Annotated in this window: 100 protein-coding genes and 3 pseudogenes (2 of these 103 only partly in view); 36 read left to right on the forward strand and 67 right to left on the reverse strand. The window is 72.3% G+C overall.

Annotated elements, in window-relative coordinates; all coding sequences use genetic code 11:
* Positions 1–557, forward strand: the 3' portion of a protein-coding gene (locus tag ACSUPV_RS00825) for an IclR family transcriptional regulator (RefSeq protein WP_436949858.1). Its footprint begins 187 nt before the window's first position; only the last 557 of its 744 coding nucleotides appear in the window; the start codon falls outside the window, past its left edge; it ends in the stop codon at positions 555–557.
* A 102-nt stretch (positions 558–659) separates the two neighbouring features.
* Here ACSUPV_RS00825 and ACSUPV_RS00830 read toward each other — a convergent pair whose 3' ends face one another.
* The 7 genes from ACSUPV_RS00830 to ACSUPV_RS00860 all read right to left on the reverse strand — a co-directional run bounded on the left by ACSUPV_RS00830 (position 660) and on the right by ACSUPV_RS00860 (position 7,861).
* Positions 660–1,013: a cupin domain-containing protein gene (locus ACSUPV_RS00830; protein ID WP_037770681.1), complete on the reverse strand. Its 354-nt coding sequence runs from the start codon at positions 1,011–1,013 to the stop codon at positions 660–662.
* A 206-nt stretch (positions 1,014–1,219) separates the two neighbouring features.
* Entirely contained in the window at positions 1,220–2,659 is a 1,440-nt protein-coding gene (locus tag ACSUPV_RS00835; RefSeq protein WP_436946705.1) for an NAD-dependent succinate-semialdehyde dehydrogenase, read from the reverse strand.
* A complete protein-coding gene (locus ACSUPV_RS00840; protein WP_436946706.1) occupies positions 2,656–5,541 on the reverse strand; it encodes an FAD-binding and (Fe-S)-binding domain-containing protein in 2,886 nt (961 codons plus the stop codon). The genes ACSUPV_RS00835 and ACSUPV_RS00840 overlap by 4 nt, the downstream gene beginning before the upstream one ends.
* The gene (locus ACSUPV_RS00845; protein ID WP_436946707.1) at positions 5,538–6,806 is read right to left on the reverse strand and encodes an aspartate aminotransferase family protein; all 1,269 of its coding nucleotides are present in this window, start codon (positions 6,804–6,806) and stop codon (positions 5,538–5,540) included. Before ACSUPV_RS00845 ends, ACSUPV_RS00840 begins: the two co-directional genes overlap by 4 nt.
* A gap of 173 nt (positions 6,807–6,979) precedes the next feature.
* Positions 6,980–7,201: an SDR family oxidoreductase gene (locus tag ACSUPV_RS00850; RefSeq protein ID WP_436946708.1), complete on the reverse strand. Its 222-nt coding sequence runs from the start codon at positions 7,199–7,201 to the stop codon at positions 6,980–6,982.
* Positions 7,183–7,335, reverse strand: a complete 153-nt coding sequence (locus tag ACSUPV_RS00855; protein ID WP_382608264.1) for a hypothetical protein — start codon at positions 7,333–7,335, stop codon at positions 7,183–7,185. The genes ACSUPV_RS00850 and ACSUPV_RS00855 overlap by 19 nt, the downstream gene beginning before the upstream one ends.
* A gap of 178 nt (positions 7,336–7,513) precedes the next feature.
* A complete protein-coding gene (locus ACSUPV_RS00860; protein WP_037770672.1) occupies positions 7,514–7,861 on the reverse strand; it encodes an STAS domain-containing protein in 348 nt (115 codons plus the stop codon).
* 483 nt (positions 7,862–8,344) lie between these two features.
* Here ACSUPV_RS00860 and ACSUPV_RS00865 point away from each other — a divergent pair, with 483 nt between their 5' ends.
* Positions 8,345–8,788: a hypothetical protein gene (locus ACSUPV_RS00865; protein ID WP_436946709.1), complete on the forward strand. Its 444-nt coding sequence runs from the start codon at positions 8,345–8,347 to the stop codon at positions 8,786–8,788.
* A gap of 114 nt (positions 8,789–8,902) precedes the next feature.
* Here the strand turns inward: ACSUPV_RS00865 and ACSUPV_RS00870 are convergent.
* From ACSUPV_RS00870 to ACSUPV_RS00880, 3 genes and pseudogenes are all read right to left on the reverse strand, one after another.
* Positions 8,903–9,710: pseudogene (locus tag ACSUPV_RS00870) on the reverse strand (class I SAM-dependent methyltransferase).
* Between the two features lie 163 nt (positions 9,711–9,873).
* Positions 9,874–10,872, reverse strand: a complete 999-nt coding sequence (gap, locus tag ACSUPV_RS00875) for a type I glyceraldehyde-3-phosphate dehydrogenase (RefSeq protein WP_359794122.1) — start codon at positions 10,870–10,872, stop codon at positions 9,874–9,876.
* A gap of 130 nt (positions 10,873–11,002) precedes the next feature.
* Positions 11,003–11,959: a GlxA family transcriptional regulator gene (locus tag ACSUPV_RS00880; protein ID WP_031118517.1), complete on the reverse strand. Its 957-nt coding sequence runs from the start codon at positions 11,957–11,959 to the stop codon at positions 11,003–11,005.
* A 196-nt stretch (positions 11,960–12,155) separates the two neighbouring features.
* Between ACSUPV_RS00880 and ACSUPV_RS00885 the strand changes: the two genes are divergently transcribed.
* The 3 genes from ACSUPV_RS00885 (at position 12,156) to ACSUPV_RS00895 (ending at position 14,364) form a co-directional block, all read left to right on the forward strand.
* A complete protein-coding gene (locus tag ACSUPV_RS00885) occupies positions 12,156–12,548 on the forward strand; it encodes a hypothetical protein (RefSeq protein ID WP_051649457.1) in 393 nt (130 codons plus the stop codon).
* Entirely contained in the window at positions 12,545–13,525 is a 981-nt protein-coding gene (locus ACSUPV_RS00890) for a caspase family protein (RefSeq protein WP_436946710.1), read from the forward strand. The genes ACSUPV_RS00885 and ACSUPV_RS00890 overlap by 4 nt, the downstream gene beginning before the upstream one ends.
* A 116-nt stretch (positions 13,526–13,641) precedes the next feature.
* Positions 13,642–14,364, forward strand: coding sequence for a hypothetical protein (locus ACSUPV_RS00895; RefSeq protein WP_436946711.1), 723 nt, complete (start codon positions 13,642–13,644; stop codon positions 14,362–14,364).
* Between the two features lie 42 nt (positions 14,365–14,406).
* Here ACSUPV_RS00895 and ACSUPV_RS00900 read toward each other — a convergent pair whose 3' ends face one another.
* Complete coding sequence (locus ACSUPV_RS00900; RefSeq protein WP_436946712.1) at positions 14,407–14,775, reverse strand: VOC family protein; 369 nt, start codon at positions 14,773–14,775, stop codon at positions 14,407–14,409.
* Between the two features lie 178 nt (positions 14,776–14,953).
* Here ACSUPV_RS00900 and ACSUPV_RS00905 point away from each other — a divergent pair, with 178 nt between their 5' ends.
* On the forward strand, positions 14,954–15,361 hold the full coding sequence (locus tag ACSUPV_RS00905; RefSeq protein ID WP_037770668.1) for a YciI family protein: 408 nt from the start codon (positions 14,954–14,956) through the stop codon (positions 15,359–15,361).
* 8 nt (positions 15,362–15,369) lie between these two features.
* Positions 15,370–16,515 (forward strand): RNA polymerase sigma factor, encoded by a 1,146-nt coding sequence (locus tag ACSUPV_RS00910; RefSeq protein ID WP_436949859.1) that lies wholly within the window; start codon positions 15,370–15,372, stop codon positions 16,513–16,515.
* Positions 16,516–16,650: 135 nt separating this feature from the next.
* On the opposite strand, the gene ACSUPV_RS00915 is transcribed toward ACSUPV_RS00910, so the two are convergent.
* Positions 16,651–17,880 carry a GNAT family N-acetyltransferase gene (locus ACSUPV_RS00915; RefSeq protein WP_436946713.1) on the reverse strand — a complete coding sequence of 410 codons (1,230 nt, stop codon included), beginning with the start codon at positions 17,878–17,880 and terminating at the stop codon, positions 16,651–16,653.
* Between the two features lie 195 nt (positions 17,881–18,075).
* On the opposite strand from ACSUPV_RS00915, the gene ACSUPV_RS00920 reads away from it, so the two are divergent.
* A protein-coding gene (locus ACSUPV_RS00920; protein WP_436949860.1) for an IS5 family transposase occupies positions 18,076–18,983 on the forward strand; the annotation gives its coding sequence in 2 pieces (ribosomal slippage) (positions 18,076–18,421 and positions 18,421–18,983; 909 coding nt in all).
* Here ACSUPV_RS00920 and ACSUPV_RS00925 read toward each other — a convergent pair.
* A pseudogene (locus tag ACSUPV_RS00925) lies at positions 18,980–19,542 on the reverse strand (dihydrofolate reductase family protein). The gene ACSUPV_RS00920 and the pseudogene ACSUPV_RS00925 sit on opposite strands and share 4 nt — an antisense overlap.
* A gap of 56 nt (positions 19,543–19,598) precedes the next feature.
* The gene (locus ACSUPV_RS00930) at positions 19,599–20,318 is read right to left on the reverse strand and encodes a helix-turn-helix transcriptional regulator (RefSeq protein WP_436949861.1); all 720 of its coding nucleotides are present in this window, start codon (positions 20,316–20,318) and stop codon (positions 19,599–19,601) included.
* A gap of 85 nt (positions 20,319–20,403) precedes the next feature.
* Here ACSUPV_RS00930 and ACSUPV_RS00935 point away from each other — a divergent pair, with 85 nt between their 5' ends.
* Together ACSUPV_RS00935 and ACSUPV_RS00940 are read left to right on the forward strand one after the other, a co-directional pair.
* Complete coding sequence (locus tag ACSUPV_RS00935) at positions 20,404–20,841, forward strand: hypothetical protein (RefSeq protein ID WP_037770654.1); 438 nt, start codon at positions 20,404–20,406, stop codon at positions 20,839–20,841.
* A 140-nt stretch (positions 20,842–20,981) separates the two neighbouring features.
* Positions 20,982–21,767, forward strand: coding sequence for a GNAT family N-acetyltransferase (locus ACSUPV_RS00940; protein WP_382608287.1), 786 nt, complete (start codon positions 20,982–20,984; stop codon positions 21,765–21,767).
* On the opposite strand, the gene ACSUPV_RS00945 is transcribed toward ACSUPV_RS00940, so the two are convergent.
* From ACSUPV_RS00945 to ACSUPV_RS00995, 11 genes are all read right to left on the reverse strand, one after another.
* Positions 21,759–23,045 (reverse strand): ABC transporter substrate-binding protein, encoded by a 1,287-nt coding sequence (locus ACSUPV_RS00945; RefSeq protein WP_436946714.1) that lies wholly within the window; start codon positions 23,043–23,045, stop codon positions 21,759–21,761. The two genes, ACSUPV_RS00940 and ACSUPV_RS00945, sit on opposite strands and share 9 nt — an antisense overlap.
* A complete protein-coding gene (locus ACSUPV_RS00950) occupies positions 23,042–24,199 on the reverse strand; it encodes a branched-chain amino acid ABC transporter permease (protein WP_436946715.1) in 1,158 nt (385 codons plus the stop codon). The genes ACSUPV_RS00945 and ACSUPV_RS00950 overlap by 4 nt, the downstream gene beginning before the upstream one ends.
* Positions 24,192–25,088: a branched-chain amino acid ABC transporter permease gene (locus ACSUPV_RS00955; RefSeq protein ID WP_031118502.1), complete on the reverse strand. Its 897-nt coding sequence runs from the start codon at positions 25,086–25,088 to the stop codon at positions 24,192–24,194. The genes ACSUPV_RS00950 and ACSUPV_RS00955 overlap by 8 nt, the downstream gene beginning before the upstream one ends.
* Positions 25,085–25,888 (reverse strand): ABC transporter ATP-binding protein, encoded by an 804-nt coding sequence (locus tag ACSUPV_RS00960; RefSeq protein WP_037770647.1) that lies wholly within the window; start codon positions 25,886–25,888, stop codon positions 25,085–25,087. The genes ACSUPV_RS00955 and ACSUPV_RS00960 overlap by 4 nt, the downstream gene beginning before the upstream one ends.
* On the reverse strand, positions 25,885–26,697 hold the full coding sequence (locus tag ACSUPV_RS00965) for an ABC transporter ATP-binding protein (protein WP_436946716.1): 813 nt from the start codon (positions 26,695–26,697) through the stop codon (positions 25,885–25,887). The genes ACSUPV_RS00960 and ACSUPV_RS00965 overlap by 4 nt, the downstream gene beginning before the upstream one ends.
* A gap of 217 nt (positions 26,698–26,914) precedes the next feature.
* The gene (locus ACSUPV_RS00970; RefSeq protein ID WP_436946717.1) at positions 26,915–28,216 is read right to left on the reverse strand and encodes a PucR family transcriptional regulator; all 1,302 of its coding nucleotides are present in this window, start codon (positions 28,214–28,216) and stop codon (positions 26,915–26,917) included.
* 155 nt (positions 28,217–28,371) lie between these two features.
* Complete coding sequence (locus tag ACSUPV_RS00975) at positions 28,372–30,108, reverse strand: LuxR C-terminal-related transcriptional regulator (RefSeq protein WP_436946718.1); 1,737 nt, start codon at positions 30,106–30,108, stop codon at positions 28,372–28,374.
* 243 nt (positions 30,109–30,351) lie between these two features.
* Positions 30,352–31,293 (reverse strand): bis(hydroxyethyl) terephthalate hydrolase, encoded by a 942-nt coding sequence (bdeA, locus tag ACSUPV_RS00980; RefSeq protein WP_382608305.1) that lies wholly within the window; start codon positions 31,291–31,293, stop codon positions 30,352–30,354.
* A 198-nt stretch (positions 31,294–31,491) separates the two neighbouring features.
* Complete coding sequence (locus tag ACSUPV_RS00985) at positions 31,492–32,361, reverse strand: endonuclease/exonuclease/phosphatase family protein (protein WP_436946719.1); 870 nt, start codon at positions 32,359–32,361, stop codon at positions 31,492–31,494.
* Between the two features lie 101 nt (positions 32,362–32,462).
* Positions 32,463–34,526: a discoidin domain-containing protein gene (locus ACSUPV_RS00990; protein ID WP_436946720.1), complete on the reverse strand. Its 2,064-nt coding sequence runs from the start codon at positions 34,524–34,526 to the stop codon at positions 32,463–32,465.
* Between the two features lie 476 nt (positions 34,527–35,002).
* The gene (locus tag ACSUPV_RS00995) at positions 35,003–35,458 is read right to left on the reverse strand and encodes a DUF6223 family protein (RefSeq protein ID WP_359794934.1); all 456 of its coding nucleotides are present in this window, start codon (positions 35,456–35,458) and stop codon (positions 35,003–35,005) included.
* Between the two features lie 218 nt (positions 35,459–35,676).
* Here ACSUPV_RS00995 and ACSUPV_RS01000 point away from each other — a divergent pair, with 218 nt between their 5' ends.
* Both ACSUPV_RS01000 and ACSUPV_RS01005 read left to right on the forward strand, forming a co-directional pair.
* Positions 35,677–36,804: a sensor histidine kinase gene (locus ACSUPV_RS01000; RefSeq protein WP_382608314.1), complete on the forward strand. Its 1,128-nt coding sequence runs from the start codon at positions 35,677–35,679 to the stop codon at positions 36,802–36,804.
* Complete coding sequence (locus ACSUPV_RS01005) at positions 36,801–37,463, forward strand: response regulator (RefSeq protein WP_436946721.1); 663 nt, start codon at positions 36,801–36,803, stop codon at positions 37,461–37,463. The genes ACSUPV_RS01000 and ACSUPV_RS01005 overlap by 4 nt, the downstream gene beginning before the upstream one ends.
* Positions 37,464–37,516: 53 nt before the next feature.
* Here ACSUPV_RS01005 and ACSUPV_RS01010 read toward each other — a convergent pair whose 3' ends face one another.
* Positions 37,517–38,920 (reverse strand): NAD(P)-binding domain-containing protein, encoded by a 1,404-nt coding sequence (locus ACSUPV_RS01010; RefSeq protein WP_359794938.1) that lies wholly within the window; start codon positions 38,918–38,920, stop codon positions 37,517–37,519.
* A gap of 174 nt (positions 38,921–39,094) precedes the next feature.
* Here ACSUPV_RS01010 and ACSUPV_RS01015 point away from each other — a divergent pair, with 174 nt between their 5' ends.
* Positions 39,095–39,475 carry an ArsR/SmtB family transcription factor gene (locus tag ACSUPV_RS01015; protein ID WP_382608319.1) on the forward strand — a complete coding sequence of 127 codons (381 nt, stop codon included), beginning with the start codon at positions 39,095–39,097 and terminating at the stop codon, positions 39,473–39,475.
* A gap of 148 nt (positions 39,476–39,623) precedes the next feature.
* On the forward strand, positions 39,624–40,898 hold the full coding sequence (locus ACSUPV_RS01020; RefSeq protein ID WP_436946722.1) for an APC family permease: 1,275 nt from the start codon (positions 39,624–39,626) through the stop codon (positions 40,896–40,898).
* Between the two features lie 95 nt (positions 40,899–40,993).
* Here the strand turns inward: ACSUPV_RS01020 and ACSUPV_RS01025 are convergent, their stop codons facing one another.
* From ACSUPV_RS01025 to ACSUPV_RS01035, 3 genes are all read right to left on the reverse strand, one after another.
* On the reverse strand, positions 40,994–41,299 hold the full coding sequence (locus ACSUPV_RS01025) for a PadR family transcriptional regulator (protein WP_031118487.1): 306 nt from the start codon (positions 41,297–41,299) through the stop codon (positions 40,994–40,996).
* 103 nt (positions 41,300–41,402) lie between these two features.
* Entirely contained in the window at positions 41,403–42,482 is a 1,080-nt protein-coding gene (arsB, locus tag ACSUPV_RS01030; RefSeq protein WP_037761109.1) for an ACR3 family arsenite efflux transporter, read from the reverse strand.
* A complete protein-coding gene (locus ACSUPV_RS01035; protein ID WP_031118485.1) occupies positions 42,479–42,787 on the reverse strand; it encodes an ArsR/SmtB family transcription factor in 309 nt (102 codons plus the stop codon). Before ACSUPV_RS01035 ends, arsB begins: the two co-directional genes overlap by 4 nt.
* A gap of 89 nt (positions 42,788–42,876) precedes the next feature.
* Here ACSUPV_RS01035 and ACSUPV_RS01040 point away from each other — a divergent pair, with 89 nt between their 5' ends.
* Positions 42,877–43,299 (forward strand): arsenate reductase ArsC, encoded by a 423-nt coding sequence (locus ACSUPV_RS01040; RefSeq protein ID WP_031118484.1) that lies wholly within the window; start codon positions 42,877–42,879, stop codon positions 43,297–43,299.
* A 131-nt stretch (positions 43,300–43,430) separates the two neighbouring features.
* Positions 43,431–43,745: a DinB family protein gene (locus ACSUPV_RS01045; protein WP_436946723.1), complete on the forward strand. Its 315-nt coding sequence runs from the start codon at positions 43,431–43,433 to the stop codon at positions 43,743–43,745.
* Between the two features lie 6 nt (positions 43,746–43,751).
* On the opposite strand, the gene ACSUPV_RS01050 is transcribed toward ACSUPV_RS01045, so the two are convergent.
* The 5 genes from ACSUPV_RS01050 to ACSUPV_RS01070 all read right to left on the reverse strand — a co-directional run bounded on the left by ACSUPV_RS01050 (position 43,752) and on the right by ACSUPV_RS01070 (position 48,225).
* Positions 43,752–44,051: a hypothetical protein gene (locus tag ACSUPV_RS01050; protein ID WP_436946724.1), complete on the reverse strand. Its 300-nt coding sequence runs from the start codon at positions 44,049–44,051 to the stop codon at positions 43,752–43,754.
* 32 nt (positions 44,052–44,083) lie between these two features.
* Positions 44,084–44,536 carry a terpene synthase family protein gene (locus ACSUPV_RS01055; protein WP_436946725.1) on the reverse strand — a complete coding sequence of 151 codons (453 nt, stop codon included), beginning with the start codon at positions 44,534–44,536 and terminating at the stop codon, positions 44,084–44,086.
* A gap of 300 nt (positions 44,537–44,836) precedes the next feature.
* Complete coding sequence (gene tpg, locus ACSUPV_RS01060; protein WP_031118482.1) at positions 44,837–45,391, reverse strand: telomere-protecting terminal protein Tpg; 555 nt, start codon at positions 45,389–45,391, stop codon at positions 44,837–44,839.
* Positions 45,392–45,401: 10 nt separating this feature from the next.
* The gene (gene tap / locus ACSUPV_RS01065) at positions 45,402–47,552 is read right to left on the reverse strand and encodes a telomere-associated protein Tap (protein ID WP_382608328.1); all 2,151 of its coding nucleotides are present in this window, start codon (positions 47,550–47,552) and stop codon (positions 45,402–45,404) included.
* Between the two features lie 73 nt (positions 47,553–47,625).
* The gene (locus ACSUPV_RS01070; RefSeq protein ID WP_359794947.1) at positions 47,626–48,225 is read right to left on the reverse strand and encodes a DUF998 domain-containing protein; all 600 of its coding nucleotides are present in this window, start codon (positions 48,223–48,225) and stop codon (positions 47,626–47,628) included.
* Positions 48,226–48,386: 161 nt separating this feature from the next.
* Between ACSUPV_RS01070 and ACSUPV_RS01075 the strand changes: the two genes are divergently transcribed.
* From ACSUPV_RS01075 to ACSUPV_RS01095, 5 genes are all read left to right on the forward strand, one after another.
* A complete protein-coding gene (locus ACSUPV_RS01075; RefSeq protein WP_031118479.1) occupies positions 48,387–49,385 on the forward strand; it encodes an inorganic phosphate transporter in 999 nt (332 codons plus the stop codon).
* Positions 49,386–49,404: 19 nt separating this feature from the next.
* Positions 49,405–50,013: a hypothetical protein gene (locus ACSUPV_RS01080; RefSeq protein WP_382608331.1), complete on the forward strand. Its 609-nt coding sequence runs from the start codon at positions 49,405–49,407 to the stop codon at positions 50,011–50,013.
* Between the two features lie 106 nt (positions 50,014–50,119).
* Complete coding sequence (locus ACSUPV_RS01085) at positions 50,120–50,950, forward strand: PP2C family protein-serine/threonine phosphatase (protein ID WP_031118477.1); 831 nt, start codon at positions 50,120–50,122, stop codon at positions 50,948–50,950.
* A 50-nt stretch (positions 50,951–51,000) separates the two neighbouring features.
* Positions 51,001–52,011, forward strand: coding sequence for an MASE1 domain-containing protein (locus ACSUPV_RS01090; protein WP_359793661.1), 1,011 nt, complete (start codon positions 51,001–51,003; stop codon positions 52,009–52,011).
* Positions 52,012–52,088: 77 nt separating this feature from the next.
* Positions 52,089–52,586: a hypothetical protein gene (locus ACSUPV_RS01095; RefSeq protein ID WP_031118475.1), complete on the forward strand. Its 498-nt coding sequence runs from the start codon at positions 52,089–52,091 to the stop codon at positions 52,584–52,586.
* Positions 52,587–52,600: 14 nt separating this feature from the next.
* On the opposite strand, the gene ACSUPV_RS01100 is transcribed toward ACSUPV_RS01095, so the two are convergent.
* The 3 genes from ACSUPV_RS01100 to ACSUPV_RS01110 form a co-directional block, all read right to left on the reverse strand.
* Positions 52,601–53,263: a YceI family protein gene (locus ACSUPV_RS01100; RefSeq protein WP_031118474.1), complete on the reverse strand. Its 663-nt coding sequence runs from the start codon at positions 53,261–53,263 to the stop codon at positions 52,601–52,603.
* 160 nt (positions 53,264–53,423) lie between these two features.
* Positions 53,424–54,467: a transferase gene (locus ACSUPV_RS01105; protein WP_436946726.1), complete on the reverse strand. Its 1,044-nt coding sequence runs from the start codon at positions 54,465–54,467 to the stop codon at positions 53,424–53,426.
* Between the two features lie 26 nt (positions 54,468–54,493).
* On the reverse strand, positions 54,494–55,762 hold the full coding sequence (locus ACSUPV_RS01110) for a glycosyltransferase family 4 protein (RefSeq protein ID WP_359793653.1): 1,269 nt from the start codon (positions 55,760–55,762) through the stop codon (positions 54,494–54,496).
* A gap of 220 nt (positions 55,763–55,982) precedes the next feature.
* Between ACSUPV_RS01110 and ACSUPV_RS01115 the strand changes: the two genes are divergently transcribed.
* Both ACSUPV_RS01115 and ACSUPV_RS01120 read left to right on the forward strand, forming a co-directional pair.
* A complete protein-coding gene (locus ACSUPV_RS01115; RefSeq protein WP_037761127.1) occupies positions 55,983–57,701 on the forward strand; it encodes a VanW family protein in 1,719 nt (572 codons plus the stop codon).
* A gap of 117 nt (positions 57,702–57,818) precedes the next feature.
* Entirely contained in the window at positions 57,819–59,210 is a 1,392-nt protein-coding gene (locus ACSUPV_RS01120) for a Tat pathway signal sequence domain protein (RefSeq protein ID WP_436946727.1), read from the forward strand.
* 46 nt (positions 59,211–59,256) lie between these two features.
* Here ACSUPV_RS01120 and ACSUPV_RS01125 read toward each other — a convergent pair whose 3' ends face one another.
* The 4 genes from ACSUPV_RS01125 to ACSUPV_RS01140 form a co-directional block, all read right to left on the reverse strand.
* The gene (locus ACSUPV_RS01125; protein WP_436946728.1) at positions 59,257–60,063 is read right to left on the reverse strand and encodes a carbonic anhydrase; all 807 of its coding nucleotides are present in this window, start codon (positions 60,061–60,063) and stop codon (positions 59,257–59,259) included.
* 164 nt (positions 60,064–60,227) lie between these two features.
* Complete coding sequence (katG, locus tag ACSUPV_RS01130; RefSeq protein WP_031118466.1) at positions 60,228–62,453, reverse strand: catalase/peroxidase HPI; 2,226 nt, start codon at positions 62,451–62,453, stop codon at positions 60,228–60,230.
* Positions 62,454–62,503: 50 nt separating this feature from the next.
* Positions 62,504–62,941 (reverse strand): Fur family transcriptional regulator, encoded by a 438-nt coding sequence (locus ACSUPV_RS01135; protein ID WP_031118465.1) that lies wholly within the window; start codon positions 62,939–62,941, stop codon positions 62,504–62,506.
* A 169-nt stretch (positions 62,942–63,110) separates the two neighbouring features.
* Complete coding sequence (locus ACSUPV_RS01140) at positions 63,111–63,971, reverse strand: hypothetical protein (RefSeq protein ID WP_436946729.1); 861 nt, start codon at positions 63,969–63,971, stop codon at positions 63,111–63,113.
* Between the two features lie 170 nt (positions 63,972–64,141).
* Between ACSUPV_RS01140 and ACSUPV_RS01145 the strand changes: the two genes are divergently transcribed.
* The gene (locus ACSUPV_RS01145) at positions 64,142–65,587 is read left to right on the forward strand and encodes a glyceraldehyde-3-phosphate dehydrogenase (protein WP_031118463.1); all 1,446 of its coding nucleotides are present in this window, start codon (positions 64,142–64,144) and stop codon (positions 65,585–65,587) included.
* Positions 65,588–65,651: 64 nt separating this feature from the next.
* Here the strand turns inward: ACSUPV_RS01145 and ACSUPV_RS01150 are convergent, their stop codons facing one another.
* The gene (locus ACSUPV_RS01150; RefSeq protein ID WP_436946730.1) at positions 65,652–68,831 is read right to left on the reverse strand and encodes an RICIN domain-containing protein; all 3,180 of its coding nucleotides are present in this window, start codon (positions 68,829–68,831) and stop codon (positions 65,652–65,654) included.
* A 207-nt stretch (positions 68,832–69,038) separates the two neighbouring features.
* On the opposite strand from ACSUPV_RS01150, the gene ACSUPV_RS01155 reads away from it, so the two are divergent.
* From ACSUPV_RS01155 to ACSUPV_RS01170, 4 genes are read left to right on the forward strand one after another with little or no spacing between them, the layout of a single operon-like run.
* Positions 69,039–70,580, forward strand: a complete 1,542-nt coding sequence (locus ACSUPV_RS01155) for an ABC transporter substrate-binding protein (protein WP_436946731.1) — start codon at positions 69,039–69,041, stop codon at positions 70,578–70,580.
* A 15-nt stretch (positions 70,581–70,595) separates the two neighbouring features.
* Positions 70,596–71,522 (forward strand): ABC transporter permease, encoded by a 927-nt coding sequence (locus tag ACSUPV_RS01160; RefSeq protein WP_037761335.1) that lies wholly within the window; start codon positions 70,596–70,598, stop codon positions 71,520–71,522.
* 14 nt (positions 71,523–71,536) lie between these two features.
* Positions 71,537–73,600, forward strand: a complete 2,064-nt coding sequence (locus ACSUPV_RS01165) for a dipeptide/oligopeptide/nickel ABC transporter permease/ATP-binding protein (protein WP_436946732.1) — start codon at positions 71,537–71,539, stop codon at positions 73,598–73,600.
* Positions 73,593–74,594: an ABC transporter ATP-binding protein gene (locus ACSUPV_RS01170; RefSeq protein ID WP_436946733.1), complete on the forward strand. Its 1,002-nt coding sequence runs from the start codon at positions 73,593–73,595 to the stop codon at positions 74,592–74,594. Before ACSUPV_RS01165 ends, ACSUPV_RS01170 begins: the two co-directional genes overlap by 8 nt.
* 9 nt (positions 74,595–74,603) lie before the next feature.
* On the opposite strand, the gene ACSUPV_RS01175 is transcribed toward ACSUPV_RS01170, so the two are convergent.
* The 3 genes from ACSUPV_RS01175 to ACSUPV_RS01185 form a co-directional block, all read right to left on the reverse strand.
* Positions 74,604–75,605: a helix-turn-helix domain-containing protein gene (locus ACSUPV_RS01175; RefSeq protein WP_436946734.1), complete on the reverse strand. Its 1,002-nt coding sequence runs from the start codon at positions 75,603–75,605 to the stop codon at positions 74,604–74,606.
* A gap of 323 nt (positions 75,606–75,928) precedes the next feature.
* Positions 75,929–77,611 carry a hypothetical protein gene (locus tag ACSUPV_RS01180; protein WP_436946735.1) on the reverse strand — a complete coding sequence of 561 codons (1,683 nt, stop codon included), beginning with the start codon at positions 77,609–77,611 and terminating at the stop codon, positions 75,929–75,931.
* A gap of 92 nt (positions 77,612–77,703) precedes the next feature.
* Complete coding sequence (locus tag ACSUPV_RS01185) at positions 77,704–78,333, reverse strand: DinB family protein (protein ID WP_382608363.1); 630 nt, start codon at positions 78,331–78,333, stop codon at positions 77,704–77,706.
* Between the two features lie 425 nt (positions 78,334–78,758).
* Here ACSUPV_RS01185 and ACSUPV_RS01190 point away from each other — a divergent pair, with 425 nt between their 5' ends.
* Positions 78,759–79,586: an SAM-dependent methyltransferase gene (locus tag ACSUPV_RS01190; RefSeq protein WP_436946736.1), complete on the forward strand. Its 828-nt coding sequence runs from the start codon at positions 78,759–78,761 to the stop codon at positions 79,584–79,586.
* 51 nt (positions 79,587–79,637) lie between these two features.
* Here the strand turns inward: ACSUPV_RS01190 and ACSUPV_RS01195 are convergent, their stop codons facing one another.
* Positions 79,638–80,552: a helix-turn-helix domain-containing protein gene (locus ACSUPV_RS01195; RefSeq protein WP_031118451.1), complete on the reverse strand. Its 915-nt coding sequence runs from the start codon at positions 80,550–80,552 to the stop codon at positions 79,638–79,640.
* Positions 80,553–80,703: 151 nt separating this feature from the next.
* Positions 80,704–80,934 (reverse strand): DUF397 domain-containing protein, encoded by a 231-nt coding sequence (locus tag ACSUPV_RS01200; protein WP_031118450.1) that lies wholly within the window; start codon positions 80,932–80,934, stop codon positions 80,704–80,706.
* Between the two features lie 147 nt (positions 80,935–81,081).
* Here ACSUPV_RS01200 and ACSUPV_RS01205 point away from each other — a divergent pair, with 147 nt between their 5' ends.
* The 3 genes from ACSUPV_RS01205 to ACSUPV_RS01215 all read left to right on the forward strand — a co-directional run bounded on the left by ACSUPV_RS01205 (position 81,082) and on the right by ACSUPV_RS01215 (position 85,104).
* On the forward strand, positions 81,082–81,675 hold the full coding sequence (locus tag ACSUPV_RS01205; RefSeq protein WP_037761348.1) for an ATP-binding protein: 594 nt from the start codon (positions 81,082–81,084) through the stop codon (positions 81,673–81,675).
* Between the two features lie 28 nt (positions 81,676–81,703).
* Entirely contained in the window at positions 81,704–82,240 is a 537-nt protein-coding gene (locus ACSUPV_RS01210) for a hypothetical protein (protein WP_031118448.1), read from the forward strand.
* Between the two features lie 128 nt (positions 82,241–82,368).
* On the forward strand, positions 82,369–85,104 hold the full coding sequence (locus tag ACSUPV_RS01215; protein ID WP_436946737.1) for a SpoIIE family protein phosphatase: 2,736 nt from the start codon (positions 82,369–82,371) through the stop codon (positions 85,102–85,104).
* Between the two features lie 4 nt (positions 85,105–85,108).
* Here ACSUPV_RS01215 and ACSUPV_RS01220 read toward each other — a convergent pair whose 3' ends face one another.
* Together ACSUPV_RS01220 and ACSUPV_RS01225 are read right to left on the reverse strand one after the other, a co-directional pair.
* A complete protein-coding gene (locus ACSUPV_RS01220) occupies positions 85,109–86,071 on the reverse strand; it encodes a CU044_5270 family protein (RefSeq protein WP_359793609.1) in 963 nt (320 codons plus the stop codon).
* A complete protein-coding gene (locus tag ACSUPV_RS01225) occupies positions 86,064–86,741 on the reverse strand; it encodes an RNA polymerase sigma factor (RefSeq protein ID WP_051851448.1) in 678 nt (225 codons plus the stop codon). Before ACSUPV_RS01225 ends, ACSUPV_RS01220 begins: the two co-directional genes overlap by 8 nt.
* 261 nt (positions 86,742–87,002) lie before the next feature.
* Between ACSUPV_RS01225 and ACSUPV_RS01230 the strand changes: the two genes are divergently transcribed.
* From ACSUPV_RS01230 to ACSUPV_RS01240, 3 genes are all read left to right on the forward strand, one after another.
* Positions 87,003–88,367, forward strand: coding sequence for an FAD-dependent oxidoreductase (locus tag ACSUPV_RS01230; RefSeq protein WP_436946738.1), 1,365 nt, complete (start codon positions 87,003–87,005; stop codon positions 88,365–88,367).
* A gap of 144 nt (positions 88,368–88,511) precedes the next feature.
* Complete coding sequence (locus ACSUPV_RS01235; protein WP_436946739.1) at positions 88,512–89,006, forward strand: lamin tail domain-containing protein; 495 nt, start codon at positions 88,512–88,514, stop codon at positions 89,004–89,006.
* 96 nt (positions 89,007–89,102) lie between these two features.
* On the forward strand, positions 89,103–90,077 hold the full coding sequence (locus ACSUPV_RS01240) for an alpha/beta fold hydrolase (protein WP_382608377.1): 975 nt from the start codon (positions 89,103–89,105) through the stop codon (positions 90,075–90,077).
* Here the strand turns inward: ACSUPV_RS01240 and ACSUPV_RS01245 are convergent.
* From ACSUPV_RS01245 to ACSUPV_RS01310, 14 genes and pseudogenes are all read right to left on the reverse strand, one after another.
* On the reverse strand, positions 90,074–90,616 hold the full coding sequence (locus ACSUPV_RS01245; protein WP_436946740.1) for a hypothetical protein: 543 nt from the start codon (positions 90,614–90,616) through the stop codon (positions 90,074–90,076). The genes ACSUPV_RS01240 and ACSUPV_RS01245 overlap by 4 nt on opposite strands.
* Positions 90,603–91,565 (reverse strand): annotated as a pseudogene (locus tag ACSUPV_RS01250) (FAD-dependent monooxygenase); the annotation flags it as partial. The pseudogene ACSUPV_RS01250 and the gene ACSUPV_RS01245, both read right to left, overlap by 14 nt.
* An 87-nt stretch (positions 91,566–91,652) precedes the next feature.
* Positions 91,653–92,027, reverse strand: coding sequence for a hypothetical protein (locus ACSUPV_RS01255; protein WP_031118440.1), 375 nt, complete (start codon positions 92,025–92,027; stop codon positions 91,653–91,655).
* A 54-nt stretch (positions 92,028–92,081) separates the two neighbouring features.
* Positions 92,082–92,681: a roadblock/LC7 domain-containing protein gene (locus ACSUPV_RS01260; RefSeq protein ID WP_037761363.1), complete on the reverse strand. Its 600-nt coding sequence runs from the start codon at positions 92,679–92,681 to the stop codon at positions 92,082–92,084.
* A gap of 38 nt (positions 92,682–92,719) precedes the next feature.
* Entirely contained in the window at positions 92,720–93,502 is a 783-nt protein-coding gene (locus tag ACSUPV_RS01265; protein ID WP_436946741.1) for a hypothetical protein, read from the reverse strand.
* Positions 93,499–93,903 (reverse strand): hypothetical protein, encoded by a 405-nt coding sequence (locus tag ACSUPV_RS01270; protein ID WP_031118436.1) that lies wholly within the window; start codon positions 93,901–93,903, stop codon positions 93,499–93,501. The genes ACSUPV_RS01265 and ACSUPV_RS01270 overlap by 4 nt, the downstream gene beginning before the upstream one ends.
* 173 nt (positions 93,904–94,076) lie before the next feature.
* Positions 94,077–95,057, reverse strand: coding sequence for a zinc-binding dehydrogenase (locus tag ACSUPV_RS01275; protein ID WP_436949862.1), 981 nt, complete (start codon positions 95,055–95,057; stop codon positions 94,077–94,079).
* Between the two features lie 65 nt (positions 95,058–95,122).
* On the reverse strand, positions 95,123–95,287 hold the full coding sequence (locus ACSUPV_RS01280; protein ID WP_436946742.1) for a hypothetical protein: 165 nt from the start codon (positions 95,285–95,287) through the stop codon (positions 95,123–95,125).
* A 102-nt stretch (positions 95,288–95,389) separates the two neighbouring features.
* Positions 95,390–96,211 carry a class I SAM-dependent methyltransferase gene (locus tag ACSUPV_RS01285; protein WP_382608384.1) on the reverse strand — a complete coding sequence of 274 codons (822 nt, stop codon included), beginning with the start codon at positions 96,209–96,211 and terminating at the stop codon, positions 95,390–95,392.
* 76 nt (positions 96,212–96,287) lie between these two features.
* Positions 96,288–97,484 (reverse strand): serine hydrolase domain-containing protein, encoded by a 1,197-nt coding sequence (locus ACSUPV_RS01290; protein ID WP_037867206.1) that lies wholly within the window; start codon positions 97,482–97,484, stop codon positions 96,288–96,290.
* Positions 97,485–97,595: 111 nt separating this feature from the next.
* Positions 97,596–98,210, reverse strand: coding sequence for a GTP-binding protein (locus ACSUPV_RS01295; RefSeq protein WP_031118432.1), 615 nt, complete (start codon positions 98,208–98,210; stop codon positions 97,596–97,598).
* The gene (locus tag ACSUPV_RS01300) at positions 98,158–98,601 is read right to left on the reverse strand and encodes a DUF742 domain-containing protein (protein ID WP_037761370.1); all 444 of its coding nucleotides are present in this window, start codon (positions 98,599–98,601) and stop codon (positions 98,158–98,160) included. The genes ACSUPV_RS01295 and ACSUPV_RS01300 overlap by 53 nt, the downstream gene beginning before the upstream one ends.
* 49 nt (positions 98,602–98,650) lie before the next feature.
* On the reverse strand, positions 98,651–99,127 hold the full coding sequence (locus tag ACSUPV_RS01305; RefSeq protein WP_031118430.1) for a roadblock/LC7 domain-containing protein: 477 nt from the start codon (positions 99,125–99,127) through the stop codon (positions 98,651–98,653).
* A complete protein-coding gene (locus ACSUPV_RS01310; RefSeq protein WP_436946743.1) occupies positions 99,108–101,651 on the reverse strand; it encodes an ATP-binding protein in 2,544 nt (847 codons plus the stop codon). Before ACSUPV_RS01310 ends, ACSUPV_RS01305 begins: the two co-directional genes overlap by 20 nt.
* Before the next feature lie 437 nt (positions 101,652–102,088).
* Between ACSUPV_RS01310 and ACSUPV_RS01315 the strand changes: the two genes are divergently transcribed.
* A complete protein-coding gene (locus ACSUPV_RS01315) occupies positions 102,089–103,249 on the forward strand; it encodes a substrate-binding domain-containing protein (protein ID WP_037761376.1) in 1,161 nt (386 codons plus the stop codon).
* 62 nt (positions 103,250–103,311) lie between these two features.
* Here ACSUPV_RS01315 and ACSUPV_RS01320 read toward each other — a convergent pair whose 3' ends face one another.
* From ACSUPV_RS01320 to ACSUPV_RS01335, 4 genes are all read right to left on the reverse strand, one after another.
* Positions 103,312–104,361 carry a prevent-host-death family protein gene (locus tag ACSUPV_RS01320; protein WP_436946744.1) on the reverse strand — a complete coding sequence of 350 codons (1,050 nt, stop codon included), beginning with the start codon at positions 104,359–104,361 and terminating at the stop codon, positions 103,312–103,314.
* Between the two features lie 91 nt (positions 104,362–104,452).
* Positions 104,453–107,116, reverse strand: coding sequence for a SpoIIE family protein phosphatase (locus ACSUPV_RS01325; protein ID WP_436949863.1), 2,664 nt, complete (start codon positions 107,114–107,116; stop codon positions 104,453–104,455).
* Positions 107,117–107,219: 103 nt separating this feature from the next.
* Positions 107,220–111,488, reverse strand: coding sequence for a HAMP domain-containing protein (locus ACSUPV_RS01330; protein WP_436946745.1), 4,269 nt, complete (start codon positions 111,486–111,488; stop codon positions 107,220–107,222).
* Positions 111,489–111,716: 228 nt separating this feature from the next.
* On the reverse strand, positions 111,717–113,062 hold the 3' portion of the coding sequence (locus tag ACSUPV_RS01335) for an MFS transporter (protein WP_436946746.1). The gene runs 49 nt beyond the window's last position; 1,346 of the gene's 1,395 nt are visible here — the last part of the coding sequence; its start codon lies off the right edge, out of view; its stop codon occupies positions 111,717–111,719.

Genomic DNA, 113,062 nt, shown 5'->3' on the forward strand with positions numbered 1-113,062 from the left:
CCCGCGTCCTGGCCGTACGACCCGCCGCCCTGCAGGGCTCCAGCCTGTTCGCCGCCGCACGGGAGCCGATGATCCGGCTCCGTGACGTGCTGAACGAGACCATCCACCTGTCCGTGCCTGATGCCCTGCACAGCATGGTCGTCGTCGACCGTGTCGACTGCGACCACGCCGTGCGCACCTTCCACGCGATCGGCGATACCTCGCCCCTGCACGCCACGGCCTCCGGGCACGCGGTCCTCGCCCATCTGGCGAAGGCCGACGTCGACGAGGTCGCCGCGGGCACGCTGGAGGGTTACGGCGAGGAGACCATCACCGACCCGGTGCAGCTGCGGTCGGAGCTCCAGCGCGTCAGAAAGCGCGGCTACGCCGTCAACCACAACCAGTACCTTCAAGGCGTCTGCGCCATCGCGGCACCTGTCCTGGACGGCGACGGCGTGCCGCTGGCCGCCGTGGCCGTCTCCCTGCCCGACTCCCGCTTCGAGCCCGGCCGACTGCCCGAGCTGGGCCGGCTGGTCGCCGAGACGGCGGCGGAGATCACCGCCCGACACCAGGCCTGACGGCTGTCCCGGCTCCGGGTACTCACCCCGGCTGACGGCCGCGTTTCCCACCCGGACGGGTCCGGCCCCCTCCCTGCGGGAGGCGGGCGTCGCGCGTCGGCATCACTTCACGATCACGTAGATCTTGCGCACGGTTTCGATGGTCTTCCAGACGCCTGCGAAGCCCGGCTTCATGACAAAGCTGTCGCCTGCCTTGTAGACCACCGGCTCGCCACCGTCCGGCGTGAGCTCGACGACGCCGGCGAGGATATGGCAGAACTCGAAGGTCTCACCCTTGATCGAGCGCGTCTCGCCGGGCGTCGCTTCCCAGACGCCCGTATGGATCGCCTCCCCACGGGCGACGTCCTGGGCCCAGGTCTTGAAGGCGGGGTTGCCGGAAATCAGGCGTTCCGGGAGCGGGCCGGACTCGTGCGGCGCGAAGGAGGGATCGGTGTCGATGGTCTTCAGGAGCGACATGTCTTTCCTTTCGGGCGTGAGAAGTTGGTAGCCGCGGCCTCGGTCGCCCCATGGGCCTGGGCTTGAGACTCTGCTGGAGGCGCTGGTTGCCGAGGCCGTCGCTGAGGAGAGGGCATGGCCGTCCCCCGTGCCCGGCGGCGTGGAAACCGGGTACGGGGGAGGTTCGTCACGGTGCGTGATGCGGCGCGGTCAAGGCATGACCGCCGTCATGGCACAGGCACCGCCAGGTACTGGTACTCGAGGAACTCGTCGATTCCGACCCTGCCGCCCTCGCGGCCGAGTCCCGACTGCTTGACGCCGCCGAAGGGTGCGGCCGGGTTGGACACGAGGCCCGTGTTGAGGCCGACCATGCCCACCTCCAGGCGCTCGCTGACGCGCAGGGCGCGGTCCAGGCCCTCGGTGAAGACGTAGCCGACGAGTCCCCAGGGCGTGTCGTTGGCGCGGCGGACGACCTCGTCCTCGTCGTCGAAGGTGAGAATCGCGGCGACCGGACCGAAGATCTCCGTGTCCATCAGCCGGCTCTCGGCCGAGACATCCGTGAGCACGGTCGGCGGGTAGAAGCAGCCCGGCCCCTCGGGCGTACGGCCGCCGACGAGCACCCGGGCACCGCGCTCCACCGCGTCGGCGACCAGCTCCTCGACCTTGGCCCGTCCGGCCCGGTCGATCAGCGGGCCGACATCGACACCGTCACGCGTACCGGGGCCCACGACGAGCGCGCCCATCCGCTCGGCCAGCCGCCGCCCGAACTCCTGAGCCACCGACCGGTGCACGAAGAAGCGGTTGGCGGCCGTGCAGGCCTCGCCCATGTTGCGCATCTTGGCGACCATCGCGCCGTCCACGGCCTTGTCCAGGTCGGCGTCCTCGAAGACGATGAACGGCGCGTTCCCGCCGAGCTCCATCGACGTCCGCACGACCGCCTCCGCGCTCTGGGCCAGGAGCAGCTGCCCGACGGCCGTGGAGCCGGTGAAGGAAAGCTTGCGAATCCGCCCGCCGCGCAGGAGCGGTTCGCACACCTCCCCCGCACGGGAGGTGGTGACGACGTTCAGCACGCCGTCCGGCAGCCCGGCCTCCTTGAGGATCGCGGCGAGAGCCAGGCTGGACAGAGGGGTCTGCGGGGCCGGCTTGAGCACCATCGTGCAGCCGGCCGCGACGGCCGGGCCGATTTTGCGGGTGCCCATGGCCAGCGGGAAGTTCCACGGGGTGATCAGCAGGCAGGGGCCGACCGGGCGGCGGGAGAGCAGCATGCGGTTGCGGCCGTCCGGCAGGGTGGCGAGGCCACCGTCGATACGGACGGCCTCCTCGGAGAACCACCGGAAGAACTCCGCCGCGTACGCGACCTCTCCCCTGGCCTCGGCCAGCGGCTTGCCCATCTCGGCCGTCATCAGGTGGGCGAGCTCGTCGGTGCGCTCGATGATGATCTCGTACGCGCGGCGCAGGATCTCGCTGCGCACCCGGGGTGCCGTACGGGCCCACTCCTCCTGTGCCTGGACGGCCGCGTCCTCGGCGAGCTTGGCGTCCTTGGGGCCGGCGTCGGCGACATGGCAGAGGACCTCGCCGGTCGCGGGGTCGTCGACCGGCATGGTGGCGCCGTCCGCGGCGTCCACCCAGGCACCGCCGATGAACAACTGCGTGGGTGTGTCGGTCATGAGGTTCCTCCTGGTTGATCTGCGGCGGGGTCGAGCAGTTCCGCGAGGTGCAGGGCGCGGACGCCTCGGTCACCGGCGAGGTGGTCGATCTGGGTGGCGCAGCTGAAGCCGTCGGCCACGACGACCGTCGGCGAGTCCCGGTCGATGCCGTCGAGGCGCGGCTTCAGGGCCAGGTCCGCGACGGCCATCGAGGTGTCGTAGTGCTGCGCCTCGAAGCCGAAGTTCCCGGCGAGTCCGCAGCAGCCCTCGGCCTCGTCGACCTTGCGTACGCCGAGACGGCTGAGCAGGTCGCGGGGGTGGCTGCCCTTGAAGGTGGCGTACTCGTGGCAGTGGGTCTGCAGGACGACGTCGTCCGGCAGCTCGGGTGGCGTCCAGCCGGGGGCGGCGAGATCGTTCAGGGCCCCGGTGAGGGTGTGGACACGGGCCGCGACGCGACGAGCGGCGCCGGTGCCCAGGAGTTCGGGCACGTCACGCTTGAGCGCTGCGGCACAGCTGGGCTCGGCCACGACGATGGGCCGGTCGTCGCCGTTGTCCAGCCGGGCGACCGTACGGGCCATGATGCGGCGCGCGACGGACAGCTGGCCGGTGCTGACCCAGGTCAGGCCGCAGCACAGCCCTTCCTCCACCGTGCAGGGGATGCCCGCGTCGGCCAGTACCCGGCTCGTCGCTCCGGCCACCTCGGGGCGGAAGGCGCGGGTGAAGCTGTCGACGAAGAGGAGGGTCTTCGCCGGTTCACCGGTCCTCGCCGTGCGCAGGGCCCGGCGTAGCGCGCGCCGGGAGGCGAAGGCCGGGATCCTGCGCTCGGTGGTCACGCCGCCGAGGCGGGCGAGCAGCTTGCCGACGGGTCCGCGCAGCAGCGCGTTCACCGCGCGGGCGGCGTATCCGGCGAGCGCGGAGGTCAGGGGCAGCCAGCCCAGCGAGTAGTGGGAGCGGGGCCGGAACCTGCCCTTGTAGTGCTGGTGCAGGAACTCCGCCTTGTACGTGGCCATGTCGACGCCGACCGGGCAGTCGCTGGAGCACGCCTTGCAGGACAGGCACAGATCGAGGGCGTCCTTGACCTCGGTCGAGCGCCAGCCGTCCTGGACGGTTCCGCCCCGCACCATCTCCTGGAGGAGACGGGCCCGGCCCCGCGTGGAGTCGTTCTCCTCCCCCGTGGCCCGGTAGCTCGGGCACATCACGCCGCCCGCGTCGCTGCGGCAGCGGCCGACGCCGACGCAGCGGCGTACCGCGCCCGCGAAGCCGTCCTCGTCGTGCGGGAAGGTGAAGAGGGTCTCGACGGGCAGCACGTCGGCGGGCGTGTGCAGCGCGAGGTCGGCGTCGAGGCGGGCCGGGGCCACGATGACGCCGGGGTTCAGCAGCCCCTCGGGGTCGAAGACCTCCTTGAAGGCGGCGAACGCCCTGATCAGCCGGTGGCTGTACATGACCTCCAGCAGTTCGCCGCGGGCTCGCCCGTCGCCGTGCTCGCCGGACAGGGTGCCGCCGTGCGCGACGACGAGCGCGGCCGCCTCGGTGAGGAAGCGGCGGGTGGCGGTCCGGCCGTCGTTCGTGGTCAGGTCGAAGTCGATGCGCACGTGCACACAGCCCGCGCCGAAGTGCCCGTACAGCACGCCGGTCAGCCCGTGGGAGGCCAGCAGCTTGCGGAAGTCGCGCAGGTAGGCGGACAGGTTCTCGGGCGCGACCGCCGCGTCCTCCCAGCCCGGCCAGGACTCCCCGCCGTCCACCAGGCGGGCGGCGAGCCCGGCCCCGTCTTCGCGGACCCGCCACAGGGAGCGTCGCTCGGCCGGGCTCGCCACGACCCGCCCGCCGGTCATCCGGCCCTGTGCCTTGAGCACGTCGAGCAGTTCGGTGGCGCGCGCGTCCACCGTGGCCTGGTCGTCGCCGTCGAGTTCCACGTAGAGCCAGGCCCGCCCGTCGGGCAGTCCGGTGACGGAGTCGGGGCCGCGGCGGGCGCGCATGGTGGCGACGATCGCCTCGTCCATGCCTTCCACGGCGGTGGGGTTCCAGCGCAGGATCTCGGGGACGTCCTCGGCCGCGTCGACGACGTCGTCGTAGCCGAGGGTGAGGAGCGTGGAAGCCTGTGCGGTCGCCACCAGGCGGACCGTCGCTGCGGTGACGACCGCACAGGTGCCCTCGGTGCCGACCAGGGCGCGGGCCATGTCGAACCCGTTCTCCGGCAGCAGGTGGTGCAGCTGGTAGCCGGAGACCTGGCGCGGGATCCGGCCCAGCTCGGTACGGACCGGGGCCAGGTTGTCCTCGATCAGGCGCCGTACGTCCGCTTCCAGGCGGGCGATGTGGTCGGCGTCCCCGGGGTCGACCGGGTGCAGTCCGGAGCGGTCGGCGACGGCCCGCACCCCGTCGGCCGTCACGATCTCCAGCGCCTCGATATGACTGCTGGTGCGCCCGTGCCGCACCGACCGGTTGCCGCAGGCGTCGTTGCCGATCATGCCGCCGAGGGTGCACCGGCTGTGCGAGGACGGGTCGGGGCCGAAGGTGAGCCCGTGCAGGGCGGTCGCGGACCGGAGCGCGTCGAGGACGACGCCGGCCTCGACGCGCGCGGTGCGCGCTACCGGGTCGATGTCCAGGATCCGGTCCATGTACCGGGAGAAGTCCAGGACGACGCCCGGCCCGACCGCGTTGCCCGCCATGCTGGTGCCGCCGCCGCGCGCGGTGACGGGAACGTGCGCCTCGCGGCAGGCCCGCAGCACCGCGACGACGTCGTCGGCGCTGCGGGGAAAGACCACGGCCCTCGGCGGGACCCGGTAGTTGGAGGCGTCGTAGGCGTAGAGGCCGGTGGAGCGGGGGCCGGTCTCCACCCGCAGGCCGGGAGCGGTCTCGGCGAGCCGCGCGACCAGCGGCTCCAGGGCCGTGGTGGTGTCCGTCATCGCCGTGCCGCTCCCGATGTGCCGACCTCGACCGCGGTCGCCCATGCCTGGAGGCCCTCGTCCACCGCCGTCTCGTCGATGACGAGTGCCGGGATCATGCGGACGACCTGGTTCCAGGCGCCGCACAGCAGCAGGAGCAGGCCCTCCTCGACGGCGGCGCGCTGCACGCGGGCGGCGGTCTCGGGGTCGGGGCTGCCGTCCTCGGTGACGAACTCGGTGGCCAGCATGAGGCCGAGGCCGCGCACGTCGCCGATGCCCGGCGTCCGGTCGGCCACCGCCTCCAGGCCCTGGCGCAGCCGCTTGCCCATCGCCTCGGCGTTCTCGACGAGCTTCTCGTCGCGTACGACGTCGAGGGTGGCGCAGGCCGCGGCACAGGCGACGGCGTTGGCACCGTACGTCCCGCCCTGCGAGCCGGGCCACGCCTTGGTCATCAGCTCCTCGGAGGCGGCGATGCCGGACAGCGGGAAGCCGCTGGCCAGGCCCTTGGCGGTGACGAGGATGTCGGGCGTGACACCGAAGTGGTCGTGGCCCCAGAAGCGGCCGGTACGGCCGACGCCCGTCTGCACCTCGTCGAGGATCAGCAGGAAGCCGTGGCGGTCCGCCCGCTCCCGCAGCCCCTCCAGGAAGGCACGGGTCGCGGGCACGTAGCCGCCCTCGCCGAGCACCGGCTCGACGATGATCGCGGCCGTGTCGGCGGGCGAGGAGATCGTCTGGAGGGTGTAGTCGAGTTCCCTCAGGGCGAAGCGGGTCGCGGTCTCCTCGTCCCAGCCGTAGCGGTAGGCCGACGGGAAGGGGGTGACGACGACACCGCTCATCAGCGGCGAGAAGCCGGAGCGGAAGCGGGTGCCGGAGGTCGTCATGGAGGCGGCGGCGACGGTACGGCCGTGGAAGCCGCCGTGGCAGACGATGACGTTGGGCCGGCCGGTGGCCTGGCGGGCCAGCCGCAGCGCCGCCTCGACGGCCTCGCTGCCGGAGTTGGTGAAGAACAGGCTGTCCAGGCCGGGCGGGAGCACCTCGCCGAGCTTGTCGACGAGCCTGCGCAGCGGCTGGTGCATGACGGTCGTGTACTGGCCGTGGATCAGCGTGCCCACCTGCTCCTGTGCCGCGGCCACGACCTTGGGGTGGCAGTGGCCGGTGCTGGTGACGCCGATGCCGGCGGTGAAGTCGAGGTAGCGGCGGCCGTCCTGGTCGAAGAGGTGGACGCCCTCGCCCCGGGCCGCCACCACGGGCGTGGCCTGGCGAAGGTGCGGCGACAGTGCGGTCATGTTCGTCTCCCGGCCTCGGTGCTCGGTCTCCTGCGGTATCCCGAGCATGTCCACGGCCCGGGGGTGCGCCAACGCGCGATCTGTCCGGACGGGACGCGACATCCGGACGATGTGTCAGCCTCGGGGGGTCGTGCGGGTCGCGGCGGGGCAGCGCCCCTGCCTCGGCGCGGCGTTCAGAAGGCGGTGTATCCGCCGTCCACGGGGAGGACCGCTCCGGTGATGTACGACGACTCCGACGACGCGAGGAAGAGGACGGCGTCGGCGATCTCCTCGGGGGTGGCGAGGCGTTGGAGCGGGATCTGGGTCTCGCGTTCGCGGCGGTAGGCCTCGGGGTCGGCGCTGCGCCGGATCACCGCCTCGACGGTCGGGAGGGCGGTCAGCCCCGGGGCGACCACGGCGCGAAGTGTTTCATCACCAGGAACGCGCCGAGCAGGTTGCTGTCGAGCACCTTCTGGGGCTCGACGAATGCCTCGTCGTTGAGGTCTCCGGCGACGTACAGGTCGCCGGGGCGGCCTGTCGGCCTGAGCATGGACCGCATCCTGCCCTTCGCCGCCGCGTACTACGAGTTCAAGAACTTCATCGAGTAGGCAGATGGTGAGGCAGGCGAGCAGGGATGAGGCAAGGGCTGAGCAGAGGCCCGGTCGCACCTTGGTTGCGGGTGGGAACCGGCCCGGGGAGCCGTTTCGGGGAGAGCCGTGCCGCGCCTCTCACGGGGCCGCGGGCCGGAAGCCGGGCGGGGCTATGTCGGGGAGCAGGCGGGAGAGGTCGAAGACGGCGGGATCCGCGTCGGCCGCCGTGAGCAGCAGCCACAGCGGCTGGGCGCGCAGTCCCGCCACGGTCGTCCGGCGCTCCGGGCCGCTGCCGTGGGGGGCGAAGAGAAGGTGGAGGCCGGCTACGTCCATGAAGGGCGTGCGGGTCAGGTCCCACTGCACGTCGGTCACCTGCGGCGGCAGTGCGTCGGCGGCGGCGCGCAGCGGGGGCAGGGTGTCGAAGTCGATTTCACCGCACGGGGAGATGCATGCGGAGGTGCCGTCGATGGTGGTGGTGATGTTCATGCGGGCGCGCCCCCCTTTCCGAGGGTTGGTGAGCCCAAAGACGCGACACCCCAGGGGGTGCACGACGATGGCGGAGGTCGGGTGCCCGGGACGGGGCAACGCCCGAACCCCCCGAACCGGCCGGCATCGGGGTGCCGACCGGTCTCCTTGTCTTCCCACCGTGACACAGATGCGCCGGCGACCACGACTGGCTGCGCGGGGGATGTTGTGTGAAGCCCGCGACCGGCCTTGGCGCCGACCATGGCCAAAGGCCCCCGAGCAGTGGCCACCGTGATCGACTCGCAGAGTGTGACGTTGGGAACTGGCGACACTGCGGGCTCTTTCCGGGGTCGCGGGAAGGGCATACTGCGGTGTGGCGACCTATGACAGCATCGGGGCGACCTACGCCGACACCCGGCGCCCGGACCCCCGAATCGCCGCCAGGATCCATCAAGCCCTCGGTGGTGCCACCACCGTGATCAACGTGGGGCGGCCGATGCGGTGATGGCCCTCCTGACCGTGCACCACTGGAGCGACCTGGAAGCCGGCATGGGCGAACTCCGCCGCATCGACCCGGACATCAACCACAGGTTCTGGCTGCTGGACGAGTACCTGCCGGAGGCAGCCGCGTTCGACGACACACGAGCGGTCGCGGTCGACCGGCTGGTCACGCTGTTGGGAGGTGCCCGCATCGAGACGGTCCCCGTCCCGCACGACTGCACCGACGGATTCCTCGCCGCCTTCTGGCGCCGACCCGAGGCATACCTCTATCCGCGGGTCCGGGCCGGTATCTCGTTGTTCGCCCAGACCAGCGACGACGTCATCCAGCCCGGCTTGACCCGGCTGGCTGACGACCTGTCCTCCGGCCGGTGGCACCGCCGCCACGCCGACCTGCTCGACCGCGACACACTCGATGTCGGCTACCGGCTTCTCGTCGCCGACGTGTAGCACCGGGCGGAGCCGTAGCGCGCGGCGAGCCGGTCTCCGTCGGCGACGGGCTTCGTGTACCTCCCTGCACGGGACGCCCTCCACATCAGCCTTCTCCGCGTGCTGGGTGCGCAGTCACGCCCGGCCCCATGCCATCAGAGCCGCGTGAGGCAGGATCAGTTCGCCGTCCGGACCGGCGAACTCCGCGCACAGCGACTCGTAGTGGCTTTTGATCTCGGCGATGACCACCGGGGTCTGACTCGTCAGGACCTGGCCGATCGTGGCCACTCCGGCGGCCGGTCCGCTCCACCACTCCTCAGGCGTCGTCCGGTGGTCCCAGGTCATGGAATCGCAGACGACGTCCGTCAGCCCCGCCTCACCGAGCAACGCGGCGAAGCCCTGTTCCGTACGGAGGAAGTCGTCTTCGGGAGCGAGGGTCGGCAGGTGAGCCGGACGCACGACACCTGCCGCCTGGACCGCCCTGCCCAGCAGGGCCTGCCCGGCGGCCGCGGGGACCGCCCAGATGGTGACGGCCATCCGCCCGCCCGGCCGCGTCACCCGACGCAGCTCCGCCAGGGCTTCCCGAGGCCGTCCGACATGGTTGAGGACGAAGTTGCCGACCACGGCATCGAACTCGTCGGCGGCGAACGGCAGGTGAGGCAGAGCGGCCAGCCGCACGTCGGCCTCCGGAGCCGCCGGCGCGGCCCGGGCGACCATGCCGGGTTCGGCATCCGCAGCCGTCACCTGCGCTCCCCGCTCACACGCGCGCGGCGGCGCTGCCCGTGCCCGTCCCGACATCGAGGACCCGTACACCCTCCCTGACCCCGGCGGCGTCGAGGAGCACAGGCACCGGATGCGCGCAGAGTTCGGCGAAACCGGCGGCATAGGCATCGGCCTGCCCCGCCCACGCCCGCCGCTCGGACTCGTCAAACGCCGTCTGCACTACTCGTCCCCTCCCTGGGACAACCACGTGCGCGACAACAAACCGACGGTCGAGACGCTACGCCCCTGGATCCGCGCCCCTGACGCTGGTGTCCGAAGCGGCAGGGCCGGCCAGGCCGCGGAGTCGCTGCGCGCGCGTGCCTGGCCGTGTTCCCGGCGTCCGGTCAGCCGGTGGCGAGGAGCTGCAGGGTGTCGATCACGCGGTGGGAGAAGCCCCACTCGTTGTCGTACCAGGCGACGACCTTGACGTGACGGCCGTCGACCCGGGTGAGGGCCGAGTCGAAGATGGACGAGGCGGGGTTGCCGACGATGTCGGAGGAGACGAGCGGGTCGTCGGAGTACTCCAGGATGCCGGCGAGCGGCCCCGTGGCCGCGGCCTGGTACGCGGCGAGCACGTCGTCGCGGGTCACGTCGCGGGCGACGGTCGTGTTGAGTTCGACGATCGAGCCCACCGGCACCGGTACGCGGATCGAGTCGCCCGACAGCTTGCCGTCCAGGCCCGGCAGCACCAGGCCGATCGCCTTCGCGGCGCCGGTCGTGGTCGGCACGATGTTGACTCCGGCGGCCCGGGCGCGGCGGGCGTCGCGGTGCGGGCCGTCCTGCAGGTTCTGCTCCTGGGTGTAGGCGTGCACCGTCGTCATGAACCCGTGCTCGATACCGGCGAGGTCGTCGAGCACCTTGGCGAGCGGGGCGAGTGCGTTGGTGGTGCACGAGGCGTTGGAGACGATCGTGTGCAGGTCGGGGTCGTAGGCGTCGGTGTTGACGCCGAAGGCGAGGGTGACGTCGGCGCCGTCGGACGGTGCGCTGACGAGGACCTTGCGGGCGCCGGCGTCGAGGTGGGCGCGGGCGGCCTTGGCGGAGGTGAAGCGGCCGGTGGCTTCCACGACGATGTCGACGCCGAGTTCGGCCCAGGGCAGCTGCGCCGGTTCGCGCTCGGCCAGTACCGTGATCCGGCGGCCGTCGACGACGAGGGCGTTCCCGTCGACGGTGACCGGACGCCCGAGTCGGCCGGCCGTGCTGTCGTAGGCGAGCAGCCGGGCGAGCGTGGCGGGCTCGGTGAGGTCGTTGACGGCGACGATCTCGAGGGTGCTGTCGCGCTCCAGCAGGGCGCGCAGCACATTGCGTCCGATGCGGCCGAATCCGTTGATGGCGATGCGAGTCATAGGTGATGTCCCCTTCCCTTCGCCCTCAGGCTCGCGCGCGGGCCGCGCCGCCGACAGTGGCGCCATCGCCACGGTTCAAAAGGATCTCGCCACTCTCGCCACCGCTGTTCGTGACGGCAATTCGCGACGGCTATTCGCCGCGGGTGAAGGTGCGTCGGTACTCGCTCGGGGTGGTGCCCAGGATGCGCTGGAAGTGCAGCCGCAGGTTCGCGCCGGTGCCGAGGCCGACGTCGGCGGCGATCTGTTCGACGCTGCGCTCGGAGCGCTCCAGCAGTTCGCGGGCGAGGTCGACGCGGGCGCGCATCACCCACTGCATGGGCGTGTAGCCGGTCTCCTCGACGAAGCGGCGGGAGAACGTGCGCGCCGACACCCCGGCCTGCTGCGCCAGCAGGTCGAGGGTGAGGGGTTCGCCGAGCCGGTGCAGTGCCCACTCTCGGGTGGCGCCGAAGCGCTCGCCGAGCGGTTCGGGGACGCTGCGTGGCACGTACTGGGCCTGGCCGCCGCTGCGGTAGGGGGCTGCGACCAAGCGGCGGGCGGCGTGGTTCGAGGCGGCCACTCCGAGGTCGCCGCGCAGGATGTGCAGGCACAGGTCGATGCCGGAGGCTGCGCCGGCCGAGGTGAGCACGCTGCCCTCGTCGACGAACAGGACGTTCTCGTCGACCTGGATGCGCGGGTGTCTGGCTTTCAGCGCGCGGGTGTAGTGCCAGTGCGTGGTGGCGCGTCTGCCGTCGAGCAGGCCTGTGGCGGCGAGTGCGAAGGCACCGGTGGAGATGGCGGCGAGCCGTGCGCCCCGGGCGTGGGCGGCGAGCAGCGCGTCGGCGACGGGCTGCGGCGGGTCGTCGCGGTCCGGGTGCCGGTAGCCGGGAACGAAGACGATGTCGGCCCAGGCCAGCGCGTCCAGGCCGTGGGCGACGGAGTAGGACAGGCCGTCGCCGCCGGTGACGAGGCCGGGTGTCGCCCCGCACACCCTCACCTCGTACGGCATGCTCGCGCGGGTCGTGAAGACCTGCGCGGGAATGCCGACGTCGAGTGGCTTTGCGCCCTCGAGCACGAGGACGGCGACGCGGTGGAGGCGGGAGGACGGCATGGGGAAGAGGCTATGGGGGCGTGATGCCTCACGCCCACGGCGGACTCGTCGCGCCGTGGAACGTTGAACCGTCACATTCATTCCGGCTGGGGCGACTTGCCACCCCGCTGTGAGCAGCAGAAACTGTACATACAGACGTAGAGCCCACCGACACAGCGACTCTGCGCCCCGACGAGCAAGAAAAAGGGGCTGACCGGTGGAGAACACGCTGCGCATCCTCCTCACCGAACAGGACGCGGAAGCCGAGCGCGTCGCCGAGCTGACCGGCTACCTGCGCGAGGAACTCCTCGAACTCGACGTCGCCGACGTCACGGCCCTCCCCGGCGGCGAGGCCCCGCCCGGAGCACGAGCCGTGGACGTCACGCAGATCGGCGCCCTGCTCGTGACCCTGGGCAGCTCGGCAACCGCCCTGAACCAGGTCATCACCGTCATCCGGTCCTGGCTGGGCCGCCGCCATGACTCGCAGCCGTCCCTGCACCTGCAGATGGGCGACGACGTCCTGGAGATATCCGAGGCAACCGACGAACAGGTCGCGGAAGCGATCAGGATCTTCACCCAGCGCCACTCCCCGGCTGGAGCCGAACCATGACCGCTTCCAGACATGCTTTGATCATCGCCAACGACCGCTACACCGACCAAGGACTCAGGAAACTCAACGCCCCGGCCCAGGACGCCGCAGCCCTCGAGAAAGTGCTGCACGACCCGCAGATAGGCGACTTCGAGGTGGAGGTCGTGCACAACGCGTCGGCCGACCTCATGCGCCGGCGCATCCAGCGGTTCTTCAACGAGCGCACCCGCGCCGACACGCTCCTGCTGCACTTCTCCTGCCACGGCCTCAAAAGCGAATCCGGCGAACTGTACTTCGCCGCCAGCGACACCGAACCCCCGCTGCTGGCCGCCACGGCGGTCCCCTCCCAGTTCGTCCGCAGCTGCATGGCGACCACCCGGGCAGGCCGCACCGTCCTCTTCCTCGACTGCTGCTACGGCGGTGCCTTCTCCAAAGGCTCGGCCTCGGTGCGTGCTTCGGGAGACGTCAACGTCCTCGAGTCGTTCGCGAAGGACGAACCCGACAGCGGACGGGGCTGGGCCGTCATCACCGCCTCCGATTCGATGGAGTACGCCTTCGAGGACAACCGGCTCACCGAGAACTCCGCGCCCCGGCCTTCTGTGTTCACCCACGCCGTGGTCCAAGGGCTCGAAACCGGCGAAGCCGACATCGACGCGGACGGCAAGGTCTCGCTGGACGACCTGTACGAGTACGTCTACAGACACGTACGAGAGCAGAACCCCCACCAGAGGCCCAAGAAGGCAGCCGAACTCCACGGGGAGCTGCATCTGGCGCACAGTCGGCACGGCCGCATCAAAATCGTCGCCCTCCCCTCGCCCCCTTCCCTGAAGGCCGCTCTGAACAGCGACGCGTTCCTGGAGCGGCAAGGCGCGGTCCTGGAACTGCACAAGCGACTGCGGCACCCCGAGCTGCCCCTGGCCGAGGGAGCGCGTCAGCATCTGGAGGAGTCGCGCGCAACGACGTCGAGCAGATCGCCGCTCTGGCATCCGAAGTCCTGAGCGAGATCCGCCTGAAACCGACCCCGGACCACCTGGACTTCGGTCAGGTGCCGAAAGGCTCAGCCTCACCTAAGCAATCCGTGACCATGCACGGCCCGCCACTGGCCCGTCACTGCGTGGCCCAGCCCAAACAGACATGGATACGAGTCGACCCGACCCCCAGCGGCCTGGAGGTCCACATCGACACGACCACCGAAGGACGCCTGTCCGGCGACATCGCGCTCAAGGGCGTGGCCGACGAGTCCGTCATCCACGTCGAGGCGGTGATCACCCCGGCCGTTCGAGGGGCGGGCTCCGCAGGATCCGCACCCCGCCCCTCGAACGGCTCGGCGGAGCCCGGGCACGGCTCGGCCGGCGCGGGGCACGCGGCGGTCATCGGCCAGTCGAAGACCCCGCCGCGTCCCGCACGGCCACCCAGGGTCACCACAGGCCATGCGGGAAAGGACCGACCGCCCCCGCCCCGCCGCGCTCCCGTCCTCGCCGGCGCCGCGCTCGCCCTCGCTGTCACCGCACTCATCACCCTCGTGCTGGCCATCGAAGGCGCAGTGGCCGCCATCATGGAACGCAGCAGCGAAGGGGTCTCCGGCAACATCGAGGACAACATCCGCGCCCACGGAGCGCTCACCTCCCTCACCGTGTGTCTGGTCACCGGCGCGGCAGCGCTCATCACCGGCGCGCTCGCCCGGCACGATCTCTCGGCACAGCGCGAGCGCTACACCAGACAGGCCGCCGGCCGGACGCACACACTGACCTCCATCGCCAAGGGTGTGGCCATCCCGGCGCTGGTCCTGGCGGTCCTCGCCGGCATCGCCTACCTGGTGGGCAGCGGCGAGTGGTGACCGGCCCTCGGCGGGCCTGAGCTGCTCAGCGCCTGCCCCGCGTCACCGGGCCGGGGTCGGCTGAGTGAGGTTCACCGGGTTGCCCTCGGGGTCGAAGATGTGGGCGACGCGTTGTCCCCACGGCATGTCGGTGGGGTCGCTGCGGACCGTGCCGCCCAGCGCCGTCACCCGGCTGAGCGTCTCGTCGACGTCGTCGACTGCGATGCTGAGCAGGATCCGCGGTGCCGCTTCCGTCCCCGGGTCCGCCTTGGCCACCAGCCCGAGGTCGGTGTCGCCGATGCGCAGGCCGAGGTAGAAGGCCGGGCCTTCCGCCGGTACCCGGAAGATCTCCTCGGCGCCGAACAGTTTCGTGTAGAAGGCGAGCAGGACGTCCTGGTCGGCCGTCAGGATCACCGGCTGGATGGTGGACATGGCACTCCTGTCGAGAACGGTCGTGTCGCTGGGTGGACCGTTCGAGGACGGTGAACTCATCGGCGGAACCAGCCGCCGAAAAAATCTCGGGCGGCGATGTCGAGAACCCGTGGCCTGCTTCGTCCCCGGGGTGAACGCGACCACAATGGGCCGCACCAGCACCCAGGAGACGAGAAAAATGGCCAAGTACCTGCTGCTCAAGCACTACCGGGGAGCTCCGGCGGCCGTCAACGACGTGCCCATGGATCAGTGGACGCCCGAGGAGATCTCGGCGCACATGCAGTACATGAACGACTTCGCGGCCCGGCTGGAGAAGACCGGCGAGTACGTCGACAGCCAGGCGCTCGCCCCGGAGGGTGCCTGGGTCCGCTACGACGGTGAGGGGCGCCCGCCGGTCACCGACGGCCCGTTCGCCGAGACCAAGGACCTCATCGCCGGCTGGATGGTGATCGACGTCGACAGCTACGAGCGCGCCGTCGAGCTGGCCGGGGAGCTGTCGGCCGCTCCCGGGGCGGGCGGGAAGCCGATCCACGAGTGGCTCGAGGTGCGTCCCTTCTACGGCACCGCGCCCACCATCACGGAGTGACCTCACCGATGGACGAGGCCCTGCTCCGCAGCCTCACACCCGGCGTCCTCGCCCTCCTCGTCCGCCGCGGAGCCGACTTCGCGGCGGCCGAGGACGCCGTGCAGGAGGCGCTGGTCGAGGCGCTGCGCGTCTGGCCGGCCGACCCGCCACGGGACGCGAAGGGCTGGCTGGTCACCGTGGCCTGGCGCAAGTTCCTCGACCAGGCCCGGGCGGACGCCGCGCGCCGCCGCCGCGAGGACCTCGTCATACAAGGGCCGGCGCCCGGGCCCACGCCGTCGTCGGACGACACGCTCAGGCTCTACTTCCTGTGCGCCCATCCGTCGCTGACGTCGTCCTCCGCAACCGCGCTCACCCTCCGCGCGGTCGGCGGGCTCACCACCCGCCAGATCGCCCGGGCCTACCTGGTGCCCGAGGCAACGATGGCCCAGCGGATCAGCCGGGCCAAGCGCACGCTGGCCGGGGTGCGGTTCGATCGGCCCGGCGATGTCGGCACGGTGCTGCGCGTCCTCTACCTGGTCTTCAACGAGGGCTACTCCGGTGACGTCGACCTCGCCGCCGAGGCGATCCGGCTCACCCGGCAGCTCGCGGCCGCCATCGACCACCCCGAGGTGGCGGGGCTGCTCGCCCTCATGCTGCTGCACCACGCCCGGCGTGCCGCCCGGACCGGGTCCGACGGCAGTCTGGTGCCGCTCGCCGAGCAGGACCGCGGCCGGTGGGACACCGAGTTGATCGCCGAAGGCGTGGCGATCCTGCAGGCGGCCCTGGCCCGCGACCGGCTGGGCGAGTTCCAGGCCCAGGCGGCCATCGCCGCACTCCACGCCGACGCGCCGAGAGCCGAGGAGACCGACTGGGTGCAGATCGTCGAGTGGTACGACGAGCTGGTGCGGCTGACCGACAGCCCTGTCGTCCGCCTCAACCGGGCGGTGGCGGTCGGCGAGGCCGACGGGCCGCGGGCCGGGCTGGCGGCGCTCGCGGCGCTGGACGCCGCACTGCCCCGCCACACCGCGGTGGCCGCGTACCTCCACGAGCGCGACGGCGACCTCGCGGCGGCGGCACGGTTGTATGCCGAGGCGGCCCAGCAGGCACCCAGCCTCACCGAGCGCCGGCATCTGACGCGGCAGGCCGCCCGGCTCAACGCCCGTCTGCGTCGCTGACGGTCGCGCCGGGCTCCTGCCGCCGCGGCCCTCGGTGCGGCCCGACCGCCCTGACCGGGCCATCGCCGGGGCGGCCGGCTTCCGACGGCGGCACCGTCGAGCCGGCAGCGGACGCCGACGAGACGCACCGCCCTGTCAGAACCAGTGCAGGCAGTGCGGGGTGCGGTCGGCGCGGAAGAGGGCGTCGGCGCGGGGGGCCGCGTCCGGGCGGTGGGCCCGGATGTGTCCGGCACGCACGAGCGTGCTCGGGTCGGTTCCGCCGAGGTAGACCGATCCCAGGTCGCTCACGTCCAGGGACAGGTCGGGCTCCCGGTCCGTCGGGACGCAGTCGGCTGTGCCGTCCCGGACGGTCAGCAGGTAGCGGCCGTGTTCGCCGAGGAAGGGGTCCTCGACGTCGAGGACGAGCTCGCCGTCCACGAACCAGCCGCGCGCGGTCAGCGCACGCGGGACGTCCAGCAGCCGCACCCAGAGCCAGTCCATGTCGCCGCTCACCTCGCCGGCGCGGAAGTCCGCGAGCTGCCGGCGCAGCGGGTGCTGGGGCGGGACGTGGTGGAAGACGACCTGGGAGACCAGGTCGTGGCCGAGCACGAACCGGGCCAGGGCGGTGAAGACGGCGTCGTCGACGGCGATGGTCTCGTCGACCGCCAAGGTGCCGTCGTCGAGGGAGTAGCTGGCGTACCCGTCCGGGACGCCGTCGGTGTCGCGGTGGACGGCGATGTAGCGCGGCGCCGGAGAGATCGGGGGCTGCCCCGCGCGCAGGGCCCACCAGCGGTGCGGCCGGGACAGCGCGCCGGGCTGCGCGCGGCGGTACCGGTCGTAGACCTCTTCCAGGATCTCGTCGCACCGGGTGCGGGGCAGCACGTCGATCGAGCCGTTGTCCGGGCCGGTCGCTGGTGCGTCGGTCGTGCGACGCGCCCGGGGAGCAGCGAGGGCGGCCCGGTGGCGCTGCACCGTCAGCCGCTGTGTGTAGGTCGCCGGTCCGTAGCCGAACCGGCCGTAGATCGAGGCCTCGGAGGCGAGCAGCACGGAGAGGAACTCCCCGCGGGCCCGTGACTCGGCGAGCTGATGCCGCATCATCGCGGTGAGGACTCCCTGGCGCCGGTGCGAGGGAAGGACGCCGACGGCGGTCACCCCGGGGGCCGGGACGAGGGTCCCACCGGGCAGCGTGAGCTCGAAGGCGTGTGTGGCGGCGGTGCCGACGGGCCGCCCGTCCGCCGTCAGGGCGAGCAGGCAACGGTCCGTTTCGAGCGCCGACCACCAGAGCCCGCCGCCGTCGACCGGGGTTTCCGGGAAGCGCCCGAACGCGGCATGGACCGTGTCGACGAAGACGTCGAGATCCTCGTCGGTGGTGGGACGTATCTCCATCGCTGCCGCTGCCTCCTCGGGATGCCGGCACCACGAGCGGTGGTGCCGGGCCACCATGCAGCCTCGACCCGTGGCCGGGTCAAACGAATATGCGTGCGGCGGTCGTGAGCGAGGCGCCAGGCAGGCTGTTCACCGGCAGTCGACGTCCGCCTCCAGCGGATGCGCGCTAGGCACTGTCTGATAATTGATCTTGTGGTGGGTCGAGGTGAGTTGACGGATGCGGCATGGGAGCGGATAGCGCCCCTGCTGCCTGGTGTTGACGGTCGTGGTCGTCCGTGGCGGGATCACCGGCAGGTGATCAACGGGGTGTTGTGGCGGTTGCGGACCGGTGCTCCGTGGCGTGACCTGCCGGAACGCTACGGGCCGTGGCAGACGGTCTATGAACGGTTCGCCCGCTGGGAGGCGGACGGAACCTGGGCTCGCCTGCTCGAACAGGTCCAGGTCCGCGACGACTCCGTCGGAGCCGTGGAGTGGACCGTGTCGGTCGACTCCACGATCAGCCGGGCCCATCAGCACGCCGCCGGAGCCCGCAAAAAGGGGCGGCGGCGGGGGACGAACTGGAAGATCCGGCACGCCCGTCGGCTGGCCAGGCGCTGGGCCGGTCCCGCGGCGGGCTGACCACCAAGCTCCACCTCGCCTGCGACGGCCGGGGCCTGCCCCTGGCTGTCGTCGTCACGCCCGGCAACGTCAACGACTCCACCGTCTTCGACATGGTCATGGACGAGCTGAGGGTGCCCCGGACCGGCGCCGGGCGCCCCCGCCTCAGGCCCGATGCGGTCGTCGCGGACAAGGCGTACTCGTCCCGGGCGATCCGCCAGTCCCTGCGACGCAGAGGCATCCGGGCAGTGATCCCGGAGCGGGCGGACCAGAAGGCCAACCGCCTGCGGCGAGGGAAGGCCGGCGGCAGACCGCCGGCCTTCGACCGCGAGCTTTACAGGGCCCGCAACGTGATCGAACGCTGCTTCAACCGCCTCAAGCAGTTCCGCGCGATCGCCACCCGCTTCGACAAACTCGCCACCCGCTACAAGGCCGGAGTCCACCTCGCCGCACTCATCCTCTGGCTCCGCGAACCCAACCAAGATCCTTTGTCAGACAGGGCCTAGCGGGCCACGCGGTAGCGGAGGTGGACGAATCTCGAACCGAAGGTGCGGGTCTCGACGAGGTCGAGATCCACCCGGCGCTCGTCCCGGGCAAAGAACGGGATGCCACCGCCGACGAGGACCGGGTAGACCATGGTCCGGTACTCGTCGATCAAGCCCGCCGCGGCCGCCTCGGCGGCGAGAGTCGCGCCGCCGATCGCGATGTCGCCCCCCCCGGCTCGGCTCGCAACCGCTCGATCTCCTCCGCCAGGCCGCCGGAGGCCAGGCGGGCGTGGCCCTCGACCGTCGACAGCGTGGTGGAGAACACCACCTTCGGGAGCGGGTTCCAGAGTGCCGCCCACTCGAGCTCCGCGTCGTCGAGCGATCGCTCCTGGTCCGCGGTCTCCCAGTACAGCATCGTCTCGTACAGCTTCCGTCCCATCAGGTGGACGCCGACGTCGCGGATGTCGTCGATCCAGAAGCGGAAGACCTCCTCGTCGGGTGCCGTCCAGTCGAAGCTGCCGTCCGGTCCGACGATGTAACCGTCGAGCGAGACGTTCATCGAGTAGGTCACTCTGCGCATACGAAGTCCTCCTCGGGATCCGGTTCGACGATACGACCCGGACGCCGCGGGACTCGTCACAGTCGGGTCGCGTCGTTCGCCGTGGCGGACGAGGGCGAGGACGGAGCCGGCTTCAGGCGGACGCAGCAGTGGCCGGGGCTCGGGGACAGGTGTGCCTGGAGGGTGCCGTCACCCAGCCCTTCGAGGACGCCGCCGAGCAGGTGGAGGTTCATGCCGCACACGGTCTGGGTGTGCTCGCGGGCGAGTTCGTGGAACGGGCAGTTGCCCAGCACGATCGCCGCACCGTCGAAGCGCGGCTCGAAGCCGTACCGCTCCAGAAGGTCGAACACGTTCACGGTGTCCTGCGCGGCGAGCCGGGCGCCGAGAGTCCGGGCTTTGCGGTGCAGGACGGCGCGGACCGGTTCGCCGGTGGTGTCGGCCTCCTCCACGGCCTGGGCGAGGAGCCGTCCGGCCAGTTCGTAGCGCCGTTCCGGCAGGCTGACGGTGACCTGCTTCGCGGAGCGCTTGTACAGCTTGGCCGGCCGCCCGGCTCCCGGGCCGGTGCGGCCGCTGCGCCGCTCGTAGACGACGTCCAGGAGCGCTTCGTCCGCCAGGCGGTCCAGGTGGAAGGCCGCGGTCTGGCGCGCAAGGCCGAGGGCGGCAGCGGCTTCATCGCGGCTGACCGGGCCCGGCTGGCGCACGACGTGGTCGTACAGCCTCCTGCGGGTCGGCTCGTCCAGAGCGGCGACGGCGGAGACATCGGACTGGGGTGCCTCTTTCGGGTGGTCCACGAACACCAGTGTAAAACCCACAGGCCTTGACTAAAGAAGCGCCGCGTACTTCTATCGTTAATGAGAGTTGTCCATAGAAGGGACGGGCGTCATGTCGTCCGCAACCACCACCTCAACGTCCAGCGCCCCCGGGCGCGTCGCGCTCAGCGATCCCGGCTACCAGGCTTTCGTGATCCTGCGCACGGGGTTCACCGTGGCGCCGATCCTGTTCGGGCTGGACAAGTTCACCAACCTGCTCGTGGACTGGCCGGTGTACCTCGCGCCGTGGATCGACGACGTCGTGCCCGGCAGCGCCCAGGCGGCCATGTACGCCGTCGGTGTCATCGAGATCGTCGCGGGTCTCGTCGTCGCCGTCGCCCCCCGATTCGGGGGCTGGCTGGTGGCCGGATGGCTGGCCGGCATCATCGTCAACCTGCTGACCATCCCGGGCCATTACGACATCGCGCTGCGCGACTTCGGACTGCTGCTCGGCGCGGTCGCCCTCGCCCGGCTCGCCCAGCGCCACCACGGTGAGCGACAGCGGCGCTGACGGCCGACAGCGGGCACGGGCGGCGTCAGGGCCAGGGGCCGATGCCTGGCCCTGACCCGTCCACCCAGGTCGGACAGACCTTCCTTCGTGCCGAGATCCCGCACCTTTTCCCTCACTCGCCCGGTCCGTACGGTGTTCGAGTGACGGACATTCTGATCAACGAACTCCGCAGCGCGTATGACGCCCAACTCCGTGGTGTCACCCCGCCCGGCGGCGGCGCCCGCCTCGAGAAGGACGGCCCCTTGACCCGTGTCGTCGGGTGGCACCGCGGCTTCGTGACGGGCCCGCGCGACCTCGGTGTGTACGGGGAGGAACTCGACACGCTCATAGCGCGGCAGCGTGACTTCTACGCTGCCCGTGGTGAGGCCGTCGAATGGAAGACTCGCGCCCATGATCTCCCCGCCGACCTCACCGACCGGCTCACCGCGGCCGGTTTCGTCGCCGAGGACACGGAGACCGTGCTCATCGGCCGGGCCACGGACCTCGCCGCCGACCCCGTCCTGCCCGACGGCGTGAGCCTTCGCCGGGTCACCGCCAGGTCGGACCTCCGGCGCATCGCCGGCATGGAGAGCACCGTCTGGGGCGAGGACTGGAGCTGGCTGGCCGACGACCTGGCCGCCCGGATCGAGAACGACCCGGAGAACACCGTCGTCCTCGTCGCCGAGGCAGGCACCGAAGTCGTGTGCGCCGCCTGGCTGGTGTTCCAGGAGGGCGTCGACTTCGGCGGCCTCTGGGGCGGCTCGACGCTCGAGGAGTGGCGCGGACAGGGCATCTACCGGGCCATGGTCGCCCACCGAGCCCGGCTCGCCGCCGAACGCGCCATCCCTTACGTCTACGTCGACGCCTCGGCCGACAGCGCCCCGATCCTCACCCGCCTCGGCCTGCACGCGGTCACCACGACGACACCGTACGTCTGGTCACCCTGACGAGGTCCGGGAGGCGAGGTACTCCTCGACGCCGGGCGCCGTGTGCGCGTCCTCCACGTTCACCGCGGCTCCGACCGCCTCGGCGTCCGGCTTGTGCACGTAGGTCGAGGTGCTCGCGGGCCGTGCCTTGTCGGAGAAGTCCTGCGCGGTGCCGAGGCCGACGTCGACGGCGGACTGGGAGCGGTGGGCCTTGACCAGGTCCTCGCGGGTGAGACTGCCCTTGTCGCAGGCCTTCTGCAGGTCGTCACCCATCAGGCGGGCGGCGTTGTAGCCGGAGAGCACGCCCGAGTCGATGAGGGAGCCCGGGTACTTCTTCTTGTAGGAGGCGACCATCTTGCGCACCCCGGGCAGGTCGGAGCTGACCGCGGGCGCGGCGCTGACCACGTTGAGCAGGGCGGTGAGGGCGGGGGCCGCCGGTGTCTTCATCAGCTGCGGGGCGTAGCCGGGGGCGCTGCTGACGACGGGCACCTTCAGGCCGCGGGAGGCCGCGACCCCGACCAGCGACGCGGTCTGGGCCGGTCCCGCGCTGATCAGGATGGCGTTCACCCCCTCCTTGCGCAGTGCGGAGACCTGCGCGGACAGGTCGGTGTCGGTCGCCTTGATCTTCTGGCCGACGACCTTCAGGCCGGCCTTCTTCGCGGCCCACCGGGAGCCTTCGAGGGCGTTGGCGCCGTAGTCGCCCTCGAAGTAGACGTGTCCGATGGTGTCGCCCTTCGCCAGGCCCTTCGCGCGGGTGAGGAAGTCGACCGCGGCGATCATGTCGATGTCGTAGGTGGTGCCCAGGACCTGGACGGCGTCCCGGTCCAGCAGGGAGGCGGCCCAGGCCTGCGGGAAGGTGAGCACCTTGTCCCGCTCGATGTCGTCGAGCAGCGCGGCCATCACGGGCGAGCCTATGACCTGGGGAAGAGCCAGGACGTCCGTGGAGAGGTCGGCGTAGACGGTGACGGCCTTCTGGACGTCGTAGCCGTGGTCCTTGACGACGATCTCGATGCGCCGGTCGCAGATGCCGCCGCGGGCGTTGACCTCGTCCGCCCACATCTGCTGGGCCTGCACGATGCTCTTGCCGAGGGTGGCGTAGGGGCCGGTGAGGTCGGTGAGGGCGCCGAGCCTGATGGTCTTCCCGGTCACCCCGGGACCGGTCTTGATGCCGTCGGCGCCGTCGTCGGTGCTCCGCGAGGAGTCGGCCTTGGAACTGCATCCGGTGGCGGTGAGGAGCAGGGCGGCGAGGGCGGTGGCCAGGAGCGTCCTGGGGCGTGCGGGGTGCTGGTGCGATTTCACGGGGTGGGCTCCTTGGCTGGTGCGGCCGGCGCGGGTGACGGCGTGGGAGAGGTGGTGGCTGTGCGAGAGGTGGTGGGTGTGGGCGGTGGGGCGGATCGGTGGCGGCGCAGGCGGGTGCGCAGGCGGCGGACCAGGCCGTGCAGGCCGTCGGGGGCGAAGAGCAGGACGAGGACGATCGCCGCTCCGTAGAGGTAGCGGGCGGCCTCGGTGGGGCCGACCGTGCCGCCGGTGGTGCCCGGGGCGGCCACGAGGGGCAGTTGGTCGGCGTAGCGGGTCATCAGCAGGGGCAGCGCGGTGATGAAGACGGCGCCGGCGGTGGCTCCGGCGACCGATCCGAGTCCGCCGATGACGATCATGGCGAGGTAGTCGACCGACAGGACGAGGCCGAAGTAGTCGGGCACGACGCGGCGGAAGGAGAGGGCGAGCATCACCCCGGCCAGGCCGGCGTACATCGACGAGACGACGAAGGCGGCCGAGCGGTGGCGGGCGACGTTCACGCCCATGACGGCGGCCGCCGTCTCGCTGTCGCGCAGGGCCACCAGGGCGCGTCCGGGGCGGCCCCGGAGCAGTCCGCGGGCGGTGAACCAGGTGAGGGCGAACAGGGCGAGTCCCAGGTACCACAGCCGTTCCTCGGCGCCGAAGGGGACGCCGAGCAGGGTGAGTTCGGAGTCCGTGGAGAAGGAGAAGCCGCCGAGTTCGAGCGGCGGCACGGAGCGGCCGTTGAATCCGCCGGTGACGGAGTCCGCGGTGAGCAGGACGTGGTGGCCGAGGAAGACGAGGGCCAGGGTTGCGACGCCGAGGTAGATGCCGCGGACCCGGCCGGCGACGGGGCTGAAGAGTCCGCCGGCCGCTCCGGCGAGCAGCACGGCGAGTACGGCGGCCACCGCGGTCGGCAGGCCGGGGCCGGGTTCGCCGGCCAGCCAGACGTAGCCGTAGGCGCCCACGGCCAGGAAGAAGGCGTGGCCGAGGGAGAGTTGGCCGGCGGTGCCGGACAGCAGGCCCAGGCCCACCGCGCCGATGGCCGCCGCCATGGAGAACAGGCCGATGCGCAGCCAGAACGCGTCGAGGTAGAAGGGCAGGGCGCCCAGGACGGTGACGGCCGCGACGGTCCGGGCCGGGCGGCTGGTCAGGGCGCGGGAGAGTCGCTCAGACACGGACCGCCGCCTTCCCGCCGAACAGCCCCGTGGGCCGCACCAGCAGCACCAGCACCATCACCGCGTAGGGAGCGACGTCGCCGAAGCCCTCGCCGAGGACGTGCAGGTCGGACTGGTAGCCCGCGACGAGCGCCTCGGTCATGCCGATGAGCAGGCTGCCCGCCAGAGCGCCGGGCGGTGAGGCCATCCCGCCGAGGATCGCCGCCGGGAACGCCTTCAGGGCGATCTGACCGGTGGTGCGCTCCAGGCCGGGCGCCGGGAACGCGGCGAGGAAGACCGCCGCCAGGGCCGCGAGCGCTCCCGCCAGGCACCAGGCGAGGGTGCGCACCCGCACCAGCCGTACGCCCATCAGGGAGGCCGCTTCGACGTCCTCGGCGGAGGCGCGCAGGGACAGGCCCCAGGAGGTGTACCGGAACAGGGCGAAGACACCGGCGATGACCAGGGTCGAGACGACGATCGCGGCGATCCGGCTGTCCGCGACGGTCACCGGCCCGAGCCCGCTGACCGAGTCGCCCCAGGGGTCGCCGAGCGAGAGCAGGTCGCCGCCGATGCGCCGCGACAGGTCGGTGAGGATGAGGATGTCGACGCCGATGGTGACGATCGTCTGCACGTGGGCGGTGTGCGGGTCCGGTCCGCCGGCCTGGAGCAGGAAGCGGTCCACCGCGCCGGCCACGGCCGCCGTGACCAGGACGGCCACGGCGAGGGCGGCGGCGAAGCCGAGGTCGTCGTGGAGGACGGCGGTGAGGTAGCCGCCGAGGAGGAGCAGGGAGCCGTGGGCGAAGTTCATGACGCCGGAGGCCTTGAAGATGATGACGAAACCGAGGGCGACGAGGGCGTAGACCGCGCCGAGGGCGAGGCCGTTGAAGACGTTGTCCAGGAAGGTCGTCATGCCGCGTCCTCCTCCCCTTCGGCGCCGGTGCCGAGGTAGGCGCGCAGCACCTCGGGGTCACGGCGGACCTCGTCCGGGGTGCCGTGGGCGATGGCGCGGCCGAAGTCGAGGACGGTGACCTCGTCGGCGAGCCGCATCACCAGGCCCATGTCGTGCTCCACCAGTACGACGGACAGGCCGAGTTCGGCGCGCACGGCGTGCACGACCTCGACTGTGCGGGCGCGTTCGGCCGCGTTCATGCCGGCGACCGGCTCGTCGAGCAGCAGGACGCTGGGCTCCAGGCAGAGGGCGCGGGCGAACTCCACGCGCTTGCGGTCGCCGTAGGAGAGCAGGGCGACGGGGCTGTCGAAGTGCGCGGCGAGGCCGGTGAGTCCGGCGATCTCGCGGGCTCGGTCGAGGTGTGCGCGTTGTTCGCGCCGCGCGTGCGGCAGACGCAGGGCGCCGGCCGCGAACCCGGCACGGGACAGGACGTGTCGGCCGAGCATCAGGTTGTCGGCGACCGTGCCCTGGGTGGTGACGATGTTCTGGAACGTGCGGGCGACGCCGAGGGCTGCGATGCGGTGCGGGGCGAGCCGGGTGAGGTCGGCGTCGCCGAGGCGTACGGTGCCCGTGGCCGGGCGGCACAGTCCCGACAGCACGTTGAAGCAGGTGGACTTGCCCGCTCCGTTGGGTCCGATGAGCGCGTGGACGGAGCCGGGGGCGACGGTGAAGGACACGGCGTCCAGGGCGGTGAGCCCGGCGAACCGGACGGTCACGTCCGTGACGGTGAGTTCGGGTGGTGCGGTGGTGCGGGCGGTCACGCGGCTCCCTGCCCCTCGGGTCTGCTTACGGTGCTCTCTGTAGTGCCTGTGGTCTCGCCCAGGTAGAGCCGCTTCACGGCGTCCGTGCGGGCGAGTTCGTCGGCGGGGCCGGAGAGCCGGACCTCGCCGACCTCCAGGACGTGGGCGGTGTCGGCCAGGGACAGTGCCATGCCCGCGTTCTGCTCGACGAGCAGGACGGCCGTGCCCTGGGCGTTGATCTCGCGGATGACCTCGGCGATCCGGTGGACCATCTGCGGGGCGAGGCCCAGGGACGGCTCGTCGAGCAGGAGCAGGCGTGGTGCGGCCATGAGGGCGCGCCCGATGGCGAGCATCTGCTGCTCGCCTCCGGAGAGCAGTCCCGCGGCCTGCCGGGTGCGTTCGGCGAGGCGCGGGAAGAGCGTGAAGACCCGGTCCCGGGCCTCGGCGACCTGGTCCGGGCGGCGCCGGCCGAGGCCGAGGCCGCCGGTGCGCAGGTTCTCGTCGACGGTGAGCCCGGCGAAGACGCGGCGCCCCTCGGGGACCTGGACGACTCCGGCGCGCACGGCGGCGACCGGGTCGCGCCCGTCGAGCTCCGTGGCGCCGTAGCGGATGCGGCCGGCCGTGATCGTGCCGCGGTGCAGGCGCAGAGTGCCCGACACGGCCCGCAGCAGGGTCGTCTTGCCCGCGCCGTTGGCGCCGAGGAGGGCGACGACCGTGCCGTGCGGGACGGTCAGGGTCACGGAGCGAAGCGCGGACAGCGCGCGGCCGTAGGTCACGTCGAGGCCCTCGACGCGCAGGGCGGGCTCTTCGTCCGGTGGTGCTTCGGGCATCGCGGCTCCTCGACCCGTGCCGTCGTCGGGCACGGGTGCTTCGGGGGAAGGGCAGCTCACGACAGCACGGGCGCGGGGGCGCGGTACAGGAGGTTCGGCCGGGTGGCTGCGCTTGCCCAACACGGGTCGGCCGGGACTGTGCGGCTGCCCAGCGGCGGCCTCCCGCTCCCGCTCCGGCTCCAGGGACCGCTACGGCGTCAGGCCCCGAGCGTCGCGGTCAGCCGCGCAGGAGGCGGCGGGCCGTCAGCGCGAGGCTGATCTCCACCACGTCGAGCGGGCGCGCCAGGGAGCGGCCGATGAGCTGCTCGCAGCGGCGCAGCCGGTTCAGGACGGTGTTGCGATGGCAGTACAGCCGCTCACCGGCACGCTGGGCGGAGCCCTCGGAGGCGAACCAGGCGGCCAGGGTGTCCAGGAGTACGTCCCGGTCGGCCGGTTCCAGCCGCAGCAGGGGACCGAGTACGCGCTCGGTGAGTCTCGTGCCGAGCTCCGGGGAGGAGACGACGAGCGCCTCCGGCAGGTGCTCGGTGAGCCGGACCGTGCCGCCTTCGGGCGGGCAGATGCTCAGGGCCAGGTCGGCCAGGCGCCGGGCGTCGCCGACGGCGGCGAGTCCCGCGACGGCGGCGCCGACGCCGACGCGGCGTCCGGCCGCGCCGTCGGCGGGCAGGGCCAGCGCCGTCACGGGGTCCCGGCCGTCCTTCCCGTCCCCCGCTTCGCCGACCAGGACGATGCCGTAGTCCACCTCCGCTCCGGAGTGCCAGTACGCGGGTGGCAGCGTGGAGGCCCGGACGCGCGTGGGGTCCTGCGGTGGGCCGCCGGCGGCCGCGACGACGACGTACCGGCCGTGCTCCGGCAGGCCCAGCCCCTCGGCGGCCTCGGGCAGATCGGCGATCCGGCTCGTGCCGTCCAGGAGGGCCGACGCCAGCAGGCGCACCCGGTTCTCGCGCCGCCAGGCGAGCTGCCGCTCGGCCTGCCGGTAGGCGTCCGCCAGGAGGGTGCAGTGCTCGTCGACGAAGTTCCACACGTCGGTGGCCACGTGCACGAGGAGCCGGATGTCCTCGGGTTCCGAACGGGCGGTCTCCTCGACCAGCCGCTGCCACACCAGGGACCCGCCCAGCCGGAACGCGTGCAGCAGGGCGTCCAGCGGCAGCCCCTGCTCGGCCCGGGTGACACCGATCCGCCAGGTGCAGCGGTGGGCGGCCTCGCGGGTGCCGCGCGGGTCGAGCAGCGAGGACACGCTGTGCCGCAAGGAGCGGTACGCCTCCTGCCAGGTGGCGGCCTGGTCGTTCTCCAGTGCGGTCCGGTACGCCGGTTCCTGCTCGCGCAGGACCGCGAGCAGGCGGTCGGTCAGCTCGGGCAGGTCGTCGAGCAGGATGCGGGCGGCCCGGTGCAGGACGCGCAGGGCGTCGGCGTCGATCAGCGACCGCACCCTCGCTGTCCGCGGCTGTGGAACGGGCGTCGGCCCGGTGCGGAACGTCGTGCGTGTCGTGCGTGTCGCGCGTGTGCGTGCGGCAGGATGCATCGCGGTCCTCCCCCAACCTCGGCGTCCGGGCAGCGTCCGGCGGGTGCGCTGCCCGTACGGCCGTCCTCACCCGATATTGACTGCCTCGCAGGATGACATACCGTCCGGTCGGTCCCCAGAGTCGTGCGGCGGTCTTCTGGACGGGGGCGGAGGTTTCAGCGGCCTTCCTGGTCGACCAGGCGGGCCAGTTCCATGCGGGAGCGCACGCCGAGAGCGGCGAAGACATTGCGCAGGTGGTAGTCGACCGTGCGGGTGCTGACGGCCAGCCGCTGGGCCACCTCCCTGTTGGTGGCGCCCTCGGCGACGTGGCGTGCGATCCGCAGTTGCTGCGGCGTCAGCCGCGCCAGTCCCGCCGTGGGCTCCGTCGCGGACGCGGCTCCGTTGGCGCGCAGCTCGCCCCGTGTCTGGTCGGCCCAGGCGCCGGCGCCGCAGCGTTCGAAGGCGACCAGGGCGGCGCCGAGCCGGCCGCGGGCCTCCCGGAGCCGGCGGCGGCGCCGCAGCCACCGGCCGTACAGCAGCTCCGTGCGGGCGCGCTCGAAGTCCCCGCCCGACTCGTCGTGCAGGGCCAGCGCCCGCAGGTAGAGACCGTCGGCTTCGCTGTCCTCCGCGGCCAGCAGGGCGCGGCAGCGGGCCAGCTGGGCGGGCGCGTGCGGGTCGGCGCCGAAGGCCGCCCACCGGGCGAGATCGCCGACGACGCCCCGGGCGTCCTCCGGCCGGCCGGCGAGTACCGCGGCCTCCACGAAGCAGGGCATGGCGAGCATCCACACGGCGAAGTGACCCCGCCGGGGGCCGGGTCCGACGAGCGGGGCGAGCCGGTCGGCGGCGTCCAGGGGGCGGCCGCGGGCCAGGTCGGCGCGGGCGGTGGCCCACTCGGCCAGGGTCGCGGCCTGGGCCAGGCCGTGGCGGCGGGCGGTGCGCAGGGCGGCCGAGGCATGCCCGGCGACGGCGGCGGTGTCCCCCTCGATGGAGGCGGCCAGGGCGAGCATGGCGTGGTGGCTCGCCGCGGTGTTGCGGTGGCCGGCCAGCAGCGCGGCCCGCACGCCCTCCTCCGCGTGGGCGCGTGCCTGCGCGTGGCGGCCGGCCCGCAGTTCGCCGTAGGCCAGGTACTCCAGGGCCCGTGCCTCGGACGCGGCGCACTCCGTGGTGCGGGCCGCCGCGAGGGCGCGGGCCCCGGCGGCGCGGGCCGCGTGGACGTCCCCGAGCAGCAGGGCCGCCGCGGCGGCACGCAGCAGCCGTTCCGGCCGGCCGTCGGCCCGCGCCTGCTCCAGCACGCGCCGCAGCGGCCCGGCGGCGTGCTCGGGCCGCCGGGCGAGCAGGGCCCGCATGCCGTCGCGGTAGTCGCGGACGAACGGGTCGCGGGCCCACTCGGTCCCCGGGCCGCTCGCCGTGACGGCACCGGTGACGCCGGGCGGCGGCGGGCTGCCGACGGCACGTGTCACCTCCGGGGCGCTGTCCTCGTCGAAGACCTCGGTTGGGGCGGGCACAGGTGTGTCAGGCAGTGACGGGCCGTCGGCCGCTCGCCCCGCCGCCGGGGCGCTGTGGCCGCCGGCGGTGGGCTCGGCCGGGGTGAGGGCCGGGCCGGCCGGCCACGCTGTGGGGTTCGTGTCGCCGTCGAGGGTGGTGAGGCACGCCGTGACGTCGCCCGTCGCCCAGGCCGCGTCCGCCGCGCGGAGGTGTGCGGTCTCGGCGGAGTCCGGGGCGTCGGCGGCCAGCAGGGACGCCGCGAGCAGCAGCGTCTCGTGCGCGTCCCCCACCGGCCCGTCGTACAACTGGCGTGTGCCACGCGCGAGTTCCCCGTGTCCACGGTCCTCGGCGGCCGACCGGGCGGCGTCCCGTCCGTTCCGGCTCTCCGCGTGGGGAGCCGTCCGCGCCCTGCTGCTGTCTCCGGTCACCCGAGGGAGGTTACTTGCGCGTAAGGAAGTCCGGAAGGCCGGGGTCCGCATGTCGCGGCGCGAAGACCCGCAGCTCCGCCTGCGCGTTGGACGCGCACGGCCGGTGGACGCCGTGTGCCGGGGCCCAGCGGCCGGCCGCGTCCGCTGTGCCCCGGCACGGCACCGGCGGCGGGCGCGTGGCGCAGGCGTCCGCCGCCGGTTCCCCCTCGCTGCCGCGGCTCCACAGCGCGGGGGCGCGGGACGTCAGGAACTGTGCGGGCAGTTGCCCCGGTACTCCTCGATGGTCAGGCTCGGCCGGGGCAGCGGGCACAGGAACTGCTCGTAGCGGGTGTCGTTGTCGATGAACCGCTTGAGCCAGGAAATGCTGTACTTCGCGATCGTCGTGTTCGACGAGTTGGGCGTGAAGTGGGTTGCCGAGTTCAGCTCCAGGTAGGCCCGGTCCAGCGAGGCGGACAGGCTGGAGTAGAACGGCTCGGCGTGGGAGGAGACCGGGGCGATGGTGTCCCCGTCGGCTCCGATGATCAGGGTCGGCGTGGTGAGTTCGGGCCAGGTCTTGTCGAGGTTCCACGGCGTCAGCGGGATCGCCGCCTGGAGGGCGGGGCGGGACTTGGCGGCCTCCAGGCTGCCGCCGCCGCCCATCGAGTGGCCCATGACGCCGAGGCGAGAGGCGTCGACGCGGCCTCGCACCGAGCTGCGCTGGGTGAGGTAGTCCAGGGCGGCCAGCAGCTGACGGCCGCGCGAGTCGGGCTGGTCGACGGTGGTGAGGGTGTCGATGGTGAACACCACGAATCCCTGTGAGGCCAGGCGCGGGCCGAGCCAGGCGATGGACGACTCGTAGGCGGTGTAGCCGGGTGAGACGGCCACCGCGCCGAAGGTGCCGTCGCTGGTGCTGGTCGGGTAATAGATGGTGCCGCCGCCGAACCCGGTGACGGACAGCGAGGAGACGGACGTCTGCGACACGGCGTACGGGCCGCGGCTCGCCTCGATGCTGGACGTGGTGGGGGCGGGGCCGCGCTCGTAGGGGTTGTCGGCGGCGTGGGCTCCCGGACCGGCCAGGGGGCCCAGGCCGACGAGGACGGCGAGGGCCGCGGCGGCGCCGGCCAGTCGTCCGGTCCGGCGCCGGGTCCGTGGTTCCAGGGAGGCGCGGGCGCGGGTGTGCGCGTCGGTGTGGGGGTGGAGTGGCACGACGAGTCGTCCTCTCTGTCGTGGCGTGCGGCCGTTGCGCGGGCACGCGGGACCTGGGGCGTCTGCCGCGTGCCCGCGGTGGTGCACCGCCGTCGGGCTGGCCGTGCCACTGTCAGGGAGCGGACACCTCGCGCGGACCGGCAATGTCACCGGTCTTGTGCGGCGGGTCCGGAGACGGCGTCGGTCCGGTCCCGGTGCTCAGCCGAGGTCCACGTCCGTGTGCAGCACGTGGTGGTCCGAGGCCGGGGTCGGGAGCACGCGGTGCCCGAGCGGGGTGATGCCGCGCAGGAAGACGTAGTCGAACTTGCTCTGCCAGTCGGTGGTCGGCTGGCAGGTGCCGGTGGGCGAAGGGCCGCACTGGGGGTCCGTGTCCGTGGCCAGGACCCACATCGGGGCGAGTTCGGGGGCGTCCGGCACGGCGTTGAAGTCGCCGAGGAGGATCGCGCGGTCGTGCCGGGCGGCCTCTGCCGCGAGGACGCGGACCTGACCGGCCCGGACCGCCTCCTGACGTCGTTGCGCGAGGTGGGTGTTGAAGACCCGGACCGACCGGCCGCCCACGGTGGTGGTGACCGCCACGTACCCGCGGTCCTCGGATCCGCCGTCGGGATACTCCGCTTTGACGACGTCGGTCATCGGTGCCGCCGAGAGGACCGCCTGGCCGAAGGCCCCCGGGCTCCACGGCGCTCCCCCGCAGCGGCCCCAGTTCCGCAGCACCGTCCCGTACTCGACGTGGTACACGAGCCCGTGGAGGTTCTCCAGGTAGTCCCGGATCAGCTCGACATCACGGACACACGCCTCCTGCAGGCCGATGACCTGGGGAGCGTACGCGGCGATCTCCGCCGCCCGGTCGACGTTGCTCGTCTCGCAGGGGTTGCAGATGTTCCACGTCATGACGCGGTTCGGTACGACGTCCCGGACGGGCTCGACGGGCAGGGACCCGGCGGAGACCGCGCCGCTCGGCGCGCTGGGGCCGACGAGCACCATGCAGACCACGGTCATGACACCCGCGAGCAACCGCATACCGCTTCTGAGCACCGTCGCCTCCTCGAGGTGGACGCCCCGTGGCATCCGATGTTTCCCTGACGAGGTTATGTGACGGGGTTGTGGGTTGGTGCGGTACTCCGGCTGGTGCGGTACTCGGGTTGGTGCGGTACTCGGCGATCAGGCTGTCAGCCGCTGTGGACGCCGACCTCGTTGAGGGAGTAGCCCCAGTCCGTGGCGCGTTCGAGACCCTGGACACGTACGTATCTGGCCGGTGTGGCGGTGAAGTTCGCGGTGTCCAGGCCGCCGTCGCCCGCGGTCGTGGACCAGGCGGTGCGCCAGTGCTCGCCGTCGGTGGACAGTTCGACCCGGTACGACTTCGCGTACGCGCGCTCCCAGTCGAGGGTGACCCGCCCGACCTGCCGCGTGGACCCGAGGTCGAGTTGGTACCACTGGTCGTCGCCCCAGTCGCTCGCCCAGCGGGTCCGGCCGTCGCCGTCGACAGCTCTGTGCGGCTTGTAGTCGGTGAACAGACTCCACTCGGAGGAGCTGGCCGAGGTGGTGGCACCCGAGGCGAGGTTGGTCCCGGCCTGGTGGGTCTCGGAGGCCTTCCACGTGTCGAGGTAGGAGTCCGCGCCGCGCAGCAGGTCGTTCACCACATCCTGGCCGCCGACGCGGCGGATGTCCTCGATCCAGTCGGGGACGAGGCCGTAGTGGGCGGCTCCGTCGGTGTTCAGGTCCCAGGTGCGCTCGCCGGTGGTCTGCCGGTCGATGACGGAGCCGCCGTCGGCGCTCCTGAAGGGGTAGACGACCTTGTTCGGGGCGTCGGCCCCGCGCGGGGCGGGCCAGCCGCCGACGCCGTTCATGTCGGTGCCGTAGCCGTAGCCCACGCCGTACTTGTCGCGCAGGGCCTTGGTACGCCGCGCCTCCGCGACGAAGTCCTCGGAGCCGTGCATGTACTGGGCGATGAAACCGCCCAGGCCGTAGACCCGTTCGGTCCACTCCGCGTCCATCCAGCTGTGCGAGGAGAGCACACCGGGGTAGGAGGCGGCCTCGAAGAGGTCGAGCACCCGGCCGGTGGCCTTGACGCTCATGTGGTCGATCTCCAGCATCATCCCGCGCCGCATCATGCCGCGCACGGCGTACTCGCCGAGTTCGGTGAGCCCGCGGGCGTTGCACCGGGCGTCCGCGCCGTACGAGGGGACCTCCACGCCCGCCGGGAGCTTCGCCTCGGCCCCGGCCGCGGTCGCGTTGCCGATGGGGTTGTCGGCCTGGGGCCCGGTGCACTTCTCCGTCTTCCAGAAGGTGCCGGTCGACAGGAACTGGCCGACGTTGATGGCCGTTCCGAGCGCGCCGGAGTCGAAGCGGACACCGCACAGCGCGTTGTCGAACTTGTGGCACAGGAACATGCTGCGCACGCCCAGCGCGTGCAGTTCGTCCAGGCCCTTGTCGATGTCGGCCCTGCTGCACTGCGCGATGTCGAGGATCTGCTTGCAGCCGAACGGCTCGGACGTCTCGACGCCCAGGACGACCGCCAGTTTGCCCTGCTCGATGACCTCACGGGCCTGCGCGCTGTCGGTGACGATCCGGAAGAAGCCCTTGCCGGGCCCGCCGTACAGCTTGTCGATGTAGGCCTGCATGTCGTAGGTCAGCTTGGCCTGCAGCCGGATGGACGTCATCTCGTCGCAGCCGCGGTCCTTGAGGAAGTACACGGAGCAGATCACGCCGTTGGTGACGAGGTCGTTGACCAGCACCCGCTGGCCGCCGCGCCAGGCCCGCTCCACCCAGGCGTAGTAGTTCTGCTGGTGGGTCAGGGAGTCGTGGGCCGGCCAGTCCTTGAAGGTGGGCCAGCCGACCGGATCGTGCTTGCCGTCCCCGCCGTTGGTGATGAAGTCGAAGATCGCGAGTGAGCCGTCCGGGTAGTGCTCGGGGCAGTCCTTGAGCGCGTCCGCGATGCCCTGTTCGGAGAACGGCTTCCCGCAGATCAGGCGCCCGCCGAAGGCCTCGTTGGAGAAGATGTGGTCGTGCGCGTCGACGAAGCCGCGCACCTCTCCCCCGGCGTCCGTGCCGGTGAAGGGCTCGCCGGTGACGTTGATTCCGGAGTCGGGCGTGGGCCGTGCGGTGGGGTTCCACCAGTCGGTGCCGGCCGCCGAACTCGGCGTGGGGCCCAGCACGACGGCCAGCACGAGCAGCAGGAGCGACACCACGGTGACGTTCTTGCGCCTGTGGTTGCGGCGTTCGGCACTCGTCACGACCCACGTCCCTCGGTCAGCGGGAGGCGTGGCCGCGGCCGGAGTTGCCGGTTGTCATGACCTCGCCCAAGGTGCGACGAGGATCACCCCTGCCGCGTGACGAGTCAAGACTCCGGGAACGACGAGTTACTGACAGGTAATCGATGCGTACCGCGGCGCGGACGGCGGCGCGCCCGCCGGTCAGTGGTCCTGTGCCGGCCATGCACTGGGCTGCGCCCGCTCGCCCTGTGGGGCGGCTCTCCCCCTGGGCCGGCCCGGACACCACCGGGCCCTCCACGACGGCCCACGACTTCCGCGTCGGCCTGCCGGACGCCCGGCTCTTCCCCTACGGCGCCTGGCGCCCCCTGGTGGCCCGCGAACTGCGCCTCTCGGGGGCCACGGCAGCCGGGCAGCTGATCGAGGCGTCGGCGGCCGAGGGGCCCGGCGGATCCGGTCGTTCCGGGAACGGCAGGCGGAGCGTGGTCCCGCCGTCGAGGTCAGCGCTTCGGCCCGACGTGGGCGGCCGTGCGGCGGGAGCGTGTCACGGCCAGTCCGCCCAGAGCCGTGGCGATCAGCCCCACCAGGAGGGCCACGTAGGCCCCGCCCAGTCCGTTGCCGGTGCCGAGGCCGCCGTCGGCGGTGGCCGCGACCAGGCCACCGAGGACCGTGCCGGTCAGCCCCGCCACCAGGGCGAGCCCGGCCCCGAGGGATCCCTGGGCGGTGCCGAGACGACCGGCCGGACGCGCCAGCGCCAGCCAGGCGAGGACCACACCGGCCAGCCCCAGCAGGGCGCCGGTGGTGGCCCCCAGGCGCCCGAGGCCGAAGTCGTAGACATCGGCCGCCACGGGCCGGGCCGAGGGCCGCGCGGTCGCCGGTGCGGCGAGCACGATACCGGCGAGCAGGGCGGCGGCAGTGGCGGTGGCCGTGGCATTGAGCAGGCGACGAACAGACATCCAGTGCTCCTTCTCTTCCTGTGCGTTGGTGTCGCCCGAGCATGTCCGGCGGCCTCGCGCCCGGTCGTCCGGCGGACGCGGACACTTCGCCCTGCCGCCGATGCCGCATCCGGCTACCGCGATCGCCGCAGGAAGCCGGCGAGTACCGCGTGCGCGGTAGCCGGCCGTCGCCCGCGGGACGGACTCGCCCGTGACGGCGGCCGGTTAGGGTGCGCGTCATGAGTGCAGGGGGGAGCGGTGTGCGGGCCCGTGTCACGGACTGGGGCATCGCCGGCGGCGTGGCGGCGGCGCTGCTGGTGACCGGGCTGTCCGGGCAGCGGTCCGCCACGGGCCTTGGCGTGCTCGGCTGCGCGCTGCTGGCCGCGGGCGGGCTGGCGCTGGCCGCGCGCCGCCGGGCTCCGATCGCCGTCCTGGCCGTCACCGGGCTGTGCGCGGTGGGGTACCAGGCGGCCGGTTTCGATGTGCCCGCCGTCGCGTACCTGTTCGCCGTGTACGCGGCCGTGCGGGCGGGGCACCGGACCGTCACGGTGGCGGCGAGCGTGGCCGTGCTGGGGCTGCTTCCCCTCGCGGCCCTGGTGTCGGGTCTGCACGACACGGGCGAGGCGTTCGCACGGGCCCGGGGCGCCCTGGAGATCGCCTGGCTGATCGCGGCCGGCGCCGCGGGTGAGGCGCTGCGGCAGGCCGAGCGGCGGGCGGACGAGGCCGAGCGCACCCGGGAGGAGACCGCGCGGCGCCGCGCCGACGAGGAACGGCTGCGCATCGCCCGGGAGTTGCACGATGCGCTCACCCACCAGATCTCCGTGATCAAGGTGCAGGCGGAGGTCGCCGTGCACGTGGCGCGCCGACGCGGCGAGGAGGTGCCGGACGCGCTGCTGGCGATCCAGGAGGCCGGGCGTGAGGCGGCCCGTGAGCTGCGTGCGACGCTCCAGGCCCTGCGCGACGACGACACGACCCCGCCGCGCGGCCTCGACGACGTCCCGGACCTGGTGGCACGCGCCCGCGCCATCGGCCTGGACGCGACGCTGACCATCGAGGGGCGGGGACAGGACGTGCCGGCCGCGGTGGGCCGGACCGTCTACCGGATCGTCCAGGAGTCGCTCACCAACATCGCCCGGCACGCGGACGCGAGCACGGCGTCGGTGCGCATCGACTGCCGTCCGGACGCCCTCGCCCTCCGCGTCGACGACGACGGCAGGGCGAGTCCCGACAGCGCGCCGCCGCCGGGTCTCGGGCTGCTCGGCATGCGCGAACGCGTCACCGCCCTCGGCGGCCGGCTGCGCGCCGGACCGCGCGGCGAGGGCGGCTTCACCGTCCAGGCCGAACTCCCCGTGGAGCACACGTCATGATCCGGGTCCTGCTGGTCGACGACCAGCCGCTCATCCGCAGCGGATTCCGCGCACTCCTCGACCTCGAGGACGACATCGAGGTGGTGGCCGAGGCCGCGGACGGCCAGGAAGGCCTGGACCTGGCCGGAAAACACCTGCCCGACGTGGCCCTCGTCGACATCCAGATGCCGGTCCTCGACGGCATCGAGACGACCCGGCGCATCGCCGCCGACCCCGCCATGGCCCACGTGCACGTCGTCATCCTCACCAACTACGGCCTGGACGAGTACGTCTTCGAAGCGCTGCGCGCCGGCGCCGCCGGGTTCCTCGTCAAGGACATCCTGCCGGAGGACTTCCTGCACGCCGTCCGCGTCGCGGCGCGCGGCGAGGCCCTGCTGGCGCCCGCCATCACACGCAAGCTCATCAACCGCTACGTCACCCAACCGCCCCCCGCGACCAGGGGAAAGAGACTGGAGGAGCTGACCGGCCGTGAGCGCGAGGCCGTCGCACTGGTGGCGCAGGGCCTGTCCAACGACGAGATCGCGGGCCGCATGGTGATCAGCCCGATGACGGCGAAGACCCACGTCAACCGGGCCATGGTCAAGCTCCACGCCCGCGACCGGGCCCAACTCGTGGTGTTCGCCTACGAGTCGGGCCTGGTGGTCCCGCCGGGCTCCTGACGGCCACGCTCCGGGTGCCTGCCGGGGCTCAACTGTCCACAGACCTGGGACTGTCAGGAACCGCAGCAGCCGTCCGCCGACGCCTGTACGGCAGGAGCAGGTGCGGTGGCCGGTGTGCCGAGCTGCACGAGCGGGGGCGCCGGGGTGCAGCAGCCGCCGCCGTCGGTCCGGTCGGCTTCGGGTGCGTCGAAGAGGCCGGCGCCACCGCACACGCCCGTTTCGGGGAGGGTGAGTTCGACGCGGTCGGCGGCCTCCAGGTCGCCGGCGATCGCCGCGGCGACGGAGCGGACCTGCTCGTAGCCGGTCAGGGCCAGGAACGTGGGCGCGCGGCCGTAGGACTTCATGCCGACCAGGTAGACGCCCTGTTCCGGGTGGGAGAGTTCGCGGTGGCCGTGGGGGCGGACGGTGCCGCAGGAGTGCTGGTTGGGGTCGATCAGCGGGGCGAGCCGCACCGGGGCCTGAAGGCGCTCGTCCAGGCCGAGGCGGATCTCGGAGAGGAAGGACAGGTCGGGGCGGAAGCCGGTCAGCACGATCACCTCGTCCACCGGCTCCAGACGGCGGCCGTCCTCCCCCACCAGGACCAGGCGCCCGTCACCGTCGCGCTCGATGAGGTCGGTGCGGAAACCGGTGACCGCGTCCGCATATCCCTCGTCGACGGCGGCCTTGGCCGCGAGGCCGAGGGCGCCGCGCGCGGGGAGCCGGTCGGCGGTGCCGCCGCCGAAGGTGGAGCCGGAGATCCCGCGGCGCAGGATCCACACCGCCTTCGTCCCCGCCCCGTCCTCGGCCTCGGCCAGGTCGGCGAGGTGGGCGAGGGCGGTGAAGGCGGAGGCGCCGGAGCCGATCACGGCGATGCGCCGGCCCGCGTAACGGGCGCGGACCACCGGGTCGTCGAGGTCCGGGACGCGGTAGGTGACGCGGTCGGCGGCCGCGCGCTCGCCGAGGGCGGGCAGGCCGCTGCCGCCGGCCGGGCCGGGGGTGGTCCAGGTGCCGGAGGCGTCGATGACGGCGCGGGCGAGGATCCGCTCCTCGGCTCCGTCGGTGCGGGTGACGTGGACGACGAACGGCTGTGTGTCGCGGTCGGCGTCGACGATCCGGTCGCGTCCCGCGCGGGAGACACCGGTGACGCGGGCGCCGGTGCGGACGCGCTCGCCGAGGGCGTCGGCCAGGGGCTGGAGGTACCGCTCGGCCCAGTCGCCGCCGGAGGGGTAGGCCGAGGCGTCGGGCCGCGTCCAGCCGGTGGGGGCGAGGAGCTTCTCGGCGGCCGGGTCGACCAGTTCGCCCCACGCCGAGAAGAGCCGGACGTGCGCCCATTCGCGCACCGCCGCGCCGGCGGCCGGCCCGGCTTCCACGACGAGGGGTTCGATGCCGCGATCGACGAGGTGCGCGGCGGCGGCCAGACCGGTGGGTCCGGCCCCGATCACGACGACGGGCAGCTCGATGGTGGCGGGCGCGTTCACGGCGGCTCCTTGGTTGTTTCGACGCTCGTCGATGAATCCTGCGGCCAGGATGGCGGCTGCATCGACAGGTGTCAACATAGACATCCATCAAAACAAGGAGGCGGATTTTCGAACAAGGAGGGGGGTTTCCGACCGGGCCATGACCACTGGTTCGACGCATGTCAACATAGACGCATGTCGCATACGAAGGCGCTGCCGCTGCTCGACCCCGAGGGGCAGGACGGACGAGGTGCGGCACCGTGCTGCCCGCCGCTCACCGAGCGTCCGATGAACGCCGAGGAGGCCGAGACGGCGGCGCGGATGTTCAAGGCGCTGGGCGATCCGGTGCGGCTGCGGCTGTTCTCCGCGGTCGCCTCGCACGAGGGCGGCGAGGCGTGCGTGTGCGACATCTCCGACGTGGGTGTCTCCCAGCCGACCGTCTCCCACCACCTGAAAAAGCTCAAGGAGGCCGGCCTGCTGTCCTCCGAACGGCGCGGGACCTGGGTCTACTACCGGGTCGAGCCCTCGGTCCTCGCCGCCATGGGCAGGCTGCTCACCGCTTCCCCGGCCGTCTGACGCCGACGACGAGGCGCCGGGAACACCTGCCCTTCACCTGCTGTTGGCCCGCCGGTCACCCGGCCTCTCCTGGGCCTTGGCGGGGTCACGTATCGTCTGCCGATATCGGATTCCGTCCTATGCGGCCCGGCCGCTGAGGGAGCAGGTCATGGGCAAGCCGTCTACCGCCGCCGGACTGCCGGACGAGTTGCGCCGGCGACTGGGGGTGCCGGACGCGGTCGTGATCGGACTGGGGTCGATGATCGGGGCGGGTATCTTCGCCGCGCTCGCCCCGGCCGCGCACGCGGCCGGCTCCGGTCTGCTGGTCGGTCTCGCGCTGGCCGCGGTGGTGGCGTACTGCAACGCCACCTCCTCCGCCCGGCTCGCCGCCCGCTACCCGGCCTCCGGTGGCACCTACGTCTACGGCCGGGAGCGGCTCGGCCCGTTCTGGGGCTATCTGGCGGGATGGGCGTTCGTGGTCGGCAAGACCGCCTCCTGCGCGGCGATGGCGCTCACGGTCGGCTCGTACGTGTGGCCGGGACAGGCCCACGCGGTGGCGGTCGCGGCGGTGGTGGCGCTGACCGCGGTGAACTACGCCGGGGTGCAGAAGTCCGCTGTGCTGACCCGGGTGATCGTGGGCGTGGTGGTGGCGGTGCTCGCCGCTGTGGTGGTCGCCGCGCTGACGTCCGGCGCGTCGGACGCGGCCCGGCTGGACATCGGCGACGACGCCACCGCGGGCGGGGTGCTCCAGGCGGCGGGCCTGCTGTTCTTCGCCTTCGCCGGATACGCGCGGATCGCCACGCTGGGCGAGGAGGTCCGGGACCCGGCGCGCACCATTCCCCGGGCGATCCCGATCGCGCTGGGCATCACCCTGGTCGTCTACGCCGTCGTCGCCGTCGCCGTGCTGACGGTCCTCGGCGCGGACGGGCTGGCGAAGGCCACGGCGCCCCTGTCGGACGCGGCCCGGGCGGCGGGGGCCGACTGGCTCGTTCCGGTCGTGCGCGTCGGCGCGGCCGTGGCGGCGCTCGGTTCCCTGCTGGCACTGATCCTGGGCGTCTCCCGCACCACGCTCGCCATGGCCCGCGACCGGCACCTGCCGCACGCCCTGGCGGCGGTGCACCCGACGTTCGGGGTGCCCCACCGGGCCGAACTCGCGGTCGGCGCGGTGGTGGCGGTACTCGCCGCCACCGGGGACCTGCGCGGGGCGATCGGCTTCTCCTCCTTCGGCGTGCTGGCCTACTACGCCGTCGCCAACGCCTCCGCCTGGACCCTGGGCCCGGACGAGGGGCGACCGGCACGGATCGTCCCCGCCGTGGGCCTGGCCGGCTGCCTCGTCCTGGCGTTCGCCCTGCCGTCGGCCTCGGTGATCTCCGGGGCGGCGGTGCTGGCGCTCGGCGCCGCCGTGTACGGAGTGCGTCGCACCCTGGCCGCCCGAAGCTCCTAGGTGCACCGATCACGAGCGGTGCCGACGCTCTGGGTGCACTGATCACGAGCGGTGCCGACCCGGGCGGACGGCGGCCTCTTCCGCGGCGCCGCCCGCTACGGGGCCTCGTCGCCGAGGAGTTCGCGGGCGAGCTCCCTCAGTGCCCGGCGGTCCTCGGCGAGGGCCTGCCTCCCGGCGTCCGTCGCCCTGTAGACGCGCCGGGTACGGCCGTCGACCACCCGCTGCTCGGAGACCAGCAGCCCGTCCGCCTCCAGCCGGTGCAGGGTCGGGTACAGGGTGCCGGGGCTGATCCGGTAGCCGTGCGAGGCCAACTCCTCGGACATCCACGCTCCGTGGATCTCCTCCTCGGCCGCGTGGTGGAGGATGTGCAGCCGCACCGCGCCCCGCTGGAACTCCCGCACCCCGACCCACCTCCGTGCCCGCCGGACACTGACGCGACCGATATCGGGAACCGATCCTAGCCGGGCCGGGGCGTCCGGGGAGGGGCGCGGTCCCGCGCCCGTACTAGGCGCGGGCGAACTTCCGACGCCAGGCCAGTGACACGTACACCAGCGCCACCAGGACCGGCACCTCGATCAGCGGGCCGACGACTCCGGAGAGGGCCTGGCCGGAGGTGACGCCGAAGGTGGCGATGGCGACCGCGATGGCCAGTTCGAAGTTGTTGCCCGCGGCCGTGAAGGCGAGCGTGGCGGTGCGGTCGTAGGCCAGGCCGATCGCCTTGCCGAGGGCGAACGTGCCGAACCACATCAGCGCGAAGTAGACCAGCAGCGGCAGGGCGATGCGGGCCACGTCCAGCGGCTGCGAGGTGATCGTCCTCCCCTGCAGGGCGAAGAGGACGACGATCGTGAACAGGAGGCCGTACAGCGCCCACGGGCCGATCTTCGGCAGGAAGCCGGTCTCGTACGTCTCGCGGCCCAGTTTCCGTTCGCCGACGCGGCGGGTGAGGAACCCGGCGAGCAGCGGGACGCCGAGGAAGACGACGACGTTCAGGGCGATCTTCCCCATGGAGATGTCGAGGTGCTCACCGTCGCCCAGGTTCAGCCGGCCGGGCAGCAGGTCCAGGTAGAACCAGCCGAGCACGCCGAACGCGAGGACCTGGAAGAGCGAGTTCAGCGCCACCAGGACGGCGGCGGCCTCGCGGTCGCCGCGGGCCAGGTCGTTCCAGATGATGACCATGGCGATGCAGCGGGCCAGGCCGACGATGATCAGGCCGGTGCGGTACTCGGGCAGGTCCGGCAGGAAGATCCACGCCAGCGCGAACATCACCGCCGGGCCGATCAGCCAGTTGACGACGAGCGACGAGACCATCAGCTTCTTGTCGCCGGTGACCGCGTCGAGTCGGTCGTAGCGGACCTTGGCGAGGACCGGGTACATCATGATCAGCAGGCCGACGGCGATCGGGAGGGAGATCCCGCCGACCTCGACCGCGGCCAGGGCGTCGTCGAGGCCGGGGACGGCGCGCCCGAGGCCCAGTCCCAGGGCCATGGCGAGGAGGATCCAGACGGCGAGGAAGCGGTCGAGGGTCGACAGCTTCGCGACGATCGAGGACTCCTCGGTGGTCGCGGTCGCTTCGGTGCGGGTCACGAGCAGGCCCTCTTGGTGTCGGCGGCGGCACGGGCGGCCTCGGCCAGGTCCCCGAGTTGTTCGGCGAGTTGGGCGATGACGTCCGGGCGCAGCTTGTAGTACGTGTAGCGGCCGCAGGGCTCGGTCTCGACGACCCCGGCCTCGCGCAGCACTCTCAGGTGGTTGGAGAGGTTGGTCTGCCTCGCGCCGGTCTCCTCCACCAGGTGGGTGGTGCACAGCGTCTCTTTGGCGAGCAGGGTCACGATCCGGAGCCTGAGCGGGTCGGCGAGCACCCGGATCAGGTCAGTGTCGACTGACGTCATCATGGGCTGATAGTGTCACATCATCCAGGGCTGATAACAGCCGGGGCTGACTTGATCGAACCGCTCGTCTCGCTGTCACGAAGGATGAACCGATGTCCTCCTCCAGCCCGCTCGCCTCCGTGCTGTTCGTGTGCGTCCACAACGCCGGACGCTCCCAGATGGCCGCCGGATTCCTCGGCCATCTCGCGGGCGACCGGGTCGAGGTCCGCTCCGCCGGTTCGGTCCCGGGCGACCGGGTCAATCCCTCAGCGGTGGAGGCCATGCGTGAAGTCGGCATCGACATCTCCGCGGCCGAGCCGAAGATCCTGACCACGGAGGCCGTCCAGGCGTCCGACTACGTCATCACCATGGGCTGCGGCGACGCCTGCCCGATCTTCCCCGGCAAGAAGTACCTCGACTGGGCCCTGGAGGACCCGGCGGGCAAGGGCGTGGAGGCCGTCCGCCCGATCCGCGACGAGATCAGGGCCCGCATCGAGGCGCTGATCGCCGAGATCGACGCCCAGCGGGGCGCCTGACCGCGCCGGGCGTCCCCTCCCCGGCCCCGAGGGAGTACGCGGTCAGTCGCGTCCGGCCATGACGCCGCCGTCGACGTCCCGGATCGCGCCGGTGACCCGAGCCGAGCCCCGACCCCGAGCTCGACGGGCTCATGGACTCGGCGCGGCCCGAGACGTTCCGCGGCGCGCTGCCGACCATCGAGCGGCTCACCGCCTTCCGCGACACCGTCGCCGCGCGCGTGCACGCCCGGATGAACGACATCGCCGGCGGCCGTGTCGCCGCACCGGGCCGGCTCACCGTCGTCGCCCGGCACCTGTTCGTCGCTCTCATCAACCACGAGTACCAGCACGACCAGTGGATCGGCGAAGTCCGCGCGAACGATCTCGGCCACGCCCTTCCGTCCGACCCGGACACCGGCCGGGTGTCCCGCCTGGACGGCTGTCTCGTCCTCGACCCCCTCGCGTGAGCGGCCTCACCGCTCGGTTCCCGTCGACCACCGGTCGGTAATGCTCGGTCGGTCGAGCAGGTGCCACCACCAGGCGATGTCCGGGTACGGGGGCGGTGTGAGGTCGTCGGGGTCCCAGAGGACCGGCGTCGGGGTGGTGGTCACCTCGGGGACCGCCGCGAGGTCGGGCTTGTGCTCGGTGAGGTAGCGGGCGCTGGTGGCCGTGAAGTGGATGGCGGCGGACAGCCACTGAGGGAGTTCGGCGGCGTACCGGGCGACGGAGGGGCGGGGGTCGGCGAGCAGACCCTGCTGGAGGCGCAGCATCATCAGGACGACGCGTTCGTAGAGTTCACAGGCCTTCAGCAGGGCCGCGAGGGGTCGAGGTGGTGGGCGGCGGGCAGCGAGTAGCCGGCGCCCGGAGCGGTGTAGGCGGCGAGGACCGCACCGCCGCACTTCGGCCACCTCAGCCTCAGGTACTCGCCGACGCCGGGGGGCTCGGCCCGGTGCCACGCCGCCAGCTTCCACAACTGGCCGCCGAGCCAGTGGGCGTTCTCCGAACGCACCGTGTTCATGGCCTCGGGGCCCAGGCGGTCCTCCATCATGACGCGCAGGTCGCGCAGGCTCGTGAGCCAGAGGTGCTCCGTGGGCACGGGGACGGCGAGTGGTTCGTACATGACGCGGTTGATTTCGCCGACCAGGGCGATCGCCGCCGCGGGATCCGCGGTGAGGGCGTCGAGGTGGTCGTCCAGGAGGAGCGACCAGTACGAGTAGCGGGACATCACGCATGCCGCGTCGGTCGTCACGAACGGCATGCCACCCGCTCGGTCAAGCCCAGGTCGGCGGTGGCAGCCCCCATGCCGCTTCCTCCAGTGATCTCCGAGCGTCCCGCAGGGCCGAACGGGCCCCGCACACGGGGCCCGAGCGACCGGACGACAGTCGGCGGAACGCAGGGGCGCACACCAGGGGCGCGGGAAGCAGGGACGGTCGCCGGCACGCGACCGTGCGGACGGGCGATGCGTCGCGGTCGGCGCATCGGCAGGCGTGCGTCGTCGCCCGGGGCGGCTGCGGGGGCTGTTGCCGCCCGAGCCGCACGGCCGGAGCAACGCCGGTTCTCAGAGGTCGAACTCGAGGTGCTCCACGTCGGTGAACTCCACCAGCAGGCCCTGGGCGCGGCGGCCGTGGTCCTTGAAGTAGATCTCCTGGAGGCCCTCCGCCGCGATGTCCCGCAGTTGCTGTTCCGTGCCGCCGGCTTCCTGCGTGTCGAACAGGCGGGCGGCGTACTCGGGGGGCAGGGCCACGGTGAGGTGGCGCAGGCGGGCGTCGTCGGTGGTGCCGGGGGCGGCGGTGTAGCCGAAGCGGGCCCGGGTGTCGATGACGATGCCGGCCGTGGTGGCGGCGGTCCGTCTGGCCTGGGCCCTGACTCTGGGCTGCCACCGCCTGACCACCTCGCGTTCCAGGCGTTGCGCCAGCTCGGGGCGGGGGTGTCTGATCTGGTCCCTGACGTACCGCTCGACCGTACGCCGGGTGACGCCGAGCAGTTCCGCCACCGGCCCGGTGCCCTTCAACTGCCTCACCAGGAACCGCATCCGCGCCCCGGCGCTGCGCGGGAGCGGGCGTGTGAACGCCTTCCGCAGCGCGGCGTCCAGACCGTCGCCGACCCTGTCCACCGGTCCTCCTCTACTCTCCGTCGTCCCCGGCGGCGACCTCGCCCGTCTTGATGTAGCGCGCGAGATTGAGGTCCTGGCCGTACTTCTCGCGCACTTCCTCCGCCCACAGCGTGGTCTGGGTGCCCTCGTGCTTGACCATGCCGGGCGACACCCCGATCCGGAAGGAACCGGGGACCGTCCTGCCGTCGGCGCCGTAGGGCAGCACGTCCAGCGGGGACGGGCCGTCAGCGGCGTAGACGGCGCAGTCGGAGAGTACCGCCACCGGGTAACGGCCGGTCGCGGCGGCCAGGTTGAGCATCTTGCGGTGCATGTTGACGCGGGCCCGGGAGATGACGGTGGCGCGGATGTCGGGGCGCCAGGTCGGCCGGGACAGGGCCGGCCAGGGCTGCCCCGGCTTCCAGCCGCCGCCGCGCGCCCGCTCCCGGAGCTTGCCGATACCGCCCTTCACCGTCGACTTGACCGCGTCCAGGACCATCGCCATCTCGGGATCCCGCTGCCGGTAGCCGTCCATGGCCTGAAGGAACTGGGCGGGCGGCAGTTTCTCGCCCACGCCCAGGTCGCTCATCGTCTCGACGTAGGCGTCGCGCAGCCGCTTGTACCAGCCGTCGAGGAACCTGCCCTTCTCCTCGCGGACCCAGGCCTCGACGGGTGCGACGTCGTAGCCCAGCTCCACCGCGTAGGCCACCGTCGGCGTCGCGTACCAGGCCGGGCCCGAGGGGGGCTCGCCCGTCGGGGTGAACGGGTTGGGCAGCAGATCGCCCCGCACCTGCTGCCGTCGCTTGCCCACCAGTACCCGCGAGAGGTCGACGTGGGAGAGGTCGACGAGCCAGGACCCCGGCAGCGCCGCGTCGAAGGAGGGGCGGCGGACGTGCACGGGCGGGGCGGCCAGGCCCACCACCGCGCCGTTGGCCGCGGCCCCGAACGCGAGGTTGACGTCGATGCCGACCAGGTAGCGCCGCATGCACTCGTCGTCGGTCAGCCGCCGCGCCCAGTCGTAGGCCTCCTCCAGCAGCATCTCCTCCGGGCCGCGCTGGTGGAAGCGGGGCAGGTGCGCGAGCAGCGGATGGCCGTCGGGAGCTTCGCACGGGGCGCAGTCGATCGGCCGCTCCCCGAGCGAGCCGGGCCGGTGCTCCTTGTGCCGCCGGCCGGACTCGTCCGGCTCGCCCGCACGTGTCGGCGGGTTCGTCGCCGTCATCAGCTCCAGGCCTGTGACGGCCGCCGAGCCCCGTGGCGTGAGCACCCGCACCGCATAGGCGCCCAGCACCCGGGCCAGTTCCGCCGGTTCGAGCTGTGCGGCCCCGCCCCAGGTGCGCGGGTCGAGCGCGTTCCAGGAGGGGACGCACAACTGCACGCACTGCCGCAGACGACCCTCCGCGGGACGGTAGACCCGCGCCCAGGGACCGAAGCCGCGCTGGGTCAGCTGCCAGTCGGCCCTGTGGAGCTGCTTGACGGCCTTGTGCCCGTCCGGGAGCCGCCCGGCGAGCCGCTCCGGCTCCGACAGGCGCACGGGGAGGCCGTAGCGCTCCAGCGCGGATGCGGTGAGCACCAGCAGCGGGTCGGCGTCCTTGCCGCTGCCGTGCAGCCGCGGGGCTCCCAGTCGCGCTTCGGTCAGTGCCCATTCGACCAGGGCGGGCAGCGACTTGGCGGGGACGTCCAGGACGAGGCCGCCGACGCCGTAACCGGTCACCCGTCGCTCGGCGTCCGCGTCGAGGACGAGCAGCGGCCCGTTCGCGAACCGGTCGGTGCCGGACGGCGGGGGGCTCGGCCGTGCCGTCCGCCCGGCGTCCCGGCGCCGCGTCGCCGGTGTCGGGACGGACGGGCGCGCCCCGGGCACCGCCGCCTGCTCCCGTTCGGGTGGGGCGGCCTGTGTGTCGGGGGCCGTGGGGGTCGTGTCGGGTGCGGGAGCGGTCGCGTCGGGGTCGGCGGGGTAGAGCCGGGCCAGCTGTTCCAGCAGGCGGGCGTACGCGTCACGCTCCGGCGGGCGCGGTTCGGTCCTGCCGGCTTCCCAGCCGCTGAGCGTCGCGCGCCGCACCCGCAGGGCCGTGGCCACCTCGTCGAGCGTCAGCCCGTGCGCCTGCCGCAGGCGCTTGCGCTCCGCCGGCGGCGGCAGGGGGGAACGGGAAGCGACCAGCGCGTCGACCGCGTCGAACAGCTCGGACATGCAGTACCTCCTGTCCGGCACCGTATCGCGGGGCGCACGTATCGCGTACGAAACACGCACGTGGAGCGCACGCTCATACTGGATAGCCCTCGCGGGCCGATCGTTGGAAGCAGGAGAGGACGACCACGAACGGCCAGACCGACTGGATCGTCGTCACGGCGCGCTCGGCCGCACCCGCGGCGCCCCGCTGGTGCAGCTCGATCAGGAACCACGCCGCGCCCAGGGCCATCACGGCGGTCGCTCCGAGGGCGGGCAGGGGCCGCAGGGCCCAGGGCACGGTGTCACCGCTCCGGGAAGCCAGGACGGGCCAGGCCGCCAGCAGGACGAAGCCGACGGCGGCGACCGAGCCGTGGCTGAGGGAGCCTCCGCTGCTCGGTGCCGGGACCAGGGCCACCGCCAGCGCCGATCCGCCGCCGGCCGCGAGGGCCACCCGTCCGGCGGGCGCGGCCGGGCGCAGCCCCCAGGCGGTGACCAGATGGCAGACGCCCAGGGCGATGAACGCGGCGGTCATCACCCAGTAGCCCGAGCCTCCGGGGGCCGCCAGGACGCTGATCGTCTGGGCGGCCGGGTCGTAGGCCGAGCCTTGTAAGGACGCGGCCACCAGCCAGCCCATGATCAGCACGACAGGCGCACACCCCGACGACACCAGGGCCCAGAGAGGAACAGATCGCACCAGGACACCGTAAAGCGGGGCATTGTCTCCTGGTTGTCCGTGCGGGTCGCTCGCCGGGGTCCCGGCACGGGTTCGCCCCGCGTGGCGTAGTCGCCGGCCCCCGTCCGGCCGCGGGGGCGCACGATGGAACCGTGCGAGCGGGCGGCGAAAGGTGACCGGTCATGGAGCTCACCCTGGTGGTGCTCATCATCATCGTGGGGCTGACGTTCGACTTCACCAACGGCTTCCACGACGCCGCGAACGCGATCGCCACCTCGATCTCCACCCGGGCGCTGACCCCGCGGGTGGCGCTGGCCATGGCCGCGGTGATGAACTTCTGCGGCGCCTTCCTGGGCACCGGCGTCGCCCAGACCGTCGGCAGCGGCATCATCGGCGCGCCCGAGGAGATGTCGGGTCTGCTGCTGGTCCTGTGCGCGCTCATCGGCGCCATCGGCTGGAACGTCTTCACCTGGTGGCGGGGCCTGCCGACCTCGTCCTCGCACGCCCTGATCGGCGGACTGGTCGGTGCCGCGCTCGCCGCCTCCGCCACCGTGCACTGGTCCGGCATCGTGGACAAGGTCCTGCTGCCGATGCTGTTGTCCCCGCTGGTCGGCGTGGTTCTCGGGTACACGCTGCACACGCTCATCCTGTGGACCTTCCGCCGTGCCATGCCCCGCGCCACGACGCGCCGCTTCCGCATGGCGCAGACGGTCTCCGCCGCCGGCATGGGGCTGGGCCACGGGCTGCAGGACGCGCAGAAGACCATGGGCGTCATCGTGCTCGCCCTGGTCACGGCGGGGTGGCAGGACGACTTCTCCGTGCCGGTGTGGGTGATCGTCGCCGTGGCGGCCGCGATGGCCGCCGGCACCTACAGCGGAGGGCGCCGCATCATCACCACCCTCGGGCGGCGCATCGTGCATCTCGACCCGCCGCGCGGGTTCGCCGCCGAGACCGCCGCCGCGGCCGTCCTCTACACCACCGCGTTCCTGGTGAAGGCGCCCATCTCCACCACGCAGACGATCACCGCGGCGATCCTGGGCGCGGGTGCCACGAAGCGCGCCTCGGCCGTACGCTGGCAGGTGGCCCGTTCCATCGTCACCGCCTGGATCCTCACGTTCCCCGGAGCCGGGATCCCCGCCGCCGCGATGTACCTGTTCCTGCACGCCGTCACCGGCCTGTGAACCCAGCCGGAGGCCGTCCATGATCGCCTTCCCTCCGCGTCGGCCGCCCGAGCGGTCCGGTGCCGTCGCTCCGGACGGGCTTCCGATGCCCGGGCGCTTCGCCCATCTGCACCCCGACGACGGTGCCTGCCTGATGGAGGCCGCCGCCCTGCTGGCCACCGGCCGGTTCACCGACAGCCCTGCGGGTACGCATCCGGCGCTCGCGGCGCTGGCCCGGGCGGTCAACGACAGCGTCACGGACGACGCCCGGCTCGCCCTGTGGCCGCTGGCCGCCGACCTCGCCGACGCCCGTCCCGAGGGCCGGCCCTACGCGCCGCTGCTCGTCGGCGCGGTCGTGGACGCGGCCCGTGCGACGCGGCCCGCGTCGCGGCGGCTGGCGCGGGAGAGCCGTGCGTGCCGACGCCGGGCCGAGAGGCTCGCCCAGGCCCCTGGGGGCGGGCTGCCGGGTCGCGTCGCCGATCTGCTGTGGTGGCGCGGACCGGGGCGCCGGCGCCTCGAGCACGCGCTCCGGGTGCTGTGCGCCGTGCCCGACGCCGACGAGCGGCTCTGTCGGCTGCTGCGGCAGGCCGTGGCGGACGCCCGGGGCGGCGCGGCGCGGGCCGAGGGCCGCTGCGAGCGGCCCGCGTGAGTCGTCGCCGACACCTCCCGCTGAGTATCATCCTATGGACGTAAATCGGTTGATTTGCCTTCGGGGATCAGGTCACCGACCGTGGCCATCCTCGCCGGAGTGATCCATGTTCCGCACCGGCACGACGGACGACGGCGACGAGCTGCTGACCAGGCTCGGGGCCCTGACGGCTCAGGCGCGCGCCCAGGCCGAGATGCAGCGGTCCCGCCTGGAGCTGGCCATCGCGCTGCAGCGCGGCATGCTCCCCCGGGACCTGCCCGTCGCCCGGCGGCTGCATCTGGCCGTGCGGTACACGCCCGCCTGCCAGGGCCTCAACGTGGGCGGCGACTGGTACGACGCCTTCACCCTCGGCGACGGCCGGATCGGCCTGTCCATCGGTGACGTCCAGGGCCACAACATCGAGGCGGCCGCCTTCATGGGACAGGTGCGGGCGGGACTGCGGGCCCTGGCCTCCGTCACCAGCGAGCCGGGCGAGGTCCTGGCCCGGACCAACGACCTGCTGCTGTCGCTGGGCTCCGACCTGTTCGCCACGTGCACCTACATGCGGCTCGACCCGTGCGCCGGCGTTCTGGAGAGCGCGCGGGCGGGGCATCTGCCCTGCGTCTGGGCCACGGCCGACGGGAAGTCCGGCGTCACCGACGACGAGGGCGGCCCGCCCCTGGGGATCCAGGCCGGGACGCCGTACCCGGTGACCCGCCACGAGCTCACCACGGGCGGCGTGTTCGTCCTGCTCACGGACGGCGTCGTGGAGGGGCCGTCGATGCGGCTCGAGGAGGGCCTGGACCAGGTGATCCGGCTCGCGGGCATCGCGGCGGTGGCGGGCACGGACGTGGACGCGCTCGCGGCCGCCGTCATCAAGGGCGCCGAGCGCGTCGGGCACGACGACGACGCCGCCGTCCTGGTGGTCGGCCTCGACGGACCCGAGGCTCAGCCATAGGGGCGCAGGGCCCCGCTCTCACCTCGCCGACGCGGCGGCCCCGGTGTCTCATGGCTGCTGTGGTGGGTAGCCAGGATCTGCGAACGCCGGTCGTCCTCGCTCTGCAGACGCTGGCCGTCGCCGCCTGCTATTACGTCTCGGGGCAGCTGGGCCTGTTGCGGGAACTGGTCGTCGAGGGCGCGGTCGTCACGCCCATCTGGCCTCCCACCGGCGTCTCGGTCGCCTTCCTGCTGGTCTTCGGGCTGCGCTGCTGGCCGGGAATCGCCCTGGGCGCCCTCCTCGTCATCCTGTCCCTCACCTCCCTGAGCCCCTCGGCGGTCGGCGTCCTGGCCGGCAACACGGCCGCGCCGATCGTCGGCTACCTGCTGTTGCGCCGGGCCGGCTTCCGTACCGACCTGGCGCGTCTGCGGGACGGTCTGGCCCTGGTGTTCCTGGGCGCGTTCACCGCCATGCTGATCAGCGCGACCGTGGGCGCCGGCCTCCTGATCGCCACGGGCCGGCTCGACTGGCCGAGCTTCTGGGCGGTGTGGCTGGCCTGGTGGGTGGGTGACGCGATGGGCGTCCTGATCGTCACGCCGGTCCTGCTCCTGCTGTACCGGGTGCGCCTGCCGCTGCGGCTGTCCCGCTGGAAGGAGGCGTCGGGCCTGGCGCTGATCGCGTGCTGTGTCGTCCCGCTGGCCGCGCACAGCACGGTCAGCCTGCTGTTCCTCGTCTATCCCCTGCTGATCTGGGCGGCGCTGCGTTTCCAGCTGGCGGGCAGCATGCTGTGCGCCCTGTTCGCCTCGGTCATGGCGACGGTGGCGGCGACCGACCGGTCCGGGCCCTTCGAACGGCTGACCAGGGTGGAGGTGATGATCAAGCTGCAGGCCTTCAACGGGGCGATGGCCCTGACCGCCCTGATCCTTTCAGCCGTGATCACCGAGCAGATCAACACCCGGCGTTCCGTGGAACGGGCGTGCCAGGAGCTGGTCGAGGTGCTGGAGCACCTGACCGCGGGCGAGGCGGCGGACGGCCGGACCCCGTTGCAGGACGAGAGCATCGGCCGGAGGCAGGACGAGTGACGGGCCCGGGTGTCCCACGCCCGCCCGGGCCGACGGGCGCACGGCCCGGCGCGGTCACCGCGTCGTAGGGTGGTGCCATGACCGAGGTGGAGGTGCTGGAACTACTGGTGTCGCCCTCGCACCGGCTGGCCGGACGGCCGTCGGACGGCCCCTCCCCCGGCCCGTCCGACGAGCGCGTCACCCGGGTGGAGGTACGCCGGACCCTGGGCCTCGTGGGCGACCGCTACCACGCCCGGCCCGCCCACCGGAACGCGGCCGTCACCCTGATGGCCGCGGAGGGGCTTCCTCCGGGCGCCGACCTCCGGCACACCCGCCGGAACGTCCTGCTCAGGGGCGTCGACATCGACGCGTACGTCGGCGCGACGATCGCCCTCGACTGCGGCACCGGGCCGGTGGAGTTCGCCGTGAACCGCCCCGCCCGGCCCTGCGCCTGGATGGACGTCACCATCGGCCCCGGCGCTCACCGGGCCCTGCGCGGCCGGGGCGGTGTGCGGTGCACGCCCCTGAGCGACGGGGTGCTCACGGTCGGCCCGGCGACGTTCCGAGTCGTGTCCCGGGCCGAGACCATGTCCTGAAGCGCCCGCGGCGGTCAGCCGGGGGACGGTGCCATGCGGATGGCGGCGATGTCGAGCTGGAGGCGCACCTTCTCACTGACCATCGCGCCTCCCTCGGCCAGCCTGCTGTTGTAGGTCAGGCCCCAGTCGGAGCGGTTGATGGTGGTGGTGCCGTCGAAACCGACCCGGTCGTAACCGAACGGGTCGGTGACGTGCCCGATATAGGTCATGTCCAGTACGACGGGGCGGGATATTCCTTTGATGGTGAGCTCCCCCGACATGCGGTACAGGTCGGTGCCCGTGTGTTCCACCGCGGTGCTGGTGAAGCGCATCCGCGGATAGGTGGCCGCGTCGAGGAAGTCGCGGCCGACCAGATGGGCGTCACGCTGTTCCACTCCGGTGTCGACGCTGGAGGTGAACAGGGTGATGTCGGCCCGCGACCGGGTGGGGTCGTGCGCGTCGAAGTAGAGCCGGCTTTCGTACTCCAGGAAACAGCCGCGCACGGTGGTCACCATGGCGTGCCGGACGGAGAAGCCGATCCTGCTGTGCGCGGGGTCGACGACCCATTCACCGGTGAGATTCACCAGGCTGGGATCCGGCAGCACGGCGGTGGAGGAAGCCGGCGCACCGCCGGGGCGCTGTGGGGGGACGGTCGGTGCCTGCCGGCGGGACGACACGACGCGGTTGAACAGGTTCATGATTCATCTAGTACTTGAGTTTGGTTATTGCCGCAAGTCCCCTTCCGTTTTGAGGCTGTTGAGAACGAGCGCCTGACCTTTTTGCCGCCGCTTTGCACAGAATCCACACATGACGGTCGCTTTCCGCTACCGGAATAACCATCCGAAACCCCACGGATTTTCATGTCGGGCATATCGGGGAATGAGGCTTCTTCTCTTCGATCGCGAGGTCGTTGTCGACGGTGTAGTAGGGGCGCAGGGAGGATCCGTTCCCGGTGACCGCCGGGTAGACGTACACGTGCTTGCGGTCCGCCACGTCGTCGAGCAGGCGGCCGATCCTGATGGGCGCCGCGTCGGCGGTGGGCCGGACGAAGGCGTCCCAGATCCGGTCCGCGCCCTCGCCGTCGGCCGCCAGGTCCTCGGGGCCGGCGGTGAAGGAGAAGCCCCGGGCGTCGTCGTCGATCCGCGGGCGGAGGGACCGTACGGTGTCGGTGCCGCGCAGGCGCAGCCGCACGGTGGCGTCCTCCTGGAGGCCGGCGCCGTGCAGGCGGGCGGTGACCGTCATCGCCCGGTCCGTGATGTCGATGGTGCGGGCCTCGGCGTGGGCGGTGCGCAGCCAGGCCCGCAGGGCGAGGAAGCCGTCCTTCGTGGCGTACGGGATCCGGACGGCGACCGGTGCGGGCCGGTCGCGCAGGTGCCCGTCGACGAGGGCGCGCAGGTCCCGCAGGCCGGGGCGCAGCCGCCGGCGTTCGGCTTCCGGTTCCGGCAGGAGGTAGACGTCCCAGCGGCCTTCGGCGAGGACCGGGTCCGGTTCCAGTACGGCGCGCAGGTGGGTCCCGGTCGCGTCCGGCGCCAGGTCCAGGAGGTGGCGGGTCGTCTCGGGGCGGCCCTTCTTGGGGCGCAGCCGCAGGAGCAGCCGGGGGCGGGCGGCGGGGACCGACGGGAGGCGGAAGGTGATCCGGCCATCGGGGTCGATCGCGCAGTCGGTGCGCGGCTGGATGTCGTGCGGCGTGCCCATCGTGGTGCCTTCCGGCGTGCTCGTCGTCGTCATGGTCGTGCGTCCTGGCGTGCTCGCCGTCGTGGTCGTGCCTTCCGGCGCGCTCGTCGTCATGGTCGTGCGTCCTGGCGTGCTCGCCGTCGTCGTGGTGCCTTCCGGCGCGCTCGTCGTCGTGGTCGTGTGCTCCGGCGCGCTCGCCGTCGTCGTCGTGCCTTCCGGCGCGCTCATGGCCGTCCCTCGCGGATCCGGCGCGCTCATCGCCGTCCCCCGCGGATCCGGCGCAGTACGCCGGTCGCCGCCGCGTGGGCCGCGTCGCGGGCGGCGTGGCCGCGGCCGGTCAGCGGGCTGCGGGGCCGGTGCGCGTGCGCCGTGGTGGGCCGCCGGCCCGTGGTTTTGGCCGTCACGGCTTCGTCGAGGATGCGTTCGGCCTGCGCGACGACGGGGCCGGGGGCGTAGCGGCGCGCGTTCTCGAGGGCGGCGCGGCCCATGCGGCGGCGGCGTTCGTCGTCGCCGACGAGCTCCAGCAGGGCCGAGGCGAGGGCGTCGCGGTCTCCGACCGGCACCAGCCGGCCGTCGGTGCCGTCCTGGATGATCTCGCCGGGGCCGTAGGGGCAGTCGGTGCTGACGACGGGCAGTCCGCAGCGCATCGCCTCGACGATCGTCATGCCGAACGGCTCGAAGTCGGACGCGGACGCCCCGATCGAGGCCTTGGCCCACTCCGCTTCCATCGGGGTGGCGGCCCCCATGAGGAACACGTTGTTCCACAGGCCGAGCCGTTCGATGAGCTGCCGCAGCCCGGCCTGCTCCTCGCCCTTGCCGTAGATGCGCAGCTGCCAGTCCGGGAACGCGGCGGCGACCTGGGCGAACGCCTCGATGAGCAGGTCGTAGCGCTTCACGGGGACCAGCCGGCCGGCGGCGACGACGATCTTGGCGGCGCCGTCCGCGGGGGGTACGGCGGGGTCGGGGACGCTGTTCGGGAGGGCCTCCACGTGGACGCCGGGCAGCCACATCTTGCGGCGGTAGGCGGCGGCGTCCGCCTCCGTCACGGTGGTGATGACGTCGAGGTCGCGGTAGGCGCGGCGCAGTGCGGTGCGCAGCCGCGGCGAGTGGTTGTCGAGGGTGAGGTGCTCCTGGCCGACGCGCAGGACGTGGCGCGGGGCCTGGCGGGCGATGTGCACGTTGAGGCCCGGGCGGGTGCCGATGACGACGTCGGCGTCGAGCGCCTCCAGGCACTCGCCGATGCGCTGGTCGGTCAGCTCGCTGTACTGGTGGTGGCGGTACTCGGCGGGCGGGAAGACCTTCGCCGGTCTGCCGTGCAGCGGGTGGTCGGCCTCCTTGCGCAGGTCCACCAGTGCCCGCAGCCGCACCCGGGGGTCCGGGGTGAGGGTCGGGTGCTCCCGGTGGCGCAACGCGGAGACGATCTCCACGTCGTGCCGTTCGGCGAGGGCTCCGGCCAGGTTGAACGTGGTGGTGATGGTGCCTCCGATTCCGTAGGCGTTGTGGATCAGGAAAGAGATCTTCATGGTGGCCTAGACGGCGCCAACCACCGGACAGTTGTTCGCCGTTACCACTCTGTGGCCATGGCCGGCGGGGTGGGCCGGTCCGGCCGGTTCCGGCGTGATCTCGGACATAAGTGGTCTGGGACATACCGGTTTGCCGCCCGGGTGTGCATAGCTTGATGTGTTTGCCCGCAGCGGCGTCGCGTCATCGGGTGCACCCTCGTATTCGATCTCCAGGAGACCCATGCGCCCCCGAATAGCCTCCGTCCCGCGCATCACGTCCCTCCCGCTCCTCGCCCTGGCCGGCGGCGCGCTGGCCGTGGGGGTCGGTGGTCTGTATCTGGCCGGGCTGCTGCTCACGGGCGGGGAGATCGACTCCGGGACGACCGTGCGCGGCGTGGAGATCGGGGGGCTGAGCCGCGCGGAGGCGGTGCGGAAGCTGGAACGGCAGCTCGGTGCGGCGGGCTCGCGGGAGCTCCCGGTGAAGGTCGGTGAGCGAACGGGCACGGTCGATCCGCGGCGAGCCGGGCTCTCCTACGACATCCAGGAGACCGTCGACCGGGCGGCGCGCACCGGCAACGACCCGCTCAGCGTGTTCGAGGGGTTCTTCCGCTCGGGCGGTGCCGTCGAACCGGTCGTCCGCCTCGACGAGGCCAAGGCCCGGGCCGCCCTCGGGCAGCTGGCGAAGGACCTCGACCAGAAGGTCCGGGACGGTGCCGTCGGCTTCGAGGACGGGCGGGTCACGCAGGTCGCGCCGCGCACGGGTCACGCGCTCGACGTGGACGCCGCGGTGGCGCCCCTGCGTGCCTCCTTCCTGCGCGGTGACGCCGACGCGGTCACCTCCCTGCCCGCGCGCGAGACGCGGCCGAAGGTCACGGCCGACGAGGTCCGGCGGGCGGTGCGGACGTTCGCGGAGCCGGCCGTGTCGGCGCCCGTCACGCTCACCGCGGCCGGCAGGCGGTTCACGGTCGGCCCGAACGTGCTGGGCGAGCACCTGGCCATGCGGCCGGACGGCAGCGGCAGGCTGAGACCGGAGCTCGACGCGAAGGGGCTGCGCGCCGCCCCCGCCGTCGCCGGCCCCCTGGACGAGGTGACCACGACGGCCGAGAACGCCAGGCTGCGGCCGGACGGCGACAGGGCTGTGGTCACGGAGGACGCCGTACCCGGCCGGGAGGTCACCGACAAGGCGCTGGGCAAGGCGGTGCTGCCGCTGCTCACCAGGTCGGGCGCCGACCGAGCCGGCGAGGTGGAGGTGCGCACGATCCAGCCCGAGGTGACCCGAGAGAACGCCGCGGAGCTGGGCCTGACGGAGACGATGTCCTCCTTCACCGTCCACTTCGAGCCGGCCGAGTACCGCACGAAGAACATCGGCCGGGCGGTGGAACTCATCGACGGCTCTCTCGTCAGGCCGGACGAGACGTGGAGCTTCAACCGGACCGTCGGGGAGCGCACCGAGGAGAACGGGTTCGTCGAGGGCATCATCATCCTCGACGACAAGTTCACGAAGGCCTCCGGCGGCGGTGTCTCGGCCGTGGCGACGACGGTGTACAACGCGCTGTTCTTCGCCGGAGTCAAGCCCGTGGAGCACGGCGCGCACTCCTTCTACATCGAGCGCTACCCGGAGGGCCGCGAGGCGACGGTCGCCTGGGGCAGCCTGGACCTGAGGTTCACCAACGACTCCGGCAAGGCGATCTACATCCAGGCCGAGTCCACGGACACCTCCGTGACCGTCTCCTTCCTCGGCACCCGCAAGTACGACGAGATCAAGTCGGTCAAGGGGCCTCGCACCGAGGTGAAGAAGCCCGAGAAGACGGTGAGCGACGACAAGGAGTGCGTGCCGCAGACGCCGCTCGAAGGGTTCGACGTCACCGTGGAGCGGGTCTTCTACGACGACGGCAGGGAAGTGAAGCGGGAGCCGTTCCGCACGCACTACACGCCGCGTGACGAGATCGTGTGCGAGTAGGCCACGCGCCGTTCGCCTTCCTCTGCGACTCTCCTTCGCGAGCTGAGCGTTGACCCGGCCCCGGGGCGCCAGCACAATGAGCGCGCACTGATTGAGAGCGCTCTCAAGGGGAGATCCATGACTGGCAGACAAGGCCCGGCGCTCAGCCGGCGTTCGCTCATCGGTGCCGGACTCGGCATCAGTGCCGCCGGGCTCACCGCCGCCGGCTCGGGGCAGGCCCTGGCCGCCGGACCGGCCGGGGCGCGTCCCGCGTCGGCCCCGGCGCGGGGGCACGCCTTCCTCGCCGCCGCCATGGACGCCTACCCCGATCACGGCGGTATCCGCCTGACCCAGAGCTACACCGACCAGGCCGGACTGTTCAGCACGGCGTTCACGTACGACAACGCCCTGGCCGTCCTGGCGCACCTCGCCGCCCGCACCGCGAACGGCCTGACCAGGGCCGAGGCGCTGGGCGACGCCCTGCTGTACGCCCAGCACCACGACCCCGCGTACGACGACGGCAGGCTCCGGCAGGCGTACAACGTCGGCCCGTACACCTTCTACGACGGCTCGCCCCAGCCCGACGGCTTCGTCCGGCCGGACGGCACCGTCAACGTCGGTACCCAGTTCGGCTTCACCGGCACGGCGGTGGGCGACATGGCCTGGGCGGGCATCGCGCTGAGCGCCCTGGCCCGCCGCACCGGGGAGCGCCGTTTCCTCACGGGTGCGGTGCGGATCGGCGAGTGGATCGAGCGGACCGGCCGGACCGACGAGCCGCTCGGCGGCTACAAGTTCGGGGTGGACGGGGCGAACCAGCGGCTGCCGTTCACGTCGACCGAGCACAACACGGACCTGGTCTGTCTGTTCGGCCGGCTGGCCCGGCTCACCGGCGACCGGGTGTGGCTGGAACGGCGGGCGCGGGCCGAGGCGTTCGTGCGGCGGATGTGGGAGCCGTCCGGGGGCTTCTTCTACACCGGGACCAACGACGGCGTGACGGTCAACAGGTCGCCGGTTCCGGAGGACACCCAGACCTGGACGCATCTGGCGCTCGGCTCCGGCCGCTTCTCCCGTTCGCTGGACTGGGCCGCGGCCGAACTGGCGGTCCTGGACCACTCCGGCCGGACGAACAGCACGGTCCCCGCCGGACAGTCGTACGAGGGCGTCACCTTCAGTTCGGCGAGCCTCCTCGCGAACGAGGACGCCCCGATCGCGGCGGGCCAGCCCAAGCCCGACCGCAACGGCGTGTGGTTCGAGGGGACGGCCCACCTCGCGCTCGCCCTGCGGGACCGCGGGGCGCGGGGTGACGAGGCACGCGCCCGGCGGCTGATCGCGTCGGCCGAGCAGGCCCAGGACCTGCTGGGCGGTGGTCAGACCGTCGGCGGCGGGGCCCTGCCCGAGCGCTGTGGCGTGGTCTCCGCGAGCAGCCCGCTGGACACCGGGTTCGGCTTCGGCTACTACCCCTACCGGCACACGGGCGCGACCGCCTGGTACCTGATGGCGGTGGCGCGGTACAACCCGCTCAAGGTGTGACGGGTCGGCCCGGTCCGCCGTGGGGTGCGGCGGACCGGGCGGGTTCTCAGGCGACGCGGTGGACGGCCTGGCTGGTCAGTTCGTAGCGGGCTCCGACGATCGCCAGCCGGCCGGTGTCGACCTTGGCGGCGAAATCGGGCTCGGCGGCCAGCCGGGAGCGGACGAGCCGGACGTTGGCGTCCACGGTCGCGTCGATCCGCGCGTCCCCCTCCTTGCCGTGGTCGATGGCCGGGCTGATCTGGTCGGCCAGGTACTGGATGTGCGCGGGCAGACGGCCGCCGGACTCCTCGGCCTCGACGGCGGCGCGGACCGCGCCGCACGACTGGTGCCCGAGGACGACGACCAGGGGTATGCCGAGTTCCAGGACGCCGTAGGCGACGCTGCCGAGCACGGCCTCGTCGAGGACCTCGCCGGCGGTGCGGACCGTCATCAGGTCGCCCAGTCCCTGGTCGAAGACCAGCTCGGGGGGCACGCGCGAGTCGATGCAGCCGAGCACGACCGCGAAGGGGTGCTGGGCCGTCGTCAACGCCCGCCGGATCTCCGGGGTTTCGTGCGGGTGGCGTTCGCGGAAGGCGCGCCAGCGGCGGTTGCCCGCGGCCAGTTCCGCGAGGGCTTCGCCCGGGGTGCCGGGCCGGGGAGCGGTGCCCGGGGTGTTTCCCGGGGTGTTTCCCGGAGTGTGGGGGGCGGCGGTGGCCGGCCGGGTGGCGGCGAGGCCCGCGCCGAGGGCTGCGGCCCCGGTCAGCGCGGTGCGCAGCAGGGTGCGGCGGACGGGGCCGCCGGTGGTCGGCCGTGGACCGGCGAAGGGGTGCGGTGCACGGCCGGCGCCTCTGTGGGCAGGGGAATCTGTGTTCACGAGCAGAACGTATGCCCGGTTTCCGGCCGGGCCGCCGTTCTTGCCGTTTCATGGTGAGAGTTGGGTAAGTGATGTTCTTACCTTGAACGGAACTTGACGATCCCTCAGGAGACGCGGGACGCCCCGGGCCGACCGGCCCGGGGCGTCCTGTCACGCGGGGGTGATCAGACCAGGTCGAACCGGTCCAGGTTCATGACCTTGACCCACGCGTCGACGAAGTCCTGCACGAACTTCTCCTTGGCGTCGTCGCTCGCGTAGACCTCGGCGAGGGCCCGCAGCTCGGAGTTCGAGCCGAAGACCAGGTCGGCGCGGGAGCCGGCCCACTTGACCTCGCCGGTGGCGGCGTCGCGGCCCTCGAACGTGGTCTGGTCCTCGGACGTCGACTTCCACGTGATGCCCAGGTCGAGCAGGTTGACGAAGAAGTCGTTGGTCAGCGAGCCGGGCGTCGTGGTGAGCACGCCGAGCTGGGACTGCTGGTAGTTGGCGCCCAGCACGCGCAGGCCACCGACCAGGACGGTCATCTCGGGGGCGCTCAGCGTGAGCAGGTTCGCCTTGTCGAGCAGCAGGTACTCGGCCGGCAGGCGGTTGCCCTTGCCGAGGTAGTTGCGGAACCCGTCGGCGGTCGGCTCCAGCGCCTCGAAGGACTCGGCGTCGGTGTGCTCCTCCGTCGCGTCCACGCGGCCCGCGGTGAAGGGGACCTCCACCTGGAAGCCGGCTTCCTTGGCGGCCTTCTCGACGGCGGCGGAGCCACCGAGGACGATCAGGTCGGCCAGGGAGACCTTCTTGGCGCCGGAACCGGAGTTGAAGTCCTGCTGGATGCCTTCCAGGACGCGCAGGACCTGGGCCAGCTCGTCGGGCTCGTTGACCTCCCAGCCGCGCTGCGGCTCCAGGCGGATGCGGGCGCCGTTGGCACCGCCCCGCTTGTCGCTGCCGCGGAAGGTGGAGGCCGAGGCCCACGCGGTGGACACCAGCTGCGAGACGCTCAGACCCGACTCCAGGAGCTTGGTCTTGAGGGTCTTGATGTCCTCGGCGTCGATGAGCTCGCCCTCACGCTCCGGCAGCGGGTCCTGCCAGATCAGCGTCTCCTCCGGGACCTCCGGGCCGAGGTACAGGGACTTCGGGCCCATGTCACGGTGGGTCAGCTTGAACCAGGCGCGGGCGAAGGCGTCCGCGAACTGGTCGGGGTTCTCGTAGAACCGGCGGGAGATCGGCTCGTAGATCGGGTCGAAGCGCAGCGCCAGGTCGGTGGTGAGCATCTTCGGGCGGTGCTTCTTCGTGGCGTCGTGCGCGTCCGGCACGATCTCCGGGGCGTCCTTGGCCACCCACTGGTGGGCGCCGGCCGGGCTCTGCTCCAGCTCGTACTCGAACTCGAAGAGGTTCTTGAAGAAGCCGTTGCTCCACTGGGTCGGCGTCGAGGTCCAGGTGACCTCCAGGCCGGAGGTGATCGCGTCGCCGCCCTTGCCGGTGCCGTAGGTGCTGCGCCAGCCGAGGCCCTGCTCCTCCATGGAGGCGGCCTCGGGGTCGGCGCCGACGTGGTCGGCGGGGCCGGCGCCGTGGGTCTTGCCGAAGGTGTGGCCGCCGGCGATCAGGGCGACGGTCTCCTCGTCGTTCATCGCCATGCGGCGGAACGTCTCACGGATGTCGCGGGCCGCGGCGATCGGGTCCGGGTTGCCGTTCGGGCCCTCGGGGTTGACGTAGATGAGGCCCATCTGGACCGCGCCGAGCGGGTTCTCCAGCTCACGGTCGCCGGTGTAGCGCTTGTCGTCGAGCCAGGTGGTCTCGGGGCCCCAGTAGACGTCCTCCTCGGGCTCCCAGACGTCCTCGCGGCCGCCGGCGAAGCCGAAGGTCTCGAAGCCCATCTGCTCCAGGGCGACGTTGCCGGTGAGGATCATGAGGTCGGCCCAGGAGATGGACTGGCCGTACTTCTTCTTGACCGGCCACAGCAGACGGCGGGCCTTGTCGAGGTTGCCGTTGTCCGGCCAGCTGTTCAGCGGCGCGAAGCGCTGCTGGCCGGCGCCGGCGCCGCCGCGGCCGTCGCTGATGCGGTAGGTGCCCGCGCTGTGCCAGGCCATGCGGATCATCAGCGGGCCGTAGTTGCCGAAGTCGGCCGGCCACCAGTCCTGCGAGGTGGTGAGCACCTCGGCGATGTCGCGTTTGACGGCCGCGAGGTCGAGGTTCTTGAACGCCTCGGCGTAGTCGAAGTCCTCACCGAGGGGGTTGGCCACCTCGGGGTTCTTGGCGAGGATCTTCAGGTTCAGCCGCTCGGGCCACCACTGGCGGTTGCCGCCGCCCTGGGTCGGGTGCAGCGCCCGGCCGTGGGCCACCGGGCAGCCGCCTCCTGCCTCCTCCGACTTCGGGTCGGTGACGATCGCGTCGTGGTTCTCAGTCATGGAAATCCTTCCGGACGGGGTGGATCACGGTGCTCGGGTGGATCACGTGCTCAGGAACTGCGGGCGGTGGAACAGTCGGGGCACAGGCCCCAGTAGATGACCTCGGCCTCGTCGACGGCGAAGCCGCGGTCGTCGGACGCGGTCAGGCAGGGGGCGTGGCCGACCGCGCAGTCGACGTCGGCGACGGTTCCGCACGACCGGCACACCAGGTGGTGGTGGTTGTCGCCGACCCGTCCCTCGTAGAGGGCCGGGCTGCCGGGTGGTTCGAGGCGGCGTATGAGTCCCGCCGCGGTGAGTGCGTGGAGCCCCTCGTAGACAGCCTGGACGGAGATGTGGCCGACACGGCCGCGGACCTCGGAGGCGATGGCCTCGGCACCGAGGTGGTCACCGTCCCGCACGGTCTCGAGCAGCGCGACGCGGGCTGCCGTCACCCGCAGGCCGGCACCGCGCAGCTCGTCGGCGGTGGTCGGGGTCCCGGATGCGGTCATGCGAGACAACCTAGCGGCACAAACACGACCGATTCAAGAAAACGAAGGGTTCAATTTTGGTGTCGTGCGAGTGAGGCCTTCCGTGACGGCCGCGACGGTCGAGGTGTGAGTCATGTCACAGCGCGATGATCGCGTCCGGCCGGGTCGGGACCGACCACGCCGGGGCGGGTCATGACGAGGTCAGGCGATCGAGTCGGGCGGCGGCCGTCGTGGCCCGGCGGTCGGCCTCACGGAGGCGGCGGTCGGCCTCGCGCGCCCGTTCCCGGGCCGACCGCTCGGCGAAGCGGGCCTGCTGGTGTTCGCCCCGGGTGCGCTCCAGTTCCCCGGTGAGTTCATCGACGCGCCGCTGCAGGCGTTCCACCTGCCGCTTCGCCTCCTCGGCAGCCTGCCCCGCGGCCGCCGCCTCGTCCTTCCGGGTCCGCAGCTCCCGCTCGGCCTCCTCGGCGTCCCGGCGGGCTTCGGCCAGCCGTCTCCGCCGCTGCTCATCGGCCTTCCGGTCCGGCCGGGCGGGGGCCTCGGGGGGTGTCGGCCGCTGCGGCCTCGCGCCCTCCGCGGCGGCGGGGAAGCCGACAGTGGCGCTGAGCGGCTTGGTCAGCCGGCCGCTCGCCCACGCCCGCGCGGCATCGGGATCGGCCAGGACGGCGTGCAGGGTGGTCTCGACCTCGCGCTGCACGCTCTCGCCGATCGGATGGCCGGCCTCCTTCGCGAGCTGCCGGGCCTGAGCGGACAGGGCGCGGATGAGCGCGTGCTGCCGGCGGCTCAGCTCGCGCAGCTGGGTGCCGTCCAGGTCCTGGTGGGCCCGCCGGAGGCCCTCCCCCAGCCGGAGCAGCGGCTCGACCTCGCCGGGCCGGCTGCGGACCAGGAGGTTGCTGGCCCAGGCCGCGAGGCTGGGCTTGCGCAACGCGCCGATCCGCTCGGCGAGTTCCCGGTCGCCGGCGGTGCGGGCGGCCGCCACGGCCGAGGCACGGGCGGCGGTGAAGTCCTCCGGCCGCAGGGCGTACAGCTCGTCGGCCACAGCGTCGAGATCCATGCGCGTCCCTTTCGCACGGAAGTTCCGCTCCGATAGCTCCGATCCGATCGTCTCAGGCCGGACCCCCGGGGGCGCGCGGGGAGCGGGCCGAGTGCTCCCGAGACCCCCGTTCATGATCAGGAAATCGACGGTTTAACATATGAGCGCCGCCTAGCTCGAAAGATGGATTCGTGACTGCCAACGAGGACTCGTTCACCAACTGGAAGAACCGCGAGGAGATCGCGGAGTCGATGATCCCGATCATCGGGAAGCTGCACCGGGAGCGGGACGTGACGGTCCTGCTGCACAGCCGCTCCCTGGTGAACAAGTCGGTGGTCAGCATCCTCAAGACCCACCGGTTCGCCCGGCAGATCGCCGGCGCGGAGCTCTCGGTCACCGAGACGCTGCCGTTCCTGAAGACCCTCGCCGAGCTCGACCTCGGGCCGTCCCAGATCGACATCGGCATGCTGGCCGCGACGTACCGCGAGGACGACCGCGGTCTGTCGGTCGCCGAGTTCACCGCCGAGGCCGTCGCCGGGGCCACCGGTGCCGACAAGATCGAGCGCCGCGAGGGACGCGACGTCGTCCTCTACGGCTTCGGCCGCATCGGCCGGCTGGTCGCCCGGCTGCTCATCGAGAAGGCCGGCTCGGGCAACGGACTGCGCCTGCGGGCCATCGTCGTCCGCGGCGGAGGAGAGCAGGACATCGTCAAGCGGGCCTCGCTGCTGCGCCGCGACTCCATCCACGGCCAGTTCCAGGGCACGATCACCGTCGACGAGGCGACCAGCACGATCGTCGCCAACGGCAACGAGATCAAGGTCATCTACGCGAACGACCCGTCCGAGGTCGACTACACGGCGTACGGCATCAAGGACGCCATCCTCATCGACAACACCGGCAAGTGGCGCGACCGCGAGGGCCTGTCGCAGCACCTGCGCCCCGGTATCGACAAGGTCGTGCTGACCGCGCCCGGCAAGGGCGACGTCCCGAACATCGTGCACGGCGTCAACCACGACACGATCAAGCCGGACGAGCAGATCCTGTCCTGCGCCTCGTGCACCACGAACGCCATAGTGCCGCCGCTGAAGGCGATGGACGACGAGTTCGGCGTGCAGCGCGGTCACGTGGAGACCGTCCACTCGTTCACCAACGACCAGAACCTGCTGGACAACTACCACAAGTCCGAGCGCCGGGGCCGGTCCGCGCCGCTCAACATGGTCATCACCGAGACCGGCGCCGCCTCCGCCGTCGCCAAGGCGCTGCCCGACCTCAAGGCGAAGATCACCGGCAGCTCCATCCGGGTGCCGGTGCCGGACGTCTCCATCGCGATCCTCAACCTGCAGCTCGCGCGGGAGACCACGCGGCAGGAGGTCCTCGACTACCTGCGCGAGGTGTCCCTGACCTCGCCGCTGAAGCGCCAGATCGACTTCATCAGCGCCCCCGACGCGGTCTCCAGCGACTTCATCGGCTCGCGCCACGCCTCGATCGTCGACGCCGGCGCCACGAAGGTGGAGGGCGACAACGCGATCCTCTACCTCTGGTACGACAACGAGTTCGGCTACTCGTGCCAGGTCATCCGGGTGGTGCAGCACGTGTCCGGCGTGGAGTACCCGACGTACCCGGCTCCGGCGGTCTGACCGACGGAGTGCCGGCGAAAGCGCGGGGCGTGCGGGCCCCGCGCTTTCGCACGTCCGCGGCGGGTCAGCGGCGGGTGAGCTCGATCCGGTACTCCCGCGCCTGCGAGCCGTCCTCGCCGGTGATGGAGACGACGTGGGCCGTCCCGCCCCGGGAGGTGTCCTCACGGACCGTCACGTCGGCGTAGGGGTCACGCGGGGTGGCGGTGACCCGGGCCCGCTCCGGCCGGTCGACCGCCGTCCGGTAGCTCGTCCGGTCCGGGTCGAAGCCGCTCAGCGGCACACCGTCCACCTCGATCGAGGCCGCCGCGGCGTCGGCGGAGGTACCCGGTGCCTTGGCGTACACCTCGATCTCGCCGAGGGTGATGTAGCCGCCCGGGCGTGCCGTCATGACCACGCGCACGCCGGTCACCGGGCCGCTCGCGCGCACCGGTACGTCGGCCACGGGCGTGCCCTCGGCGCCCACGGGGACGGTGTCGCTCGCGTCGGCCCAGGTGCCGTCGGCGCCGCGCACCTGCACCTTGAGGGACTCGGCGAAGCTGACGTTGGTGCCGTCGCGGTGGAAGTGGGTCACGACCCGGGTCAGATCGCGTGGCTCCGGCAGGGTCAGGGTGATGGTGTCGGACGGGTTCTTCGTGCCCGACTTCCAGTTCGACCAGGCCTTCTCGGAGGTGTTCCCGTTGCGCAGGCCCTCGGCGGAGTACCCGCTCTCGGTGTACGTCGCGCCGACCGTCACGCCCTGGTCGCGCGCGGCGTTCGTCTCCCGGGGTGCGGTGACCTGGACGCGTACGGTCGCCGCCGCCGTCGTCCCGCCGGGGACCCGGGCGGTGCCGCGCAGGGTCACCACCCCGGCCTCGTCGAACGCGCCCTCGGGTGCGGCGTCCCAGGTGACCGGGAGGTCGGCGGTTCCGCCGTGCCGTCCGACGCCGGTGACCGTTGCGGGCAGTGCGGGCCGTCCGCCGGTGTAGGTCTTGGCGCGGGCGGGGCGGGTGGCGGCGACGGTGTCCACGGTGACCAGCGCCTCGGCGGGGAGGGTCCGGCCCAGCGCGTCGGTCGCCCGGCCCTTCACCCGTACCGTTCCGGGTTCGCGCCAGCGGGACGGCGAGGGCAGTGTCCACGCGACGGGGAGCGCGCCCCGGGCGCCGTCGCGGAAGACGGGGGTCACGGTCGTGGGCAGTTCGGGGGCGTGGCCGGGGACGGTGAACGCCTTGGCGGGCTGTGTGCGGAGCACCGTCTCGTCGGTGACGCCCCACCGCTGGTTGGCCGCGGAGGTCGGCAGGAACGCCGACACGCGGGCGCCGTCCGCCGTGGACTGCCCGACGACGTCGAGCAGACGGCCCGTGGCGGCGTTGACGAAGGTCCAGGTGCCGTCCCCGGTGGTCGACATGATCCACTGGGCGGCCGGTGACGCCGGTGTGCCCGCGTCTTCGAGGGTGGCGTCGTCGTCGCGCACGGCGAGGCGTCTGTCGTCGGAGGCGTTGACGAGGGCGTAGCGGTCGCGGTTGCCCTCACCGCGGGTCAGCCGCTGCACGGACCACAGCTGGGACCTGGCGGCCGGGTCGTTCGTGCGGACGACGACGCCGTCACCGTCGGCGGACGGGGCCAGCGACTTGCCGCTCTGGGCGCCCTGGAGGCGGTAGACGTGGCCGGGCTGGACGAGTGCGGCGTCCGCGGCGGTGCCGGACACGCCGTCGACGAGGAGGGTCGTGACCGACTTCGGCGGCACGGTCAGTGTGGCGGAGTCGTCCTTCACCTTCACGGGCGTGCCGCGGACCAGTGCGCCCTCGGCACTGGTCACCACGGGGGTCACGGTGGCGCCGGGGGCGACGCGCCGGAACTTCGAGAGGTCGAGGGTGACGGCGCGCGGGGTGGTGCCGTTGTTGACGTGCACCACGGTCGCTCCGCGGCCCGACTTGCGTACGGCGGCGACGCTGGAGGGGTCGTCGGCCTTCACGAAGTGGTCGCCGGGCCGGATGTGGTGGGTGAAGTTGCGCAGGGTGTGGAACTTGGTGTTGGCCCTGATCGGGCAGGTCTCCAGGGTGTCCTTCGCGGTGCAGTTGAACGGGATGTGGATGCTGCCCCAGTTCTTGCCCGCCTGGGCCTGCGGGATGGAATCCTCGACGGGCTGCCACAACACCCAGGCGGAGGGCTCCAGTTCACGGATGTCGTCGACGACCCGGGTGGCGATGCCGAGCCCCGGTTCCATGCCGGTGAAGTCGGTGCCGGTCCCCCAGGTGCCCTCGACCTCGCTCATCCAGAACGGTTTGTCCGCGGCCTTGGCGCTGTCGCGGGCGCTGGTGCGCATGCCGGTGCCGTAGGTGTGGACGTTGAGCTGGTCGACGGCGGCGCGGGCGGAGGCGTCGTAGGCGTTCCAGTTGCGGACGAACGTGCCGGGGTTGGTCTCGTCCATGGCGGAGACGGTGGCGCGGGTGCCGGCGTCCTCCAGTGCGCGGTGCAGGGCCAGGACGACCTTCTGCTGGAGTTCGGGGCCGGCGTGCGCGCCTTCCTGGCGGCCGCCGGTGGGCTGTCCGTCGGGGCCGAGCTGGGTGCCCCAGTAGTTGGTGTTGGGCTCGTTCAGCGGGGCGATGGTGTCGAAGCGGATGCGGTGCTTCTTCTCCAGGTGCTCGGTCACCCTGACCAGGTAGGTGGCGAAGTCGTCGACGCGGTCGGCCCGGATCTGGTCGGTGTTGGCGTCGAAGCCGCCGGAGACGTAGCCGCTGACGGTCTGGAACCAGGGCGGGGAGTTGCTGAAGGCCTCCCAGCGGGTCACCTTGCGCTTGACCTGGTCCACCCACCAGCGCTGGTTCGCGTCGGCGGACCAGTCCCAGTGGTCGGGGTCGTCCGGGTTCCACCAGTCGGTGTCCTCCCGGGTGGTGCCCGGCGGGGCCTTCCAGAAGCCCTCCATGGTCGCGCCGACCTTCATGTAGTCCTTGCGGACGTCCGGGGCGTTGCCGCCGCCGATGTTGTAGCGCGCGATGTTCAGGCGCAGGCCGTCCTCGCCGAACAGCATGTCGACGAGCTTCCTGCGGATGGGTTCCGGATAGCCGCCGGTGATGTTGGCGAACCAGACGAGGCTCGTGCCCCACCCTTCGAACTCCTGCTGCCGGTACGACGGGTCGATCCGCACCGTGACCGCGCTGCCGGGAGGTTCGGCGGCAGCGGCGGGCGGCACGGCCACGAGCCCCGCGCCGAGCGCCAGGGGGATGGCGGCCGCCAAGGCCCGGGCGAGGCGATGTCTGCTGGACATGAATTCCCTTCGGGAGCGAACAGAACCGCGCAGAACCAATCGAGCTTCCCGAATGTTTTAGGACGGCAATCAACACGTCAAGAGGCAGGACGAGTTGGGGAACCGGCGCACGCCCCTTGACGCGTTCCGCCCCGCCACCCCAATAATGACCGTCCACATATCTAAACAACGTTCTCTGTTGTGTACGGGAGCGAACGCGGAGGCACAGTGGCCGGTTCAGGCGCAGCCCGCAGTCGTCCGATCGTCACGTCCCTCGTCGTCCTGCTCGCCGCCTCCGGCTGCTCGGTCGCCGGGGCCGACCCCATCGGCGGCGGACCGGACGACTTACGCATCGTCCTGCCCGAGGAACCGCCCACGCTGGAACCCTGTGACGCCTCGCTGACCGCGACGGGCCGGGTGACCCGGGCCAACATCACGGAGGCGCTCACCGAGCGCGACGCGTCCACCGGACGCCTGGAGCCCGCCCTCGCCACCGAGTGGGCCCGGAATTCGGCCACTTCGTGGACCTTCACCCTCCGCAGGGGCGTCACGTTCCACGACGGCTCGGCGTTCACGGCGGCCGCGGCGGCGTTCTCGATCGAACGCGCCACGGACTCGGGGATCGACTGCAACGTCGACGGCTACATCTTCGCGGACGGCGAGCTCACCGCCACGCCCGTCGACGAGGACACCCTCCGGGTCACCACGGCCAGGCCCGCCCCGATCCTTCCCCTGCGCCTCTCTTTCGTCGAGATCGTGCCGACGAGCACCGACCCCGACTCCCGCGTGCGCGAGCCGGTCGGCACGGGCCCCTACCGGATCGACGAGTGGAACCAGGGCCGTTACCTGCGGCTGAAACGCTTCCCCGGCTACTGGGGCAAGACCCCCGACTTCGCCGCGGCCACCTACGTCTGGCGTGCCGAGGGCAGTGTGCGGGCGGCGATGGTGACGAACGACGAGGCGGATGTCGCGATCGGCCTCGCACCCGAGGACGGGGCCGGTGACCGCGCCGTGGAGTTCGCCACCAACGAGGTCTCCTACCTGCGGATGGACGCCGGCAAGCCGCCCCTCGACGACATCCGGGTCCGGCAGGCCGTCAACTACGCCATCGACCGGGAGGGGCTGACCACGGCGGTCTTCGCCGGGCGGCCCAGCGGGCAGCTCGTGTCGAAGGGCGTCACCGGCTACAACGCGAGCGTCCGGCCGTGGCCGTACGACCCGGAACGGGCCAGGAAACTCGTCGCCGAGGCCCGCGCCGACGGGGTCCGCACCGACACCACCCTCACCATCGTCGGCCGCAACGGAATCTACCCGAAGGCCGCCGAGGCGATGGAGGTCGTCCAGGACGGCCTGATCAAGGCCGGGCTGAAGGTCAGGATCAGGATGCTCGACGTCAACGCCTGGCTGGAGTACCTGCTGCGCCCCTTCCCCGCCGGCGACACCGGCCCCACCCTGCTCCAGGCCCAGCACGGCAACCAGGCGGGCGACGCCGCCTTCACGATGGGCCAGATCTACGGCAGCGAGGGCGCCCAGAGCAGCTACGGTACCGCCGAGTTCGACGCGCTCATCGAGCGGGCCGAACGCGCCTCGGGCGGCAACCGGCAGAAGGCGTTCGCGGAGGCGTTCAGCCACCAGAACGACAAGGTCGTACGGGACGCCGTGCTGGCCAACATGACCGGCCTGCTGGCCCTCTCCCCCAAGGTCCGCTACCGGCCCGACTCCGCCACCAACGACGAGATGCGGCTCGCCGACATGCGGCGCGCGGACTGAGGGAGAGGACCTCACGTGCTGACCCTGCTGCGCCGCCGCGCGGTCTCGAGCGTCATCCCGCTGCTGTTCGTGGTCCTCGGCGTGTTCTTCCTGGCCCGCCTCACCGGAGACCCCGCGAACCTGTACCTGCCGCTGAGCGCGACGCCCGAGATGCGGGCCGAGTTCGCCGCCCGCAACGGCCTGGACGACCCGCTGATCACCCAGTTCGGCGACTACCTCGCCCAGGTCGCCCACCTGGACTTCGGCGAGTCGCTGCGCACCGCCCAGCCGGCGGGCGAGGCCGTCCTGCGGGCGTTCCCCGCGACCCTGCAACTGGCCGGCTGGACGATGCTGCTCGCCCTCGCGGGCGCCGTGGTCATCGGCAGCCTGGCGGCCTACCGCCCGAACTCGGTCACCGACCGGATCGCGACCTTCCTGTCGTCGACGGCCGCCAGCGTCCCGGACTTCTGGATCGCCATCATGGGCGTACTGGTCTTCGCGGTGACTCTGGGCTGGCTGCCCACCTCCGGCACCAGCGGCGCGGCGGCCTGGGTGCTGCCCGTGGCCACGCTGCTCATCCGCCCGTTCGGCGTGCTGGTCCAAGTAGTGCGCGGCGCCATGGTCTCCGCACTGTCCGCCCCGTACGTGAAGGTGGCGCGCGGCAAGGGGGCCTCCGAGGTCCGGGTGGTCTTCGGGCACGCCCTGCGCAACGCGGCCGCACCGGCACTCACCGTCGCCGGCGACCTGGCCGTGGGGCTGGTCAACGGGGCGGTCGTCGTCGAGACGATCTTCGGCTGGCCCGGGATCGGCAAACTCATGATCGACTCGGTGCTCCAGCGGGACTTCGCGGTGCTCCAGGCCGCCGTCCTCGTGACCGCGCTGGCGATCTTCGCCCTCAACATCCTGGTGGACCTCTGCCACGCGCTCCTCGACCCGCGGGTACGGCAGCGGGCGGCGGCATGAGCCAAGGACGGGACATGCTTGACACTTCCGAGGCCGGCGGTCCGGCCGTACGGCGACGCTGGTTCGCCCTGCTGCTCCGGGACCGCTTCGCCACCGCGGCGGCCGTGGTCCTGATCCTCGTCGCGCTGTGCGCCGTGCTCGGGCCCGTTTACGCCGGGGACCTGGCGACCCGCCAGAACCTGCGCGCCCCGGGCCGGCCGCCGTTCGGTCTCGACCACGGCTGGGCCTTCGTGCTCGGCAGCGACTCCCTCGGCCGGCCCGTCGCCGCGCGGCTGCTGGCCGCGGCCGGGACGACCCTGGCGGTGGCGGTGCCCGCCGTGCTCTGCTCACTCGTCATCGGCTCGGTGTGGGGCATGTGGGCGGGGTACCACGGCGGTTGGCGCGAGAGCGTGTCGCTGCGGGTGGCCGACGTGATCCTCAGCTTCCCCTCCCTGCTGCTGGCCGTGGTGGTGCTGTACGTCTTCTCGCCGAGCGCCGCGAGCCTGGTGCTGGTGCTGGCCGTGGCCCGGATCCCGGTGTATCTGCGCACGGCCCGGGCGGAGGCGGCCGAGCTGCGCAGCCGGCTGTTCATGGACGCGGCCCGGACGTTCGGCACGGGCGGCTGGGCGGCCATCCGGCGGCACGTCGCGCCGAGCGTGCTGCCCACGCTGCTCACCGTCGCCGCGCTCGACTTCTGCTTCGTGATGCTGGCCGAGTCGTCGCTGAGCTTCCTGGGCATCGGCATCCAACCGCCGGACGTCAGCTGGGGGTTGATGGTGGCGCAGGGGCGGCAGGAGTTGCAGAGCGCATGGTGGATCGCGCTGTTCCCGGGGCTGGCGATCGTCGTCACGACCGTTTCGGCGACCGTACTCGCCTCCTGGGCCCGGCTGACGACCGACCCGGGGCAGCGGTGGCGGGAGGGGCTGGGGCGGCGGTCCCGAGGGCTGCGGAGTGACCGGGGGTCGCGGGGTGATCGGGGGTCGCGGGGTGATCGGAGGTCGCGGGGTGACCGGGGGCGGTCCGCGGCGGGCGACGCGGCCACGGAAGAGGAGAGGGAGGAGGAGCGTTCGGTGCCCGGCAGCGCGGCCGGTTCCGGCGCCCGTCCTCCCGGTGAGGGCACCGAGGCCGATGTCCTGGTCGTGGACGACCTGTCCGTCGACGTCCACACCCCGACCGGTCCCGTGCACGTCGTCCGCCGCGTGAGCTTCGCCGTACGGTCGGGCGAGACGCTGGCGCTGCTGGGCGAGTCGGGCTGCGGGAAGAGCATGACCGCGCACGCCGTCGCTGGTCTGCTCGACCCGGTCGCCGAAGTAGTGGGCGGGCAGGTGCGCCTGGACGGCGTGGACCTGCTCGGGCTCGGGGCACGGGCCCGGCGCCGGCTGGCCGGCCCGGGGCTCGCCATGGTCTTCCAGGACGCGCTCAGCGCGCTCAACCCCGTCCACACGGTCGGAGCCCAGCTCGCCGAGCCGTTCCGCATCCACGAGGGCCTGTCCCGGCGTGCGGCGAGGGCCCGGGCGGTGGAGCTGATGGAACGCGTGGGCATCCCGGAGGCCCGCTCCCGGGCGGAGGCCTACCCGCACCAGTTCTCCGGCGGGATGCGGCAGCGCCTGCTGATCGCGACGGCGGTCGCCCTGCAGCCGAAGGTCCTGATCGCCGACGAGCCCACGACGGCACTGGACGTCACCGTGCAGGCCCAGATCATGGACCTCCTCGGCGAGTTGCGCGCCGAGCAGCGGACGGCGCTCGTCCTCATCACCCACGACCTCGGACTCGCCGCCGAGCACGCGGACCGGGTCGCGGTCATGTACGCCGGAACGGTGGTGGAGACCGGGCCGGTCGCCGAGGTGTTCGGCAGGCCCCACCACCCGTACACCCGGGGTCTGCTGGCGTCGGTCCCGGCCGAGCAGCACCGGGGCGCCCGGCTGACCTCCATCGCCGGGAGCCCTCCGGAGCCGGGCTCCGTACCGGCGGGCTGTGCCTTCCGCACGCGCTGTCCCATGGCCCGGGAGCGCTGCGCCACGCACCGGCCGGCGCTGACCGGCACCGGGGCCGGCCGGGCCGCCGCCTGCCACTTCGGGAAGGAACTGGCCGATGCCTGAGCACGCGGCACTGCTGGAGGCCACCGGTCTGGCCAAGAGCTTCACGGTCCGGCGGACCCTGCGGGGCGGCACCCGGCTGCGGGCGCTGGACGGTGTGGACCTGACCCTGGGGCGCGGGGAGACCCTCGGACTGGTCGGCGAGTCCGGCTGCGGCAAGTCCACGCTGGCCAGGGTCCTCCTGCGGCTGGAGCGGCCCGACGCGGGCAGCCTGCGCCACGACGGCGTCGACCCGTTCGCGCTGTCGGGTGCGGAACTGCTCGCCTGGCGCCGGAAGGTGCAGATGGTGTTCCAGGACCCGTTCGGCTCGCTGGACCCCCGCCTCACGGCCGCGGATCTCATCGGCGAGCCCTGGCTGACCCACCGCGGGCTCGTGCCCGCCGCGAAGCGGGCGGGGCGGGTGGCCGAACTGCTGGAGATGGTCGGCCTGCGCGCCTCGGACGCGCGTCGCCTGCCGCACGAGTTCTCGGGCGGGCAGCGGCAGCGGATCGGGATCGCCCGTGCCCTCGCGCTGGAGCCCGAGGTGATCGTCTGCGACGAGCCCGTGTCGGCACTGGACCTGTCGGTGCAGGCGCAGGTGCTCAACCTCCTGTGCGACCTGCGGGACGAGCTGGGACTGTCGTACGTGTTCATCTCGCACGACCTGTCGGTGGTGCGGCACCTAGCCGACCGGGTCGCCGTGATGTACCTCGGCCGGATCGTGGAGACGGGCCCCACCGAGGAGGTCTACGAGCGGCCGCGGCACCCGTACACGGAGGCGCTCCTGTCGGCGGCCCCCGCTCCCGTGGCCGGCGGCCGGCGCCGCAGGCAGCGCATCGTGCTCACCGGCGAGATCCCGTCGCCGGCCGACCCGCCGTCCGGGTGCCGGTTCCGGACCCGGTGCCCGCGGGCGCGGGACCTGTGCGCCGAGGTCGTCCCCACGCCGGTGCCGGGCGCGCCGCTCCACGGGGCGGCGTGCCACTTCCCCCTGGAGGAGACCCGCGCGGTCACGGCGTGACGGAGGGTGTCAGTCGACGGCCTCCACCAGGAACTCCTGGTCCCGTGCCCCGGTGCACCGCTGCTGGGCGATCTCGGCGCCGGCGGCCCGGTCGTCGGTGCCGTTGACGCCGAGGCACATGCCGTTCTGCACCACGTGGATCCGGTAGCCGTCGCTCTCGGTGTCGCCTACGCGATCGAAGTAGAAGTGCTGGCTCGTGCGGTCCGCGGAGCAGCTCTCCCAGGGCCAGGGTTCGAGCAGTCCCTCGACCACGTGGCCGCTGCCCAGTGCGGTGAGACAGCCGTCGCCCTGCACGGGGTGCCGCCACTGGATGTAGTACGAGCCCGTGGTGCCGACCGACACCAGTGACAGGTCGGGCGGTGTTGCGTCGGCACAGGGCCGTTGGGCGGCGATCTGGCTGCGGTAGCGGCCCTTGCGGTCGTGGCCTTCGGTGAGGCACAGCTGCGGAGCGACGACCGGCCGGATCCGGGACCGTCCGGGTGCCGGTCCCTCGGGATCGGCGGTGGGATCGGGGGACGCCGAAGGGGCGGGGCGCGGGGCCACACCGGCCGCGCTCGTCGTCCCGTCCCGGTCGCCCCTCTCGTCGGGCAGCAGCGCCCAGGCTCCCACGGCGGCGAGCAGCAGCGCCGCGCCGGCCGAGGCCGCGAGGACCCGCCGGTTTCCGATCCGGCCCGCGACCGACGGCCGGGTGGCGGGTTCCGGCGCCGGCGCTCCGTCCGGGTCCGACGGCTCGGCGGCGGCCAGCCGGTTCCTGGCGTCCAGCCAGTCGGCGATGTCCTCGTCCCTGCCGCAGGCCCGGACGAACGCGGCGACCACTTCCGCGCGCGGCAGCGAGTCCCGGCGCAGCAGGTCGGCCACCGTGCTGCGGGCGAGCACGTCCCCGCGCCGCTCCGCGTCGGCCTCCAACTGCCGGTAGGTCAGACCGGCCTGCTGCTTGAGCTCACGCATACAGGCCACGAACTCCGCGGCGCTGCGCGCCTCGTGGGGTAACGGACCCTGCTGTCTCTCCATGTCCGGCCATCCTCGTCCTGCCACCGGCCGGGGACAATCCGGGATTCTGCCAATCGCCGTCCGCGGCGACGTGCCGTGGCCGGTGCCGCGCCCTTGCCGCACGTGACCGCGTGACTGGTGCCGCGCCCCACGGGAACGCGGCACCAGCACGCGACGTGGCGCCCTCAGCGCATGAAGACGCCCTCGGCATTTGAAGACGGCATCGTCCTGATGCGCCCGGTGCCGGCCCCGCGTCGGCCGACCGGCCGCTGAGCGGCGGCCGGTCGGTCCGTGGGCTCGGTCGACCGGCATGAGACAGGGGCCCGGCCCCGGCTCCTACCGGGTCAGTGGCAGCAGCCGTCGGCCTGCTCGGGGCCGGGCGCGGTGTCCAGGCGGCAGAAGCAGGACGCCTGGATCGGCACGTCGGCCAGCGCCGTCGCCAGTTTGAGCTGCTGGGCCACGAGGGCCGCCTCGCCGGTCTTGCCCGTGCGCAGCAGGCACTCGTGGAAGCCGTGCAACGACCAGATGTTGCCCGGGTGCTGGAGGGCGCGGGGCAGGGTGTCGTCCAGGCCGAGGTCCGCGCGGTACACCGCCTCGGCCTGCGCCACCCGGCCCTGTTCCAGCAGCAGCGCCCCGTAGGCGTGGCGGGTGGGCTGCATCCAGCCCCAGGGCTCGTCGTAGGGGAGGTTGTCGTCGAGCTCGATGGAGCGTTCCAGGGCGGCGAAGGCCAGGTCGTGGTTGCCCCTGCGGTACTCGAGCTCGCCGTCCAGCATGGCCGCCGCGATGGCGAGGATGTCGTGGCAGGTGTTGTTGAACAGCATCCGCGTCCCGGGCACCCGGGTGACCGCCGCGCGGAACAACTCGCGTTCGGTCTCGGCCCGGGCGACGTCGCCGGTGGCCGAGAGGGCGACGCCGCGGGCGTAGTGCCGCAGGGCGGTGGTCACCGAGTAGAGCTCCGGGTCGGCGGGGGCCGGCAGGGCGAGGATGTCGGTCCAGCGGCCGAAGCGGATCAGTACGTGGACGCGCATGCCCAGGAAGGCCTCGAGCCAGTCGGCCATCGGCGGACTCTGCACGCGGAGCAGGTCCTCGGGCACGGCGGCTTCCAGCTCGGCGGCGGTGTCCAGGGCGACCCGCTCCTGGCCGAGGAACATCGCCCCGTAGATCTTGAAGTGGTAGTTGTGCACCCGGTAGAGGGTGTAGAAGTTCATCGCGCCGGACCGCCGGCGGAACTTCTCGTCGGCCGCGATCGCGTCGCTGTTGGCGGCCACGACCCGGCGGTAGTCGCCGCACAGGACGTCGAGGTGCGAGGGCATGTGGAGCAGGTGCCCGGCATCGGGCACGACGCCGCGCAGGCGGTCGGCGACGGTCAGTGCCTGCTCCGGCGTCGGGGACATCTCCATCAGGTGGATGTAGAGGTGCAGGACGCCGGGGTGGCCCGCCCCGGCGTCGGTGCCGAGCGCGCTCTCCAGTACGGCCCTGGCCTCCAGGGTGCGGGCGCCCTCGGCCGGCCGGCCGGTCTTCAGGTCCCACAGCTGCCAGGGGGTGAGGTTCATCAGGGCGTCGGCGTGGAGCGTGGCGATGTCCGGGTCGTCGGGAGCCAGTTCGTACACCGCGCGCATCGCGTCCGCGTAGGGCTCGTTCCACACCGAGCAGTCCTCGACGGCATCCGGCTGCGGATAGCGGGCGCGCAGCGCACCGATGAGGGCCTGTTCGACCGGGGTGGCGCCGGCGGCTCTGTCGTGGGCCCGTTCGACGGCGGTGTGCGTGCGTTCGACGGTGTCGGCCAGCTCCTCGTCGTCGAAGAATTCCCAGGGCTTGTTGTAGTTCGGGCCGAGCGCGTAGGCGATTCCCCAATGGGCCATCGCGCACTCGGGATCGGCCGCGGCCGCCTTTTCGAAACAGGCGACGGCTTCCTCGTGGTGGAAGGCGTACGTCCACACCAGGCCGCGATCGAACCAGAGTTGCGCTTCCGCCGAGGACGTGGTGACGGGACGGCTGTGGGTCCCGAGGTCGTAATAGTCGCCCATGGTTTTCTCCTCGGAACACGGGCCGGGGCCAGTGAGAATAGCGGCCGGCGACAGGACGTCATCGACTTCCGATAAGTTCTCCTATTTCCACATTAAATCGAGTCGGCGTTGTCCACGCGGCATTCGACCGGTCGGCTCCGAGCCTTGATCGCTGCGGCCGACCTGGCGGCCTGTTCGATCTTCGCGCGATGGGCCGCACGGGCTTCCTCGTCGATCTGCTTCTCGTGTTCGGCGCGCATCCCGGTCCGGCCGTCGAGGCCCTCGCGCAGGATATCGGCGTGCCCGGCATGCCGGACGGACTCGCTGAGGACATGGACCATGACGGCGAACAGGTTCGTGTCGGCATAAGGCTCCGGCCACCACGGCACATGGCCGGGGGCGTCGAGGGGAAGCTCGTTGATCGTCGCGTCCGAGTGTTCCCACGTGCGCCGGTAGAACCCGAAGATCTGATCACGGGTCTCGTCCTCGGTCGCCCACAGATCGCCGCCGTCGGAGTCCTGCCACCGGGGCAGCGGTTCCGGGGAAGGGCGGTCGAAGACCTCGCCGAAGTACCTGGCCTCGACGGTGGCCACGTGTTTGACCAGGCCGAGGAGGTTGGTTCCGGTCGCTGTCAGAGGTCGGCGGACGTCGTATTCGGACAAGCCGTCGAGTTTCCAGAGCAGCGCCTTGCGGTCCCGCCGCAGTCTCCCGTGCAGGTTGTCTTTGGCGAAGTCATCGATCATGCGGCAGGAGCCTGCCATGGGCTGCTCGTGGTCTCAAGATCCCGTAAGTGGCCCGCCGTGACCGGCACTTCCGCGGATCGTCCCCGGCGGTCAGACGCTGCTCAGCAGCTGCGGGGCCAGTTGCTTGATCATGGTGTTGGTCCAAGCGGGCGACGTCGAGGGGTCCGCGATGCGGTCGGCCGGGGTGTCCACGGCCCCACCTCCCACCGAGAGGGACAGTCATGCCCGGGGTATCCACGGGAGAGCCGGTGACACAGAGTGCGCGAACCGTGACATTCTCATGGTCGCGGCGGGACCTGGGCCGATCATCATGTCGTTCGATCGTGGGCACCTTCGCCGACAGGCTGGCACCGCCCAACTCCCCCTCCCTAGGATGTACTTCCTGTCCAGCCAGTCCGTTGGCGCGGCACCTTGCAGGGGGAACGATGCACTCCGAGAAGCAGCTGTCCACCGAGATCGACGCGAACGTGCCGACGGCAGCGCGCATGTACGACTACTACCTGGGCGGCAAGGACAACTACGCGGCCGACCGCGCCGCGTGCGAGGAACTCGACAAGGTCGTCCCCAGCACGCGCCGCCTGGCCCTGAACAACCGGCGTTTCCTCCAGCGTGTCGTGCGGACCCTGTCCGAGGAGTACGGAATCCGGCAGTACCTCGACCACGGCTCAGGTCTGCCCACGCAGGACAACGTGCACCAGGTCGCCCAGCGCATCGACCCCACGACCCGCGTGGTGTACGTCGACAACGACCCCATGGTGCTGGTCCACGGCCGTGCGCTGCTGGAGCAGGACGAGCGCACCACCGTCATCCACGCGGACATGCGCGAGACCGACCTGATCCTCGACCACCCCGACACCAAGCGGCTGATCGACTTCTCCGAGCCGGTGTGCGTGCTCTTCAACTCGGTGTTCCACTGCATCCCCGACAGCGACACCGACGGGCCGCTCGCGGTGGCGCGCCGCGTCCGGGAACGGCTCGCGCCCGGCAGCTTCATGGTGATGTGCCAGCTGGTCAGCGAGGACCCCGAGGTCCGCGACTTCGTCACGAACTTCATGGACCAGGCGACCCAGGGGCACTGGGGCCGGGTGCGTGAGGAGAAGGACGTCGCCGCGTACTTCGAGGGTCTGGAGATACTCGAACCGGGCCTCGTGGAGGTGTCCACCTGGCGTCCGGACACGCAGGTGGCGCCCCGTCAGCTCACCCACGAGTGGATCGAGTTCGGCGGTGTGGGGCGGGTTCCGCTGGAGCAGTGACCGAGGTGTCTGTCGTGGGACGGAGGCCGTCCCACGACAGACACACGCATGTCACGGGTAGCGCTGCTCCATCGTCCGGCGCAGCATCTCGAGGGAGTCACGCGGCTTCAGCGCCTCGTCCGCGAGGCGGTCCAGCGCGATCCGGTACTCCTCCGTCTCGTCCCGGTCCTCCAGGAAGTTGGCGCTCCTGATGTGCTCCAGGTAGACCACGTCGGGAAGGTCCAGGCCGCCGAAGCGGAGATACGTCACCGGGATGGCGGGCGCCGATGCGTTCGTGACGCCCAGCGGCACGATCTGCACCGTCACATTGGGGCGCCGCGCCATCTCGACGAGGTGCGCGAGCTGTTCCCGCATCACGTCGGTGCTGCCCAGGACGCGCAGCAGCACGGACTCGTCGATGATCGCCCACAGCTGCGGGGCGTCGGACCGCGACAGCAACCGCGCCCGGCGCATGCGGAGTTCGACGCGCCGCTCCACCTCGCCGGCCGGCGCGTTCGGCAGGCCGCGCTCCACCACCGCCCTGGTGTAGGCGGGGATCTGCAACAGGCCGGGCACGTACTGGATCTCGAACGTACGGATCGTGGCGGCGGCCTCCTGAAGTCCGACCAGGCGGTCGAACCACTCGGGCATCAGCCGCTTGTCGTACCGCTGCCACCAGCCCGGCTCACCGGCGCGCTGCAGCAGCTTGAGCAGCACCGAGGCTTCGTAGGCGTCGGTGCCGTACAGCTCCAGCAGCGCCCGGACATCGCTCTCCGTCGGCGGGCGGCGGCCCTTGCCCGCCTCGATGCGGGACAGTTTCGCGGCGCTGAAACCGACAGCGCGCGCCGCCTGGTCCTGGGCCAGCCCGGCGTCCTCACGGAAGCCTGCCAGCTGTACGCCGACGAGCATCTTCAGCAGAGTCGGCGCCGGCTCGGGCCTGTCCAGGTAGGGTTCCAGACGGGAGATGCGATGCGACGCGGCGGACATCCTGACTCCCAGCAGACCGGCACAAGGGCGACTTACACTATCGCACCCGGCCGGGCCTCTCCGCATCAGCCCGTACGCCCGCACGGACAGGGGAAGTTGGGTTCCGCTTCACCAGGGAGGCTCCACACCGCGGACGCGTCGGCACCCCCGCTCACACCAAGTGGTCGAACTCGCCGTCCTTCGCCCCGGCCAGGAACGCCGCCACCTCAGCGGCCGTGTAGACCAGGGCGGGTCCGTCGGGGTCGCGGGAGTTGCGCAGGGCGATCCCCCCGTCCACGAGAGGGGCCACCTCGACGCAGTTGCCCTCGGCGTTGCTGTGCCGGCTCTTGATCCAGCAGGCGTCCAACGAACTCGCCCGCACTCCGTTCCGCACTGGTGGCACCGCAGTCTCCTTGCTCTCCGGCCGTACTCGTCCCGGCTCGCGTACCCACAACGGCTTGTTTTCCACGCAATTTCTCGTGCAATTGCACGCGAGCGCCGTCAGCGTGGATAATAGCTGCGGCGTCAACCCCCGTGCTGGCGCCGCGTCCTGACGTCGCATCGGGGAGATGCCGTGTCATCACCTGCGCATCATGTGCTCCGGCAGCCGAGTGGGGCTGCGGCGCACGCAGGCGCATCGGCGACGGCCCACGACCTCCCGCCCGGCCCGCTCACGGCGACGCCGTACGGAACCCCGCCCGCGATGCCGGAGACGGTGCCGCAGCCCCCGGCCGCCCTGTCCGCCTCGGCCGCCCTGCGTGTCGAGTGCAGCCGGGAGGGCTTCGCGCGCGTCCGGTCCTTCACACGTGACACCCTCCACGTGTGGTCGCTCGACCACTGCTGTGACGACGCCACCCTCGTCATCACCGAGCTCACCGCCAACGCCGCGACGCACGCGGTGGCGGGCACACCGGGTGCGCCGGAGATCCGGCTCGGATTCCTCCTGGACCCGACGCACCTGCTGGTCACCGTCTCCGACCCCGACGACCATCCGCCCGTGTACGCGCCCGCCGGCTCCTCCCTGGAGGAGAACGGCCGCGGCCTGTGCATCGTCGACGCCCTGTCCGAGGAATGGGGCTGGACCCCCAGCCCTCCGGCGGGCAAGACGGTCTGGGCCAGATTGTCGACCTGTCCACCCCTCTGACTCGACTGCCGCGGAAAGGCCCCCAGCCATGCGCAGCGCTTCGACGGAACACCCGAGCAGCGAGCGCCCCGACGCCCCGACCGGGGTGGCCCGGATCACGCCGCTCACGGCACTGGACCGCGTGCCGTGGGGCGACATCCAGGACTCCACCGGTTCGGCGGCGGCCATCCCCCTGCTGCTCAACGGCATCGCCTGGGGCGACGCCGACACGGCCCGGTCCGCCCTCGACGACCTGCGGAAACGGATCTGTCAGTTCGGCTTCGTCGTGGAGCAGGCGACCGCCGCCACGGTGCCGTTCCTGTGGGAGCTGGCGAAGCTGCCGCAGGTGACCTGCCGCGCCGAGATCATCCAGCTGCTCAAGAGCATCGCCGACGCCCGGCAGTGGGAGAGCACCGCCGCCGTCTATCCGAAGCTGATGAACCGCCGGGAGAACCCGGTGGTGTGGGAGCGCGCCGCACGGCAGGCGGTACGCGCCCGGCGCGGCGACCTCGGCCGGCTGATGGCCGACGAGGACACCGAGATCGCCCGCGCCACCACCGAGCTGGCCCGCGCCCTCGCCACCTGAGGCCATGGTGCGTTTCCCGGGGGCCGGCAGCCCGTGCGGGTCCGGAGTCGTGACGAAACGGTGAGGGCCCCCTGTCACCATGGGTGATGCCCCTCGCCTCCCGGGGCCGGGCAGTGTAGACATGGCACATGGTCCGACTCTTGGGTCGATCCGGGACTCGATCGCCCCTGCGGCTCGGCGCTGCACCGTCCGCACGGCAGCGGCGGGAGGCGGGCCCGTCGCGGTGGCGTCCGGTGGCGGGGCTGCGGTCGGCGCTGGGCGGGCGCAGCGTCGCCGGACAGGTGTTCCTGCTGGTCGTGGTGATCGTGCTGCTGCTGGTCGTGGCCGCCGTGGTGGCGCTGGTCCTGCAGGTGCGGCACGACACGACACTGGAGGCCCGCAACCGTTCCCTCGCCGTCGCGGAGACCTTCGCCAACGCGCCGGGCACCGTCGAGGCGCTGCGCGGCCCCGACCCCACGGCCGTCCTGCAGCCGAGGGCGGAGGCCGCCCGTGAACGGTCGGAGGTCGACTTCGTCGTCGTCATGAACACCGACGGCATCCGCTACACCCACCCCAAGACGGACCGCATCGGCAAACGGTTCGTCGGGACGATCGCACCGGCGCTGGCCGGAAAGGCCGTGACCGAGGAGATCGAGGGCACCATCGGCCCCCTCGTGCAGGCCGTGGTGCCGGTGAAGGACCCGGACGGGCGGGTCGTGGGCCTGGTCTCCGCGGGCATCACGACGGCGAACGTCGGCGGGACCGCCGACGAGCAGCTGCCGCTCCTCCTCTCCGCCGCCGCCGCGGCGCTCGCCCTGGCGACGGCGGGTGCCGCGCTGGTGAGCAGGCGGCTGCTGCGGCAGACGCACGGCCTCGGGCCGCACGAGATGACCCGGATGTACGAACACCACGACGCCGTGCTGCACGCCGTCCGCGAGGGCGTCCTCATCGTCGACGTCGGCGGCACCCTGGTCCTCGCCAACGACGAGGCGCACCGGCTGCTCGGGCTGCCCGCCGACGCCGAGGGCCGGCACGTCCTCAGCCTCGGCCTCGACCCGGACACCGCCGACCTGCTGGCCTCCGGGCGCGTCGCCACGGACGAGGTGCACCTCGTCGGGGACCGGCTCCTGGCCGTCAACCAGCGGACCACGGACCACGCGGGCGGCCCGCCCGGCAGCGTCGCCACACTGCGCGACTCCACCGAGCTGCGCGCCCTGTCCGGCCGGGCCGAGACCGCGCGGGAACGGCTCAACATGCTGTACGACGCCGGCGTGGGCATCGGGACGAGCCTCGATGTGACGCGCACGGCCGAGGAGCTGACCGAGCTGGCCGTGCCCCGGTTCGCCGACTTCGCCACCGTGGACCTGTTCGACGCGGTGCTGGGCGGCGGGCAGCCGGACGCGGCCGCCGCGCTGAGCCGCACGGCGCTGAGCGGGATCCGCAAGGACGCTCCGCTGTACGCCGTCGGCGAGCGGATCAGGTTCGTCGAGTCCTCCCCGCAGGGCCGCAGTCTCGCCACCGGCCGGCCCGTCCTGGAACCCCGGCTGAGCAAGGCCCCCGGCTGGCAGGCGCAGGACCTCGAACGCTCGGCGCAGATCGTCGACTACGGCATCCACTCCCTGATCACGGTGCCGCTGCGGGCCGGCACCCTGGTGCTGGGCGTGGTCAGCTTCTGGCGCTACGAGAAGCCGGAGCCGTTCGACGAGGACGAGCTGGCCCTGGCGGAGGAATTGGTCGCGCGGGCCGCCGTCTCCATCGACAACGCGCGCCGCTACACGCGCGAGCACAGCATGGCGGTGACGCTCCAGCGCAGCCTGCTCCCGAGGAACCTGCCCGAGCAGGGCGCGCTGGAGATCGCCTACCGCTATCTGCCCGCGCAGGCCGGCGTGGGCGGCGACTGGTTCGACGTGCTGCCGCTGTCGGGGGCCCGGGTCGCGCTCGTGGTCGGCGACGTCGTCGGCCACGGTCTGCACGCCGCGGCCACGATGGGGCGGCTGCGCACCGCGGTGCACAACTTCTCCGCCCTCGACCTGCCGCCCGAGGAACTCATCGCCCTGCTGGACGAGTTGGTCGGCCGCATCGACCAGGACGAGACGGAGGCGGAGGGCAGCGCCCCGGTCACCGGCGCGACCTGCCTGTACGCCGTCTACGACCCGGTCTCGCGGCGGTGCACCGTCGCGCGGGCCGGGCATCCGCCGCCGGCCCTCATCCACCCCGACGGCCACGTCGAGTTCCCCGAGGTGCCGGCCGGGCCCCCGCTCGGCCTCGGCGGTCTGCCGTTCGAGACGGCCGAGCTGGAGCTGGCCGAGGGCAGCCGGCTCGTCCTCTACACCGACGGACTGGTCGAGGCCCGCGAGCGGGACATCGACGTCGGCCTGGAGATGCTGCGCGAGGCCCTGGGCCGGTCCGGCCAGTCCCCCGAGGACACCTGCCGGACCGTCCTCGACTCACAGCTCACGGCCCGCTCCAGCGACGACATCGCCCTGATCGTCGCGCGCACCCGGGCGCTCGACGCCGGCCGGGTCGCCGAGTGGCCGGTGCCGGCCGACCCGGCGGCCGTGGGCGAGGTACGGGCGGCGGTCAGCCGGCAACTGGCCGAGTGGGGGCTGGACGAGCTGACGTTCACCACCGAGCTCATCCTGAGCGAGCTGGTCACCAACGCGCTCCGGTACGGAGACGGCCCCATCCGCGTGCGGGTGCTGCGCGATCGCAACCTGATCTGTGAGGTGTTCGACAGCAGCAGCACCTCGCCGCACCTGCGGTACGCGACCATGACGGACGAGGGCGGGCGGGGCCTGTTCCTCGTCGCGCAGCTCGCGGAACGCTGGGGAACGCGTTATCTGGCCGCGGGGAAGGTGATCTGGGCGGAGCAGCCCCTGCCGTGAGCGGTCACCGGGCCGTGTCCGCCCGGGGCCGCTGCCCGATCCGGTCCACCACCCCCACCGCCACCAGTCCCTTGACCTCGGTGTACTTCCGGCCGCCCCGCAGCTCGCCGTCCACCCACCGGCCGCCCTGCGAGCCCTCCTGCCGCAGACCGAGGTAGGCGTAGGTCTTCGGGTCGAAGATGAAGGCGAAGGTCACGCCGGGGTGCGAGACGGCGACGCCGCGGCGGCCGAGCGCGTCCACCGCGTCGTGGTCCAGCCTGATGCCGGGCAGCTTCGCGACGGCCTCGAAGGCGGCGGCCTGGAGGCCGGGCGGCATCACACGGGGGCCGCGCAGGAGCAGGCAGGCGTTCAGGTACGCGTCCTGGGCGGCTTCCGGGCTTCCCGGGTCCCGCAGGCTGAGGACGTCCAGGAGCTTGTCGGGGTCCGTGGGCCACTTCTTGAGCTCCGCGTACTCGGTGGGGGGCCAGCGCACCTCGTGCTCGCCCAGGGGAGGTTCGTCGAGGATCCGGCCGTAGTAGCTGTACCGGGAGGGCTTGGAGCCGTCGACCGACAGCCAGCTCTCGTCCGTGAACCGCTCGGTCCTGCCGCCCTTGAGGAAGGTACGGGTGGAGATCTCCTTGGTGTAGAGGTACTGGTCGTCGCGTGGGACCGGCAGGTGCGCGCTGTCGGAGCGCGACCACTCGGCGGCCCCGTGCAGGAGCCGCGCCGCGCCGGCCAACTGCGGTGCCGTGGCGTCCCGTTCCTCCTTGTCGGTCGTCAGGACGACGGCTCCGGTCGCGACGGCCGCGGTGGCCGTCGCGGCGAGCGCCGTGCGGAGCGCGAGCCTGCGGGGGAAGGCTCCGGCACCGCGCGGGCGGCTCTCGCTGTGGACGGCCCGCAGCAGGCGGGCCCGGGCGTCGCCGCGGGCCCGGTCGGTCAGCGGGGCCACGTCGGTCTCCAGTTCGCGCACGGCGGTGAGGTCATCCACGAGCAGTCTCCTCGGTCTCGCCGGCCGGGCCGGCCTCGTCCGTCTCGTCGTAGGGGGCGGTGGGATCGGATCCGCCCAGTGCTTCGCGCAGCTTCTTCCGGGCCCGGTGCAGCCGGGAGCGGACGGTGCCCACGGGGATGTCGAGGGCTTGGGCGGCCTCCGCGTAGTCGAGGTCGCCCCAGGCGATCACCAGCAGCACATCGCGGTGGCGGGCGGGCAGCGCGGCGAGGGCGCCGGCCAGGGCGGCGCGCGAGCCCTCGGCGCTGACGCGGGCGGCGACCCGGTCCGCCAACGGCTCGGCGTCGCCGCTCCGTTCGGCCGGTGCCTCTGCGGCGACGCGGGACAGGGCGCGCAGCCTGCGTGCCTCGGCGCGCCGGTGCCGGCCGACGAGGTTGGTGGCGATGCCGTACAACCAGGGGCGGGCCGCCGACCGCGACAGGTCGTAGCGGCGGCGCTGCTGGAAGGCGGTCACGAACGTCTCGGCCATCAGGTCGTCGGCCGCCTCGGTGCCGAGACGCCGGGCGATGTACCGGTGGATGTCGTCGGCGTAGCGGTCGAAGAGCACCGCGAACGCGTCGGGGTCCTCCCGGGACCGCTCGATCACCGCGACGTCGGGCTCCTCGCACCGGTCGGGGGCGCGGCGGGCTCCGACGCCCGGGAGTGCGGTCACCGGTCGCCTCTCGGGCAGGGCCGATCGTCTGTCAGGTCCATGGGGCCTTCTTTCGCCGTCACGGGCATGGTCGACTGCTGTTCGCCGATGCCCGCGTTCGGGTTCCCCGGGGAGGGCGTGCGAGGGTGCCGCGACAGGCCGGAACCCTGCTCATAAAGTAGCTTTATGAGCTCATAGACCGGACCCGCATACCGACTTAGGCTTGCCTTAGTTTAGGCTTCCCGTCGAGATCGCTTGTCGCCGCTCGAAGGGAACCTGACCATGCCCCGCCCCCTGCGGGTAGCCATCGTCGGATCCGGCCCCGCCGGGATCTACGCCGCCGACGCCCTGCTCAAGTCCGAGGTGGCCGCCGAGCCCGGCGTGTCCATCGACATCTTCGAGCGCATGCCGGCGCCGTTCGGACTGATCCGGTACGGCGTCGCTCCCGACCACCCGCGGATCAAGGGCATCATCACGGCCCTGCACCAGGTGCTCGACAAGCCCCAGATCCGGCTGTTCGGCAACGTGGACTACGGCACCGACATCGGCCTGGACGACCTGCGTGCGTTCTACGACGGCGTGATCTTCGCCACCGGCGCGATGGCCGACCGGCCGCTGTCGATCCCCGGCATCGACCTCGACGGCTCCTACGGCGCCGCCGACTTCGTGTCCTGGTACGACGGCCACCCCGACGTACCGCGCACCTGGCCGCTGGAGGCGGAGAAGGTCGCCGTGCTCGGCGTCGGCAACGTCGCGCTCGACATCGCGCGCGTGCTGGCCAAGACGGCGGACGAGCTGCTGCCGACGGAGATCCCGCCGAACGTGTACGAGGGTCTGAAGGCCAACCGGGCCAAGGAGATCCACGTGTTCGGCCGCCGGGGCCCGGCGCAGGCGAAGTTCAGCCCGATGGAGCTGCGGGAGCTGGACCACTCCCCCAACATCGAGGTCATCGTCGACCCCGAGGACATCGACTACGACGAGGGCTCGATCGCCACCCGGCGCGGCAACAAGCAGGCCGACATGGTCGCCAAGACCCTGGAGAACTGGGCGATCCGCGACGTCGGCGACCGCCCGCACAAGCTCTTCCTGCACTTCTTCGAGTCGCCGGTCGAGGTCCTCGGCGAGGACGGCAAGGTCGTCGGCCTGCGCACCGAGCGCACGGAACTCGACGGCACCGGCAACGTCAAGGGCGCCGGCACGTTCAAGACCTGGGACGTCTCCGCGGTGTACCGCGCGGTGGGCTACCTGTCCGACAAACTGCCCAAGCTGCCCTGGGACATCGACTCGGGCACCGTCCCGGACGAGGGCGGGCGGGTCATGCAGGAGTCCGGCGAGCACCTGCAGTCCACCTACGTCACCGGCTGGATCCGGCGCGGCCCGGTCGGCCTGATCGGCCACACCAAGGGCGACGCCAACGAGACGGTGTCGAACCTGCTGGACGACTACGCGAACGGCCGGCTGCACACGCCCGCGACTCCCGCGCCGGAGGCCGTGGACGCGTTCCTCGCCGAGCGCGACATCCGCTTCACCACGTGGGACGGCTGGTACCGGCTGGACGCCGCGGAGAAGGCCCTCGGCGAGCCGGAAGGGCGCGAGCGCGTGAAGATCGTGGAGCGCGAGGACATGCTCCGCGCCAGCGGCGCCTGATCTCATATGCACCCGCGGGGCGGGTTCGGTGGCCATGTCACCGAACCCGCCCTTATGCGTGCTTGAACCGTGTACGATCCAGATGCTTCACCGAACCATCACATTGCCTTCACCAGAGGGCCATGCAAGGGGGGACGAACGTCCATGCGTATACGCCTTGTCGCCGCCACGGCCGCCGCCGCCGGAGCCCTGACCGCCCTGACGGCGGCTCCGGCCCAGGCCGCCGAGTACAACTCCGCGCTGAAGATCGGCGGTGTCCAGTACGACGCCCCCGGCCGCGACTCCAACAACTGCCGGACGGGCAACACCCACGAGGAGTACCTGAAGATCAAGAACTACTCGCGGTCGACGACGGTGAACCTCAAGGGCTACGTCGTGAAGGACGCCGCCGGGAACAAGTTCACCTTCACCGCGAGCCACACGCTGCAGCCCGGCGACTACGTGAAGCTGCGCGGCGGCAACGGGACCGACTCCGACACGAACAACGTCGTGTACCGCGACAACTGCAACTTCATGTGGAACAACGACAAGGACACGATCTACGTGTACAAGCCGTCCGGCAGCCGGGCCGACGTGCACTCGTACACCAAGAGCGGCTCCGACAAGGACGGCAACGGGTACATCACGTTCCACGGCTGAGCCTTTTGCCGAACCGGCAACGGGCTTGGTGCGCGGCGCGGCGGGCGACGGATGATCAGTGGACCGAGTGTCCGATTCCGCCTCGCGGGAGGATCCATGCCGCAGACGTCCGCCGTCGACGGCACGCACCGCCTCGTGCCCTCACCGGCCGGCCGCACCCACCTCGTGGAACAGGGTGACGGACCGCTCGTGCTCCTGCTGCACGGGTTCCCCGAGTCCTGGTACGCGTGGCGCCACCAGCTGCCCGCCCTGGCCGCGGCCGGTTACCGCGCGGTGGCCGTCGACGTGCGCGGCTACGGACGCTCGTCCCGGCCCGCCGACGTCGAGGCGTACCGGATCCTCGAGTTGGTGGCGGACAACGTCGCCGTGGTGGAGGCACTGGGCGAGCGGTCCGCCGTGCTCGTCGGACACGACTGGGGGGCGACCATCGCCGCGACCTCCGCGCTGGTCCGGCCGGACGTGTTCCGCGCGGTGGGGCTGCTGAGCGTGCCCTACACGCCGCCGGGCGGCCCCAGGCCGAGTGAGGTGTTCGCGGCGATGGGCGGCGACGAGGAGTTCTACGTCTCCTACTTCCAGGAGCCCGGCCGGGCCGAGGCGGAGGTCGAGCCCGATGTGCGGGGCTGGCTCGCGGGCTTCTACGCGGCTCTGTCCGCGGACACGATGCCCGCGGCCGATCCGCACTTCGTGGCGCGGGGAGGCCGGCTGCGCGACCGGTTCCCGGTCGGCAGGCTGCCGCACTGGCTGAGCGAGGCCGACCTCGACGTCTACGCCGGGGAGTTCGAGCGCACGGGGATGACCGGCGCCCTGAACCGCTACCGGAACATAGACCGCGACTGGGAGGACCTGGCGGACTTCGCCGGCGCGCCCGTCACGCAGCCGTCGCTGTTCCTCGGCGGCGGCCTGGACGCGTCCACGACCTGGCTCGCCGACGCGATCGAGGCGTATCCGGCCACACTGCCCGGCCTGACGGCGTCCCACATCCTCGACGGCTGCGGCCACTTCCTCCAGCAGGAGCGCCCCGCCGAGACCAGCCGGCTGCTGGTCGAGTGGCTGAGCGGGCTCCCCACCTAGGGGCGCGGCAGCCAGCGGTCGAGGTAGGCGCGCAGTCCCGTCAGGTCGGTGCCGCCGGCCGTGTAGCCCACGTATCCGTCGGGGCGTACGAGGGCGTGGCCGGTGCCCTGCCACGGGCTTCGCGCGCCGAGGTGGTGGACGGCGACCAGGTCGTGCGGCGGCGGGACCTCGGGCCAGGGGCCGGTGAGCAGGAGGTGGTGGCCCGGGCCGGCGGTCCGCTGCTGGAGGCCGCGTGGGACGTCGGGGAGCCGGTCTCCCGCCCGCGGGCCGTGGCCCGGCGTTCGCGGGCCGGTCGTGGAGAGGGGGCCGCGGCGGGATGGCGAGTTCGGCGACGGTACGGAACAGGCGTGCGCGCGGGGCGGTGGTGCGCAGCAGCAGGGGTGCGAAGCGCGGGGCGAGGTGGGTGCGGGCCAGGCGCAGAGCCGGGTGGCTGCTGGTGCCGACGGTGAACGCGCGGTCGGTGAGGCGCCGTACGCGGTGGCCGACCGGGGCGCGTTCCACCTCGTAGGTCTCCAGTAGTTCTTCCGGGGACGCGCCACGGCACACGTGGGCGAGTTTCCAGCCCAGGTTGAGCGCGTCCTGGATGCCGGTGTTCATGCCCTGGCCGCCGGCGGGGCTGTGGATGTGCGCCGCGTCCCCGGCGAGGAAGAACGGGCCCTTCCGGTAGTGGGTGGCGCCGCGGTTGTGGAGGCGGAAGGAGGTCGTCCAGATCGGGTCGCGCAGCGTCAGCCGGTCGGTCGTCCAGTCGTCGGCGATCCGCTGGAGCAGCTCCGGTGTCACGTCGCCGGACCGGCTCCCCGGCGGGTGCAGGGCGATCATCCGCCAGGTGGCCGGGGTGCCGAGGGGGAAGAAGAACAGCAGGCCGGAGGCGGTCATGAAGGTGTGCGCGGTGCCCGGCTCCAGTCCGTCGACCTCCAGGTCGGCCAGCAGGAACGTCTGCGGGTAGGCGTACCCCTCGAAGGCGATGCCCGCCTGGGCGCGCACGGTGCTGTGGGCACCGTCGCAGCCGACGACGTAGCGGGCCCGCAGGGTCTCCTGGCCGCCGTCGCGGTGCCGCAGCCGGCAGGTGACGTACGCGCCGGTCCGCTCGGCGCTCACCAGTTCCGTGCCCCGCTCCACCGCCACGTCCCGTGCGGCCAGACGGGACGTCAGCACGTCCTCCGTCTCCGACTGCGGGAGGAAGAGCAGGTAGGGGTACGGCGTGTCGTCGCACCCGACGTCGAACAAGGGCACCTGGAGCACGCGCCGCGGCAGGTGCAGGTGCAGCCGGACGGCCGTACTGCCCCGGTCGACGAGGTCGTCGCTCACGCCGAAGCCGGCGAGTTGCTCCAGGGTGCGGGGCTGGATGGCCGGGGCACGTGACTCCCGGGCGCGGTCAGGGGAGCGGTCGATGATCCGGAAGCGAGTCTCGTAGGCGCGCAGTTGCGTCGCGAGCGCGAGTCCGGTGGGGCCCGCGCCCACCACGAGCACGTCCAGGGGTGCCGTCATGGCACCCACCGTAGATCCGGCGGTCCGGCATGGCGGGGCCCTCCACGCCGGGTCCGTCGCGGAGGGCTCCCGTCCGGTGGTGCCGGTTCAGACCTCCAGCTCGGCTTCGATCCGGCGGAGCTGGTGGCGGGCCATCGCCAGGTTGGCCCGGCTCCCGTCCAGCACGAGGTAGAGGAACAGCCCGCTGCCCCCGCGCCCCTTGAGCAGGCGGATGAGGTGGTACTGGGAGTTGAGGGTGATGAGGATGTCCTCGATCTCCTCCTTCAGGCCCAGGTGTTCCATGGTGCGCAGCTTGGCCCGTACCACGTCGGTGTTGCCGGCGGCGGCGACTTCCAGGTCGAAGTCCTTGCTGCCGCCGAGGGTGCCGAGGGCCATGCCGCTGGTGTAGTCGACGAGGGCGGCGGCCGTGGCTCCCTCGATGGAGCTCAGGCACTCCTTCAAGCTGGTCTCCGTGTTGGCCATGCGGTCGTTCCTTTCGTTCGGTGTTTCTCGGGTCGGTCCGGTGGTTCGGGTGGCTCAGATGCCGGTGTGCGGGCGCGGCGGGTGGGTGGGCCGCTGCGGGGTGCGTACCGGGAGGGTGCCGATGGGGCGGGCCGTGGCCGGGGGTGCCGTGGCGAGGTGCTCTTCGGGCGGGGGCGTGGACGGGGACGAGGGTGCGGATGCCGGTGTCGGCCCCGGCGTCGGTGCGGGTGGGGGTGTGGGAGTCGGTGTCGGCCGGTCGGCGTGGCGGCCGGTGCCCGGGCCGACGCGCGTGGCCACGAGGTCGGCGATGCGGGCGCCGCCGCGGCGGCCCTCCAGGTGGAGGCGGCCGACGTTGACGCGGTCCTCGGCCAGGAGGGTGAGGACCGCGGTCGTCCCGGCCGCGTAGGTCGCGACGTAGCCGTCGGCGCCCCGTACGAGCAGTTCGCGGAAGTCGCCGCGGGCGGCGGCGTCGGTCATGCGGTACGCCACGCCGAGGGCGGCGGCGGTGAGCGCCGCGAGTCCCTCCGGCTCGGTCTCCGGTACGTCGTGGGCGAGGACCAGTCCGTCGACGGTGGCCGCGAGGGAGCCGGTCAGCCCGGGTACGCGGGTGCGGAGCCGGCGCAGTTCGTCCAGGACGTCGGTCTCGACGGCCATGAGCAGTCTCCTTTCGGCACGCTGTCGTCGCGCGCGGATCACAGTGCCTCCAAGGCGTGCAGGAGCCGTCGCAGCAGTGCGGTGTCGGGCTCGTCCAGTGCCGCCGGCAGGGGGGCGGGGCCCGGCTCGGCGGACGCGGTGGCGGGGTCTGCGGGGACGACCAGGCCGGCTGCGGCCAGACGGCGGAGTTCGACGAGGGTGTGGAAGGTGCGGCAGGCGAGGGCCGTCGCGATCTGGGCGGCGGTGCGGACGCCGTCGACCTGGGCGAGGGCCCGGCCGCGGCGGGCGGGCAGCTCCACTGGGTCGCTCGGCACGCGGGCGAGCGGGGCGACGTCGATGGCGGGTTCGGGCCATATGCGGTGCAGCAGTTCGCGGCGGCGGCGGGACTCGCGCAGGACGGTGTCCACCGGTACGGAGCGGACCGCGCCGAGCCAGTGCGCGACTCCGGGGCGGAAGCGGAGGGCCGGTCCGTCGTGGGCGAGGACGAAGTACGCCGCGTCGAAGAGGGCGCCGAGGTGGCACAACTCCAGCGCGCCGGCGGCGAGGTGGCCGCTGTCCACGAGCTGTCTGCCGACCCGGCAGCGGCGGCCGGCCTGGTCGATCGCCGCCCACCAGCCGTCCGGGGCGAGCGCTCCGCTGTGGGTGAGCAGGTCGCCGAGGTCGGGTGTGACGGCGGATTCGACGTGGACGACGTGTCCCGCCGCGAGGTAGACGATCCCCGACGCGGTGGACAGGGCGCCGCTCGCGCCCTGGGCCGCGAGGGTGGCGAGCAGGACCGAGGCCGGTTCGTCCGTGCGCGCGGTCAGCAGCGGCGCGATCATCCGAGCACCAGTCGGTCCGCCATCTCGGCCAGCCGGATGCGGGCGAGGGCCAGGTTGCCGTCCGCGCGGTCGAGCCATAAGTGCAGGAACACCGTGCTGTCGAAGGTCGTGGTGACGAACCTCAGCAGGTGGTACGAGTCGGCGTTCGTGATGATCAGGTCCTGCACGGGTGGTTCCTTGCCGGACGGTCCGCCCGCGTCGCCGCCGGCCGGCGCGAGGGCGCCGCTCTCCGTGGCGAGGCGGGCGAGTTCGGCGGTCTCCGCGGCCGTGGCCTCCGGGTCGCCGCCCGGTGCGTCGCCCACCGCGCCCAGGGCGAGACCACTGATCCAGTCGACCACCGACGCGCCGCGCGCACCGGGCAGCCGCATGGCTTCCAGCAGACTTTCGTCGATTCCGGGCACGCCGAATCCCCTCCCCCTGCACGGCCGTTCCCGCGAACGTGAGCACGAGACTACGGAAAGTGCTTGGTCCAGGTGAACGCTTTGGCATTTTCCAATGGAATGTGCAGCGGAGCGGGTAAGGGTGCGAACGGGATCGATCCGAAGCGATCAGGATCTGTGCTCGGTCCGTGCCGTCAGTCGAGGACGACGACGTGTTTGCCCGGTGTGCCGCCGGCCTCCAGGTCGGTGTGGGCCTGGGGGACCTGGTCGAGGCCGTGGTGGACCTTGGCGATGGCGGGTCGGAGGCGGCCTTCGGCGATGGACCGCAGCTGGTGGTCGAAGACCGCGGGCGGCAGGTCGGTGGCCCCTCCCCCGTAGACGGTGAGCCGGACTCCGATGGGGATGACGGCGAAGGGGCTGAAGTCGGGGATGGTCCATTCGCCCGACAGCGCGCCGGTGAAGCAGGCCGTGCCGCCTGGGCGGACGGCGCGCAGGGTGTCCGGCAGGGCGGGCCCGCCGACCAGCTCCAGGGCGGCGTCGACCCCGTCCGGGCACAGTTCGCGTACCCGGTCGGCGAGCCTGCCGTCGTCGACGAGAGCGTGATCCGCTCCGTGCTCGCGCAGCACCTCGGTGCGGTCGGGGCGGCGGGTGGTGGACAGCACGGTGGCTCCCCGGTCCTTGGCGAGGGCCGCGGCGGACAGGCCGACGGTCGAGGTGCCGCCGCGGATGAGCAGGGTCTGGCCCGCCTGGAGGCCGAGCCCGGTGGTGAGGGAGCCGTTGGCGGTCTGGAACATCTCCGGCAGCGCGCCGACGGTCTCCCAGGGCAGGTCCGTGTCGAAGGGGATGATCTGGCCGACGGGGACGAGGGCGTATTCGGCGTAGCTGCCGTCGTAACTGCGGCCCATGCCGCCCATCATGGTCGCCGCCTTCTGGCCGGGCTCGAGGCCGCTGCCTTCCGGGGCGGCGTCGACGACGCCGACGCCCTCGATGCCGAGGATGCGAGGGAACGTGAAGTCCGGGTCGGATTCCCCTTTCCTGCTGGTCACTTCCGACTCGTTGACGCCGAAGGCCTTCATACGGAGGCGGACCCAGCCGGGGCGTACGTCGGGGACGGGTACCTCGGTGACGGTGAGCTGGTCGGGGGCGACAGGGCGGGTCAGGACGATGGCTCGCATGGTCTTGGGCATGGTGGTGTGCTCTTCCGGTGCTCGGGGATCGTCCGGTGCTCGAGGGCGTGGAGTCAGGGGCGCGCGGGTGCCCGGGTGAGGTAGCGGCCGGTGAAGCTGTCGGGGTGGGCGGCGATCTGTTCGGGGGTCCCGGTGGCGACGATGCGGCCGCCGGCCCGGCCGCCGCCCGGCCCGAGGTCGACCACATGGGGCCCGGCTGCGCGGGCCTCACCAGCCACTATTCCGCGGGATCGAGAGCTTCTGGCCGTAGGTGACGGACACGAGATGGTCGACAGCGGACAAGGGAAAGCGGGCAAGCTGAAGCGGCATGGTCCCGGCTGTCACGCGGGCGCTGTCCGGCGAGCCAGTTCGCAGGCGAAGTCGACCGTTTCGGTGAGGCGGTCGTCGGCCGCATGGCGGCCGAGTTCGTCCCTGAGGGCGGCGTCGAACTCGGAGGCGTGATCGGCGAGCACGGAAGGCGGCAGGAACGAGGTGGACCGGATGTGGCCGGCGAGCTCGGGAATCGTCCAGTGATACTCGACGGAGAACTCGCGACGTCCGGCGGCGTCGAAGCCGGCTCGGGACAGTACTTCGGTGTCTGGGTCCTGCTGCCGTGCTCGGTCCCAGCCGGGCGGGACGCGGCCGGACGCGCCGAGGGTGTTCTGCCAGGAGCGCAGCAGCCTGTCGAGGGCCTGCTGCCAGTCCCGGGGCCCGGCCCATGGCGAGGTCGACCAGCACAACGCGAGGCAACCGCCGGGCTTGAGCCAGGTGTAGGCGCGCCGGGCCACCAGGGAGCGGTTCAGCCGGTGAAAGGCATTGCCGATGACGATCAGCTCGAAGCCGCCCGGCCCGGCATCGAGGTCCTCGGCACGGGCGGTGACCGCTCGGACGTGGTCTGCACCGACGGCGTACGCCTTGGCACGGACCACCTCGGTCATGCCAGGTTCGGCGTCCACGGCCCAGACATCCGTGAACCGGTCGCGCAGGGGGAAGGCGAGTTGGCCGGTGCCGCAGGCCAGATCCAGCAGGCGTCCGCGCCCGGAGGGGGCGGCTCGGCGTACGAGGTCGGCGATCATCGCGTCGGGGTAGGGCAGCCGAAACCGCTCGTAGTATCCGGCCGTCCCCTGATAGAGGTGGGGGTCGAATGGCACCTGATCGTCCACGCGTTCACCATGCCATGCGGCCGCCCGGTCCAGGGGCCTGGCCGGAGGCCAGGGGCAGTGAGGCGGAACAGCCCTTCTACCCGGGCGCTGGGGCTTCGGTGGTCGGGGCGCGGGTGAGCTGGTCGGCGACCCGAGCGATCATCTGGGCCTCTTCGCCGTCGCGGGCGGTCGTCGGGTGGTACGCGAGGACGAAGCGGCGTCGCTGGTCACGGGTGGAGAACGCGGCGTTCTTGTAGCCGTACGTCTCGCCGGTCTTGCCCCAGAGGGTGACGCCGTTGACGGTGGCCTGCTGCAGGCCCGTGCTGTAGCGGGCCGGGGAGCCGTCCAGCATGCGCACGTCGTCCGGGGGCAGGGTGAACATCAGCCGGAGCAGCTCGGGTGGGAGCAACTCGCCGGAGAACAGCGCGGCAAGCATCCGGTCGAGGTCACCGGTGGTGGAGATCATGTCGCCCTCGCCCCGGCTGGACGACTGGTCATAGGCAGTGATGTCCCGCAGGCTGCCGTCGGCCATCGCCAGATAGCCGTGGACGTGCCGGCCACGGATGCGCCGGTCGTCGCCCGGCACGACGGTACGCGCCAGGCCCAGCGGTCGCAGGACGCGTGCGGCGACGGCCTCCCCGTACGGGCGGCCGGTCACCTCGTCGACGACCAGTGCGGCCAGGACGTAGTTGATGCCGCGGTACTCCTGCCGGGTGCCCGGGGGGAACTTCAGCGGTCCGTGCGTCGCCGTCGCCACCCACTCCTGCGGCGTCCAGCGGTCGAAACGGTGTCGGAAGACCTCTTCCGGGGTGGCCGGGTCCGGGATGCCGACGTGGTCGGGCAGTCCGCTGGTGTGGTTCAGCAGGTGCCCCACAGTGACAGCCGCGAACCGGGTCGGCAGCAGCCCCGGCAGGACGCGCCGCACCGGCGTCTCCAGGCCGACCCGGCCCTCCGCCACCAACTGCAGCACCACCGTGGCGACGAAGACCTTCGTGATGCTGCCGATCCGGACCTTGTCATGTGCCGTCACCGGACGCCGTGTCCGGATGTCGGCCACCCCCGACGTGCCCCACCAGCAGCCGGCCGTGCCGCCGACCAGCAGTTGGGCCGCGGTCGACGGCGGGTGCTCCAGGTCGTCGATCGCCGCCCGCAGGGCCCGGGGATCCAGCGGCGGGAGTGGATCGGTCAGGGCCAGGGCGCGGTGCATGGGAAGCCCTGCGGTGGCGCCCAGCGCGGCCGCCCCCGACAAGGCCACACTCACGAAGGATCTGCGTGACATGCGCGTTGAGGTCATGCCCCTCACCCTGTCTGCAACACGCCCCGCGGGCATCGGGGTTGGCCCCGGAGTGATCCCCGATCGCACCCTGACTCCATGCTGCCGGGGGGGTACGCGAGACCCGGGCAGTCAGGGCGCCACGGCGGCTTCCGCCCGGGCCAGGGCGACCTCCAGGACGACCAGCAGCGCGTCGCGGACCGAGCCCGTGTTCCGTGCGTCGAAGACGATCAGCGGAACGTGCTCGGCGATGTCCAGTGCCCACCGCACTTCGTCGAGGTCGTGCTCGACCTCCCCGTCGAAGGCGTTGACGGCGACCGCGAAGGGGACGTCCTTGTGCTCGAAGTAGTCCACCGCCGCGTAGCAGTCGTCCAGTCGGCGGGTGTCCACGATCACCAGGCCGCCGAGGGCGCCCGCCATCAGGTCGTCCCACATGAAGCCGAACCGGTCCTGGCCCGGGGTACCGAACAGGTACAGCTTGAGCGTCGGGTCGATGGTGATGCAGCCGAAGTCCATGGCGACCGTGGTGGTGGTCTTGCCCGGAGTGTGCGTGAGATCGTCCACTCCTGCCGCGACCTCGGTGATCGCGGCCTCCGTGGTGAGCGGCCGAATCTCGGAGATCGAGCCCACGGTCGTGGTCTTGCCGACGCCGAAGCCGCCGGCGATGACCAGTTTGACCGGCGTCGGCGGCTGTTCAACTGGTGTCACGGAGTGTCCCCCGTGAGTCGGGGACGGCACGAAGACCATCGATAACCCTTCGCAGTACGGAGAGATCCTGGGCGGTCCCGGCGTTCGGCCGGTGGATCGCCAGATGCCCTGCGGCACGCAGGTCCTCGGCCAGCACGCGGACCACGTTGAGGTGCAGTCGCAGCCCGGCGGCCAGTTCGGCCACCGACTGCGGCCGCCGGCAGGCCGCGATGATGTCGCGATGTTCGAAGGTGAGCGAGTGCAGGACGGAGAGCCCCGCCGAGGTCGCCACGACCTGCGTTTCGACCGGGATCGGCAACGCCGCGCCGCCCCCCGACACCCGGCCCGCGGTCAGCAGGAACGGCCGGATCGCGGGGGCGCGGCCGACGGCCGGATCCGGCGCGCCCCCGGCGTGCCCCGCTGCGTCGTGTGGTGGTCCGCCGACGGCCATCACGATCCCTTTCCGAAGTACCTGTACCCGTGCCCCGGGCGGGGGACGGTCAGCCGGCCGGGGCCGCGCCGACACTGTTCTTCAGCTCCAGCACCAACTGGGGGGTGAGCGCGGCCCCGGCCCGGTTGGCGAAGAGGGTCATCTCGTAGGCGATGTTGCCGAGCTTCGCCTCCTTGGAGGTCACCACTCCCAGGACGGCACCGCAGCCGATGGCCGACACCAGCACGTGACCGCCCTCCAGATCGATGATGACCTTGTTGAGGCCGCCGAGCCCATAGTTGCCGGAGGCGCCCGCGGCGAGACTCGTCAGGCCGGACACGATCGCGGCGAGCCGCTCCGAGTCGGCGTGTTCCCGCAGTTGGGAGACGGCGATCAGCAGGCCGTCGGACGACACGGCGATCGCGTCGACCACTCCGGCGGTCTCCTGGGCGAACCGGTCGAGGAGCCAGGTGAAGTCGGCTGCGGCGGCTCGCAGATCGGTGGGTTCCGGCCGCTCGGAACTGCTGTCAGCTGTCGACGTGGTCACTGCCGGACTCCTTCTGGGATTGCTGGTGGTGCGATGGTGCCGGTTCCGTCCGGGCGTGGGCGCTGTCCTGCTCCGCCCTGCGTACGGCTGCTTCGAACTCGTCGAGTTCCGAGCGGACGGCCTCGGCGTCGACGGGCTGCCGCACCGCCGGCGTCTCCCGGTCCGCCCGTGAAGTGGTCATGGCGAGCGTCGCGCCCCGCACCCGCCGCCGCAGCGGCCGTGCGTGTTCCGCGACAGGCTGTTCGCCGGATGCGGCGGTACGCTCCCGGGCGATGTCCGCCACGGTCCGTTCCGCGGTGGTCGATCCCGGGGTGGTCGATGCCGCGGCGGTGCGCGACGGGAGGCGCCGGGGAAGCGCGGCGGGCGACGCCGGGGCCGCCGAGCGAGCGGCGACGCCGGTGGCGGGGACCGGTCCGCGCGGCGACGCGGGTGCGGCGGTCTCCTGCCCGGTCCTCACCGGGAGCGACGCCACGGCTCCGATCGGGCCCGCGTCCACGGGCTGCTCGGAGTTCCGGAGGCCCTCGGGGTCCTCGGTACTCGTGGTCAGCAGGAGCGAGGCGGGGATCCAGACGGTCGCGGTGACCCCGCCGCCCGGCGTACGGCTCAGCGACACGCGCACACCCCACCGCCGGGCGAGACTGCCGACCGCGAAGAGACCGAGCACCCTGGTCGGCACGAGGTCGAGCCGTTCCCGGCGCACGAGCCGCGCGTTCTCCTCGGCGAGGCGCTCCGCGCTCATGCCGAGGCCGTGGTCGATGACCTCGATCAGCGCCCCGCCGTCCTCGGTGACGTCGGTCCCGGGGCGGACGGCCACTTCGACGGGGGTGTGGGAGGGCGAGAACGCGACCGCGTTCTCCAGCAGTTCGGCCAGCATCAGCGTCAGGTCACCGACGATGTCGGGCGCGACGGTGACCTCCGTCTCGGGCCGCAGGGACACCCGCTGGTAGCCCTCGATCTGGCCGAGCGAGGCCCTGATGACGTTGGCCAGGGGGGTCGGCCGGGCCTCGACGCCGGCCTCCCGGATGCCGGCGAGCAGCATCAGGCTGTCGGCGTTGCGCTGGAGGCGTACGGCGATGTGGTCGATGCTGTACAGCCGTTCGAGCAGCTCGGGGTCGGTCTCCTCGCGTTCGACGGCGTCGATCAGCATGAGCTGACGTGTCGTCAGGTTGCTCACGCGGCGGCCGACGTTGCCGAACATCTCGGCGACGTTGCGCCGGCTGAGCACCTGCCGCTCCAGCAGCTGGGCGGCGGTGACCTGAACCTGGTTGAACGCCTCGGCCAGTTCGCCGATCTCGTCGCGGACCGGGACCGGGATCGACCTCGGTCGCAGCGGGGTGCTGTCGGCGGACTCGTCGTCGGAGACCCGGGCGAGTTCCTCGCCCGCCACGTCGACCACCTCCTGGGCGGAGCGGGTCAGGGCCTCCAGGGGGCGTACGACCGAACGCCGGATCAGGACGCAGAAGGTCAGCCAGGCGGTGAAGCCGAGCAGGGTCAGCCCCAGCAGGTAGACGGCGTTCCGCAGGGCGTCCGCGGAGAGGGCGTCGGCCCGGGCGGCGGTCTGCTCGATCAGCGACCGGGTGATGCCGAGTCGGGCTTCGGACTGCCGGGCTCCGTCGGCGATCGCCTCGCGGAGCTGCGTCGGCGTCCGGCCCTGCAGGGCCCCAGGGTCGATCTGGAGCTCCGCGAACCGGGCTTCGACACCGTACTGTTCGGCGCTGCGCCGCATGCCGTCCATGCGCAGGACCTGCGCCGGTGTGGCGATGCGCTCGAACCGGTCCATCTGGTGGTCGTAGAGCTTCCGGGCGCCGACCGCCCGGCTGTACTCGGTGAGGGCGTTGGCGTCCCTGGTCTGGGCGGAGAACACGGCGCTCTCGAAGGCCGCGTGGGACGCGTCGGCACGCAGCACGGTGTCCAGGAGTGTCACGACCGAGGACGACGACGTGCCGGAGTAGCGCCCGAGGCCGATGCCGTCGATCAGGTAGTCGACCGCGGAGGCGTACGCGGGGTCGATGTTGGCGGCGGGGACATAGCCCCGTTCGAGCTTCTCGCGCAGGACGCCGAGGCCGCGTATGTAGTCGAGGGCCTGCGCTTCCTCGGGCGGCAGGCCGGCGGCGAACGCCGAACGCACGGCGGCGGCCTGCGCGTCGGTGGCCCGCTGGGCCCGACGGTAGTCGGTGGTCGGTGGCAGCGGGGCTCCGGGGCGGGCCGAGTCGTACTGCACGGAGAGCAGGAGCGCCTGCCGGTGCTCGGCCTGTACGTCGTTGATGAGCTGCGCGACCTGCTCACTGTCGCGCACCAGGTCCGCGACCCGGCCCGCGTCCCGGGCCTGCCGCACCTGGCCGTAGGCGCCGACGCCGAGCAGTACGCCGACGACGGCGATGGGCGCGATCACCAGGACGTTGAGCTTGCGCCGGAAGGGCCACCGGTCGAGAGCCGTCGCCGCCTTGCGGTGAAACCGCGGAGTCCGGCGGGCATGCCTGGGCGGGTCCGGTGCGTGCGGCGGGTTCCCTGTGGTGGCGGACACCCGGGCCTCCTTCGACGTGGTGCTGAGCGCTGACGGGGACGCCGTGTTCACGGACCGCCGACCGGCCGGCACCCGACGTGACACTTTCGCGGCCTTCATCGCTGACAGGAACGAAGAGATTGCGCCAGGTGTCTGGAACCAGCTGGGCGAGAGTATCGCCTTTACCATGACATGACAAAGTTTAGGTCATAAAGAATCCATGACGAAATGTTTGCGAAGTATCTCCCGAGTGCCATGCTTCGCGGACGGGCGCGCTGCGCGGCGAGTTCGGCGCGCATCCCGCATCTGGCCACCGCCGGGCGTCATCGCCCGCCGGCCTCGCGGCTCTCTCTTCCCGTCGCCGGCCTGACCCTCGCGACAGCGGCGACGCGCGTCGCCGGCCCCACGCTCGGCTCCCCGCCCAGCCCCGCCCTCTCTCGCACCGTGTTGGAGACCTCGTGCACCCCACCCGCAAGGCGGCCGTGACGGCCACCGCTCTCCTGGCCTCGGCCACCATCGCCCTCACCACCGGCTGCGAGAGCGCCTCCACCACGGGCGGATCCGTCGCCGCGTCCCCCGGCGGCTCGTCCGGTCCCGGCTGCCCCTCCGCCCTCGCCGAGGCCAAGCGGGCCGTCAAGACGGCCGAGGACGTCAACGCCCCCTGGTCCGGGCCGACCAGCGGGCCCCGGGCCGTCCCCGGCAAGACCATCGTCTACATCGCCCAGACCCTGACCAATCCTGGCGTGGCGGGCGTCGCCAAGGGCGTCCAGGAAGCCGCCGACGTCATCGACTGGCGCGTCCGCACCCTCAACGGCCAGGGCACACCAGCCGGAATCAAGGCCGCCTTCACCGAAGCCCTGGCCCTCGAACCCGACGGCATCGTCATCGGCGGCTTCGATCCCGCCCTCACCGCCGCGCAGGTCGAGCAGGCGAACGCGGACGGCATCCCGCTGATCGGCTGGCACGCCGTCGCGGCTCCCGGCCCCAGCGAGAACCCGAAGCTGTTCAGCAACATCACCACCAGGGTCGAGGAGGTCGCGAAGATCAGCGCCGACTGGATCATCGCCCGGTCCAACGGTCGCGCGGGCGTCGTCCTGTTCACCGACGCCTCGATCCCCTTCGCCAAGCGCAAGTCGGACCTGATCAAGCAGCGACTGGCCACCTGCTCCGGCGTCGAGCTGCTGAGCTACGAGAACGTCCCCATTCCGCGGGCGGGCAGCCTCACCACCAAGAGGGTCTCCGCCCTGGCCTCCCGCTTCGGGGACAGATGGACCCATTCCGCGGCCATCAACGACCTGTACTTCGACCACGCGGCCCCCGCCCTGCGCGCCGCGGGCAGACAGGGCGACGGCGTCCCGTTCAACATCGGGGCCGGTGACGGCGACCCGTCGGCATTCCAGCGCATCAACAGCAAGGAGTTCCAGGCCGCCACCGTGCCCGAACCGCTGTCCGAACAGGGCTGGCAGATCATCGACGAGTTCAACCGTTCCTTCGCCGGCAAGCCGGCCAGCGGATACGTCGCACCGGTCCACGTCACCACTGCCGCCACCAGCGGCGGCGCACTGTCCTGGGACTCCGAGGGCTACCGCGAGGCCTACCGCAGGATCTGGGAGAGGTAGGCACCCCGCGTGCGGCGCTGTTGCGCAGTCCCGCGGACACCGGGTCGCCGGAGACGAGGGCCTCAGCGCCGGGCGGGGCGGGCGCAGCGCACGTGGCCGGAGGTGATCGCGTCCCGGGGCAGGGACAGGCCGAAGGCGCGTTCCAGTCCGGCGAAGAACAGCGCGATGCCGTCCGTCCAGTCGGTGTACTCCTCCGCCCGGCGGATGTGCGGGTTGAGGAAGCCCAGGGGCGCGTTGGGGGCGAAGGGCGTCTCGCCCGGGGTGTACCAGATGAGCTCGTACATGTCCCGCCGCGTGTCGGCGCTGTCCTCGAGCGGGAAGGGGTTCTGGTACACCCCGTCCACGCTGTACCTGAAGTCGTAGATGGCCTTGGCCATGGTCGCGGTCAGCGTGATCTGCTGCCGGGGAGGCGGGTCGAGGCGGCGGGAGAAGGCGTTGTCGAAGTCGTGGTAGCCCAGCCAGGTCCACTCGCCGGCTTCGCCGAAGGCGAGCACGCGGAAGAGGTCGTCCGTGCCGTCGCGTGCGTCTCGCTCCCGCACCTGGTGCAGCAGCAGCCCGTCGGTGATGTCCTGGGCGTCGGCCCCGTAGGCGAGGGCGACCTCCTCGGGGGACGGGCCCTTGAGGAATTCGAGCACCGTGAAGGGGTCTTGCTCTCTCCATCCGCGGGCGATCCACGCCATGCCGTCGCCGACCGGGGGCTGGCGGGCGAGGAACTCCTCGAACGCGGCGGCCTGTTGCGGGTCCATGTAACCCTGGCGGCCGGTGCGCGCGTTGTTCTCCAGCCACTCCAGCTCGTCGACGGACAGCAGCTCGGCCACGGTCACACGGTCCCGGGTGAACGTCATCCGCACCCCGCCGGTGTGCGCGTACCGCACGTACGGGCCCTGCTGCTCCGGCCAGGCCGGGCGCTCCCGCACGGTTCTCGGCCGGGGTCTGGGACCGCCGTGGACGCGCTGCGCGAAGTGCTCCAGCTCGGCCAGCTCGGCCCCGGGGAGAAGCACGCCCGCCGGTTCACCTCCGTCGGTGACACCGATCCGCTCACCGGTCTCCTCGACACGGCCGATCAGACGCCCGAAGTCTCCTAAGACTTCGCTCAGTTCGACGTTGTTCATGGTGTGGGACACTACCGGGCACGCTCCCCGACCGGACCCCGGCTCTTGCACCGCCGGACATCCGGCCGCGCCCGCGCGACCGCCGGTCCCGTCAGCCGACCCGGATGCCGACGATGCACGTGTCGTCGTCGGTGTCCGACTTGCTGTAGGTCAGCAGGCGGTCCAGTTGCTGGTCGAGGGTGCTGGGGGCCGTGCGGGCGGTGGTCAGCAGGTGGGTCAGGGACTCCTCCACGGGCCGGTCGCGGCGTTCGATCAGGCCGTCCGTGTACATCAACAGGGTGTCCCCGGCGGCCAGTTGGATCTCGTCCTCCTCGTACGCGACCTCCGGCACCGCGCCGAGCAGCAGGCCCTTCACCAGGGGCAGCGGCGCCGCCTCGCCGCCCCGGACGAGCACGGGCGGCAGATGGCCCGCCCTGGCCCAGCGCAGCGTCCGCCGGACCGGGTCGTACAGACCGCACACCGCCGTCGCGGTGACGGAGCCCGTCAGATGGTGCGCCACGATGTTGAGCCACGACAGCAGCTGTCCCGGCCCGGCGCCGGTCACCGCCAGCCCGCGCAGCGCGTTGCGCAGGACGACCATGCTGGTGGCGGCCTCGATGCCGTGGCCCGCCACGTCCCCCACGCACAGCAGCACGTACCCGGACGGCAGGACGACGGCGTCGTACCAGTCACCGCCCACCAGCTGCTCGGTCTCCGCGGGCCGGTAGCGGACGGCCACCTGGAGGCCGGTCACCCGCAACGGCGCCTGCGTGGGGGGCATGATGGCGTGCTGCAACTGCAGGGTCAGCCGGTTGCGTTCGGTTGCCTGCTGCTCGGTGTGCGCCAGCTGGTCGCGGGTGGCGGCGAGGGCCACCTCGGTCCAGTGCTGCGCCGAGATGTCCTGGCAGGCGCCGCGGACCAGCAGCAGCCGACCGTCGGTGTCGAGCACCGGTTCGGCGACGATCCGGATGTGGCGGGTCACCCCGTCGGGCCGCTGCAGCCGGAAGGCCGCTGCAGCCGGCCGCCGGTGGTGCAGCAGGGTGCGCAGGAAGCGGCGGATGGAGACGCCGTCGTCCGGGTGGGCATGGGACGGCAGCTCCTCCAGGGGCACCGGGGTGCTCGACTGCGGGCGCCCGTAGAGGTCGAACAGCTGCCCGTTCCAGGTGATCTCACCCGTCAGCACGTTCTCCTCGAAGCCGCCGATGCGGCCGAGGCGCTGGGCGTGCTGCAGCAGGCTCGCCAGGCGTGCCGTCTCGTCCTCGATCCGCCAGATGAGGAGCACCGAGCTGCCGTGCCGGCTGATGCTGATGTCCGCGACCGCCGAGAGGGGGACCTGGTCGACGAGCGCGGTGAGGTTCATGCGGCGAGCCCGGAAGGGCTCGCCGGTGGCGTAGACCCGCTCGACGCGCTGGAACAGTTCGCTGTCCCCGGCGGCCATCGGGTACGCCTCCAGCAGCAGCGCGCCGCTGACGACCGCCCGCGGCCGGCCGGCCGGATCCAGGAAGCGGCTGTTCACGTGCTGGATGCGGAAGTCGGCCAGGTGCCCGTCGCCGTCCAGGTGGGGCACCAGGACCAGGGCGGGGTCGTGCAGGCCGTCGGCCAGGTCCATCAGCTCCGCGGCGTCCGGCAGGACGCGCGGCTCCTGGGTCCCCGCCTGTGGCGGCGTGTACGTCTCCAGGGTGTGGGCGCACAGCTCGGCCAGGGCCTCGACCTGGCGGACGACCTGCGGGGGCTGCGGTGTCAGGGGCGCCGGCCAGGCGATCTCCAGCACGCCGTGGATGCGCCCTCCGGTGCCGGCGGGCAGGGCGACCCTGCCCCCGTCCGGGTGGTAGTGGAGGCCGATGCTGGGCAGTCCGGTCCGCCCGAGGGAGGTGATCCACTGGCCCTCGCGTTCGATGAGGCCCCGTCGCGCCACGGTCACCACGTCCGGTGGGACGTAGCGCCAGCGCGTGGCCTCGGCCGGTGAGAAGCCGGCGCTGCCCGCCAGGGTGAGCGAACCGTCGGAACCCGCGGCCCAGACGGCCACGGCGACCGCGCCGAGGGGGCGCAGCGCCTGCTCCAGCAGGGCGTCGGCTACGGCCTGGGTGTCGTCCGCGGCCAGTACGCCGCTCTCGGCCGCGCGCAGGCGTACGGCGGCCGACTCGGGCTCCGCGCCGTCGGCGGCCTTGGTGGCGGCGAGGAACGCGTCCGTCACCTCGGACATGCGGTCGCGGGCGGCCTGGTTGATGACGTCGACGGCGAGTTCCAGGGGGGTGACCCGGGCCTGCTCGGCCAGCTCGGCGAGCTGCCGGGCGGCCTGGACGGGTCCGCACTTCAGCCGTTCGACCAGGACGCCCTTGGCGAGTTCGATCAGGGCCCGGCCCTCGGCCTCCGCCTGGGCGGCCCGCACCTCCCGGCTGAGCCGTTCGACGGTGGCCGCCAGCCGGCCCACCGGGGAGGCGGGCGAGACTCCGCCGACTTCCCCGAACGGCCCACCGGCTTCCGCGAACGGCCCACCGGCTTCCGCGAACGGCCCACCGGCTTCCGTGAACGGCCCACCGGCTTCCGTGAGGAGCGCGTCGGCTTCCGCGAACGGCCCACCGGCTTCCGCGAGGGGCGCGTCGGGGGACATGAACGGCCCGTCGGAGAGCGCCCGCTGCTCGTCGGGAGTCGCCGACGGGCACGCGGACGTCGCGGACGGCCCGTCGGACGTCACCGGCGGGGAGGCGGACGCCGGACCGGCGGCGGCGCGCCGGGCCTCACCGTCCTGATCCGGTTCGCGCGGCTGCTCGGACATGCTCACGGTGTGGATGCTCCTCGGCTGGAGCGCCCTGGGGCGCGGAACGACGGGCGCTGCGGGGCGCCCGGCCCGCAGGTGTGCGGGGCGGGCGCCGGTGTCCTCATGCGGGCAGCCAGCGCCGGACGCAGGCGATGAGGTCGCGGGTGTCGACGGGCTTGGTGACGTAGTCGCTGGCGCCCGAGGCGAGGCTCTTCTCCCGGTCGCCGGGCATCGCCTTCGCCGTGACGGCGATGACGGGCAGCTCGGCGTACTGCGGCATCCTGCGGATCTCGGCCGTCGCGGTGTAGCCGTCCATCTCCGGCATCATCACGTCCATCAACACCAGCGCGATGTCCGGGTTGTTCACCAGTGTCTCGATGGCTCGGCGCCCGTTCTCGGCGTGCAGCACCCGGAAGCCGTGCAGCTCCAGGATCCCGCTGAGCGCGAAGAGGTTCCGCGCGTCGTCGTCGACGACGAGGACGGTGCGGCCGGTCGACGCCTCGTCGAGGAGGTCGAGCGCCGGACGCTGCGGTTCCTCGGGCCGGACCAGCGAGAGCACGTCCCCGGGCTCCTCGGCGGACAGGTGCAGGGCGATGCGCTCGCGCAGTTCGTCGAGGCTGGAGAGGAACTCCAGTGCCCCGCCCGCCGAACGGGACCGCAGCGTCTCGTCCAGGGAGACGTCCACGGGGTGGCCGCTGTGCACCAGGACCGGGACGCTGCCGAGTGCCGGGTCGCCCTCCAGGGCCTGGAGGAAACGGGACGCCTCGGCGTCGCGCATGCCCAGCTCCAGGACGACGCAGTGGCACGGGTCGGCCGCGAGGGCACCGGCCGCCTCCTGCGCGCCCACGGCGGTGATGATGTCGACGGCGGGCCGCTGCCCGCTGTCGGCGCGGCCGTGGGTCAGGTCGGCGACCACGCTCTCCGCGACGAGGGTCAGCAGGCCACGGGGCCGCTCCTCCACGACGAGCAGGCGCCGGGGCCGCGGTCCGGGCCCGGTCCGGGGCACCGGCACCGGGCGGGACGACCCGGCGGGCAGCTCGGCCGGGGCCCGTTCCGCAGTGCCGCGGTGGCCGAGCACCTCCTCGAAGTCGGGGCGGGCCACGGGCAGGAAGAGCGTGAACGTGCTGCCCTGGCCGGGTGTGCTGTGCACCGTCACGGCACCGCCGAGCAGTTGGGCGATCTCCCGGGTGATGGACAGGCCCAGGCCGGTGCCGCCGTACTTGCGGCTCGTCGTGCCGTCCGCCTGCTGGAAGGCGCCGAAGATCGTCTCCAGGTTCTGCTCCGGGATGCCGATGCCGGTGTCCTTCACGCGGAACGCCACCACGGCGCCGCCGCGGACCACGCCGTCGGGCACCTCGTCGTCCGCCGCGGGCTCGATGCTCAGTTCCACGCCGCCCTGTTCGGTGAACTTCACGGCGTTCGACAGGAGGTTGCGCAGCACCTGGCGGAGCCGGGAGTCGTCCGTGAGGAGGTCGGCGGGGGCGCCGGGAGCGGTCGTCACCGTGAACTCCAGGCTCTTCTGCGTCGTCATGGGCCGGAACGTGGCCTCGACGTACTCGATGAGCTGGCGCAGTGTCACGCGCTCGGGCGTGACGTCCATCTTGCCGGCCTCGACCTTGGAGAGGTCGAGGATGTCGTTGATCAGCTGGAGCAGGTCCGACCCGGCGGAGTGGATGATCTGGGCGTACTCGACCTGCTTGGGGGTGAGGTTGCGGGACGGGTTCTGCGCGAGCAACTGGGCGAGGATGAGCAGGCTGTTGAGCGGGGTGCGCAGCTCGTGGCTCATGTTGGCCAGGAACTCCGACTTGTACTTGGACGCCAGCGACAGTTGCTGGGCGCGGGTCTCCAGTTCCTGCCGGGCCTGCTCGATCTGGAGGTTCTTCGCCTCGATGTCCCGGTTCTGCGCCGCGAGCAGGGAGGCCTTGTCCTCCAGTTCCGCGTTGGAGCGCTGGAGTTCCTCCTGCTGTACCTGCAACTCGGTGGAGCGGGCCTGGAGTTCGGCCGTGAGGCGCTGCGACTCGACGAGCAGCTCGTCGGTGCGGGCGTTGGCGACGATGGTGTTGAGGTTGACGCCGAGGGTCTCCATCAGCTGCTCGAGGAAGTCCCGGTGGATCTGCTTGAAGGGGGTGACCGAGGCCAGTTCGATGACGCCGAGGACCTGGCCCTCGACGACGACGGGCAGCAGCACCAGCGCGGTGGGCACCACCTGGCCGAGGCCCGAGGAGATGGTGACGTAGCCGGGCGGCAGCTCGTCCACGGCGATGGTGCGGCGGCTGCGCGCGGCCTGGCCGACCAGGGTGCGGCCGAAGGCGATGCGGGTGGGGCGGCCGCTGTCCTCGGGGTAGCCGTAGGAGCCGACGAGCCGCAGTTCGGGTCCGTCGTCGCCGTCCTCGGCGAGGTAGAAGGCGCCGTACTGGGCGGACACCAGGGGCACCAGCTCGTCCATGATCAGCTCGGCGACGACGGGCAGGTCGCGGTGGCCCTGCATCAGGCCCGAGATCCGGGCGAGGTTGGTCTTGAGCCAGTCCTGCTCCTGGTTGGCGCGGGTCGTCTCGCGCAGGGACTCCACCATCGAGTTGATGTTGTCCTTGAGCTCGGCGACCTCCCCGGAGGCCTCGACGTTGATCGAGCGGGTCAGATCGCCCTCGGCGACCGCGCTGGTGACCTCCGCGATCGCCCGCACCTGCCGGGTCAGGTTGCCCGCCAGCTCGTTGACGTTCTCCGTCAGGCGCTTCCAGGTGCCCGAGACGCCCTCGACCTCGGCCTGGCCGCCGAGGCGCCCCTCGGTGCCGACCTCGCGGGCGACGCGGGTGACCTCGTCGGCGAACGCGGAGAGCTGGTCGACCATGGTGTTGATGGTCGTCTTGAGTTCGAGGATCTCGCCGCGGGCGTCCACGTCGATCTTCTTCGACAGGTCGCCCCTGGCCACCGCGGTCGTCACCAGCGCGATGTTGCGCACCTGGCCGGTGAGGTTGTTGGCCATCGAGTTGACGTTGTCGGTGAGGTCCTTCCACGTGCCGGCGACGTTCGGCACGTGCGCCTGGCCGCCGAGGCGCCCTTCGGTGCCGACCTCGCGGGCGACGCGGGTGACCTCGTCGGCGAACGCGGACAGCGTGTCGACCATCGTGTTGATGACCTCGGCCAGCGCGGCGACCTCGCCCGCGGCCTCGACCGTGATGCGCTGCGACAGGTCGCCGCGCGCCACGGCGGTGGCGACCTGGGCGATGGAGCGGACCTGGCCCGTGAGGTTCGACGCCATCACGTTGACGTTGTCGGTGAGGTCCTTCCAGGTGCCCGACACGCCGCGCACCTGGGCCTGCCCGCCGAGGCGGCCCTCGGTGCCGACCTCGCGGGCCACCCGCGTCACCTCGTCGGCGAACGCGGACAGCTGGTCCACCATCGTGTTGATGGTCGACTTCAGCTCCAGGATCTCCCCGCGCGCGTCCACGGTGATCTTCTGCGAGAGGTCGCCCTTGGCGACGGCGGTGGCGACCAGGGCGATGTTGCGGACCTGGCCGGTGAGGTTGCCCGCCATGAAGTTCACCGAGTCGGTGAGGTCGCGCCAGGTGCCCTTGACGCCCTTGACGTCGGCCTGCCCGCCGAGACGGCCCTCGGTGCCGACCTCGCGGGCCACCCGCGTCACCTCGTCGGCGAACGCGGACAGCTGGTCCACCATCGTGTTGATGGTCGACTTCAGCTCCAGGATCTCCCCGCGCGCGTCCACGGTGATCTTCTGCGAGAGGTCGCCCTCCGCCACCGCCGTGGTGACCTGGGCGATGGAGCGGACCTGGCTGGTCAGATTGCCGGCCATGTGGTTCACGGAGTCGGTCAGGTCACGCCAGACGCCGGCCACACCCGGCACCTGGGCCTGCCCGCCGAGCCGTCCCTCGCTGCCCACCTCGCGGGCCACCCGGGTGACCTCGTCGGCGAACGCGGACAGCTGGTCGACCATCGTGTTGACGGTCTCCTTCAGCTGGAGGATCTCGCCGCGGGCGGGCACGTCGATCTTCTGCGAGAGGTCGCCCTTGGCCACCGCCGTGGCCACCTGGGCGATGTCGCGGACCTGGGTGGTGAGGTTGCCCGCCATGGCGTTGACCGAGTCGGTCAGGTCGGCCCAGGTGCCCGAGACGCCCGGCACCTCCGCCTGCCCGCCGAGCGTGCCCTCGGTCCCGACCTCGCGGGCCACCCGGGTGACTTCGGAGGTGAACACGGACAGCTGGTCCACCATGCCGTTGAAGACCTTGGCGATGTCGCCCATGAGGCCGTCGGCGTCGTCCGGCAGCCGGGTGCCGAAGTCCCCGTCCCGTACGGCCGTCAGGCCCGCCAGGAGCCGCCGCAACTCCTGATCGCCCGGCACCGCATCGACGACACCGGCGCTGTCGCTGGTCATGCGCACCCTCGTTCCGCTCCCCAGGAGTCCCCGCACGCCGAGGACTCGGAACTCCCCCGGGCCCGCTTGGTCGGCCCGGGTGTCGTGCCTGCATTTCCGTGGTCACGGATCTGCGCGACGTAGAAATACGCCGCAGGCTAACCCAGGTTTCGAGCCCGGAACAAAGCGTGGACGGCGGTTCGGACGGGTGCGCGACATCGTCGACGACGCGCCCCCTGCCGGTTCGCGTCAGGCGTCGGCGTCGACGCGCGGACGGATGCCGTCCGTGGCCGGTCCGGCGGTGTCCGCGGACTCCTCGGAGAGCCGCTCCATGCCGCTGGTGGTCTTCAGCGGCTTCTCCTTGATGAACAGCACGGCGATCAGCGCGAGCAGCGCGAAGGGCGTGGCGACGAGGAAGAGTTCTGCGGTGGCGACCCCGTAGGCGTGCTCCACGATGTTCCGCATCGGCTCCGGCAGGGCGGTCATGTCGGGCACGCCCCCGTGCCCGGCCTGGCCTCCGCCCGCGGCGGCACCCGAGCCCTCCAGGCTCCTGGTCATCTCGGAGGCGACACGGTTGGCCAGGATCGCGCCGAGCACGCTGGTGCCGATGGTGCCGCCCATGCTGCGGAAGAAGGACAACACCGAGGTCACGGCGCCCAGTTCGGCCGCCGGGACGTCGTTCTGCGCGGCCAGCACCAGGTTCTGCATCAGCATGCCGACGCCGACGCCCATCACCGCCATGTAGAGGCTGAGCAGCGCGAAGGGGGTGTCGGCGCCGATCGTGGAGAGCAGGTCGAGGCCCGCGGTCATGGTGACCGCACCCACGACGAGGTACACCTTCCACCGTCCGGTCGCGCTGATGATCTGCCCGGCGACGGTGGAGGAGAGCAGCAGCCCCAGGATCATCGGCAGGCTCATCAGACCCGCGATCGTGGGGGACTTGCCCAGGGACACCTGGAAGTACTGCGACAGGAAGACCGTGCCGCCGAACATGGCCACGCCGACGAACAGGCTGGCGACGGTGGTCAGCGTGACGGTGCGGTTGCGGAAGATGCCCAGCGGGATGACCGGCTCGGCGACCTTCGCCTCGACGAACACGGCGGCGACGAGCAGCGCCACTCCCCCGCCGGTCAGCGCGGCGGTCTGCCACGACGCCCGGTCGAACTCGTTCCCGGCGAGCGTGACCCAGATCAGCAGCGCGCAGACGCCCGCGACGATCAGGAAGGCACCGAGGTAGTCGATCTTCGCCTCGCGGCGGACGGTGGGCAGGTGCAGGGTGCGCTGGAGCAGGGCGATGGCGAGCAGGGCGAAGGGCACGCCGATGAAGAAGCACCAGCGCCAGCCGAGCCACGAGGTGTCCACCAGGACGCCTCCGATCAGCGGACCGGCGACGGTGCCCACGGCGAACACGGCGCCGAAGACGCCGGCGTACTTGCCCAGCCTGCGCGGCGGGATGATCGCCGCCATCACGACCTGCGAGAGGGCGGTGAGGCCGCCGGCGCCGATGCCCTGGGCCACTCGGCTGAAGATGAGCAGCCCGACGTCGCAAAATATCCGACTGGGGATGGAGAGGGCCACGGTGCGGCGCGCGCCGC

This window comes from Streptomyces sp. SudanB52_2052, assembly GCF_964272415.1.
GTDB lineage: Bacteria > Actinomycetota > Actinomycetes > Streptomycetales > Streptomycetaceae > Streptomyces > Streptomyces olindensis.

Excerpts from the sequence above, each read along its gene's own strand:
- tap (WP_382608328.1), bottom strand. The coding sequence starts at position 47,552 with ATGTCCGAGCTGTTCGACGCGGTCGACGCGCTGGTCGCTTCCCGTTCC.
- ACSUPV_RS01035 (WP_031118485.1), bottom strand. The coding sequence starts at position 42,787 with ATGATGACGTCAGTCGACACTGACCTGATCCGGGTGCTCGCCGACCCG.
- ACSUPV_RS01320 (WP_436946744.1), bottom strand. The coding sequence starts at position 104,361 with ATGAACAACGTCGAACTGAGCGAAGTCTTAGGAGACTTCGGGCGTCTG.
- ACSUPV_RS01015 (WP_382608319.1), top strand. The coding sequence starts at position 39,095 with ATGTCGCATACGAAGGCGCTGCCGCTGCTCGACCCCGAGGGGCAGGAC.
- ACSUPV_RS01050 (WP_436946724.1), bottom strand. The coding sequence starts at position 44,051 with ATGATGCTGCGCCTCCAGCAGGGTCTGCTCGCCGACCCCCGCCCCTCC.
- katG (WP_031118466.1), bottom strand. The coding sequence starts at position 62,453 with ATGACTGAGAACCACGACGCGATCGTCACCGACCCGAAGTCGGAGGAG.
- ACSUPV_RS00835 (WP_436946705.1), bottom strand. The coding sequence starts at position 2,659 with ATGACCGACACACCCACGCAGTTGTTCATCGGCGGTGCCTGGGTGGAC.
- ACSUPV_RS01300 (WP_037761370.1), bottom strand. The coding sequence starts at position 98,601 with ATGGCCGTCGGCGGACCACCACACGACGCAGCGGGGCACGCCGGGGGC.
- ACSUPV_RS01135 (WP_031118465.1), bottom strand. The coding sequence starts at position 62,941 with ATGACCGCATCCGGGACCCCGACCACCGCCGACGAGCTGCGCGGTGCC.
- ACSUPV_RS01260 (WP_037761363.1), bottom strand. The coding sequence starts at position 92,681 with ATGGCCGTCGAGACCGACGTCCTGGACGAACTGCGCCGGCTCCGCACC.
- ACSUPV_RS00900 (WP_436946712.1), bottom strand. The coding sequence starts at position 14,775 with ATGTCCACCATCCAGCCGGTGATCCTGACGGCCGACCAGGACGTCCTG.
- ACSUPV_RS01210 (WP_031118448.1), top strand. The coding sequence starts at position 81,704 with ATGCGCAGCGCTTCGACGGAACACCCGAGCAGCGAGCGCCCCGACGCC.
- ACSUPV_RS01055 (WP_436946725.1), bottom strand. The coding sequence starts at position 44,536 with ATGCCGTTCGTGACGACCGACGCGGCATGCGTGATGTCCCGCTACTCG.
- ACSUPV_RS01275 (WP_436949862.1), bottom strand. The coding sequence starts at position 95,057 with ATGCGAGCCATCGTCCTGACCCGCCCTGTCGCCCCCGACCAGCTCACC.
- ACSUPV_RS01325 (WP_436949863.1), bottom strand. The coding sequence starts at position 107,116 with ATGTCCGAGCAGCCGCGCGAACCGGATCAGGACGGTGAGGCCCGGCGC.
- ACSUPV_RS00985 (WP_436946719.1), bottom strand. The coding sequence starts at position 32,361 with ATGCCACGGGGCGTCCACCTCGAGGAGGCGACGGTGCTCAGAAGCGGT.
- ACSUPV_RS01195 (WP_031118451.1), bottom strand. The coding sequence starts at position 80,552 with ATGTCCGCCGCGTCGCATCGCATCTCCCGTCTGGAACCCTACCTGGAC.
- ACSUPV_RS01215 (WP_436946737.1), top strand. The coding sequence starts at position 82,369 with ATGGTCCGACTCTTGGGTCGATCCGGGACTCGATCGCCCCTGCGGCTC.
- ACSUPV_RS00830 (WP_037770681.1), bottom strand. The coding sequence starts at position 1,013 with ATGTCGCTCCTGAAGACCATCGACACCGATCCCTCCTTCGCGCCGCAC.
- ACSUPV_RS00915 (WP_436946713.1), bottom strand. The coding sequence starts at position 17,880 with ATGGAGATACGTCCCACCACCGACGAGGATCTCGACGTCTTCGTCGAC.
- ACSUPV_RS01120 (WP_436946727.1), top strand. The coding sequence starts at position 57,819 with ATGACTGGCAGACAAGGCCCGGCGCTCAGCCGGCGTTCGCTCATCGGT.
- ACSUPV_RS01140 (WP_436946729.1), bottom strand. The coding sequence starts at position 63,971 with ATGGATCTCGACGCTGTGGCCGACGAGCTGTACGCCCTGCGGCCGGAG.
- ACSUPV_RS01110 (WP_359793653.1), bottom strand. The coding sequence starts at position 55,762 with ATGAAGATCTCTTTCCTGATCCACAACGCCTACGGAATCGGAGGCACC.
- ACSUPV_RS00840 (WP_436946706.1), bottom strand. The coding sequence starts at position 5,541 with ATGACGGACACCACCACGGCCCTGGAGCCGCTGGTCGCGCGGCTCGCC.
- ACSUPV_RS01240 (WP_382608377.1), top strand. The coding sequence starts at position 89,103 with ATGCCGCAGACGTCCGCCGTCGACGGCACGCACCGCCTCGTGCCCTCA.
- ACSUPV_RS01075 (WP_031118479.1), top strand. The coding sequence starts at position 48,387 with ATGGAGCTCACCCTGGTGGTGCTCATCATCATCGTGGGGCTGACGTTC.
- ACSUPV_RS01080 (WP_382608331.1), top strand. The coding sequence starts at position 49,405 with ATGATCGCCTTCCCTCCGCGTCGGCCGCCCGAGCGGTCCGGTGCCGTC.
- ACSUPV_RS01150 (WP_436946730.1), bottom strand. The coding sequence starts at position 68,831 with ATGTCCAGCAGACATCGCCTCGCCCGGGCCTTGGCGGCCGCCATCCCC.
- ACSUPV_RS00965 (WP_436946716.1), bottom strand. The coding sequence starts at position 26,697 with ATGCCCGAAGCACCACCGGACGAAGAGCCCGCCCTGCGCGTCGAGGGC.
- ACSUPV_RS01085 (WP_031118477.1), top strand. The coding sequence starts at position 50,120 with ATGTTCCGCACCGGCACGACGGACGACGGCGACGAGCTGCTGACCAGG.
- ACSUPV_RS01290 (WP_037867206.1), bottom strand. The coding sequence starts at position 97,484 with ATGACCTCAACGCGCATGTCACGCAGATCCTTCGTGAGTGTGGCCTTG.
- ACSUPV_RS00880 (WP_031118517.1), bottom strand. The coding sequence starts at position 11,959 with ATGCCGTCCTCCCGCCTCCACCGCGTCGCCGTCCTCGTGCTCGAGGGC.
- ACSUPV_RS01295 (WP_031118432.1), bottom strand. The coding sequence starts at position 98,210 with ATGGTCTTCGTGCCGTCCCCGACTCACGGGGGACACTCCGTGACACCA.
- ACSUPV_RS00905 (WP_037770668.1), top strand. The coding sequence starts at position 14,954 with ATGGCCAAGTACCTGCTGCTCAAGCACTACCGGGGAGCTCCGGCGGCC.
- ACSUPV_RS01255 (WP_031118440.1), bottom strand. The coding sequence starts at position 92,027 with ATGGCCAACACGGAGACCAGCTTGAAGGAGTGCCTGAGCTCCATCGAG.
- ACSUPV_RS00955 (WP_031118502.1), bottom strand. The coding sequence starts at position 25,088 with ATGACGACCTTCCTGGACAACGTCTTCAACGGCCTCGCCCTCGGCGCG.
- ACSUPV_RS01000 (WP_382608314.1), top strand. The coding sequence starts at position 35,677 with ATGAGTGCAGGGGGGAGCGGTGTGCGGGCCCGTGTCACGGACTGGGGC.
- ACSUPV_RS01235 (WP_436946739.1), top strand. The coding sequence starts at position 88,512 with ATGCGTATACGCCTTGTCGCCGCCACGGCCGCCGCCGCCGGAGCCCTG.
- ACSUPV_RS01020 (WP_436946722.1), top strand. The coding sequence starts at position 39,624 with ATGGGCAAGCCGTCTACCGCCGCCGGACTGCCGGACGAGTTGCGCCGG.
- ACSUPV_RS00860 (WP_037770672.1), bottom strand. The coding sequence starts at position 7,861 with ATGAACATCACCACCACCATCGACGGCACCTCCGCATGCATCTCCCCG.
- ACSUPV_RS01170 (WP_436946733.1), top strand. The coding sequence starts at position 73,593 with ATGCCTGAGCACGCGGCACTGCTGGAGGCCACCGGTCTGGCCAAGAGC.
- ACSUPV_RS00855 (WP_382608264.1), bottom strand. The coding sequence starts at position 7,335 with ATGCTCAGGCCGACAGGCCGCCCCGGCGACCTGTACGTCGCCGGAGAC.
- ACSUPV_RS01185 (WP_382608363.1), bottom strand. The coding sequence starts at position 78,333 with ATGATCGATGACTTCGCCAAAGACAACCTGCACGGGAGACTGCGGCGG.
- ACSUPV_RS01180 (WP_436946735.1), bottom strand. The coding sequence starts at position 77,611 with ATGGGCGACTATTACGACCTCGGGACCCACAGCCGTCCCGTCACCACG.
- ACSUPV_RS01105 (WP_436946726.1), bottom strand. The coding sequence starts at position 54,467 with ATGAGCGCGCCGGAAGGCACGACGACGACGGCGAGCGCGCCGGAGCAC.
- ACSUPV_RS00995 (WP_359794934.1), bottom strand. The coding sequence starts at position 35,458 with ATGTCTGTTCGTCGCCTGCTCAATGCCACGGCCACCGCCACTGCCGCC.
- ACSUPV_RS01005 (WP_436946721.1), top strand. The coding sequence starts at position 36,801 with ATGATCCGGGTCCTGCTGGTCGACGACCAGCCGCTCATCCGCAGCGGA.
- ACSUPV_RS01100 (WP_031118474.1), bottom strand. The coding sequence starts at position 53,263 with ATGAACCTGTTCAACCGCGTCGTGTCGTCCCGCCGGCAGGCACCGACC.
- ACSUPV_RS01090 (WP_359793661.1), top strand. The coding sequence starts at position 51,001 with ATGGCTGCTGTGGTGGGTAGCCAGGATCTGCGAACGCCGGTCGTCCTC.
- ACSUPV_RS00845 (WP_436946707.1), bottom strand. The coding sequence starts at position 6,806 with ATGACCGCACTGTCGCCGCACCTTCGCCAGGCCACGCCCGTGGTGGCG.
- ACSUPV_RS01190 (WP_436946736.1), top strand. The coding sequence starts at position 78,759 with ATGCACTCCGAGAAGCAGCTGTCCACCGAGATCGACGCGAACGTGCCG.
- ACSUPV_RS00910 (WP_436949859.1), top strand. The coding sequence starts at position 15,370 with ATGGACGAGGCCCTGCTCCGCAGCCTCACACCCGGCGTCCTCGCCCTC.
- ACSUPV_RS00865 (WP_436946709.1), top strand. The coding sequence starts at position 8,345 with ATGGCCCTCCTGACCGTGCACCACTGGAGCGACCTGGAAGCCGGCATG.
- ACSUPV_RS01040 (WP_031118484.1), top strand. The coding sequence starts at position 42,877 with ATGTCCTCCTCCAGCCCGCTCGCCTCCGTGCTGTTCGTGTGCGTCCAC.
- ACSUPV_RS01115 (WP_037761127.1), top strand. The coding sequence starts at position 55,983 with ATGCGCCCCCGAATAGCCTCCGTCCCGCGCATCACGTCCCTCCCGCTC.
- ACSUPV_RS00935 (WP_037770654.1), top strand. The coding sequence starts at position 20,404 with ATGTCGTCCGCAACCACCACCTCAACGTCCAGCGCCCCCGGGCGCGTC.
- gap (WP_359794122.1), bottom strand. The coding sequence starts at position 10,872 with ATGACTCGCATCGCCATCAACGGATTCGGCCGCATCGGACGCAATGTG.
- ACSUPV_RS01230 (WP_436946738.1), top strand. The coding sequence starts at position 87,003 with ATGCCCCGCCCCCTGCGGGTAGCCATCGTCGGATCCGGCCCCGCCGGG.
- ACSUPV_RS00970 (WP_436946717.1), bottom strand. The coding sequence starts at position 28,216 with ATGCATCCTGCCGCACGCACACGCGCGACACGCACGACACGCACGACG.
- ACSUPV_RS01330 (WP_436946745.1), bottom strand. The coding sequence starts at position 111,488 with ATGACCAGCGACAGCGCCGGTGTCGTCGATGCGGTGCCGGGCGATCAG.
- ACSUPV_RS00890 (WP_436946710.1), top strand. The coding sequence starts at position 12,545 with ATGACCGCTTCCAGACATGCTTTGATCATCGCCAACGACCGCTACACC.
- ACSUPV_RS01165 (WP_436946732.1), top strand. The coding sequence starts at position 71,537 with ATGCTTGACACTTCCGAGGCCGGCGGTCCGGCCGTACGGCGACGCTGG.
- ACSUPV_RS01175 (WP_436946734.1), bottom strand. The coding sequence starts at position 75,605 with ATGGAGAGACAGCAGGGTCCGTTACCCCACGAGGCGCGCAGCGCCGCG.
- ACSUPV_RS01265 (WP_436946741.1), bottom strand. The coding sequence starts at position 93,502 with ATGATCGCGCCGCTGCTGACCGCGCGCACGGACGAACCGGCCTCGGTC.
- ACSUPV_RS01045 (WP_436946723.1), top strand. The coding sequence starts at position 43,431 with ATGGACTCGGCGCGGCCCGAGACGTTCCGCGGCGCGCTGCCGACCATC.
- ACSUPV_RS01095 (WP_031118475.1), top strand. The coding sequence starts at position 52,089 with ATGACCGAGGTGGAGGTGCTGGAACTACTGGTGTCGCCCTCGCACCGG.